The sequence below is a fragment of the Myxococcus eversor genome (genome assembly GCF_010894455.1).
Lineage (GTDB): Bacteria > Myxococcota > Myxococcia > Myxococcales > Myxococcaceae > Myxococcus > Myxococcus eversor.
On the sequence record NZ_JAAIXY010000029.1, the window covers coordinates 1 to 115343 of the forward strand.

81 protein-coding genes (1 of these 81 running past the window's edge) are annotated in these 115343 nt (G+C 68.3%); 28 read left to right on the plus strand and 53 right to left on the minus strand.

The annotated features are described in order from the left end of the window. Positions 1 to 1104 (plus strand): YfhO family protein (locus G4D83_RS40505; protein WP_163870303.1); only part of this gene is annotated, 1104 nt, incomplete at its 5' end. Positions 1105 to 1156: 52 nt separating this feature from the next. Here the strand turns inward: G4D83_RS40505 and G4D83_RS47145 are convergent. Beyond that, the gene (locus G4D83_RS47145; protein ID WP_338041972.1) at positions 1157 to 2026 is read right to left on the minus strand and encodes an immunity 52 family protein; all 870 of its coding nucleotides are present in this window, start codon (positions 2024 to 2026) and stop codon (positions 1157 to 1159) included. Next, complete coding sequence (locus tag G4D83_RS40515; protein ID WP_163870305.1) at positions 1927 to 3393, minus strand: Tox-REase-5 domain-containing protein; 1467 nt, start codon at positions 3391 to 3393, stop codon at positions 1927 to 1929. Before G4D83_RS40515 ends, G4D83_RS47145 begins: the two co-directional genes overlap by 100 nt. A 517-nt stretch (positions 3394 to 3910) precedes the next feature. On the opposite strand from G4D83_RS40515, the gene G4D83_RS40520 reads away from it, so the two are divergent. Then, on the plus strand, positions 3911 to 4858 hold the full coding sequence (locus tag G4D83_RS40520) for an alpha/beta fold hydrolase (RefSeq protein ID WP_163870306.1): 948 nt from the start codon (positions 3911 to 3913) through the stop codon (positions 4856 to 4858). A gap of 76 nt (positions 4859 to 4934) precedes the next feature. Here the strand turns inward: G4D83_RS40520 and G4D83_RS40525 are convergent, their stop codons facing one another. Next, positions 4935 to 5390, minus strand: a complete 456-nt coding sequence (locus G4D83_RS40525; protein WP_163870307.1) for a MarR family winged helix-turn-helix transcriptional regulator — start codon at positions 5388 to 5390, stop codon at positions 4935 to 4937. 30 nt (positions 5391 to 5420) lie between these two features. On the opposite strand from G4D83_RS40525, the gene G4D83_RS40530 reads away from it, so the two are divergent. Continuing rightward, the gene (locus G4D83_RS40530; protein WP_163870308.1) at positions 5421 to 6578 is read left to right on the plus strand and encodes an FAD-dependent oxidoreductase; all 1158 of its coding nucleotides are present in this window, start codon (positions 5421 to 5423) and stop codon (positions 6576 to 6578) included. A gap of 26 nt (positions 6579 to 6604) precedes the next feature. Here the strand turns inward: G4D83_RS40530 and G4D83_RS40535 are convergent, their stop codons facing one another. Continuing rightward, positions 6605 to 7033, minus strand: a complete 429-nt coding sequence (locus tag G4D83_RS40535; protein WP_163870309.1) for a hypothetical protein — start codon at positions 7031 to 7033, stop codon at positions 6605 to 6607. Positions 7034 to 7147: 114 nt separating this feature from the next. Between G4D83_RS40535 and G4D83_RS40540 the strand changes: the two genes are divergently transcribed. Together G4D83_RS40540 and G4D83_RS40545 are read left to right on the plus strand one after the other, a co-directional pair. Further along, the gene (locus tag G4D83_RS40540; protein ID WP_163870310.1) at positions 7148 to 7888 is read left to right on the plus strand and encodes a hypothetical protein; all 741 of its coding nucleotides are present in this window, start codon (positions 7148 to 7150) and stop codon (positions 7886 to 7888) included. 16 nt (positions 7889 to 7904) lie between these two features. Next, complete coding sequence (locus G4D83_RS40545) at positions 7905 to 8549, plus strand: SCO family protein (RefSeq protein WP_240357093.1); 645 nt, start codon at positions 7905 to 7907, stop codon at positions 8547 to 8549. A 72-nt stretch (positions 8550 to 8621) separates the two neighbouring features. Here G4D83_RS40545 and G4D83_RS40550 read toward each other — a convergent pair whose 3' ends face one another. From G4D83_RS40550 to G4D83_RS40560, 3 genes are all read right to left on the minus strand, one after another. After that, positions 8622 to 8819 (minus strand): hypothetical protein, encoded by a 198-nt coding sequence (locus tag G4D83_RS40550; protein ID WP_163870312.1) that lies wholly within the window; start codon positions 8817 to 8819, stop codon positions 8622 to 8624. A gap of 16 nt (positions 8820 to 8835) precedes the next feature. Continuing rightward, positions 8836 to 9558: a YcnI family copper-binding membrane protein gene (locus tag G4D83_RS40555; RefSeq protein ID WP_163870313.1), complete on the minus strand. Its 723-nt coding sequence runs from the start codon at positions 9556 to 9558 to the stop codon at positions 8836 to 8838. Between the two features lie 170 nt (positions 9559 to 9728). After that, positions 9729 to 11018 carry an AAA family ATPase gene (locus G4D83_RS40560; RefSeq protein WP_163870314.1) on the minus strand — a complete coding sequence of 430 codons (1290 nt, stop codon included), beginning with the start codon at positions 11016 to 11018 and terminating at the stop codon, positions 9729 to 9731. 171 nt (positions 11019 to 11189) lie between these two features. Here G4D83_RS40560 and G4D83_RS40565 point away from each other — a divergent pair, with 171 nt between their 5' ends. After that, entirely contained in the window at positions 11190 to 12035 is an 846-nt protein-coding gene (locus G4D83_RS40565) for a DUF2911 domain-containing protein (RefSeq protein ID WP_176436200.1), read from the plus strand. Positions 12036 to 12060: 25 nt separating this feature from the next. Here the strand turns inward: G4D83_RS40565 and bshA are convergent, their stop codons facing one another. Genes bshA through bshC form a run of 3 tightly spaced genes read right to left on the minus strand, consistent with a single transcriptional unit; the run spans position 12061 to position 15649 of the window. Further along, the gene (bshA, locus tag G4D83_RS40570) at positions 12061 to 13224 is read right to left on the minus strand and encodes an N-acetyl-alpha-D-glucosaminyl L-malate synthase BshA (RefSeq protein ID WP_163870315.1); all 1164 of its coding nucleotides are present in this window, start codon (positions 13222 to 13224) and stop codon (positions 12061 to 12063) included. Next, positions 13221 to 14027 carry a bacillithiol biosynthesis deacetylase BshB1 gene (gene bshB1, locus G4D83_RS40575; protein WP_163870316.1) on the minus strand — a complete coding sequence of 269 codons (807 nt, stop codon included), beginning with the start codon at positions 14025 to 14027 and terminating at the stop codon, positions 13221 to 13223. The genes bshA and bshB1 overlap by 4 nt, the downstream gene beginning before the upstream one ends. Beyond that, positions 14024 to 15649 carry a bacillithiol biosynthesis cysteine-adding enzyme BshC gene (gene bshC / locus G4D83_RS40580; protein WP_163870317.1) on the minus strand — a complete coding sequence of 542 codons (1626 nt, stop codon included), beginning with the start codon at positions 15647 to 15649 and terminating at the stop codon, positions 14024 to 14026. The genes bshB1 and bshC overlap by 4 nt, the downstream gene beginning before the upstream one ends. Before the next feature lie 143 nt (positions 15650 to 15792). Here bshC and G4D83_RS40585 point away from each other — a divergent pair, with 143 nt between their 5' ends. Genes G4D83_RS40585 through G4D83_RS40595 form a run of 3 tightly spaced genes read left to right on the plus strand, consistent with a single transcriptional unit; the run spans position 15793 to position 20155 of the window. Further along, positions 15793 to 18279, plus strand: coding sequence for a PIG-L family deacetylase (locus G4D83_RS40585; protein WP_163870318.1), 2487 nt, complete (start codon positions 15793 to 15795; stop codon positions 18277 to 18279). An 8-nt stretch (positions 18280 to 18287) separates the two neighbouring features. Continuing rightward, entirely contained in the window at positions 18288 to 18446 is a 159-nt protein-coding gene (locus G4D83_RS40590; RefSeq protein ID WP_163870301.1) for a hypothetical protein, read from the plus strand. Beyond that, positions 18443 to 20155 carry a sodium:solute symporter family protein gene (locus tag G4D83_RS40595; protein ID WP_163870319.1) on the plus strand — a complete coding sequence of 571 codons (1713 nt, stop codon included), beginning with the start codon at positions 18443 to 18445 and terminating at the stop codon, positions 20153 to 20155. Before G4D83_RS40590 ends, G4D83_RS40595 begins: the two co-directional genes overlap by 4 nt. Positions 20156 to 20210: 55 nt before the next feature. Here G4D83_RS40595 and G4D83_RS40600 read toward each other — a convergent pair whose 3' ends face one another. Beyond that, complete coding sequence (locus G4D83_RS40600) at positions 20211 to 21140, minus strand: FG-GAP repeat domain-containing protein (protein WP_163870320.1); 930 nt, start codon at positions 21138 to 21140, stop codon at positions 20211 to 20213. A gap of 2 nt (positions 21141 to 21142) precedes the next feature. Then, complete coding sequence (locus G4D83_RS40605) at positions 21143 to 21310, minus strand: hypothetical protein (protein WP_240357094.1); 168 nt, start codon at positions 21308 to 21310, stop codon at positions 21143 to 21145. A 296-nt stretch (positions 21311 to 21606) separates the two neighbouring features. On the opposite strand from G4D83_RS40605, the gene G4D83_RS40610 reads away from it, so the two are divergent. Continuing rightward, entirely contained in the window at positions 21607 to 22038 is a 432-nt protein-coding gene (locus G4D83_RS40610; protein WP_163870321.1) for an ArsR/SmtB family transcription factor, read from the plus strand. Then, positions 22035 to 22919, plus strand: a complete 885-nt coding sequence (locus tag G4D83_RS40615; protein ID WP_163870322.1) for an SRPBCC family protein — start codon at positions 22035 to 22037, stop codon at positions 22917 to 22919. The genes G4D83_RS40610 and G4D83_RS40615 overlap by 4 nt, the downstream gene beginning before the upstream one ends. 86 nt (positions 22920 to 23005) lie before the next feature. Here G4D83_RS40615 and G4D83_RS40620 read toward each other — a convergent pair whose 3' ends face one another. The 7 genes from G4D83_RS40620 to G4D83_RS40645 form a co-directional block, all read right to left on the minus strand. Next, positions 23006 to 24721 (minus strand): alpha/beta fold hydrolase, encoded by a 1716-nt coding sequence (locus tag G4D83_RS40620; protein ID WP_163870323.1) that lies wholly within the window; start codon positions 24719 to 24721, stop codon positions 23006 to 23008. Then, on the minus strand, positions 24718 to 24843 hold the full coding sequence (locus G4D83_RS47050) for a hypothetical protein (RefSeq protein WP_255203510.1): 126 nt from the start codon (positions 24841 to 24843) through the stop codon (positions 24718 to 24720). The genes G4D83_RS40620 and G4D83_RS47050 overlap by 4 nt, the downstream gene beginning before the upstream one ends. A 269-nt stretch (positions 24844 to 25112) precedes the next feature. Next, positions 25113 to 25895, minus strand: a complete 783-nt coding sequence (locus tag G4D83_RS40625; protein WP_163870324.1) for a hypothetical protein — start codon at positions 25893 to 25895, stop codon at positions 25113 to 25115. An 85-nt stretch (positions 25896 to 25980) separates the two neighbouring features. Then, positions 25981 to 26853, minus strand: coding sequence for an AraC family transcriptional regulator (locus G4D83_RS40630; RefSeq protein ID WP_163870325.1), 873 nt, complete (start codon positions 26851 to 26853; stop codon positions 25981 to 25983). Positions 26854 to 27082: 229 nt separating this feature from the next. After that, the gene (locus G4D83_RS40635; RefSeq protein ID WP_163870326.1) at positions 27083 to 28489 is read right to left on the minus strand and encodes a family 2B encapsulin nanocompartment shell protein; all 1407 of its coding nucleotides are present in this window, start codon (positions 28487 to 28489) and stop codon (positions 27083 to 27085) included. A gap of 15 nt (positions 28490 to 28504) precedes the next feature. Further along, a complete protein-coding gene (locus G4D83_RS40640) occupies positions 28505 to 29914 on the minus strand; it encodes a family 2B encapsulin nanocompartment shell protein (protein WP_163870327.1) in 1410 nt (469 codons plus the stop codon). A 59-nt stretch (positions 29915 to 29973) separates the two neighbouring features. After that, positions 29974 to 32235 (minus strand): family 2 encapsulin nanocompartment cargo protein terpene cyclase, encoded by a 2262-nt coding sequence (locus G4D83_RS40645; protein ID WP_163870328.1) that lies wholly within the window; start codon positions 32233 to 32235, stop codon positions 29974 to 29976. Between the two features lie 283 nt (positions 32236 to 32518). Here G4D83_RS40645 and G4D83_RS40650 point away from each other — a divergent pair, with 283 nt between their 5' ends. From G4D83_RS40650 to G4D83_RS40665, 4 genes are all read left to right on the plus strand, one after another. Further along, the gene (locus tag G4D83_RS40650) at positions 32519 to 33337 is read left to right on the plus strand and encodes a hypothetical protein (protein ID WP_163870329.1); all 819 of its coding nucleotides are present in this window, start codon (positions 32519 to 32521) and stop codon (positions 33335 to 33337) included. A 164-nt stretch (positions 33338 to 33501) separates the two neighbouring features. Beyond that, positions 33502 to 37470 (plus strand): annexin, encoded by a 3969-nt coding sequence (locus G4D83_RS40655; RefSeq protein WP_163870330.1) that lies wholly within the window; start codon positions 33502 to 33504, stop codon positions 37468 to 37470. Between the two features lie 21 nt (positions 37471 to 37491). Beyond that, the gene (locus G4D83_RS40660) at positions 37492 to 38451 is read left to right on the plus strand and encodes a hypothetical protein (RefSeq protein ID WP_163870331.1); all 960 of its coding nucleotides are present in this window, start codon (positions 37492 to 37494) and stop codon (positions 38449 to 38451) included. A 50-nt stretch (positions 38452 to 38501) separates the two neighbouring features. Beyond that, positions 38502 to 39002, plus strand: a complete 501-nt coding sequence (locus G4D83_RS40665; RefSeq protein ID WP_240357095.1) for a GNAT family N-acetyltransferase — start codon at positions 38502 to 38504, stop codon at positions 39000 to 39002. Here G4D83_RS40665 and G4D83_RS40670 read toward each other — a convergent pair whose 3' ends face one another. Beyond that, complete coding sequence (locus G4D83_RS40670) at positions 39003 to 40691, minus strand: FAD-dependent oxidoreductase (RefSeq protein WP_163870332.1); 1689 nt, start codon at positions 40689 to 40691, stop codon at positions 39003 to 39005. A 243-nt stretch (positions 40692 to 40934) separates the two neighbouring features. On the opposite strand from G4D83_RS40670, the gene G4D83_RS40675 reads away from it, so the two are divergent. The 4 genes from G4D83_RS40675 (at position 40935) to G4D83_RS46660 (ending at position 52218) form a co-directional block, all read left to right on the plus strand. Continuing rightward, complete coding sequence (locus tag G4D83_RS40675; RefSeq protein WP_163870333.1) at positions 40935 to 42206, plus strand: serine/threonine protein kinase; 1272 nt, start codon at positions 40935 to 40937, stop codon at positions 42204 to 42206. 237 nt (positions 42207 to 42443) lie between these two features. Next, positions 42444 to 48419 (plus strand): alpha-2-macroglobulin, encoded by a 5976-nt coding sequence (locus G4D83_RS40680; protein ID WP_163870334.1) that lies wholly within the window; start codon positions 42444 to 42446, stop codon positions 48417 to 48419. Next, complete coding sequence (gene pbpC, locus G4D83_RS40685; RefSeq protein WP_205522846.1) at positions 48416 to 50728, plus strand: penicillin-binding protein 1C; 2313 nt, start codon at positions 48416 to 48418, stop codon at positions 50726 to 50728. The genes G4D83_RS40680 and pbpC overlap by 4 nt, the downstream gene beginning before the upstream one ends. Positions 50729 to 50775: 47 nt before the next feature. Beyond that, a complete protein-coding gene (locus tag G4D83_RS46660; RefSeq protein ID WP_240357096.1) occupies positions 50776 to 52218 on the plus strand; it encodes a hypothetical protein in 1443 nt (480 codons plus the stop codon). Positions 52219 to 52220: 2 nt separating this feature from the next. On the opposite strand, the gene G4D83_RS40695 is transcribed toward G4D83_RS46660, so the two are convergent. From G4D83_RS40695 to G4D83_RS40710, 4 genes are all read right to left on the minus strand, one after another. Then, positions 52221 to 54362 (minus strand): catalase, encoded by a 2142-nt coding sequence (locus G4D83_RS40695; protein ID WP_163870335.1) that lies wholly within the window; start codon positions 54360 to 54362, stop codon positions 52221 to 52223. Between the two features lie 248 nt (positions 54363 to 54610). After that, a complete protein-coding gene (locus tag G4D83_RS40700; RefSeq protein ID WP_163870336.1) occupies positions 54611 to 55297 on the minus strand; it encodes an SRPBCC family protein in 687 nt (228 codons plus the stop codon). A 210-nt stretch (positions 55298 to 55507) separates the two neighbouring features. Next, on the minus strand, positions 55508 to 58894 hold the full coding sequence (locus G4D83_RS40705; RefSeq protein WP_163870337.1) for a DUF4082 domain-containing protein: 3387 nt from the start codon (positions 58892 to 58894) through the stop codon (positions 55508 to 55510). Positions 58895 to 59078: 184 nt separating this feature from the next. Continuing rightward, the gene (locus tag G4D83_RS40710) at positions 59079 to 59405 is read right to left on the minus strand and encodes a hypothetical protein (RefSeq protein WP_163870338.1); all 327 of its coding nucleotides are present in this window, start codon (positions 59403 to 59405) and stop codon (positions 59079 to 59081) included. Positions 59406 to 60358: 953 nt separating this feature from the next. Between G4D83_RS40710 and G4D83_RS40715 the strand changes: the two genes are divergently transcribed. Then, on the plus strand, positions 60359 to 61762 hold the full coding sequence (locus tag G4D83_RS40715; protein WP_163870339.1) for a TcdA/TcdB catalytic glycosyltransferase domain-containing protein: 1404 nt from the start codon (positions 60359 to 60361) through the stop codon (positions 61760 to 61762). Between the two features lie 330 nt (positions 61763 to 62092). Here G4D83_RS40715 and G4D83_RS40720 read toward each other — a convergent pair whose 3' ends face one another. The 5 genes from G4D83_RS40720 to G4D83_RS40740 all read right to left on the minus strand — a co-directional run bounded on the left by G4D83_RS40720 (position 62093) and on the right by G4D83_RS40740 (position 67507). Then, a complete protein-coding gene (locus G4D83_RS40720; RefSeq protein ID WP_163870340.1) occupies positions 62093 to 62902 on the minus strand; it encodes a carbonic anhydrase in 810 nt (269 codons plus the stop codon). Between the two features lie 327 nt (positions 62903 to 63229). After that, positions 63230 to 63538: a hypothetical protein gene (locus tag G4D83_RS40725; protein WP_163870302.1), complete on the minus strand. Its 309-nt coding sequence runs from the start codon at positions 63536 to 63538 to the stop codon at positions 63230 to 63232. Positions 63539 to 63542: 4 nt separating this feature from the next. Beyond that, on the minus strand, positions 63543 to 65069 hold the full coding sequence (locus G4D83_RS40730; protein ID WP_163870341.1) for a DUF4331 domain-containing protein: 1527 nt from the start codon (positions 65067 to 65069) through the stop codon (positions 63543 to 63545). A gap of 105 nt (positions 65070 to 65174) precedes the next feature. Then, a complete protein-coding gene (locus tag G4D83_RS40735; protein ID WP_163870342.1) occupies positions 65175 to 66299 on the minus strand; it encodes a HupE/UreJ family protein in 1125 nt (374 codons plus the stop codon). Further along, positions 66296 to 67507 carry a tetratricopeptide repeat protein gene (locus G4D83_RS40740; RefSeq protein WP_163870343.1) on the minus strand — a complete coding sequence of 404 codons (1212 nt, stop codon included), beginning with the start codon at positions 67505 to 67507 and terminating at the stop codon, positions 66296 to 66298. Before G4D83_RS40740 ends, G4D83_RS40735 begins: the two co-directional genes overlap by 4 nt. A 303-nt stretch (positions 67508 to 67810) precedes the next feature. Here G4D83_RS40740 and G4D83_RS40745 point away from each other — a divergent pair, with 303 nt between their 5' ends. After that, positions 67811 to 68749 carry a class I SAM-dependent methyltransferase gene (locus tag G4D83_RS40745; RefSeq protein WP_163870344.1) on the plus strand — a complete coding sequence of 313 codons (939 nt, stop codon included), beginning with the start codon at positions 67811 to 67813 and terminating at the stop codon, positions 68747 to 68749. Between the two features lie 9 nt (positions 68750 to 68758). Here G4D83_RS40745 and G4D83_RS40750 read toward each other — a convergent pair whose 3' ends face one another. The 4 genes from G4D83_RS40750 to G4D83_RS40765 form a co-directional block, all read right to left on the minus strand. Further along, entirely contained in the window at positions 68759 to 70051 is a 1293-nt protein-coding gene (locus G4D83_RS40750) for a hypothetical protein (protein ID WP_163870345.1), read from the minus strand. A gap of 1 nt (position 70052) precedes the next feature. After that, positions 70053 to 72704 carry a TonB-dependent receptor domain-containing protein gene (locus G4D83_RS40755; protein WP_240357097.1) on the minus strand — a complete coding sequence of 884 codons (2652 nt, stop codon included), beginning with the start codon at positions 72702 to 72704 and terminating at the stop codon, positions 70053 to 70055. A gap of 231 nt (positions 72705 to 72935) precedes the next feature. Next, positions 72936 to 74348 (minus strand): L-serine ammonia-lyase, encoded by a 1413-nt coding sequence (locus tag G4D83_RS40760; protein ID WP_163870347.1) that lies wholly within the window; start codon positions 74346 to 74348, stop codon positions 72936 to 72938. A 282-nt stretch (positions 74349 to 74630) separates the two neighbouring features. Then, the gene (locus G4D83_RS40765) at positions 74631 to 76244 is read right to left on the minus strand and encodes an SNIPE associated domain-containing protein (RefSeq protein ID WP_163870348.1); all 1614 of its coding nucleotides are present in this window, start codon (positions 76242 to 76244) and stop codon (positions 74631 to 74633) included. A 1287-nt stretch (positions 76245 to 77531) separates the two neighbouring features. On the opposite strand from G4D83_RS40765, the gene G4D83_RS40770 reads away from it, so the two are divergent. Next, complete coding sequence (locus G4D83_RS40770; RefSeq protein ID WP_240357098.1) at positions 77532 to 86354, plus strand: RHS repeat-associated core domain-containing protein; 8823 nt, start codon at positions 77532 to 77534, stop codon at positions 86352 to 86354. Positions 86355 to 86379: 25 nt separating this feature from the next. Beyond that, positions 86380 to 86889, plus strand: coding sequence for a hypothetical protein (locus G4D83_RS40775; protein ID WP_163870350.1), 510 nt, complete (start codon positions 86380 to 86382; stop codon positions 86887 to 86889). Between the two features lie 651 nt (positions 86890 to 87540). Here G4D83_RS40775 and G4D83_RS40780 read toward each other — a convergent pair. The 8 genes from G4D83_RS40780 to G4D83_RS40815 form a co-directional block, all read right to left on the minus strand. Next, a complete protein-coding gene (locus tag G4D83_RS40780; protein ID WP_163870351.1) occupies positions 87541 to 90360 on the minus strand; it encodes a heavy metal translocating P-type ATPase in 2820 nt (939 codons plus the stop codon). Positions 90361 to 90385: 25 nt separating this feature from the next. Next, positions 90386 to 91360: a vWA domain-containing protein gene (locus G4D83_RS40785; protein WP_163870352.1), complete on the minus strand. Its 975-nt coding sequence runs from the start codon at positions 91358 to 91360 to the stop codon at positions 90386 to 90388. After that, entirely contained in the window at positions 91360 to 92295 is a 936-nt protein-coding gene (locus G4D83_RS40790) for a vWA domain-containing protein (protein WP_163870353.1), read from the minus strand. The genes G4D83_RS40785 and G4D83_RS40790 overlap by 1 nt, the downstream gene beginning before the upstream one ends. A 74-nt stretch (positions 92296 to 92369) precedes the next feature. After that, positions 92370 to 93686, minus strand: a complete 1317-nt coding sequence (locus G4D83_RS40795; RefSeq protein WP_163870354.1) for a hypothetical protein — start codon at positions 93684 to 93686, stop codon at positions 92370 to 92372. A 61-nt stretch (positions 93687 to 93747) separates the two neighbouring features. Next, positions 93748 to 94242: a nucleoside deaminase gene (locus G4D83_RS40800; RefSeq protein ID WP_240357099.1), complete on the minus strand. Its 495-nt coding sequence runs from the start codon at positions 94240 to 94242 to the stop codon at positions 93748 to 93750. Positions 94243 to 94366: 124 nt separating this feature from the next. Further along, complete coding sequence (locus G4D83_RS40805) at positions 94367 to 95191, minus strand: hypothetical protein (RefSeq protein ID WP_163870355.1); 825 nt, start codon at positions 95189 to 95191, stop codon at positions 94367 to 94369. 15 nt (positions 95192 to 95206) lie between these two features. Continuing rightward, the gene (locus tag G4D83_RS40810) at positions 95207 to 96010 is read right to left on the minus strand and encodes a hypothetical protein (protein WP_240357104.1); all 804 of its coding nucleotides are present in this window, start codon (positions 96008 to 96010) and stop codon (positions 95207 to 95209) included. A 60-nt stretch (positions 96011 to 96070) separates the two neighbouring features. Continuing rightward, entirely contained in the window at positions 96071 to 98131 is a 2061-nt protein-coding gene (locus G4D83_RS40815; RefSeq protein ID WP_163870356.1) for a serine/threonine protein kinase, read from the minus strand. Between the two features lie 162 nt (positions 98132 to 98293). Here G4D83_RS40815 and G4D83_RS40820 point away from each other — a divergent pair, with 162 nt between their 5' ends. Next, the gene (locus G4D83_RS40820) at positions 98294 to 98971 is read left to right on the plus strand and encodes a GNAT family N-acetyltransferase (protein ID WP_163870357.1); all 678 of its coding nucleotides are present in this window, start codon (positions 98294 to 98296) and stop codon (positions 98969 to 98971) included. A 3-nt stretch (positions 98972 to 98974) separates the two neighbouring features. Here the strand turns inward: G4D83_RS40820 and G4D83_RS40825 are convergent, their stop codons facing one another. The 6 genes from G4D83_RS40825 to gstA all read right to left on the minus strand — a co-directional run bounded on the left by G4D83_RS40825 (position 98975) and on the right by gstA (position 104429). Then, the gene (locus G4D83_RS40825) at positions 98975 to 100012 is read right to left on the minus strand and encodes an alpha/beta hydrolase family protein (protein ID WP_163870358.1); all 1038 of its coding nucleotides are present in this window, start codon (positions 100010 to 100012) and stop codon (positions 98975 to 98977) included. A gap of 177 nt (positions 100013 to 100189) precedes the next feature. Continuing rightward, complete coding sequence (locus G4D83_RS40830; protein WP_163870359.1) at positions 100190 to 101584, minus strand: ammonium transporter; 1395 nt, start codon at positions 101582 to 101584, stop codon at positions 100190 to 100192. A gap of 150 nt (positions 101585 to 101734) precedes the next feature. Beyond that, positions 101735 to 102019 (minus strand): hypothetical protein, encoded by a 285-nt coding sequence (locus G4D83_RS40835; RefSeq protein WP_163870360.1) that lies wholly within the window; start codon positions 102017 to 102019, stop codon positions 101735 to 101737. A 151-nt stretch (positions 102020 to 102170) separates the two neighbouring features. Then, on the minus strand, positions 102171 to 103229 hold the full coding sequence (locus G4D83_RS40840; RefSeq protein ID WP_163870361.1) for a UvrB/UvrC motif-containing protein: 1059 nt from the start codon (positions 103227 to 103229) through the stop codon (positions 102171 to 102173). 235 nt (positions 103230 to 103464) lie between these two features. Continuing rightward, entirely contained in the window at positions 103465 to 103824 is a 360-nt protein-coding gene (locus tag G4D83_RS40845; protein WP_163870362.1) for a VOC family protein, read from the minus strand. Next, positions 103821 to 104429 (minus strand): glutathione transferase GstA, encoded by a 609-nt coding sequence (gene gstA, locus G4D83_RS40850; RefSeq protein ID WP_163870363.1) that lies wholly within the window; start codon positions 104427 to 104429, stop codon positions 103821 to 103823. Before gstA ends, G4D83_RS40845 begins: the two co-directional genes overlap by 4 nt. A 202-nt stretch (positions 104430 to 104631) precedes the next feature. Between gstA and G4D83_RS40855 the strand changes: the two genes are divergently transcribed. From G4D83_RS40855 to G4D83_RS40865, 3 genes are all read left to right on the plus strand, one after another. Continuing rightward, positions 104632 to 105483: a hypothetical protein gene (locus G4D83_RS40855; RefSeq protein WP_163870364.1), complete on the plus strand. Its 852-nt coding sequence runs from the start codon at positions 104632 to 104634 to the stop codon at positions 105481 to 105483. A gap of 155 nt (positions 105484 to 105638) precedes the next feature. Further along, complete coding sequence (locus G4D83_RS40860; RefSeq protein ID WP_163870365.1) at positions 105639 to 106460, plus strand: TIGR02452 family protein; 822 nt, start codon at positions 105639 to 105641, stop codon at positions 106458 to 106460. Between the two features lie 138 nt (positions 106461 to 106598). Next, positions 106599 to 107447, plus strand: coding sequence for a hypothetical protein (locus G4D83_RS40865; RefSeq protein ID WP_163870366.1), 849 nt, complete (start codon positions 106599 to 106601; stop codon positions 107445 to 107447). Between the two features lie 30 nt (positions 107448 to 107477). Here the strand turns inward: G4D83_RS40865 and G4D83_RS40870 are convergent, their stop codons facing one another. Next, positions 107478 to 107735 carry a hypothetical protein gene (locus tag G4D83_RS40870; RefSeq protein ID WP_240357100.1) on the minus strand — a complete coding sequence of 86 codons (258 nt, stop codon included), beginning with the start codon at positions 107733 to 107735 and terminating at the stop codon, positions 107478 to 107480. Between the two features lie 518 nt (positions 107736 to 108253). Here G4D83_RS40870 and G4D83_RS40875 point away from each other — a divergent pair. Beyond that, on the plus strand, positions 108254 to 111007 hold the full coding sequence (locus G4D83_RS40875; protein ID WP_163870368.1) for a winged helix-turn-helix domain-containing protein: 2754 nt from the start codon (positions 108254 to 108256) through the stop codon (positions 111005 to 111007). On the opposite strand, the gene G4D83_RS40880 is transcribed toward G4D83_RS40875, so the two are convergent. The 5 genes from G4D83_RS40880 to G4D83_RS40900 form a co-directional block, all read right to left on the minus strand. Further along, positions 111004 to 112488: a sensor histidine kinase gene (locus G4D83_RS40880; protein ID WP_240357101.1), complete on the minus strand. Its 1485-nt coding sequence runs from the start codon at positions 112486 to 112488 to the stop codon at positions 111004 to 111006. The genes G4D83_RS40875 and G4D83_RS40880 overlap by 4 nt on opposite strands. A 218-nt stretch (positions 112489 to 112706) precedes the next feature. Beyond that, the gene (locus tag G4D83_RS40885) at positions 112707 to 113969 is read right to left on the minus strand and encodes a hypothetical protein (RefSeq protein WP_163870370.1); all 1263 of its coding nucleotides are present in this window, start codon (positions 113967 to 113969) and stop codon (positions 112707 to 112709) included. Between the two features lie 185 nt (positions 113970 to 114154). Continuing rightward, positions 114155 to 114730, minus strand: coding sequence for a YqgE/AlgH family protein (locus G4D83_RS40890; protein ID WP_163870371.1), 576 nt, complete (start codon positions 114728 to 114730; stop codon positions 114155 to 114157). A 67-nt stretch (positions 114731 to 114797) separates the two neighbouring features. Beyond that, positions 114798 to 115142: a hypothetical protein gene (locus G4D83_RS40895; RefSeq protein WP_163870372.1), complete on the minus strand. Its 345-nt coding sequence runs from the start codon at positions 115140 to 115142 to the stop codon at positions 114798 to 114800. Positions 115143 to 115290: 148 nt separating this feature from the next. Further along, a protein-coding gene (locus G4D83_RS40900; RefSeq protein WP_163870395.1) for a nucleotidyltransferase family protein crosses the window boundary here: on the minus strand, positions 115291 to 115343 show its 3' end. The gene runs 541 nt beyond the window's last position; only the last 53 of its 594 coding nucleotides appear in the window; its start codon lies beyond the right edge, outside the window; the stop codon is at positions 115291 to 115293.

Genomic DNA, 115343 nt, shown 5'->3' on the forward strand with positions numbered 1-115343 from the left:
TGGACGAAGAGCTGGTTGTTGCCCCGCTGGCCCGAGGTGCCGTCCGGGGTGGTGGGTGGCCTGTCTGGCAATGTCGTCTGGACGGGGGCGATGACGGCGGTGCTCGCGCTGGCGTGCGTGGCGCTGGGCCATTTCCAGGGGAGGCGGAGGCTGAGCGGCGGCCTGTTGGTGGCGCTCGAGTTCGGCGCGTTGCTGTGGGCGCACGAGCCGCTGTACGTGCTCGCGCCCGCGGAGCTGCTCGACACGCCGCCGCCTTTCGCGGAGGCGATTCTGAGGTCGGTGCCGCCGGGGGAGCCGGTGCGCGTGGCCACGGCGGTGCGCAGCGTTGGCCCTGGGAAAAGCGTGCCGGGGCTCGACTATCACGGGAGGATGGGGCTCGCGTTCCTGACGGGACTGCTACCGGACACGACGACGCTGTGGGGCATCGAGAGCGCGAACGGCTACATGCCCGGGGAGAACGTGCGGGTGCGGCGACTGCGCGAGGACCTGCCGCACTGGTTCGGCCAGGTCGCGCCCCGACTCGCCACGCCGTTCTCCGTGCACAGCGCTCGAGGCGGAGGCGGGCTGGTGCTGCCTCCATCGGCTCGGGTGGTGGCGGAGGACCCGTTGTTCGACACGAAGCTGGTGGTGCATCCGGAGGCGGTGCCTCGGGTGTTGCTGGCGTGGCCTCGCTGCGTGGAAGGGATGGAGCAGGCGCTGGGCCTCTTGTTGGCGCCCCAGCTTCCTCCTCGTGACACCGCCATCGTGGAGTGCACGGTGTCGCTGCCCGAGGCGTCGAAAGGTCCGACGGGCACGGTGAAGGTGGAGCGGCACTCGCCCGAGCGGCTCGTCGTGGACGTGATTGCTTTCGAGGCGGCGGTGCTCGTCGTGAATGATGCCTTTCAGCCGGGATGGACGGCGACGGTCGACGGGAGCGAGGTGCCCATCCTCCCCGCGAACGTCGCGGTCCGCGCGGTGGCGGTGCCGGCGGGCGAGCATCGGGTGGAGATGCGCTACCGGACGCCGGGGCTTCGCGTGGGGCTGCTCATCGGCCTCGGGACGTTGCTGGCGCTGTGTCTGCTGGGCGTTGCACGGTGGCGTCCGTTGCGGAAAGCCACCGCATGATGTCGGCCGATGGCGTTTCCCGCCGATATCCTGTGCCAGTTCGGTTGGCGGGTCAGGGCGTTACCGGTTGCATGAGGCCAGCCCTGGCCAGCAGTTCACCCACTCGGCGGCCTTGCTCAACGTGCTCGGCGTTCCTTGCGGAAAGGCGTTCCGGGGTAAGGATGATGAGTGTGCCTTTGCCCTCTATCGGTTCGATGCGGACAGGCGCCGGCAACGGTGGAACAGGACCTCGTCGCCGAGACAAGTATGTGACCCAGCCTACGAACGTGCCTGCAGCTGAAGTCGTGCTCATCAATCTGCGGTAGTCGTCGGATGCGGCAACTGCCCAGTCAGGCTCCCAGGCGAGTGCCATGCTGCGCAGCACGCCTCCTAGCACTGGAGTCGTAACCACCCTCTCCGCGCCCAGTCCTTGTCTCGGCAGGGGCATCACGCAGGAGTTTGGGTTGGCGCCGCTATGGTCGCCGCACTTGATTTGCAGGTCTGTACTGTCAGGTCCAGAGCCGCCGTTGCCGAACCAGAAACTGAAGCCGAGTTCTTCGAAGATGGGCCCCCCTTTCTCGCGGTTGACACCGCGACGGAACAACTCCGCGAGGGTGGCAACGTCAGGTGGCATCAAGGGGTGCTTGCGCGCGTCTTTCGGTGACCGGGCGGGCTTGTACCAGTGGGCCAGGAGCGGGTCGCACGGAGCAATGAGGTTGAGGAATTCCGCCGTGCGGCGAGCGCATTCCTCAGGCGTTTCCTTGCGAGGCCCCCAGTAGGCCCCTGCATAGTAGGTCTCGGGGCGGCCCTTGGTCTCAGCGTTCGCGTTCACGAGGTTTCTCCCTAGCGCGCCGGAGTGTAGATGACCTTGATGCCTTTGATGCTCCTGCGCTCCAGCAGGAGCGAGATGGCCTCGGCCGCTCTCGATTCGGCGACATGCCACTCGATGGGGATTCCCATGCCTCGGACCATCATGCTCTGCCGTTCGGCCTGATCGGCAAGGCTCTTTGCACCTGAGTGACGAAACCAAGCCTTGGGGTCCAGGTCATCGAAGAACTTGTCATATCCTGGCCCCTTTGCTTCCAGTAACACTCCGTCCTTGACCCCATCGAACTTCACGCCACCGGCCTGCGTGCTCATGCCGCCGACCCAATACGCGTCATCCGCGGAGTGCCCCGTGATTTGTTCCTGATAGCGCCGGGCGCGCGGACTCATGGACTCCTTCACGGGTCCCCACTGTCCGGGCCCCTTCGCCGGCGATGCGCTCGTTGTCCTCGTGCCCACTCGCTGGAGGATGATGGCTGCTCCAGGCCCACCGCTCAGCACAGCCGCCGCGCGCCCTACCGGCACCGCGACGCGACCCATGACGAATGCTCCCTGGGCCGAGAGCGACAAAATCGGCACCTCCGCGGTGGCGAGCGTCGCACCTTGCAGCGTGCGAGTGGCCGCCGCCGCCGTGCCCCAGGTGGCGATGAGGTTCGTCACCAGCTTGGAGACGGCCTGCACCTGCTCGCCGCGTGGCATGTACTGGAAGCGCTCCAGGTACTCAGGCGACGAGGCCAGCAGCGCTGCCACGGCGGCAGGCATCTGTCCCAGCGCCGCGAGGTTGTCAGCGGGCGACGTCGCGAAGATCTGCCCCACCGCCATTGCCAGCCCGACGAAGGCCTCCTCGGCTCCGTCCAGCGTGCGGCTCAGGTAGTCCGCATCGTCGTGGACATCCGCGAAGGCTCCTCCTCCCGTCTCCTCCAACCGTGCGCTCAGCTGCCGGAAGACACCGCCCTTGCCCGAGTAGAAGACGCCCAGTTCGAACTGGCCCGCTCGAAAGGCACCGTCTTTCCACTCCACGGCGCCCACGCGCTGCTGTGTCTGTCCGCTGCGCACCCACGCGAGGCAACCGTCAGGACGGAGGACCGCCAGTTGCGTGAATCGCCCTACGCGTCGCACCAGCTCGGCGCGCGACACCTCGCCCGCATCCAGCACCTCGCGCAACATGAAGCCCACCGCGACACGTGCCGGGAACTGCCCCAGCGTCACGTCCTTGCCGAGCAACACCTCCAGCAGTCGTGCCGCCTGTGTCGCCGTGAGGGAGTCACCAGAGACGGGGCGCGAGTCGCGGTCCTCCAGCCCCGCCCCGCGAAGCAGCTCATCGAACGCATCGCTCCGCTGTCCTCGATGATTCCTGGCCTCCGGAGCCCTCTCCCCAAGGAGCGCGGAACGCTGCTGGAACGTGCCCCTCCGAGTCGAGGGTTCAACTCCAGCGCATCCCGTGACGAAGAGAGCGGCGCAAAGCATCCAGAGGCCAGCACGCATTCTTCACCCCATGCCTCGCAGACAGGAAAGGCGAACAGGCTGAATGCTGGCATTTCCGTCCGACAAGGAGGCGAGGAACTGACTGAGCAGTGGAATCCTGCAGCATCGTGCCGACGTGCCCTGACGCGCTCTCAGGGAAGGTCACGTTGCTGGCGTTGTGCCTGCTGGGCGTTGCACGACAGCGACTGTCACGGAAAGCCGCCGTGAGAATTCCGGCCCCGCTAGCTCATGGCGGGCGACTTCAGCAGGGCCTGACTCCGCGCTTCTGACAGGTGCACTCCGGGGCGGCCCTCCATGCCGCGACAGCTCGCATTTTCCAATGATTCTCGATGAATACAGGGCATGTCGCACTGCGTCGAGGGGTGGCTCGAAGCACGGCCCCGGCACGCGGGCAGCGTTGCCAGGGAGCCCCTGGCACCCCCTCCACCGGGAGGGTTTCCGCCCGTGACGCAACTTCCACCGGCCTCCGTGAGAAAATGACTGAAACGCCCAGCACCCCCATGGGCGGGAGCCCTTCATGAGCCCCATCGACCGCAACCGTCCCGCTTCCACGCCGCTCGCCTCGACGCAGACCTCGCGCACGGCCCTGAAGAACCCGCTGGGCGGACTGGTGGAGGCCGCGAAGAACGGCCTGAAGGAAGTCCCGCGCTTCCTGGAGCAGGGCAAGGATGTCTTCGAAGCCACGCACCTGAGCGAAATCAAGAAGCTCTTCGGCGGGGACTCGAAGCCGGACCGCGCGAACGACGGCAAGCTCATGGGCGCCAAGGGGCAGACCTTCGCTCCGGGCACGCCGCTCAAGGACATCCCCGGCGTCACGCCGCAGAACAATCCGAACCCGTCGAAGACCATCCTCTACGTCAACGGCATCATGACGCCGGCGGCCAACCAGCTCAGCGAGATGAAGACCATCGCCGAGAAGGCGGATGCGCGCGTCATCGGCATCCACAACGCGACGCAGGGAATCGTGGCGGACCTGGCCCAGTGCGTGGGCGACAAGCTGGACAAGGGCACGAACCCCGCCGTGGACACGCTGGCGGACACCGTCTACGGCGAGCTGAAGGCGGGCCGCGAGGTCCACCTGATGGGCTACAGCCAGGGCGGCCTCATCACCGCGCGCGCGCTGTTCGACGTCGAGCGCCGGCTGCGCATCGAGGACGGCATGTCCCCCGCGCAGGTCGAGAAGGCGATGAGCAAGCTGAGCGTGGAGACCTTCGGCGCCGCGTCCACCAAGTACCCGGACGGCCCGAAGTACGTGCACTACATCAACAACGCGGACGCGGTGCCCACGCTCACCGGCCTGGGCGGCAGCTTCGACCCCATCGCCTTCGCCAAGGACGCCGGCAAGGGCGCCGTCGTGCACCGATTCACCGACGGCAACCTGAACCTCATCGGCAACCACATGCTGGACACGATGTACATGAAGCACCGCGTGCCCTTCGATGAGGCCCGCGCCGGCAACTTCTAGTTTCCTGACGGAAGAAGAGGGTCAGCGCCACGCCGGGGCACGGCCCTGCCCCGGTGGAGTCCCTGTCGGGGTGGCGCTAACCCTCTGTTTCAAGGTTCCGGACGACGCGCTGCAAGAGCTCCCGAAGGAGCGCCTTCTCCTTCTGTGTGAAGCCCGCGGTCGCCTCGTCCTCTCCGAGCATCAGCGCCGCTTTCGCCTCGGGAAGCCGGGCGCGGGACTGGGAGGTGAGCGAGGTGAGGCTCCCTCGCTTGTCCTCCGGGTTGGGCTCGCGCCGGATGACGCCGTCGCGCTCCATGCGCGCGAGCATCTCCGCCATGGTCGGCTGCTCCACCCGCGCCAGCTCCGCGAGCGTCTTCTGCGGCAGCGTTCCGCCGTCCTCCAGCGCAATCAGCACGGGGAGCTGGCTCATGCCGAAGCCCAGCGGACGCAGGCGTGCCTCATGCAACCGCATGAGCAGCCGTGAAGCCCGGTTGATCCAATACGCCGACGTGGACTCGGGGTTCCAGGGGCGTGCCTTGCGTTCGTGTTGCATAGGGCCCTTTGTAATATTAGTGAGGGGCCTATGCAAACTGGAAGGCGCATTGGAATCGTGGGCGGAGGGCCGGGCGGGTTGACGCTCGCGCGAGTGTTGGCGACGCGGGGTATCGGCTCCACGGTGTTCGAACTGGACGAGCACCGGCTGTCGCGTCCGCAGGGCGGCTCGCTGGACCTGCACGAGGATTCGGGCCTGCTCGCGCTGCGACACGCCGGGCTCGAAGCGGGGTTCAAGGCGCTCGCGCGCTACGATGACCAGGGCGACGCGCTCTATGACCCCCAGGGGACGCTGCGCTTCGAGCTGGGAGGAGACCCGAGCGGTGGGCGGCCCGAGATTGACCGCGAGCAGTTGCGCACGCTCCTGCTCGACAGCCTTCCTCCCGGGACGATTCAGTGGGGGAGCAAGGTGCGCGCGGTGGAGCCCCTGCCGGATGGGCGCTATCGCGTCGCGAATGAGCGCGGCTTGCTTGGAGAGTTCGACCTCGTGGTGGGCGCGGATGGCGCCTGGTCCAAGGTGCGTCCGCTCGTGTCGAGTGAGCAGCCGCGCTACACGGGGGTGATGTTCGTCGAGCTGAGCATCGACGACGTGGACACGCGGCATCCCGACGTCGCGGCGCTCATCCCGCGCGGCAAGGTCTCCGTGGTGGGGGATTGCCTGAGCCTCATCGCGCAGCGCAGCAGCAATGGGCACGTCCGCGTCTACCTGATGTTTCGTGTGGCCGAGGATTGGCCCCAGCAGGGTGGCGTGGACCTGTCCTCACCCGCGCGTGCGCGAGCGGCGCTCAAGGCGCGGTTCGCGGGGTGGGCACCTTCGCTGCTCCGGTTCATCGATGTGAGCAACGACACCATCGTCCCGCGTCCCATCCTCGCGTTGCCGGTGGGGCATCGGTGGACGCACCGGCCGGGCGTGACGCTGCTGGGTGACGCGGCGCATGTCATGCCGCCGTTCTCCGGCGAAGGCGTGAACATGGCCATGCTGGATGCGGCGGAGCTGGCGCTGGGGCTCGTCGAGGACTCCGACTGGAGTCGCGCGGTGGCGGCGTATGAAGCGCGCATGTTCGTGCGGGCCGCGGAGGCGGCGGCGGGCGCGATGGAGGGGCTCGACTTCGTGTCGGAGCACGCGCTCGCGCACACGCTCGAACACTTCGAGGCGATTCAGCGGATGGCGGGTGCGGCGCATCCCTGAGCCTGAAGGCGTCCTCGCCGCGAGCTTCAGCGCGCGAGCTTGAGGCTCACCACGGCCTTGTCCTCGACGGAGCCCGACAGGGTGAGTCGCAGCTCCCAGGCGCCCGGCATGAAGAGGTCCAGCTCCGACACCTCGAAGTCGCTGGTGCCCTGAGGCGTGATGCGCGCGGGGCTGTCGAGCCCGTGTCCCATGGTGGGCATCCACGGCTGGAGCGCCAGCACCAGACTCGGGATGGGCTTGCCCGTGGCGACGTCGGTGACTCGGAGGCGCAGGCGTTGAGGGCCTCGTCGCAGGGGGACTGTGTCGGCGAGCACTTCGATTCGCAGACGCCCCGATGTACTCGTCACGGACGTCACGGGTGTCGCCAGGGCGGCGGCCTTCTCCGTGACTGGGGCCGTCGACGTCGGGGGCGGTGCGGCGCTCCACAACAGGCATAGCAACATCGTGCTCTTCATTCATCCTCCCGGGCGGACCTGATGCGCGGGAGCTTGTAGCGACGCACGACTCGCCGTGGCGCGCGGCAAGTTGCCACAGCGTGCTCGCGCTCCGTTTGCGAGAGGGTAGGGGACATGAGTCTTCCCTCTTCGCGTCCGCCGCGCGGTATCGCGTGGCTGCGCTCGTGCGTCGGGTGGTGCTTGGGTGCCTCGAGCCTCGCCGTGGTGCTCACGCTCGGTGTCGCCATGCTATCGGCGGTGAAGCTGGTGCTGTCGGAGGTGTCCTGGCTCCCCGCCGACACCTCGTGGGTTTCCAGTCCCTTGCCCCTCCACGGACAGCTTCCCCGGTTCGAACTCCAGGACGCCGACGGAGCTCCGTTTGGAACGCGCCAGCTCCGGGGGCGGGCCTATGTCCTCCAACTCCCCGGAGATGAACCGCCATCTGGCTCCCATGCCATCGTGACGCGGCTGTCCTCGGTGGAGCGCCGGCTGGAGGCCGAGCGGCTTCCCCTCCGGTTCGTCGTGGTGACACGTCAGCCCCTCGACGTGGTGAGCACGAGCAGCCCCGCTTCATGGAAGGTCCTGGCGGAGGACGTGGCCTGGGGCGTGAAGGTCCTGGCGCTGCTGAGAGAGGGTGTCCCCGCGCGGAGTGGGGAGGGCGGTTCCTCGCTCATGAGGTCCACGCTGCTGGTGGACCAGGCGGGCGGGCTTCGAGGCGTCTACGACCTGACCAGCTCCACGCGTGCCGTGGATGCGCTGGTCGCGGACGCGCGACAGGTCTTCGAGAGCGGCCCGGTGCCGGCACTCGCGGGGCTGCCCATGGCGCATCCGCATGTGCTCGGCGTGGGCTGCGTGGGCGAGCGGGGGAGGCACTGAGATGGATGCGCCTGTCGTGGAACGCGCTCGTGGTCGTCGCTGGGTGGGATTGCTCGTCGTGGGAGTGCTGGCGCTCCTCGCGGCGCTCGCGCTCCCGTTGCTGCGCGAGTCACGTGCCCGGCTGCGGGCGCGGGGGCTGCCCGAATTCGGTGCCCTGCCGACCTTTCGACTGATGGACCAGACGGGACGCCCGTTCTCCGATGCGGACCTGCGAGGCGCCGTCGTCGTCGCGGACTTCATGTTCACGCGCTGCCCCACGGTGTGTCCGCTGCTCACCGCGAAGATGGCCCGCCTCCAGCGACAGGCGCGCGAGGCGGGGCTCGCGGTGCGCTTCGTCTCGTTCAGCGTGGACCCGCGCTACGACACGCCGGAGCGGCTCGCCGCGTACGCGGACACGCGGCACCTGGACACGAGCAACTGGGCCCTGCTGACGGGAGAACTGGAGGACGTGGAGACCACGGTGCTGGAGGGCTTCCGCGTGATGATGGGGCGGGAGGCGGACGCGGGAGAGGACGACTTCCTCAGCATCTTCCACGGCGAGCACTTCGTCCTCGTGGACACGGAAGGGCGCATCCGGGGGTACTACCGCGTGGTGGATGACTCCGACGGACTGGAGTCGCTTCAGCGCGACCTGGAGGCGCTGGTGCACGCAGCGGATTGATGGAGACCCGCCGCGGGGAGAGGTCATCTGTCCGGGCTCGGCTCCGCACCGCGAGCCCGGAGCGTCGGGTGCTCAGCGGCCTGGTGGCTTGAGGTCCGCGGGCAGCCCGCCGCCAGGAGTGGGAGGCCGCTCCAGGCCGGTGGGCTGCGTCAGTCCCTGCGCGGGCAGCGGGCCCGAGTCGGGCGTCACGGCCGAGGGTGTCTTCGAACCGCTGTCCGAGCACGCGCAGAGCGCGCACGCGGCGGCCAATGCAATCAAGTGGCGAGTCATGGCTGTCTCTCCCGCCTCAGTACTTGACCCAGATTTCCGTGCCCGGATGAATCTCCGTCAGCGCTTCCGTGTCCTTGTCGGACTCGATGAGCTCCGTTGTCACCGGGTTGGGGCTGTACGCGCGGTTGCCCGCCCAGACAATCTGGGCGTCGCTGAACACGGCGAAGTCGTGCACGTGCTCCTCCACCGTGTACTTGTTCCAGCCTGGCGTGCGCTTGGGATAGACGAAGAGCGCGGGCGCGGGCTCCGCCTGCGGCGTGGTGCCTGCGTCCGTTCCACCGTGGTCATGTCCACCCGACGTGCCCACCCACTCCACCGTCGTCTCGGCGCCCTCGGCATTCCGGCACGTCTGCGTGGTGGGGAAGTACACCGTGGTGAAGGCCGTATCCGGCATGCGGGCACGCAGCACCAGCCGGTGCGCATGCGTGTCGGCGGGGAGCACCTCGGCGGCGCTGCTCCGCGTCCACGTGACGGACGTCACGTTGTTGTTCGCGTCCTTCTCCACCACGGCCTTGCCGAAGGCGGAGTCCAGGGGCCGCACGGAGGTGACGCCCGCGGGAATGGCGACCTTGATGCGGTAGGTGTCCGCGCCGCTGCACCCGTGGCCCACGGTGAACTGTGCCTCGTAGGACGTGCCGGCGATGGCGGGACCAGTGCCTGAGACGGCGACATGGGCATGGGCGGCGGTGCCGACCAGCAGGCTCGAGAATGCGAGCAACGTCTTGAGAGTGGGCTTCAAGCGGGGCCTCCAGGAGGAAATGACTGCGCCAGCACCTCGGCGTAGCAGACCGCTTGGAGCGCACCGATGCGGCCATTTGCCGCAGCACGGTGGGGCAGGCCCCTCACTTTCGCCCGACAATCATCTGGAACCCGGAGGGTGGTCCGCGACAATTCGCCGCACCCCTCCGTTCACCACACGTCGTGTTCCCGCAGCAGCGCTCCCAGCGGACGCGAGCCGCCGCGGTGGGCGTCGAAGAGCTGTGCGGCGAGCTGCCGCGTCGGGTGGGCCCAGCCCATGCGCTCGTGTCCCTCGTGCGGCACCGGTGCGCAACGGATGAGCGCCGAGCGCAGCTCCTCCTCGGAGGCGAACACCGGATGCTCCAGCGGCAGCGGGTTCTGCGTGGCGAGGAACACCTGGCGCCCGGCCAGCTCGCGCAGGCTCTCCTCCACCCAGCGCGGGTGAAGACCGTTGGCGGGCTCGTCCAGGATGGCGAAGTCCTCGTTGACGTCCAGGTAGTACAAGAGCGACAGCAGCCGCTTCTGCCCGAAGCCCAGGTCCGCCTGCGTCAGCTCGCGCCCGTCGCGACGGACGAAGTGGAACGAGAACCCTCCGAATCCCACGCGCCCTCCGTTTTCGAACGAGCGCTTCTCCAGCACCTCCACGCGCAGCTTCCCCGACTCCATTCCCGCCAGGCTCACGAAGCGAGAGAGGAACGAGCGCTCCAGCGCGTCGTGGCGCAACTCCAGCGCGTCGACGAGGGGCTCCTGCTCCACGCGCTCCCTCAACCATCCGGGCATCCAGCCGGGCAGGGCCATCAACCCCAACGGGAACACCTCTCCATCGCGCACCTCCATGGCGTAGCGGATGGTGCCCAGGCGCTCGAACATCCCGAGCGATTCGTCGAAGCGCTGCGGCGCCAGGAGGAACGTCCGCCTCAAGAGCTCCTTGAGCCGCTCCTTCATGCCCGCGTCGATGTACTGCGCCGTCATGAACAGCAGCGTCCACACCGAGCGGTCCAGGAGCGACCAGTGCATGGTGCGCGTCCACGCGGGCGCGCCGTCCACCTTGCAGTCGATGCCCTCCGCGTCCGCGCGCATGACGAGCCGCGCCGAGGGCGAGGACAGCAGCAGCTCCACCTCGATGAGCGGCTGGAGCCCCGTGTCGAGCGTGGGCGTGCGCAGCGGCAACAGGCCCGCGCCCTGCCTCGCGCCAGGCTCCGTGCGCTCGGGCACGCGCGTGTCGTTGCGCGCGTACACGTGCAGCTTCATGCCGGGAAACGCCAGCTCATACTCCAACGCGAAGCGCTCGTGGATGAGGCTGGCGAAGTCCGAGGCCAGGACGATGGAGATGAGCTCCAGCAGCGTCGTCCGCCCGGTGCCATTCTCGCCGAGCACCAGGTTGAGTGACGGCCCGGGTGTCAGCTCGGTGCCGGGAGCGACGCTCCGGAAGTGGTGGACGGTGAGCCGGGTCAGCTTCATGCGGAGTCCTCGCCCGGCAGCTTCGTCTTCCCGGGGTACGGCGGGAATACCTCGGTCACTGGAGTGTCTGGTGGCTCGCCTGAATCGTTAGGTGCGCGAGAGGCTCGTCTATACACTCCGCCCGCCTTCGCACCCCCCATGCTTCTGTTCCGAAAGGATGATGTGAGGCCGATGAAGAACGTTGCCCTCGGATGTCTGCTCTCCGCGCTCGTGGCCCTGGTGGCCGCGCCCGCGTCCGCCCAGCTCGAGCTGCCCGCCCCCAGCCCCTCCGCCAAGGTGGCGCAGGAAGTGGGCGTCACCTCGATTTCCATCGACTATTCCAGCCCGGGTGTGAAGGGCCGCAAGGTCTGGGGTGACCTCGTCCCCTGGGACAAGCCCTGGCGCTCCGGCGCGAACCAGTCCACCAAGATTACCTTCAGCCACGACGTCACCTTCGGCGGCAAGGCTGTCCCCGCCGGCACCTACGCCATCGTCACCCTGCCCTCGCAGAAGGGTTGGAAGGTGATGCTGAACAAGGAGCTGGGGCTGTTCTCCACCGCGGCGCAGTACTCGCCCGCCAACGACGTGGCCACCGTCGCCGCGACGACGGCGGCCATTCCCAGCCGTGAGCGGCTGGCGTTTGTCTTCAGCAACACCACGGAGGACAGCACCTCGCTGGACCTCGAGTGGGAGAAGCTGCGCATCTCCGTCCCCATCAAGACGGACACGGCCACGCTGGCCAAGGCCAACATCGAGAAGGCGTCCAAGGCGAGCGCGAGCGAGCACGCCCAGGCGGCCCGCTACGTGGCGGAGTCCACCAAGGACTACGTCGCGGCGCTGAAGCTCGCGGACGCGTCCGTGGCCATGGACTCCAACTGGTTCAACCAGTGGGTTCGCGCGGACATCCTGGCGCGTGACGGCAAGTTCGCCGAGGCCCGCAAGGCCGCCCAGATTTCGTGGGACCTGGGTGAGAAGGACCCGAACTTCTTCTTCAAGGCCCAGGTCTCCAAGGCCCTCGCGGACTGGAAGAACAAGTAGTCGTCCCGTCGCGAGTGGAGCCCCTTCAGCGCCGGGGGGCTCCGCTCACGAGCCGGCGGTAGAGCGCTTCATACCGGTCAATGGCCGGCTCCATCCTGAAGCGCTCGACGACGTCGGCCCGCGCTCGGAGGGAGAAGTTCTTCCAGCGAGTCGCGTCACGCAGCAGGCCGAGCACGTGGCCCGCCATGGCGCGCACGTCGCCCAGCGGGGCCAACAGGCCCGTGTCGCCGTGGCGGACGACTTCCGGAATGCCTCCCACGTCGCTGGCGACGACGGGGACGCCGCAGCTGAGCGCCTCCAGCGCCGCGAGGCCGAAGCTCTCCTGCTCGCTGGGGAGCAGGAACACGTCGGACGCGGCGAGCACCTCCATGAAGCGGTCCTGCTTGCCGGGAAAGGCCACGCGGTGCGAGAGGCCCAGCTCGCGCAGCATCCGCTCCGCCGGGGCGCGCTCGGGGCCGTCTCCCACCATCACCAGCCGACAGGGGAGCTGTCGGTGGACCTCCGCGAAGACGCCCACCACGTCGGTGATGCGTTTGACGGGGCGGAAGTTGGAGACGTGGATGAGGACGGGCTCGTGTTCGCCCAGGTCCGGGAAGAGGGCGCGAAGGTGCGCGCGCTCCCGTGCGGGGGCATAGCGCTCCGTGTCCACGAAGTTGGCGATGACCTCGATGGGGAAGGTCTGCGGCAGGCTGAAGCCGCTCCACGTCGCGTCGCGGAGGAACGCGGAAGGCGTCGTCACCGCGTCGCTGCGCAGGATGGAGAAGCGCGTCATCGGCAGGTAGCTGGGGTGCACGCCCACCAGCGTGGTGTCCGTGCCGTGCAGCGTGGTGACGATGCGCGGCCCGTGCTCGCCCAGCACCTCGCGCGCCATCCACGCCGCCGTGGCGTGCGGCACCGCGTAGTGCACGTGCAGCACGTCCAGCTTCTCGCTGTTGGCCACCTCAATCATCTTGGAGGCGAGCGCGATGGGGTACGTGCCGGAGCGCTGGAGCGCGGGGTAGTCGCTCTCCGTCACCTCATGGAACGTCACGCCCCGGGGCAGGGTGTCCAACCGCGCGGGCGGCTCCCGGGCGATGAAGTGGACGCGGTGACCTCGCTCGGCCATTCCCAGGCCGATGCCGGTGGCGACCATGCCGCTGCCCCCGAAGGTCGAAAAGCAGGTGATGGCGATGGAGAGGGGCGGACTCATCGGCGGTGAGGGAAGAACAGGGGCTTCTCGAAGCTATTCCGGCGGAAGTGCTCCACCGGGTCGATGAGCCCCAACGTCTCCCGGACGACATACGGCTCGCCGTGGGCGACACCCACCTGGGCGCCATAGAACCTGTCCCGCGCCTCCAGTGAGGAGAGCGACAGCGGCGAGCCCACCAGCGTGGCGGGTGCGTCCGGTCGGGGCTCCACCTGACTCGCGTAGCAGCGCACGGCCGCCGTCTTGCTCGCGTACACGGCCGACACGTCCACGACGAAGCTCGGCTCGGCCAGGTGGCGCAGGGGGTAGTAGAGCACCTGCCGAGGCGTGAACGGGGGGCCGGGCGGCTCGGTCTCGAACTTGCGCACCCCCGCGAAGAACAGCGCGCGCGTCACCAGCGCGCTGGCGGCCTCGTGGTCCGGGTGGCGCTCCTCCTCCCACGGGACGATGACCAGCTCCGGCCGCAGGCGGCGGAGCACTTCGACGATGCGGGCCACCGCGGAGTCGCGGATGCGCTCGGACTCGCTGGCCTCGAAGCCGGCCCAGGGGTTGAGCCAGCCGTCGGGCAGGCCCAGGTTCTCCCTCACCGACAGGCCCAACACTCGCGAGGCGGCCTCCGTCTCCGCCGCGCGCGTCTCCAGCGTCCCGCGAGAGCTCTTCTCGCCGCGCGACAAGTCAATGATGCCGGTGCGGTGGCCCAGGCTCGAGAGCTTCGCCATCAGCCCGCCGCAGAACAGCTCCACGTCGTCCGGATGCGGGCCGAAGGCGAGGGCCTCCAGTCCGTAGGTCGCGCCGCTCGTGCTCATGGCGTCAAATCCCGGAGGTCACCGGAGAAGGGGACACACGCGTCGAGCACCTGGCGGGTGAAGGCCCGGGAGCCGAAGCGACACGCGTAGTAGGCCATGCCGTGGATGCGCTCCTGCGGCGCCCCGTCCGGCACGAGCATGGCGCGCAGCCGGTCCACGCGCTCGGTGGTGACCTCGTCGCGCAGCGCGAGCGCGCGGCCGTAGCGGGCCGACAGGCGCGACACCGCGGCGCGCACGGTGCCCCGGGTGCGCTTGAGCGCGTCGAGCAGTTGGGGGTCGAGCTTGAGCATCGTCTCGCCCATGCGGTCCAGCTCCGAGGAGAAGGCGCCGAAGAGGCGCGCCTCCAGCGTGCCCGCGGGCTCGTAGGGCTCCGCCGCGTCCCGCGTGGAGAGCCTCGTCAAGAGCGCGTCGCGGGGCTCGCCCACCTCGTCCGGCGTGAGGCCCAACTTGTGGAGGAGTCTGCGGGCCCGGTCGTCCAGCACGCGGAAGCGGGCGCGCGGCACCACCAGCGGCATGGGCAGGCCCGCGTGCTCATAGAGGGGAGACAGTTGCGCGAAGTAGGAGACCTCGCCCGGGCCGCCGACATAGGCCGCCGTCGGCAGCCACGTGTCCTGGAGGAGCGGACGCAGGAGCGCGGAGGTGGTGAAGCGCAGCGGCTCGCGCGCAAGCCAGTCCAGGAGCTCCTTCGTCGTCACCGTGGCGCCGCGCGGGTGGCCCACCAGGGTCCACGTGTCGGGGCCCGCCGGGTCCATCCGGTAGCGCGCGCCCTCGATGCCGTCAGGCGAGTAGAAACCGAGCGGAGCGCCGGGACGGATGTGGACCTGCTCGGAGAAGCCCGCCTGCGTCAGCGCCTCCACGCGACGCGAGAGCGCGGTGGAGATGGCGGAGGCGTCCTGAATCGCGAGCCGGTGGATGGGCGCGGCGAAGGGCGCGAGGCGCGCGTCCCTCGGGTCGATGAAGACCAGGCCCTCTTCGGCGAAGAGGGTGGCGAGCACCTGGGTGAACGCCTCCGCGAGCGTCGCGTCGGGCTGGTAGGCGCGCACGAGCAGCTCCAGGTGTTCGGAGACCTGGGGCTCTCCGTTCAGCTCACAGCGCAGGGCCTCCAGGGCCTGGATGACCCCCGAGCCCAGCTTGCGGTGGGCGACGGGCGCGCGCGAGGTGGCGGCCTCGGGCACCTCCAAGGCCACGCGCTTCGCGGAGCCTCGCGGGCTCGCGACGAAGCAGTGGTCCACCTCCGGCAGGTCGTGGTCCTCGGTTTGAAGCCAGAAGACGGGAACACAGGGCCGCCCGGTTTCTTCCCGAAGCGCGCGCGCGGCGCTGATGGCGGCGGCGGCCTTGTAGAGCGTGAAGAGCGGGCCGAGGAACAGCCCCATCTGCTGGCCCGTCACCACGGCGATGGTGCCAGGGCGGGCGAGCTCCTCCAGATGACGCTCGCGCGCGGGACTCGGCGCGAGGCGTGCGTTCTGGGCCGACACGACGTCGAGCAGGGCCGACGACATGGGGCGAGAGGCGGCGGCGGCCGCGGCCTCCGCGCGAGCGGCGCGGTGACGGAAGCGGTCGGGCAGGAAGGCGAGCGCGCGTGGGTCTCCCTTGAGCCACGCGGTGGGAAAGGAAGGCGTCACGGTGCGCGGTGATAACAGGTCATCTTCGGGTCGGCACGGAGAAGGACGGTGACGCGCACGCAACGTGAGGCCGTGGCTGGGCGCGTCATGGGATGAACGCCAGGCGCGCGTGGGTGAAGGCCTTGTTGTAGGGTCCGCCGCGGATGCGAACCCTGCTCACCTTTGGCATGACGCTGGCCATGAGTCTTGGATTTGGGACTTCGGCTTTCGCCCAGGCACCTCGGCAACCCCACGCGGGGGAAATCGCGGCCGGACTCCGACGGCTCGGCGTGACGGGCAGCGTGCTCTACGTCGCCGCCCACCCGGACGACGAGAACACGCGCTTTCTCGCCTGGCTGGTCGGTGAACGCGGGCTGCGCGCGGGCTACCTGTCGCTCACGCGCGGTGACGGCGGACAGAACCTCATCGGCACGGAGCAGGACGAGCTGCTCGGGCTCATCCGCACCTATGAGCTGCTGGCCGCGCGCCGCGTGGACGGCGCCGAGCAGTACTTCACCCGCGCGCGCGACTTCGGCTACACGAAGTCCGCCGACGAGGCGCTGCGCATCTGGGGACACGACGCGGTGCTGGCGGACGTGGTGCTCGCCATCCGTCGCTTCCAGCCGGACCTCATCGTCACGCGCTTCAACACGAAGCCGCCCAACCACGGACACCACACCGCGTCCGCGCTGCTCGCCGCCGAGGCCTTCACCGCCGCCGCGGACCCCAAGCGCTTCCCCGAGCAGCTCGACCTGGTGAAGCCGTGGAAGGCGGACCGGCTGTTGAACAACGTCTCCACGTGGAGCCTCAAGCCCGACGCGGACATGTCCGGCTATCTCAAGGTGGATGTCGGCGGGTACGACGCGCTGCTCGGTCGCTCCTGGGGGGAAATCTCCGCGGAGAGCCGCAGCCAGCACAAGAGCCAGGGCTTCGGTGTCCCGGCCGAGCGCGGTCCGCTGCTGGAGTACTTCACGCCGCTCGATGGCACGGCGCCGAAGGCGGACGTGTTCGAGGGCCTGGATTTGTCCTGGCGCCGCTGGAAGGGCACGGAGGCCGTGGCCCGCGCGGTGGACGACGCGGTGAAGGGCTTCGATGCGCGCACGCCCTCCCGCACCGTGCCCGCGCTCTTGCGCGTCCATGAGGCGCTGTCCGCGCTGCCCGGGGACCACCCGTGGAAGGCGCTCAAGCTGCGCGAGACGGAGTCGCTCATCGCCGCGTGCGCGGGGTTGTTCCTGGAGGCGAGAGCGCCAGAGGCCGCGGGCGTGCCGGGCACTCCGGTGGCGCTGAGCCTGTTCGCGCTGAACCGCTCGCCCACCGCGCTTCGATGGGTGAGCGTGACGCTCCCGGGCGGGGAGAGCGTGCCGGTGAACACGGCGCTCGCCGAGCACACGCCCTTCAAGCTGGAGAAGAAGGTGACGCTGCCGGAGGACGCGACCATCACCACGCCGTACTGGCTGCGCAAGCCTTTCGAGGGAGGGCTCTTCGCGTTGGAGCCCTCGGACCGCGCGCTGACGGGGTTGCCCGAGGGGGGCCCCGCGCTGGCGGTGACCTTTGTCTACGAGGTCGGCGGTCGGCGCATCACCGTGACGCGGCCGGTGGTGCACGTGTGGACGGACCCGGTGCGCGGAGAGCTGTACCGCGCGTTCGAGGTGGTGCCCGCCGTCACCGCGACGCTGGAGCGTGACCGGGTGATGTTCCCCAATGGGGCGACGCAGGCCATCTCGGTGGTGTTGGGCGCGGGGCGCTCGGAGGCCACGGGCAAGGTGCGCCTGGAGCTGCCGCGGGGTTGGCGCTCGGAGCCGGTGGAGCAGTCCTTCCAGCTCGCCGCGCGCGGTGATGAGCGCACCGTCCAGTTCCGGGTGACGCCGCCCAAGGGCGCCACGGAGAAGGGCCGCCTGCGAGTCGTCGTGGAAAGCGGAGGCCGCGCGGAGTCATGGCGCGTGCGCGACGTCGCCCACGAGCACCTGCCTCCTCTCGCGGTGCGCCAGCCGTCCGAGGCGACGCTGATTCCCTTCGCGCTCGCGACGAAGGTGAAGCGCCTGGGCTACATCCCGGGCCCGGGAGACCGTGTGGCGGAGAGCCTGGCGGCGGTGGGCTACGAGGTGACGGTGCTCCCCGAGGAGCGGCTGGCTTCCGAGAAGCTGGAGCGCTTCGACGCCATCCTCGTCGGTGTGCGCGCCTTCAACGCGAACCCGCGCCTCGCCGTGCACCGCGAGCGGCTGCTCGACTACGTGAAGCAGGGTGGGCGCCTGGTGGTGCAGTACAACACCAACAGCCGCGTGGGTCCGCTGGCCGCCTTCGTGGGGCCGTATCCGCTGGAGATTGGCCGCGAGCGCGTGACGGACGAGACGGCGGTGATGACGCCCGTGTCGAAGGACGAGCCGCTGTTGCGCACGCCCAACCGGCTCACGGATGCGGACTTCGACGGCTGGGTGCAGGAGCGCGGCCTCTACTTCGCGTCGAAGTGGGATGACCACTACCGGCCGGTGTTCGAGCTGAACGACGCGGGGGAGGCGCCCTTGCGCGGCTCGCTGCTCGTCACCCGTCACGGCAAGGGCGTGTTCGTCTACACGGGCCTGGCCTTCTTCCGTCAGCTCCCCGCCGGAGTCCCTGGCGCATACCGCCTCCTGGCGAACGTCCTCGCGCAATGAGTGCTCCCGTGAATCCGTCTCCCTCCCAGACGCCGCCCGAGAAGAGGCCGGAGCTGGATGACGCGCCGCCGCTCCTGGGCTCGTGGCGCAACGTCTACCTGCTGGTGTTCGGCGCCTTTGTCCTGTTCCTCGCGCTGTCGTCGGTGCTCACCTGGGTGTACTCGTGACCTTGCTTGACTGGGTGGTGCTCGTCGGAACGATTGCGTTCATCATCACCTGGGGCATGTGGAAGTCCCGGGGCGCGAAGAACACCGAGGACTATCTGCGCGGCACGCGCGAGCTGAAGTGGCCCACGATTGGCCTCGCGGTGATGGCCACGCAGGCGAGCGCCATCACCTTCCTCTCCGTTCCCGGTCAGGCGTACGAAGACGGCATGCGCTTCGTGCAGTTCTACTTCGGACTGCCGTTCGCGATGATTCTCATCAGCGCGGTCTTCGTTCCCATCTACTACCGGCTGAACGTCATCACCGCGTACCAGTACCTGGAGTCCCGCTTCGACTTGAAGACGCGCCTGTTGGGTGCCTTCCTGTTCCTGGTGCAGCGGGGCCTGGCGGCGGGCATCACCATCTACGCCCCGGCCATCATCCTCTCCACCATCCTCGGCTGGCCGCTGGAACCCACCGTCGTCGCCATGGGCGCCCTGGTCATCCTCTACACGGTGACGGGAGGCTCCAGCGCCGTCAGCCAGACGCAGAAGCAGCAGATGGTGGTAATGATGGGTGGCATGGTGGTGGCCGCGCTGGTCATCCTCTGGCGGCTGCCCAAGCACGTGTCATTCGGCGACGCCGTGGACGTCGCGGGCGCGTTCGGCCGGATGAACGTGGTGAGCTTCGACTTCAACGTGCAGGACCGTTACAACTTCTGGTCCGGGCTCACAGGCGGCTTCTTCCTGGCGCTGTCCTACTTCGGCACGGACCAGTCGCAGGTGGGCCGCTATCTGACGGCGCGCTCCATCACCGAGAGCCGCCTGGGATTGCTGTTCAACGGCGTCCTCAAGCTGCCGATGCAGCTCCTCATCCTCTTCGTCGGCATCCTCGTCTTCGTCTTCTACCAGTTCAGCACGCCGCCCCTGCTCTTCAACGACACGCTGGGCGAGCGCATGCGCGCGTCGACGCAGGCGGCCGAATACTCGGCGCTGGAGGCGAAGTGGGAGCAGGTGCAGTCCAGCAAGCGCGCGGAGGTGGAGCGCTACCTGGCGGCGGGTGACGCGGGTGACGCCGCCACGCAGGCGGGAGTCCGGGAGGCCCTGCGCGCCTCCTCGGGAGAGGCCAGCGCTGTCCGCAAGGAGGCCAAGGCCCTGGTGTCGCGCGCGCTGCCCGGCGCGGAGACCAAGGACTCCGACTACATCTTCATCAGCTTCGTGAAGCGCTGGCTGCCCAGCGGCCTCTTCGGGTTGCTCATCGCCGTCATCCTGTCGGCGGCCATGAGCTCCATCGCCAGCGAGCTGAACGCGCTGGGCGCCACCACCACGGTGGACTTCTACCGGCGCGTGTTCCGTCCGGAGGCGTCGGACCGGCACGTGCTCATCGCCTCCAAGCTGTTCACCGTGTTCTGGGGACTGGTGGCGGTGGGCTTCGCGAGCTTCGCGTCGCTGCTCGACAACCTCATCCAGGCGGTGAACATCCTGGGCTCCATCTTCTACGGCACGGTGCTGGGCATCTTCCTGGTCGCCTTCTTCCTCAAGCACGTACGGGGACACGCCGTCTTCACCGCCGCCGTCATCTCCCAGGCCACGGTGATTGGCCTCTTCATGCTCAGCGACATCGGATACCTCTGGTTCAACGTCATCGGCTGCGCGCTCGTCGTCGCGCTCAGTCTGGCGCTCCAGGTGGTCATGCCCCGCGAGCCGCGGGCCGCTCCAGTTACCGGGGCGTAGGAGACGTCCGCGTGAGCCTCGGGGCGGAGGCTCACGCGGACGTCCGCCGTCGAGGCTAGCGAGGCCCCACGAGGTACATGCAGGTTCCCAACGCGGGAGGCGGGATGACCTGCGAGAACCACGCTGGGCATCCCGAGCCCATGACTCCGACGGAGAGGGTCGTTCCCAGACTGAATCCCGCCATCCGCCAGATGAGGACCTGACCCGAGCCCGGGTTGTGCCAGACGATGTCCGGGTTGCCATCGCGCGTGTAGTCCGCGGTGGCGCCGACATAGAAGGCCAGGGACATTCCAGGCAGGGAGAAGGAGCCGAGGATGGCGGTGTTGTTCATGCGCCAGATGTCGTTCTGTCCCGAGGTGCGGTTGCGCCAGAGCAGGTCCGTCCTCCCATCTCCGTCGAAGTCCGCCGCGCCCACGATGTACCAGGGCAGCGAGCGAGGAAGGGGCGTGGAGAAGCCGATGGGCGTGGGCCCGGACATGTACTGGTAGAAGAACTGCCCCGAGACGCGGTTGTGCATCACCAGGTCCGTCTGCCCGTCCATGTTGAAGTCGCCGGATGCGGCGACGTACCAGTCCGACGACGGGAGGGTGCCTGAGATGGGCGCCATGCCGAGCACGCTGAAGGTGCTGCTGAGGAAGCGGATGGCCTCACCCGTCGACCCGGGCGAGTGGAGGACGAGGTCCGGGTCCGCCGTCGGGCCGCCGAAGTTGGAGGCGGCCTGAACGATGAGCGACGGCGACACGGCGGGCATCACCGCCGTGGTGGCCAGAGAGGGGCCGGCCATGACCCAGGTGAGCATGTTGCCCGTGCCCTGGTTCCTCCACAGCAGGTCGGAGTCCGCGCCGCCATTGAAGCTCACGACACTGTTGCTGACGGCCTGGGACTGTTTGCCCTCCGGCGCGACGCCTTCGTCGAGCGCTCCCTCTGGCGCGCCACAGCCCAGGACACTTCCAGCAAGACACAACGTCAGCACGGTCTTCTTCATGTTCAGCTCCCCCATGGGTGGCCTCTCTTCGGAAACGACGTGACTGCACGGCCCTGGGCCAGCTTGTCCGCGACGCCTGGCTCCGCCACCGAAGACAGCGCGCCAGAGAGGATGAAGCCAAAACCCAGCTCGACGATGCGCTGCGCGGGGTGCACGGTGGGTGAAGTCATGGCGCGCATCTTGACCCAGGCCCCTGATGCGAAGCCAACGCCTGCGCATACCCGCCGTCACAGGTGGTATGTCCCAATGCGTCAGTCTCCGTCGCCAGCATGCGATGTCTGGGTATAGGGGCGCATCGCGATGGCGTCATGCTCCACTCCCAGTCGAGTTCGTTGCCTCGGTGCGAGCAGCGACCCGCGAGCCTCTGGTCCAGGCCGAGCATGAGGGGAACTGACGCGTAACGTCTTCGTTTCGAATCTGCTTGCCCCGTCTTCGCGTGCGCTGATAGGTAACGAGTCGTTGACATATGAGTCCTCGCCTCGCCATCGCCACCCTGCCCACGGCTTCAGGGCCTTCATCGACGCTCGACGCGGTGTTCTTCGCGCTCGCCGACGGCACCCGGCGGGCGTTGCTGGCCCGGCTCCGGAGCTCCGAAGCGACCGCGGGGAGCCTCGCCACGGGCTTCGCGATGACCCGGCCCGCGGTGTCGCGCCATCTGCGCGTGCTGCGCCAGGCGGAGATGGTCCGCGAGGAGCGCCGGGGACGCGAGCGCGTCTACACGCTGGAGCCGCGGCGCCTGCAGCTCATCAGCGATTGGCTCGAGGACTACCGCGTGTTCTGGCCAGCGCGGCTCCATGACCTCAAGGACTTCGTCGAGTCGATGCCCGACGACGCTCCTGTCCCACCCCAGGTCCCCGCGCCTCGCGCCCCACGTTCCCCCAAGAGGAGACCCCGATGAGCCCGTCGTTCGAGCACGAGTTCACCTTCAAGCTGCCGGCCCCGCCCGAGCGGGTCTTCCGCGCACTGACCGATGCGGCCGAACTGCGTCACTGGTTCTCCGCGCATGCCGAGGTCGAGCCGCGCCTCGGTGGGACCTACCGCTTCTGGGGCAAGGCCACCCTCGGTGCTCCCGGCGAGCCCACCCGCGACCAGGTCGTGACGACGCTCGAGCCCGGCCGCCGCCTCGGGTTCGGCTGGACGATTCAGGGCGTCCCGACCGAGGTGACCTACACGCTCCAGCCCGGAGAGGGCCCGGACACGTGTTCGTTGGAGATCCTCCACGCCGTGCGAGGTCAACTGCCGTATCGCAGGCCGCGTCACGTGATTGACGACCTGTGGCGCATCCACACCGGCAACCTCAAGGACCACCTTCGCGAGGGCACGCAAATCACGCTGCCCGACTTCACCAGCGGAGCCCCCGAGGTGCGCGCGTCGATCGAAATCGCCGCGCCGCCCGCCAAGGTGTACCGCGCATTGCTCGTCCCCGAGCTGATGAACCGCTGGCTCTTTGGCGCCGCGCGCGTCGACGTGGACCGCGGCGAAATCTCCTATGGCTGGAGCTACACCTGCGAGGGCAGGACCGTGGCGGGCGGCCCCACCCGCATCCTCGAGAAGGTCGAGAACGAGCGCCTGGTCACCGATTGGCCCGACTGGCGGGGCGAGCCGGACAAGCCGATGTCGCGCGTGACGTGGCTCCTTGAATCTCTCGAGGAAGGGCGCCGTACCCGCGTCACCGTCATCCACGACCGCTTCGAGCTGCCGGTCGACCGCAGTGACTACCTGCAGGGCTGGGCCGGGTTCCTGGGCATGCTCGCCAAGGTGGCGACCGACGCGAGCTGAACGCGTCACGGCCAGGAACGTCGAACGCCGCCCGCGCGCGGGTGCATCCCACGAGCGGGCGGCGGATGGATGAAAGACAGCAGGCCTCAGAGCTCCGTGCAGTTGAGCGCTATCTTCCGATGCTCCAGCGCCTGCCGGATGCCACTGTAGACGACCCCGTTCGACGCGAGTCCGACATGCTCGACGAGGTTGTCCTTGCAGAAGTCCTGCACCGTCACGTTGCACTGCAGCGCTTCCCCCGAGGGGCTCGTCCGGTCGCAGTTGTCCATCTTCCCGTTCGAGTCCGCCTTGGTGAACACGTCGTGCAAGGTGTTGATGTTGGTGTAGTAGATGGGGTCGTTCGGCGGGCGCGTGTTGATCTCCGCGATGAACGCCGAGCCCGCCTTCATCTGCTTGCAGGGCAGCGGGTCCGCGGCGCTGCCGGTGCAGTTGAACAACAGCCGCGCCACGAGGGCGAGCATCGGGTCATCGTTGGTGCCCTTGTGGGGCGTGCCCAGGCTGATGATGCTCTCCACCGACGCATTGCCGAAATCGCGCACGTATGCCCGTGCCACCGCGCCACCCTGGCTGTGGCCAATCAAGTGGACCTTGCTGGCGCCCGTCTGGAGCAGCACGTCCGCCACCTTGAACTTGAGCTGGCGCGCGCTCTCGTGCAAATCAATCAGTCCGCCGCTGGGCAGCTCGAAGAAGAAGCGCTGGTAGCCATCCCGGTCCAACCGGCTCTCCAACGTCCAGTAGAGGATTTCGCTCGCCAGCGTGCCGCCGACGATGAGCACCGGGTTCTTGCGCGCCGTCGGGGTGGGCGTGGGAGTCGGCGCCGGCGTGGGAAGCGGTGTGGTGGCGGGGACGGTGGTGATGCCGCAGCTCAACACGCTGGCCTGCGCGCTGCCCGGGTTGCTGATGAGCGGCGGGTCCGCGCCCCAGCAGGACCATGCGCCATCCGCCTGGGGACCGTGCTGCACCATGAACTGCGCATGAGCGGAGCCATTGCCGGCGTAGGAGAGGTCGCAGCCACCACTGAGGACCTTGCCGGTGGCGGCGGCGAGCGCTCGGGGATAGGCCACGCCCGAGGTCTTCACGCCCTGGCTCACCGCGCAGCGCAGCGCGGGCTTGGGGGTGAGCAGGGCGGCCTGCGCGGGGTCCACCGCGAGCTGACACGCGACGAGTGACGCGGTGACGGTGGCGTCCTGCGGATGGTTCGGCGGGTCCGCGGCCTGGCAGCGCCAGCCCTTGCCGTTGGCCGTGGGCTTGGAGACGACGATGTTCTCCGCGTGGATGGAGCCGTTCAGCGCGTGGGAGGAATCACAGCCGCCGGAGACGACGACATAGCCCTCGGTGGCGAGCTGCGGCGTGAGGGACACCTCGGCGAGCGGGTTGCGCGAGGGGCCCGTCTTCGCGCTGAGCGTCTTGCACTGCAAGCGCAGGCTGCTGACGTTCGGCGCGCTGGCCTTGCAGAAGGTGACGGAGGCCTTGGCCCACGCGGGATTGATGACGAGCGCGGGGTCGGCGCCCTTGCACCGCCAGCCGAAGTCCCCGTCGGGAGCGTTCTGCACCATGACCTCGGCGTGCGCGGAGTCATGGCCAAAGCGCGACACCTCGCATCCGCCACCCACGCGCACGTAGCCCTGCTGCTGCTTCGCGAGAGGAACGGACGCCACGGCCTTCGGATTGGCGCCGAGCCCCGTGGCCGGAGCGCGCTCCTGGAGCGTCTGACAATCGAAGGTCACCTGCGCCGAGGCCGTCGTGCCCACGAGCAGCAGCGCGGCGAGAAGGACTCCACGCGGACCCTGTGAGGAACTCATCGCGTGGCCTCCAGGGTGGAGGTGCGAAGGTCCTCGGAATGGTGGCGATAGCAAAGCCGCGTCACGGAGCGCGCCAGCGTGTGCGTGGCGGTGTGAAGCGGAATGAAGTGGAGCTGCGTCATGGAGTCCTTCTCCTTGCGGCAGCGAGCCAGGGCCGCGCTGCACGCGCCGAGGCGTGCTGCAAGCGTTGGACCCGTGGCGAGAAGACGCCTGTCCAAGAGCGAAGTGGAGCCGCGAACCCCATGCGAATCATTGCGGCCAATGGGAGCGGACGCGTCACGGACACGTCAGGGCTGTTCCGTGACACGTCAGCTTGGAATCGTCGGCGATGGCCCGGGGTGGAAAGGGCCCTGGTCCGTGGGGACCCAGCCCGAGAGCCCGAGATGTGTGGCTATAGCCCGACGTGGAGGCGATAGGTGTAGTCGATGGGAGTTCCCATCGGCGAGAGGGCCGTGACGTGCACGGTGTGCTTTCCCGGCGTCAGCGCGAGCATCAGCCACCACCCATCACTCACGCCTTGCTGTGGCGTGCCGGTGAGGCAGGGGTCGGGGAACTGGCCCACGAGGCTCGGGTGCGCGGAGAAGGTGAACAGGGGGCTGGTGTGACGGTGGGCGGAGTAGGGCACGGGTTTTCCATTCACCGTGACGCTCACGTCCTGGATGAGGTCATTGAAGCCGCGTGCGCCTTCGCGCAGGAACTGTTCGAGCGTCTGGCCCGGCGCGGGCTTGAAGTCGGGGTCGGGGCACGGGAAGTCATTGATGATGATCCACAGCGGTACGAGCACCCGCTTGCCGAACGGGACGCGGCACGTGCGCTGATAGGTCGTCGCGCCATCATAGGCCGGGACGAAGTACACCGGGCCTGACTGCTCCACACCGCAGTCCGCGTCGAGGACCAGCTCGGGGTTGCGCTCGGCGGGGACCTTGTATGTCCAGTACCACCACTGCTCCGTCCACGCGGTGATGCTCCGCCCCAGCACGGGCAGGGCGCGTGGGAGGACCAGGGCGCCCTGTCCCGCCAGCACCGTGGCGTCCTCGGGCGACAGTGACAGTGGCGTCGCGTCCTCCAGTGGCACCACCTCCGGGGAGGTGGCCTCCGACGACTCCTGCGTCCCACCACAGCCCGCGACCCAGCCCGCGAGCACACACGACACCATCCAGCGTCCAAGCCGCATAGGACCTCTCTCCTCGAAGGTGATGACCTCCAAGGTAGAGAGGCTCGCGCGGAGCGTCTTGTACGCCGTTGCGCTCTCGTGGCCTCTACGTCCGGGAGACGCACCGAGGCGCGTGTACGGCGGAGCGGTACTCGCCCGGAGTCACCCCGAGGGTGCGGGTGAATTGCTTCACCAGGTGGCTCTGGTCCGCGAGGCCACAGGCGAGCGCCACTTCGCCCATCGGCATGTTCGTGGCGAGCAGTCGCTGTGCGTGACGGACTCGAAGGCAGCGCAGGTACACCTGGGGCGTCTGGCCCGTCTGCTCCCGGAAGCTGCGCACGAAGTGCCAGGGACTGAGTCGCGCCTCGCGTGCCAGCTCCGTCAGCGAGATGTTGCGAGTCACACTCGCTTCGATGAGCGCCCTCGCGCGACGCACGCCCGGCGCACAGGGTGTCGCCCTGGCACTGCTTCCATGAGAGGCCGCGTGCCGATTCACCAGTCCAACGAGCAGTGAAAGCAGGTCCGCTTCGCGCTCCAGCGTGGAGGTGCTCGGGTCGACCATGCCCGCGAACACCAGGGAGAACGCCCGCATCAGCGCGGGGTCGTCGATGAGGGGCGCCGCGAAGTCCGGCGGCCCGCGCGATTCGGACGCCGTCTCCCGCGAGGCGGCCTCCATCACCTCGGGGGCGATGTAGAGGATGCGGTACGTCCAGCCCACGCCGGGGTCCGCCGCGCGACCCGAGTGCATCTGCCCGGGATTGAGGGCGAACAACCGGCCCGCGGGGGCCACCACCGTGTTGCCCCGGATGAGCAGTGCCTCCGCGCCCCGGTCCATGCTGACGAGCGAGAACATGTCATGCGAATGGGGGGCGAAGGTGTGCCGGGTGTAGCTCGCGTGCTGGGCCTCCAGCCCTCGGATATCCGGGCGAACCCAGAAGCGGGGCGTCGGAACAGCATGCATCTCGGGAATGGCAACCATGGGAAGGCCCCCTCGGACAGGCCCTGGCCCGTGGGCCAGTGCGTGCCGGAAAACCTACCCGGCCCCGCTCTCCCCTCTGCTCGCGAGGCTCTCAGGTGAGGGGTATCTTCCGGGGGCTCGACGGTCCGTGTGTTACCCTGGTCCGTTTCGCCGCGCGCCGAAGCCCGCACCGAACCGCGCTCCGCACAAGAGCGGGCTCCACCTTCGAGCCCGCTCCGGTGGCGAAACCTCAGCTGCCCAGTTCGACGTTCTCGAGCACGCCGAGCGCGTCCGGAATCAGGAGCGCCGCGGAGAAGTAGGTGCTGACGAGATAGGACGAGAGGGCCTTCTCGCTGATGTCCATGCGACGCACGGACACGCCCGGCTCGACCTCGTCCTGGAGCCCCGTGCGGGTCAGGCCGATGACGCCCTGGTCCGACTCACCGGTGCGCATCACGATGATGGAGCTGGTGCGCTGCTCGGTGATGGGAATCTTGTCGCACGGCAGCATGGGAACACCGCGCCACGCCATGGCCTTGGTGCCCTGCACGTCCACCACCGTCGGGTACAGCCCGCGGCGGGTGCACTCCCGACCGAACGCGGCGATGGTGCGCGGGTGGGCCAGGAAGAAGCGCGACTTGCGGCGCCGGCTCAAGAGCTCGTCCATGTCGTCCGGCGTCGGAGGGCCGGAGCGGGTGTGGATGCGCTGCTTCAGGTCGGCGTTGTGCAGCAGGCCGAAGTCGCGGTTGTTGATGAGCTCGTGCTCCTGCCGCTCCTTCAGCGCCTCAATCGTCAGCCGGAGCTGCTGCTCCGTCTGGTTCATCGGCCCGTTGAACAGGTCCGCGACGCGGGTGTGCACGCGGAGCACCGTCTGCGCCACGCTCAGCTCGTACTCGCGCGGGGCCAGCTCGTAGTCCACATAACCGCCGTGAATCGACGGCTCGCCGGAGTGTCCGGCGGCCATCGGAATCGCCGCCTGCCCCATCTTGTCCTGGGGCTTCTTCAGGCGCTCCTTGTACCGCTCCACGTGCGCCTGCAGCGCGGGCGACTGGAGGATGAGGGCCTCGAACACCTGCTGCGGCAGCGCCAGCACCGTGCAGGCCGTGGTCGCCTTGACGGTGAAGCCCCAGTGGTCGTTCGACTCCACCACCGCCTGGTCACCGAAGTGGTCGCCGTCCGCGAGCGTGTCCAGCGTCAGCTCGTCCCCGTACTTGCCCTTGCCCAGCTTCTTCGCCTTGCCGTGGGCAATCAGGAACACGTGCTCGGCGGGAGCACCTGCCTCGACGATGGAGTCCCCGGCCTTGTACTCCTTCTGGACGAAGCGGCTCGCCAGGGCCTGGAACACGGAGTCGTCACCCTCGAAGCCGCGCAGCAGCGGCAGCTTGTGGAGCTCCTGAGCGGGCACTTCCACCCGGGCGCCCACGTTGCCGAAGTTGAGCCGGTCGTCTCCCACCGCGTAGCTCAGGCGACGGTTGACGCGGTACGTGCCGCCCGTCACCTCCACCCACGGCAGCATGCGCAACAGCCACCGGGGGGTGATGCCCTGCATCTGCGGAACAGTCTTGGTCGTCGTCGCGAGCTGGCGAGCACCCGCCGTGCTCAAGCTCGTCAGCTGCGAGTCCATGCCACCGCCGCCTGGATTGTTTGGGTTCGTCATGGCGTGGGCCTTCCGTTACTCCGAGCGGCCAATCTCGACGCTCTCCAGGATGCCGAGCGCGTCCGGGATGAGGACGGCGGCGGAGAAGTACGCGCTGACCAGGTAGTTGATGATGGCCTTCTCGTTGATGCCCATGAAGCGCACGGAGAGGCTGGGCTCGATTTCGTCGGGGATGCCGGCCTGGTGCAGACCGACGACGCCCTGGTTCTTCTCACCCGCGCGCATCAGCAGGATGGAGCTGGTGCGGGAGTCGGAGACGGGAATCTTGTTGCACGGGAAGATGGGGATGCCGCGCCACGCGGGCACCATGTTGCCGTTGAGCTCCACGCTCGTGGGGTAGATGCCGCGGCGGTTGCACTCCTGGCCGAAGGCGGCGATGGCGCGCGGGTGCGCCAGGAAGAAGGACGGGTCCTTCCACACCGTGGAGAGCAGCTCGTCCATGTCGTCCGGCGTCGGAGGGCCGGAGCGGGTGTGGATGCGCTGCTTCAGGTCGGCGTTGTGGAGCAGGCCGAAGTCGCGGTTGTTGATGAGCTCGTGCTCCTTGCGCTCCTTCAGGGCCTCCACCGTCAGACGCAGCTGCTGCTCCGTCTGGTTCATCGGCTCGTTGAAGAGGTCCGCGACGCGGCTGTGAATCTGGAGCACCGTCTGCGCGACGCTCAGCTCGTACTCGCGCGGGGACGTCTCGTAGTCCACGTACGTGCCCGGCAGCACCGGCTCGCCCGTGTGGCCCGCGGCCAGCTCGATGGCGGCCTGGCCCGACGTGTCCTGCTTCTTCTTCGAGAGCGCCTTGAACTGCTCGATGTGCTTCTGGAGCGAGGGCGACAGGGCGACCACCGCCTCGAACGCCGACTGCTGGAGCATCAGCACGGTGCAGGGCGTGACGGCCTTCGCGGTGAAGGTCCAGTAGTCCTGCGACTCCAGCAGCGCCTGGAAGCTGTAGTGGTCGCCGTCGGCGAGCACGCCAATCACCGTCTCGTCGCCGTACTTGCCGGCTCCAATCTGGTTCACCTTGCCGTGGGCGATGAGGCAGATGGAGTCCGCCTCCTGGCCCTTCGCGGTGATGACCTCGCCCGCCTTGAACTCCTTCTGCTCGAAGCGGTTGGCCAGGGCCTGCAGCACTTCCACGTCGTCGAACCCGCGCAGCAGGGGCAGCTCACACAGCTCCTGGGGGATGACCTGGACCTTGGCGCCGGCGGTGGTGAACGTCACGCGGCCATCGCCCACCGCGTACGTCATGCGGCGGTTGACGCGGTACACGCCACCGGACACCTGCACCCAGGGCAGCAGCTTGAGCAGCCACCGGGAGGAGATGCCCTGCATCTGCGGAACGGACTTGGTCGTCGTCGCGAGCTGCCGCGCCGCCGCCGTCCCGAGGCTCAACAGTTGGTTCTCCGCTTCGTTACCGGGCTTGTTCGAGTTCGCCATGAGGACACCTTGTCTTTCAGAGGTGGGGAGACTGGGAAAGGGTTGGGATTACGAATGAGTCAGGACTGGCGGAGGCTGCTGAACAGCGAGGCGATTCGGGCCGCGGAGGTGCCCAGCCCCGTGGGGCCGTGCACGTGAGGCATGGGCTTGCGGGTGCCCTGCAGCTCGAACTCCTTGTACCGGTCCACCGTCTGGTGCCAGATGAGCACGCCGGCCATCCAGTTCTGGAGCTTCACGACGTACAGGTTGAGCTTCTCCTGGGCCCGCGCGTCCAGGTTGAAGTTGCGGATGAGCGATGGCAGCTCGGTGGCGACGGTGTGCTGGAACTGCTCCATCCGCGCGGTCATCAAGTCGTTGACGACCTCCACCGCCTGGGTGGGCGACAGGTCCAGGAAGCGCTGGACGACGAGGACGCCGTTGTTCAGCTCGCCCTCGTACTCAATCTCCTTCTGATAGGAGAAGACGTCGTTGGTGAGGCACGCGTAGTCGGCCGCCGAGTTCTCCAGCGAGCGGATGGGCCGGGTGTGGAAGATCTCCGCCGGAATCGCGTCGCCGTGGGCCAGCCGCGACAGGCTCATGGTGAGGTCCGAGCCGAACGTCTTGCGACGCATCTCCACGTAGTCGACCGGGTCCGGGACGCGGTTCTGTATCTGATTGGCCAGCTCCCACAGCCAGCTCTCCGTCATGTCCTGGATGGCCTTGCGGAACAGGTTGCGCGCGCTCGGCGTCAGGTTGGCCGCGGTGCGCGCCCACAGGTCGGCGAGTCCCCGCTCCACCGGGTTCGTCGCGACGGCGGTGCTGGTGGACGGGTCATCCGGCATGAACGCCGTCAGCCGGGCGTTGAAGAGCTTCGCCCCGGCCATGTCCTTGGTGTAGCCGTAGAACGCCGGGAAGTAGTCGTCGGCGTAGGTGCCCCAGACGAGCCAGCCCGACGTCAGGTTCAGCTCTTCGGCGGTGGCGTCCGGATGAATCAGCGCGCCACACAGCGCCACGTCCGCGACGTCGAACTTGTGGTCGTCCCAGATGTACACGCCGGGCAGCCCGGGCAGCGCGTCCAGCATGCCCATGCGCCGCGCCCACGCCTTGGAGTCCTTGCGCGCGCCGTCCAGGTGGGGGCTGCGCCCCGTGGTGTACGGCATGTAGAACTTCGGCGGCACCAGGTGGCCCACCGGCTGGTAGGGCACGTGGGCGAAGCTCTTGAAGCGCTTGAGGCCCAGGGCGCCGGGCGACAGGGGGATGCGCAGCGCGGACGTGCCCAGCCCCGGGAAGGGCAGGTTCAGCTCGGCGCCGGGGCCGGAGGCGGGCTTCATGTAGCGGCTGGAGCGCAGGTGCCACTCGTGGCCGCCGGACTGCCAGTCCTGGAGCCCCCGGATGTAGACGAGGACGTTGGCCTGCTCCACCGGGTTGAGGCCGTGCTCCGCGAAGAGCGAGGGCAGCTCCGTCACCGCGGTGTTCTCGAACTGCTGGAGCCGCGACGTGAGCACGTCGTTGACCAGGTTGGCCGCCGACTGCGGGTCGATGTCCAGGAAGCGCTCCATGACCAGCACGCCGTTGGACAGCTCGCCCTCCTCCAGGATTTCGCGCTCGTAGGAGAACAAGTCGTTGCGCAGGTGGACCGCGTCCGCGAACGAGTGCTTCAGCACCAGCATCGCCCGGCTGGCGGCGATTCGGTCCGGCACTTCGGCGAACACGGCGTGCTCCACCAGGTCCGCGGACCACGGCGCCCCGCCGACCTTGCGGCGCATCTCGATGTACTCAATCGGGTTGGAGACCCGCTGCTCGCTGATGTTGTCCAACTCCCACGTGGACTCGTCCAGGAGCGCCTTGGTGCTCTCGAAGAAGCGCTTGCGCCACTCCACCGACTTGGTGGGCACCGTGCGCATCCACAAATCGGCCAGGCCCGCCTCCACCGGGTTGGTGGGCTTGGGCATGGGCGTGGACAGGTCCACCGGCATGAACAGGGGCAGCCGGTCCAGGTACGCCTTGGAGCCCTCGCGGTCCTGCGGACGCTTGTAGATTTCGAGGAAGTGGTCGTCGAAGTAGAAGACCCAGACGTACCAGTCCGTGATGAGGTCCAGCTCGGGGCTCGGCGCTTCCGGATGCGTGTACGCGCACAGGAGCGCGTAATCCATCGCGTCGAACTTCCGCTCGCTCCAGATTTCAGGGGCGCTGCCGTCCTTGGGCGCGCCGATGATACCCAGCTCGCGCGCCCAGGCCTTGGAGTGCACCCGGGCTGCTTCGAGGTTTGGATTCAGACGCGCCGGCCAGGGGACATAGAACTCTGGCAATACAAAAGGATGTTTGTCTCGCGCCTTGGCCATGGGTGCCCCTCGTTGTGACGGGGCGCTTTGTAAAGTGTTTGAAATGATGAATCCACGGATTACTCAAGCAAAAGATAAAATCGAAGGAATGCTGTTTTTTCTGAGTCTCCGGGTTGGGTAAAGCCGCACCCAGTGGGGTGATATTGATTGAACTCGTTTTCTCAGGGATGGAGAGAAACAGGGAGGCATTCGCTGTTGGAACGAGATATTCGTGGAATTGTTGCTTGTGATTGTGCCTGCGCCGGCTTGGCTCGGATGAAGGGGCCGGGCTAGCGTCGAGGCCATGCTCCTCGTCACCCAGGGCCGCGAGCCGCGCCGTCAGTTGCTCCTCAAGCCCTCGCCCGGGTCGAAGCAGGTCGTCTCCGCGCTCCACTCCTCGTCGGTGACGGTGGAGACGGGTGGCACCCCGCGCCGCGCGCCACCGGTGCCCTCCACGCGGATGACCTTCATCATCCACGTCCAGTCCGTCTCGCCGGAGGGGGACACGCGTTATGATTTCACGCTCGACGCGGTGGACCTGCTCGTCCAACCCGGCACGCCCGAGCAGCACGTGGACGAGGTGCGCAAGAGCCTCGCGTTCCTGCCGGGCCTCTCCGGCACGGGGCTGTCCGGGCGGCGGGGCAACTCCCTCGACTTGAAGCCGCCGGCCCAGCTTGACGCACGGCGGCGCAGGGAACTGCAAGACCTGGCCAAGGCGCTCCAGTTCGTGGGCAACCCCTTTCCGCAGGAAGCCATTGGCCTGGGAGCGCGGTGGGATCAGCCGTTGTATGGCAGCGGCCCCGTGGGGACGCAGGGGACGGCCAGCTTCGAGCTGTTCTCCCTGGAGGGGAGCAGGGCGGGGACGCGCTTCCTCATCCAACAGACGTCGAAGAACCAGCCGGTGCCGGCCGAATACCAGACGCGCCCGGATGGCTCCGAGCGGATGATGATCCGCTCGCAGACGAAGGGGGAGACCGTGTTCCGGTTGGACAGGCTCTGGCCCGCGAGCAGTGAGATGGAGATGCGCGTCCAGGCGGACCTGTCCGCGGAGAAGGAAGACCCGCCGCGTCGCCTCAAAATCATCACCGACGTGAAGGTGCGCCTGGAGGAGAAGGACGCCTGAGGAGACCTGGGACGTCTTGCATTGCCGACCCGCCTTCCTGACTCACACAACTGGGGCGGTGCAATCTCGGATAATCTCTTTCATGATGACGAGTGAAGCCGCGTTGCGGGCTGGACTCGTGTAGGTCCATGTCCGCCGTGGCGGACTTTCGCGGAGTTGGGGGCATGCGAGTCAACGAGGGCGGTTCCACTCGGGCCACGGGTACAGGGGATTCAGGCGCTTCGAGCGCGGCGGCGGCGGAGCGTGCGGCTCGCGCGGCGCAGCAGGCGGCGGAAGCGGCGGCCCGTGCGGCGGCGGAGGCGGCTCGGGCTCAAGCAGCGCAGGCGGCCCAGGCGCAGGCTCGCGCGGAAGCAGCGTCCAGGCAGGCACAGGACGCGCTGCAGCAGGCGCAGGCGGCGCTCGCGGAGGCGAAGAAGAACAAGGCGCCCAAGGCGGAGCTGACTCGCGCGGAGCAGGCCGTGAAGCAGGCCACGACGTTCGCCCAGCAGGCCGCGACGTCGGCGCGCAATGCGGGCAACCGCGCCACCAACGCCAGCTCATTCGTTCCGGCCAGCACCACCCAGGTGCCCGCGCAGCGGCAGACGCCCGCGGGTCCTCCAGGCGTCACGCCGGGCTACACCCGGGAGCAGGCGGCCAAGGACGCCACGGAGTTGTACCGCGCGACGAAGGGCGGGCTCACCGGCTGGGGCACGGATGAGGCCGCCATCTTCAAGACGCTGGACAAGCGCACTCCGGCGGACATCGCGCTCATCCGCCAGTCCTTCCGGGAGCACTACAAGGAGAATCTGGACTCCGTCCTGCGCGACGAGCTGGGCGGCGATGAGCTCACGCGCGTCAACAACATCCTGTCCGGCAACAAGGGCAACGCGAGCGCCGCGGCCATCCAGGAGCAGACGGGCTTCTTCGGGGACAAGGACGCCATCGTCAACACGCTGCGCGACGCCACCCCCGCGGAGCGTCAGTCCATTGCCCGCTCCTTCCAGCAGATGTACGGCAAGGACCATCCGGACATCCGGGCCGCCACGCCCGAGGAGTTCATGAAGCAGGCGCTGGGGCCCCGCCTGGACGCCGCCCAGCGCACGCAGCTCAACAGCCTCCTGGACACCACCCGCGCGTCCACGCCGGAGCAGGTGACGCAGCTGGAGGCGGGCGCGGCGCGCTCCAAGGTCCATGACTCGCTTCAGGGCTTCTTCGGCGCGGACAGCGACAAGGTCTTCGACACGCTGAAGAACCTGCCCCCGGAGCAGAAGAAGGTCCTCCTCGCGGACGCGGCGCTCCAGTCGGAGCTGCGCGGCAAGCTGTCGAAGGAGGACTACGCCCGCGCCCGGGGATTGATGGAGGACAACCCGGCCGCCGCGAGCGCCGCGCAAATCAGCAGCGCCACCCAGGGTTGGTTCGGCGCGGACGAGAGCGCCATCCTCGACGTGCTGAAGAACACCAGGCCGGAGGACATGCCCGCCCTCAAGGAGGCGTTCCAGCAGCAGACGGGCCGCTCTCTGGAGTCCGAGGTCAAGAGTTGGGGCGGCGCGGACACGCAGGTGGGCCTGCGCTACCTCAACCCTCCCGCGGCCAACGACACGCTGGGACAGGCGCAGGCGGCGGCCGAGCAGCTCCACCGCGCCATGGACGGCGTGGGCACGGACGAGGCGGCGCTGCGCGAAGTGCTGGGCAACAAGTCCAAGACGCAAATCAATGACATCACCGCCGCGTACCGCGACCTCTACAAGCGCGACTTGCGCTCGGACCTGACGTCGGAGCTGGGCGGGCGCGACAAGTTCGAGATTGTCGACCAGATGTATGACCTGGGGGCCATCGACCCCAAGGCGCCGGATGCGGCGAAGCAGCAGGTGGACCGCCTGCGCGCGCAGCAGCAGTTCGAGCAGAGCGGCGGTCTGGGCATCATCGACACCATCCAGAACGTCACCAAGGGTGAGTCGGACTCGGAGCGCCTGGAGCGCAACCTGACGGCGGCGGAGACGGCCATCTCCACGGGCGACACGGCGGCGGCGCAGCGGCGCACCACGTACGCCACGGACGACGTGAAGGACCTGCAGGAGACGAAGGACAGCACCGCGGACATGGCGGCCACGGCGGCCGTCGCGGTGGTGACGACGGCGGCGGTGGTGGCCACGGGTGGCGCGGCGACGCCGCTGGCCATCGCGGGCTACGCGGCGCTGGGCGCGACGACGCGCGTGGCCACGCAGGCGTACTTCAAGGGCGACTCGCTGGGCATGGACGGTGTCGCGCAGCAGGCGGTGGTGGGCGCGGTGGAGGGTGGCACCGCCGTCATCCCGCTGCCCAAGGTCCTGGGCGGCGCGGGCGCCACGGCGGCCACGGAGACGGTCGAGCAGGTCGCGAAGCAGACGGTGGGCCAGCGGCTGCGGAGCACGGCCATCCAGGGCGCATGGGAGGGCGGCGTCGGTGGCGCGCTGGGCGGCGCGACGGACCAGTCCCTCCAGAGCGAGACGTGGAAGAACGGCCTGCTCCCGGGCCTCCAGCAGGTGGGCCAGCGCGCGGTGGTGGACGGCACGGTGGGCACCGTGTTCGGCGCGGGCGGCGGCGTGGCCATGGACGGGGTGATGCAGGGTGCTGCCCGCCTGACGACTCCGCGCGAGGTGCCGGTGCTGACGAACCCGGCGCTGGATGGCGGCACCGTGCACGTGCGCTACGGCGACGGGCGGGTGCGAATCGAGGCGGGGCCCGACGCCACGCCCGCGCAAATCCAGGCGCACATGGAGACGGCCCGCACGCTCCAGAAGTACGAGGGGCCGTTGGGGCAGGTCCGTCAGCTCAAGGACCGCGTGACTCAGGAGCTCACCGGGCGGCCGGGCTACGGCACCCAGGGCTTCGAGTCCCAGCTCGAGGTGAAGAAGCTCAACGCCATCATCAAGGACCTGGAGGTGGTGCAGCAGCGCATCGACACGCGGCTGCAGAAGCTCAACGGCAGCGGCGAGGTGCCCACGGCGGCGCAGCGCGAGGTGATGGAGCGCGAAATCGCCGACCTGCGCGCGCAGCTCGACACGCACGCCGCGCAGGTGGGCTCACTGGCCCCGGCGCGCGGCTACGTCGCGGCGGAGCAGCTCAGCAAGGGGAAGACGGAGGCGCTCAATCGCGGCTACCCCACGACGGAGGCCGAGGGGCTGCCGAAGGACCACCACTGGGTGGAGAACGAGAACGGCCAGCTCTTCCTCCAGCGCAAGGCGGGGACGACCGAGCCTCGGCAGCTGTACGAGCCGTCCGGCAGGGAGGCCGAGGGCATCTTCGGGGAGTTCACCGACGCGCCCACCGGCTACATCGAGCCCAAGTTCCCCGCTGGCGTCACGCGCGCGGAGGCGTTCGACGCGCTGGGCGGCAACAACGACAAATCTCCGTTTGGCGCCTGGGTGAAGTCGCTGGAGTCCGAAGGGCTCATCAAGGACAGGTCGGAGCTCATCTCCGCGCTGCGCGAGTCTCCCGAGGGCCTGTCGTTCGGCACCGTGCGCCACGAGCTGAAGGCCAAGTACACCGAGCAGCTCGTCTCGCGGATGACGGACCCCGCCCGGCTGCGCGCCACGCCCGCGTACGCGGAGGCGCTCAAAGTCACGAAGAATCCCGAGCAGGCGCTGGTCGCCGCCAGCCACACGGAGATGCTGCGCATCACCCAGGGCCTGGGGTCCGCGGACAAGGGCGCGCTCGCCCAGCGCTGGTACCAGGCCACCTTCGAGAGCACGCGCAAGGGCGTCACGGAGGTCACCGTCAGCAAGCAGGCCGCCGCGGAGCTCGGCGTCACCTTCACGGCCAATCGCCGCATCGACGTGCTGGAGCCGGGCACGGTGCGGGAGCTGAAGAACGTCTCCACCAGGTTCGGTGAGCGCGAGCACGAGCAGTTGATGGACCTGGTCAAGCTCTACGGCAAGACGCTCGACGGGACGGACACTCCGATTGAGCAGGTGGTGCAGACCTTCGTCGACCCGCGCGGCGTGGTGGCCAACTCCAAGTTCCTGCACGAGATGTTCGATGGCTCCGGTGGCCAGTACCTCAAGGTGGAGGTCTTCAAGGCCGACGGGACGGCGCTGGTGATTGACGCCAACAACCGGGGTATCCTCAACCAGAGTCAGGCGGAGCTCGAGAAGACCCTCGGCATTACGAAGTAGCGGGGGCCAGGAGGTCTCAGGGTGTTGGAGACGGAGATGAAGGTGGGGCTGTCGGGTCCTGACCTGCCAGTCCTGGTGCGGGCGATGGTCAGCCGACTCCTTCCGAAGACGTCCCCGAGCGCGCTCTCGGTGGACTTCACGGACCAGGCGCCCGGCGCGGATTGGCTGGAGACGCGCATGCTGAAGGCCCGGCGGCGCGCGAAGGCCGTCTGGGCGGGCGACTCCTGGAACTTCCTCCTCGTCGAGTCTCCCGTGGCGCTCGTCGCGGGGCCTCATGCGAGGGACGCGCGGCAGGTGCTCGCGGAGCTGGCGCCGCTGCCCTTCTTCCTGGCGTCATTCGCCAGCCTGTATTCGGACTGGAAGGTCGACGGCAAGGCGTACGCCGCGCCCATCCTGGATGACCTGCACTATCCGCACGGCTGGGGCTGCGCGTTTCGCGGGCAGGGCCACGCGCGGCTGGTGTCGCGTCGGTGGCTGGAGTTCGGGCCGTGGCGCCTGTTGAAGGGGCCGGACGATGTCTCCCTGGTCCAGTTCCATGACCTGGAGGCGGACCCGGCCACCGCGCTCGCGCAGGCGAAGCCCGGGCATGCGCGCATGGGCGCCAACGCGGAGGGTGGCGTCATCCGCTCGGGGTACGCGCGCAAGCACAAGCTCGACGGCTTCTACGAGCCGAAGGACAAGCTGCTGCGCATGGTGGTCCACGGCCGCGACGTGTCCGCCAGCGAGATGCTGGATGCGTGCTCGCTGCGTCTGGACGGCGCGGTGGGCCCCGGGCAGCCGCTGACGCGCGTGGCGTATGTCTTCATGGAGCCGGAGCGGGCGCGTGCGCACCTGCACGAGCTGTGGCTGCGCGAGCTGGAGTGCTGGACGATTGAAATGGGCAAGGAGGTCCGGCTGGACAAGGACTACCGCCCGACGCCGGTGAAGCCCGACTGGGTGAAGGCCGTGGAGGCCCGGGAAGCGGGCGCGACGAAGCGCTGAGCCCGCTGTTCCGCATTCCGGGCTTGCGTGGCCGCTTCGGGCTGGGAAACATGTCTCGCATGACCCAGCCCGTGGTGCCTCCCTCCGTGTCCGATGCGTATGTGGTTCATGGCCAGGACGGTTTCGTCATCTCCGATGACTCCGCCCGCATCGACGTGGACGTGGTGCATGGTTACCTGACGCGCTCGTACTGGAGCCCGGGCATCACCCGCGCGCTGGTGGAGAAGGGCCTGCGGAACTCGCTCCTCTTCGGGGTTTATGGCGCGGACGGCGCGCAGGTGGGCTACGCGCGCGTCATCACGGACCGGATGTCCTTCGCCTATCTCTGTGACGTGTTCATCCTGGAGACGCAGCAGGGCAAGGGCCTGGGCAAGTGGTTGATGGAGACCGTCTTCGCCCATCCGGACCTCCAGGGGCTGCGGCGCTTCCTGCTGGCCACGCGGGATGCCCACGGACTGTATGCCCAGTATGGCTTCACGCCCCTGAAGAACCCGGACCGGTTCATGGAGAGGCATGACCCGGACGTGTACCTCACCGCCAGCAAGGTGTGATCACGCAATCCCGCGCCCGGCGAAGTAGCGCTCAATCGCTTCCGGTGTCCCAAGAGGGTCGGCCAACGCGACATAGGTGTCGGGGCGCAACAGGTAGGCCGCGTCCCGTGCAAGCCCCGCTCGCTCATGCTCCGGGCGCCACGCGAATTCATGCAGCGCGATGCCGCGCTGCTCGCTCCAGGTCTTCAGGTCGGGCCTGGCCGTGCCATAGACGTGGACCTGCCATGCGATGACGGACAGGGGCTCATGGTTGTCCTGGGCCGGTCCTCCCACCCAGGGAAGGCGGTCGCCACCTTGAACACCGCCGGCCTTGCCCTCGCTCAATGCACTGGCGTGGTAGCTCAGCGATGTCTGGGAGACCAGCCGGAACATGAACTCGCGCACGCGGTCGCTGCTGTAGATGACGCCCGCGAAAAGCGGCGCGATGTGTATGCGCACGAAGTTGGCGAAACCGCCTTCCGTGGTGATGAAGGTAAACAGGCGGTCGGTGGTATCCACCAGCTTGCGTGCGAAGGCCTTGCGCTCCTGCTCATAGCTGTCGAGCAATGCGTCCAGGGCCTGGCCCTTCACGACCGCCGCCAACTTCCACGCGAGGTTGATGGCGTCACTGATGCCTGTGTTCATGCCCTGCCCGCCAACAGGGCTGTGCACATGGGCCGCATCGCCCAGCAGAAAGGCGCGGCCTCGTCGGAAGTGGTCGGCGACCCGGTGATGGACCCGGTAGGTGGAGAACCAGTTCACCGCTTGAACCTTCAGGCCCAGGTTGTCGATGGCATGATGCCCGACATCGTTGAACGTCAGTTCTTCCGCGCGATCGTCAACGACCGCGCCAATCAACCGGCTCTTGCCCTCGTGGCCATAGGGAATCACCGCCACGAAGTCGGTGCCGTCGAGCGCGAGGTGCACCTCGTCAGTGGGCTCGAGACCGCTCACCTGAACGTCCGCGACGTAGAACGTCTGATTGTACGTGCCGCCCTCGAAGCCCGCGCCGAGTTGATGGCGGATCGATGAGCGAGCTCCGTCACAGCCCGCGAGATAGCGAGCGACACAGACCTGTTCGCTCCCATCCGGCGTCCGCAGGCGCGCGGCGACGTGGTCTCCTCTATCCTCGAACGCGGTCAGTTCGGTTTGTCGCTCGACGGTGACGCCGAGCGCCTGCAACCGTTCGACCAGCAGTCGTTCATGTGCATCCTGCGGATACACCAGGAGGAAGGGATAGGGCGTGATATCGGTCCCGACTTCGCCGAAGGAGAGATGTGCCCGACGCTTGCCTTTGGCCCAGAGACTGATGGAGGGGTTGCGGTAGCCTGCGTCGACCACGGCGTCAGACAAGTCGAGTTGGCGGTAGAGCTCGAGCGTGCGGGCCTGCACCACCATGGCCCGAGAGGTTTCTCCCGGCCCGTCGTTCTTGTCGACAATCCGGACTGATACACCTTGGCGTGTCAGCCAAAGCGCCAGGACAAGACCGGTAGGACCCGCGCCGACAACGAGAACGTCCGTTTGTTGACCCACGCGTCCACCTCCAATGAGTGGCTTCAGAGGCACTTTGTCCTTGAGCGATTTTCTGTCAAGCGCACGGGGGACGGCAGGATGCTCCGCACGACATTGACAGCCACTGACACACGTCAGGATGGAGGCGACGCGGGAGCAGGGCGCGGCAACCCAGGCCGTGGAAGCTGGAGTGGACATCGGCCCTTGCACGGCCGGGTCATGCGAGAGGCGCTGCCTCGCTTGCGGAGTTCACGTCGGCACTTCCTCGAAGCATGCACCTTGTCGCCATGGAGCTGGACTCCAGGGCGGCCGGACGGGCCCGGCGGACATTGGTATAGGATTCGCATCCAACGGGTGGCGTGGAGTGCCTCTGGGAGATGTGGAATGGAACGTGTCCGGTCTGAGGCAGGGCTTCGTGAAGCGGAGGCGAGCAGGGCGTGCGTGGTGTGTGACGCCGCGCTCGAGAATGCTCGCTGTGGCCATTGCGGCGCGGCCGCGGCCCCCGGCGGGTATCGCGTGCTGCGGCTCATCTCGCAGTCCCCGCATGGTCGCGTGTACCTGGCGGTGGATGGGCAGGGGACGCGGGTCGCGCTCAAGGAGTTGTTGTTCGCGTTGGTGCCCGGCGTGGAGCAGCTCGACGCCTTCGAGCGTGAGGCCGCCGTGCTGCGCTCGCTGGAGCACCCGGACATCCCGCGCTTCGTCGCGAGCTTCAAGGAAGGCCGCGGGGTAGGGACGCGCCTCTATCTCGCGCAGGAGCTGCTGGACGGGGAGACGCTGCTCGAGCGCATCTCGCGAAGTCGGCTGGACGAGGCGGAGGCGTGGACGCTGGCGGAGCAGGTGCTCCAGACGCTCTCGGCGCTGCACCGCCGCACGCCCGCGCTGGTGCACCGCGACGTGAAGCCGGCGAACCTCATCCTCCGGCCGGATGGACGCACGGCGCTGGTGGACTTCGGCGCGGCCCGCCACCTGGCGCGTGACGTGACGCATGGGTCCACGCTCGTCGGGACATTCGGGTACATGCCGCCCGAGCAACTCGGCGGTACGGTGGAGCCCTCCAGCGACCTCTACGCGCTGGGCGCGACGCTCGTGCATGCGCTCAGTGGTCGCGAGCCCGCGGACCTCGTCGACGAGGGACTGGTGCTGTCGTTCGAGCAGCACCTCCAGGTCTCCGAGCCGCTGCGCGTGTTCCTGGGGAGGCTGCTCGCGCCGAAGCGCTCGGCGCGGTTCGCATCGGCGATGGAGGCGCTCTCCGCTCTGCGGGCTTCGGTCGAGGCAATGGCCGCCGAGCGCTCCTCGCCGGTCGCTTCGACTTCCTCGGACGAGGGAGCGAAGGCGTCAGGTGCGGGCGGCGAGCGGAGGGGTGGGCAGCCGACCGTGGAGTCCGCCGTCGAAGCCTCGGCAGTCGTGGCCGTACCCGTCACTGGCGACAAGTCCGAGGGGGGTGAACAGCCCCAACTCTCGGTGGTCAGTCGCTGGTCCTTGCAATGGAGCAACCCTCGCTGGGTCTTCGCCGTCCTGGCCTTGACGGCCTTGTTCGTGGGCCTGATTCGCCTCATGCCTCACCGAGGTGGCAGTGAGGTGATGGTCGTCGACTCTCCGGACTGGGGCAGCCCGTCCTACAGCCCGCCGCAATCCCAGCCGGCACACCCCTCTGGTGAGGGAAAGCGCCGTTGGTTCGAACTGCCCTGGTCCAGCGGCTCGCCCTCGCACTGACGCCGCGGGCTCGGCACTCCTCTCCCTGGCGCCCTCCCTCCTGAGTCATTTTCGTCTCGGGTGAGCGGCCAGCCAGCCGCGCGGGCTGTGTCTCGCGGCTCCTCGCGCACGGGACGCGCGGTCGACGGCACACAGCCCCCGGTTTCAGTTCCACCCTGCCGTCGTGCTTACATCGCGACGCGCTGGCCCCGTGCTTGCTCTCTCGTCGGGCTGGCTCCCGCCGCCGCACTACACCCCATGTCCTCAAACGAATCCGAACCCACCCCGCAGAGACCTCGGCTCGCTCGCCGCATCGCTCGCCATCTCTTCGGTGAGCTTCGCTGGACGCCTCCCACCTGGGCCGTCGCGCTGGGCCTCGCCCTCGCCCGTTTCGCGCGCGCCTTGTTCGGATGGGTTCGCCGCAATCCCAAACGAATCGCCCTGTCGGTGGTCGCCCTGTGTCTGCTTGTCGTCGGAGCGGACGCCGGCTACCGCTGGTATCAGAGTCGGCCGCAGCCGGTGCGCTACTCGCTCAGCGCCACGTCTCCGTCGCTGACTCCGCTCGATGACGGCACGCCTCGGTGGGACTCGGTGCACGTGCGGTTCACCGGCTCGGTGGCCCCGCTCGAAGCCATTGGCAAGCCGGTGACGGCGGGCATCACCCTCAAGCCCGAGCACCCTGGCGCGTGGCGCTGGTCCAATGACCAGACGCTCTCCTTCGTCCCGAGCGCGGACTGGGGTGTGGGACAGGAGTACCGCGTCACGCTGGACCGCTCGCTCTTCCCCGAGCACATCCTGCTCGAGTCCTATGAGACGCGGTTCGAATCGCAGCCCTTCACCGCGTCCATCAACAGCCTGGAGTTCTACGAAGACCCGCGCAATCCGAAGGAGAAGCGCGTCGTGTCCACGCTGACCTTCTCGCACCCGGTGGACCCGGCCTCGCTCGTGCGCAACCTCTCGCTGCGCTTCGACGTGCCCAGCGGAGGACTGCTGGGCTCCCGCCCGCCCGAGCACAAGTTCAACGTCACCTACGACAAGCTGAAGGGACAGGCCTACATCCAATCGGACCTCATCCCCATCCCCGACAAGGAGGCCACCATGGTGTTGCGGATGGCATCCGGCGTCCAGGCCGCGCGGGGAGGCAAGGGGACCGAGGGGATACAGGAGCGACAGGTCACCATCCCCGGCATGTTCAGCTACTTCCGCGTGTCGGGCACCAACGTGTCGCTCGTGCGCAATGACCGCTACGAGCCCGAGCAGGTGCTCATCGTCAACCTGACGACGGGCGTCACCGAGGCGGAGCTGCGAAAGAACCTCCAGGTCTGGGTGCTGCCCAAGGACAAGCCCGCCACCACGGACGAGGCCGCGAGCTCCAACCATTCCTGGAGCGATGCGCGGACCATCGGTGACGAGCTGCTCGCGAAGGCGGAGAAGCTGGCGTTGGACCCGGTGCCCACGGACAGGGAGCACGCCACGCTGCACAGCTTCCGCATCCGCGCGGACGTGGGCCGCTATCTCTACATCCGGCTCAAGAAGGGCACGCAATCCGCCGGTGGCTATGTGCTGGCCGAGGAGTTCAACAGCACCGAGGCCGTGCCGCGCTTCCCCGAGGAGGTGAGCATCCTCCACGAGGGCGCCCTGCTCAGCCTCGCGGGCGAGAAGAAGGTCACCGTCCTCTCGCGCGACGTCCAGGGGCTGCGCTTCCAACTGGGCCGCGTGCTGCCGGACCAGCTCAACCACCTGGTGAGCCAGACGGAGGGCCGCTTCGCGCACCCCAGCTTCAGCAACTACCGTTTCGACGAGCAGAACATCACGGAGAGCTTCTCCGTGGTGCGCCCGCTGGAAGGCGTGGGCCGGGGCAAGGCGCAGTACGCCTCCTTCGACTTGACGGAGTACCTCACCCCCGCGAACAACCCGTCCGCGCGTCGCGGCCTGTTCTTCTTCAAGGTTCAGAGCTGGGACCCCGAGCACAAGCGGACGACGGGCAAGGAGGACTCGCGGCTCCTCTTGGTGACGGACCTGGGCCTGGTGGTGAAGGACAGCGCGGACGGCTCGCATGACCTCTTCGTCCAGTCGCTGGGCGAGGGGCTCCCGGCGGAAGGCGTCACGGTGAGCGTGCTCGGCAAGAACGGCCTGCCGGTGCTCAGCGCCACCACGGGCGCGGATGGCCACGTGGCCTTCCCGACGCTGACCGACTTCGCGCGCGAGCAGACGCCCATCGCGTACCTGGCGCGCAAGGGCGATGACTTCGCCTTCCTGCCCTTCAACCGCTCGGACCGGCAGCTCAACTTCAGCCGCTTCGATGTGGGCGGCGTGACGAGCGGCTCCACTCCGGAGCGCCTGACGGCCTTCCTCTTCTCGGACCGGGGCCTCTACCGTCCCGGCGACACCTTCCACGTCGCCATGGTGGTGAAGCCCTCGGATTGGAGCCAGCCGCCCACGGGCGTTCCGCTGGAAGCGACCGTCACGGACCCTCGCGGCCTGGAGGTGCACAAGCAGAAGCTTTCCCTCTCCGCCGCCGGCCTGGAGGCGCTCCAGTACACGACGGAGGAGACGTCCCCCACGGGCCACTACGCGGTGAACCTGTACGTGGTGAAGGACGGGCTGCGGGGCAGCCTGCTCGGCTCCACCCAGGTGCGCGTGGAGGAGTTCCTCCCGGACCGGATGCGCATCACCACGCGCTTCGACACCGACCGGCTCGAAGGCTGGGTGCCGCCCGAGGGACTCAAGGGCAAGGTGACGCTGAAGAACCTCTTCGGCATCGCCGCGGCGGACCGGCTCGTGTCCGCGGAGCTGACCTTCAGCCCGGGGTACCCTGGCTTCCGTCAATACCCGGGCTACACCTTCCACGACCCGATGATGGCCACGCGCACCTTCAGCGAGCGCCTGGAGAACTCCAGCACCGACGACGAGGGTGAGGTGGAGCTGGAGCTGGGGCTGGAGAAGTTCGAGAAGGCGACGTGGCGCGTGTCGTTGCTCGCGGAGGGCTACGAGGCCGAGGGTGGACGAGGCGTGTCCTCGGAGGCCTCCATCCTGGTGTCTCCCCTGCCGTACCTCGTCGGCTTCAAGCCGGATGGTGGGTTGACCTACCTGAGCCAGGGCTCGGCGCGCTCGGTGGACTTCATCGCCGTGGACCCGACGCTGAAGAAGAAGGCCGTGCAGGGCCTCAATGCGGAGCTCATCGAGCGGCGTTGGGTGTCCGTCCTCACACAGCAGCCCAATGGCACGTACGCCTACCAGTCCGCGCGCCGCGACACCGTGGTGCGCACGCGCGAGCTGGCCATCGGCGAGGCGGGCTTCAAGTACGCGCTGTCCACGGAGCAGCCCGGCGACTTCGTGGTGGTGGTGAAGGACGCGGAGGGCACGGAGCTCAGCCGCGTGGACTACACCGTGGCGGGCCACGCCAACCTCACGCGCACTCTGGAGAAGAACGCGGAGCTGGAGGTGAAGCTCTCCCGCCAGGACTACGCGCCCGGCGATGAAATCGAGCTGAACATCAAGGCGCCGTACACCGGCGCGGGCCTCATCACCCTGGAGCGCGAGCGCGTCCATGCGTGGGCCTGGTTCAAGGCGGACGCCACCAGCACGGTGCAGAAGATTCGGCTGCCGCCGGGCATCGAGGGCAACGGGTACGTCAACGTCACGTTCGTGCGCGCCATGGACTCGCAGGAGATCTTCATGAGCCCGCTGAGCTACGGCGTGGTGCCGTTCTCGGTGAGCAAAGACAGCCGAGTCCTGCAGGTGACGCTGACGAGCGCGGAGAAGGGGCGTCCGGGAGAGCCGTACCGCATCCGCTACAAGGGCAACAAGCCGGGCCGCGCCGTGGTGTACGCGGTGGACGAGGGCATCCTCCAGGTGGCGAGCTACTCGACGCCGGACCCGCTGTCGCACTTCTTCAAGAAGCGCGCGCTGGAGGTGCGCACGGGCCAGATTCTGGACCTGCTCCTGCCGGAGTTCTCCGTGTCGAAGGCCGTGTCCTCCATGGGCGGCGACGACGAGGGCCAGGCCGCCATCGGAAAGAACCTCAACCCCTTCAAGCGCAAGCGGGACAAGCCCGTGGCGTACTGGTCCGGCATCGTCGACATCGACGAGACGGAGCGCGAGCTCGTGTACCCCGTTCCGGACAGCTTCAATGGCGAGCTGCGGGTGATGGCGGTCGCCGTGGGCGAGGAGTCCGTGGGCGCCTCGATTCGACGCGCTGTCATCCGGGGGCCCTTCGTCATCACCCCGAGCGTGCCCACCTTCGTGGCTCCCGGCGACGAGTTCAACGTGGGCGTCGCGGTGGCCAACAGCGTGGAGGGCGCGGGCAAGGGGAGCGAGGTGACGCTGGAGCTGAAGCCCTCCGAGCATCTGGAGGTGCTGGACGAGGCCCGGCGCACGCTGAAAATCGATGAGGGCCGCGAGGGGAGCACCACCTTCCGCGTGCGCGCGAAGTCCGTCCTCGGCTCGGGGACGCTGGCCTTCACCGCGTCGCTGGGCAAGGAGAAGGGGCGTCAGTCCGTGGACCTGAGCGTCCGTCCCGCCGTGCCCTTCCTGACGTCCGTGAAGGGCGGCTACGTGAAGGACGGCGAGGTGGACCTCGCGGTGTCCCGAAAGATGCACGGCGCCTTCCGCACGTTGGAGGTGAGCGCCTCGCCGATGCCGCTGGGCCTGGCGCGCGGCCTGTCCGCGTACCTGGAGAAGTACCCCCATGGCTGCACCGAGCAGCTCGTCAGCCGGGCCTTCCCGGCCGTGACGCTCAAGGGCCGCCGCGAGCTGTTGGGTCAGGGGCCGCAGGTGGCCGACGCCAGCTTCGCCTCCGCCATCCACACGCTGCGCACCCGGCAGAACGACGAGGGCGCCTTCGGCCTGTGGGCGGCCAACTCGTATGCGCCCGTGCTGCCGAGCATCTACGCGCTGCACTTCCTCACCGAGGCGAAGGAGCGAGGCTTCGCGGTGCCTGTCGACATGCTGAACCGGGGCCTCACCTGGCTGAACACGCTGGCGGCGAGAGAGCCGCAGGACCTCACCCAGGCGCGCAACGTGGCCTATGCGCAGTACGTGCTCACCCGCAACGGCAAGGTGCCCGGCGGGGCGGTGAATGTCCTGCGCGAGTGGCTGGACGCGAACGCCGCGGAGGAGTGGCCGGTGGACCTGACGGCGGCGTACGTCGGCGCGACGTACAAGCTGCTGAAGCAGGAGAAGGAGGCCACGCGCGCGATGAAGAAGGTGCGCATCGGCGAGGCGCAGGTGGACGACTACGAGGCGCTCTATGACGGGCTCGTCTACGACGCGCAGGTGCTCTACCTGATTTCGCGCCACTTCCCCGAGCGGCTCCCCGGCATCACCGGGGAGATGCTGGTGTCGCTGGCGAAGCCGCTCGCGGAGGAGCGCTTCAACACGCTGTCCTCCGCGTACGCCATCCTCGGCCTGGAGGCCTACGCGAAGGCGCTGGGTGAGCAGGGCACGCCGTCGCGCGCGGGCGTGGCCCTGCTGGAGAAGGTGGCGGACACGTTGCGTCCGCTGACGGTGCCGGAGGGACTGTTCCCCAAGGTCGCCTTCTCCGAGCAGGCCACCGCCGTCCGGGTGAAGAGCGGGGCGAGCGCGCCGCTGTTCTTCCAGGTGACGCAGGCGGGCTACGACGCGCAGGTGCCCACGGCGCCCATCATCGAGCGACTGGAGGTGCAGCGCGAGCTGAGGGACCTGGACGGCAAGGTGGTGACGGACGTCCCGCTGGGCGGAGAGGTAGAGGTGCACCTCAAGCTTCGCGGGCTGGAGGGCAACACGTCCCACGTCGCCATCACCGACCTGCTGCCGGGCGGCTTCGAGGTGGTGCTGGAGCGGCCCGCGCCTCCCGAGCCGGAGCCGGAGCCCGAGTCGGAGCCCGAGGGCGACTCCGAGTACGCCGAAAGTGACAGCTCCTCCGAAGGGGACGAGTCCTACGAGGGCGGCGGGTCCGACGACGAGCCGCCGGACAACTCCTACCGGGAGCCGGAGCCCGCGCCCGTGGCCGGCGGGTGGCTGCCGCCGGTGGGAAGCGATCGCTCCAGCTTCAGCCCCGAGTACGTGGACGTGCGTGAGGACCGGGTGGTGCTCTACGGCACGGCGGGCACCACCGTCACGGAGTTCATCTACCGAATCAAGGCGACCCACTCGGGCCGCTTCGTGATGCCTCCGGCCTTCGCCGAGGGCATGTATGACCGGAGCGTCCGCGCTCGCTCGGTGGCGTCGCAGGTGACGGTGTCGGCGCCGTGATTCGACGGGGGTGGCGCAAGGTGCTGGTGGTGATGTTGGGGCTCGCGGCGCTGTATGCCGCGGTGCCCCGGCCGCCGCTGCGCGAGGGGCTGGGTTTCTCGCAGGCGGTGTTCGACCACGAGGGCCGGCTGTTGCGCCTCACCCTGTCCCCGGACGAGAAGTATCGGCTGTGGGTGCCATTGGAGCGCATCCCCACCCCCCTGGTGGAGGCCACGCTGCTCCACGAGGACCAGCACTTCCGCTCGCACCCGGGCATCAACCCCGTGGCCCTGGGGCGCGCGGTGTGGAGCACGTACCTGACGGGCGGGCGGCGCATGGGCGGCTCCACGCTCACCATGCAGCTCGCGCGCATCCGCTACGGCATCGAGTCGCGCACACCCGGCGGCAAGCTCCAGCAGATGCTGCGGGCGCTGCAACTGGAGTGCACCTGGTCCAAGGACGAAATCCTGGAGGCCTATCTCAACCTCGCGCCCTACGGCCGCAACGTGGAGGGCGTGGGCGCGGCCAGCCTCGTGTACTTCGGCCGGGACGTGGCGCGGCTGACGCTGGGCGAGTCGCTCACCCTGGCCGTCATTCCGCAGAGCCCGGCGCGCAGGGACCCGGGCCGGGACTCGGGGGCGCTGACGGCGGCGCGGCTGCGCCTCTTCGAGCGCTGGCAGGTGCAACACCCCGAGGACACCGAGCGCCGGCCGCTTCTGGCCCAGCCGCTCCCGGTGCTGGGGCGGGAGGACCTGCCCTTCCTCGCGCCACACTTCGTGGGCAGCGTGCTGCGGCGGGCCCCCGTGGGCGCGAGCGTGACGAGCACGCTGGACTTACCCCTTCAACGATTGCTGGAGCGCCACGTCCGGCAGTACGTGGAGCGGCGCCGTGACGTGGGCATTCGCAACGCGGTGGCGATGCTCGTGGACTGGCGGACGATGGAGGTGCGCGCGGCGGTGGGCTCGGCGGACTTCTTCGATGCGCGCATCGACGGACAGGTGGACGGCACGCACGCGAAGCGCTCGCCGGGCTCCGCGCTCAAGCCGTTCATCTACGGGCTGGGCTTCGACGAGGGCCTGCTGCACCCGCGCACCATGTTGAAGGACTCGCCGCTGGGCTTCCGGGGGTATGACCCGGAGAACTTCGACGGGGAGTTCGCGGGTCCGCTGCCGGCGGTGGAGGCGCTGGTGCGCAGCCGCAACGTGCCGGCGGTGGCGCTGACGAAGCAGCTCCGCGCGCCGGGCCTGCATGGCTTCCTGCGCAAGGCGGGCGTGACGGACCTGCGCGACGAGTCTCACTATGGCCTCTCGCTGGCGCTGGGCTCCGCCGAGGTCACCATGGCGGAGCTGGTGGAGCTGTACGCGATGCTGGGCCACGGTGGACATCTGCGCCCGCTGCGCTGGACGGTGGATGCCCCCGTGGAAGAGGGCGTGAAGCTCTTGAGCCCGGAGGCCAGCTTCCTGGTGCTGGAGTCGCTGGCCACGGCGGGCCGCCCCGCGCAGTCCTTTCGCTCCGAGTGGACGCGCGACACGGTGCCCGTGGCGTGGAAGACGGGGACGTCCACCGGCTTCCGGGACGCGTGGAGCGTGGGCGTGGTGGGGCCCTATGTCGTGGCGGTGTGGGTGGGGAACTTCGACGGCCAGCCCAACCCGGCCTTCGTGGGACAGACGGCCGCCGCGCCGCTGATGTTCGAGCTGGTGGACTCGGTGCGCTCGCGGGACTCGGACGTGCGTCGCGTGCGCCAGTCGGCTCCACCGGGCGTCAGCCGCGTGCGCGTGTGCGCGCTGTCCGGGGGGCTGCCGGGGCCGCACTGCTCGCGGAAGGTGGACACGTGGTTCATTCCGGGCACCTCGCCCATCCACACGTGTGACGTGCACCGCGAGGTGTGGGTGGACACTCGCACGGGCCTGCGGGCGTGTGGACCGGGCCCCTCCAGCCGCGCGGAGGTGTTCGAGTTCTGGCCGTCGGACCTGCTGCGCCTGTTCCAGAAGGCGGGGCTGCCACGGCGGGTGCCGCCTCCGGAGGGCGCGGACTGCGGCCTGGAGCACAGCGCCAGCACGGGCACCGCGCCGCGCATCACCACGCCCGAGGAAGGCGTGGACTACAACCTGCGGGCCTCGTCGGAGTCCTCGCGCGCGGTGCCGTTGTCGGCGGTGACGGACGCGGACGTGCGGCGGGTGTTCTGGTTCGTGGACGAGCAGCTCGTGGGCACGGCCTCGCGGGGGGAGTCGCTCCAGTGGGACGCGAAACCAGGGACGTACGTGGTACGGGCGGTGGATGACCGGGGGCGCTCGGATGCCAGGACGCTGCGGGTTCGCCTCGTGCGCTGACCCAACGGGCACGGGCCGGGCTATCCTCGGCGGGGCGAGGAGTGGCCATGGCGAACGGACAGAGGCGGGGCAATGGGCCCGGCCGGAACGAGGAGACGCGCATCGCGCCCGAGGAGGATGAGGACGCGACGCGGGACATCCCGTCCTCCTATCGCCCCGAGGAGACGCGCCTGGCGCCCCCGGAGCCGTCTCCCTCCGAGACGCGCATCGGCCCGCTCGACGAGCAGGAAGAAATCATCACCGATGTGCGCAAGGGACAGGCTGCCGGGGGCCGTGCCGCCACGGCCCGTCCTCCCGAGTCACGCGCAGGTGGCAGGGGTGCCTCGGACGACCGGAGCGGCCGAGGCCAGGAAGTCATCGTCACGGAAGCGCGCGGTGCGGGCCGGGGCCAGGAGGTCATCGTCACGGAGGCCCGCGCTGGAGGTCGGGCGCAGACCGGAGGCGCGGCGGAGGCACGCGGCGGCCGAGGGCAGGAGGTCATCCAAACGGAGGCGCGCGGGGCAGGCCGAGGCCCGGCGGCGGGACGCGGTCAGGAGGTCGAGGCACGAGGCGCCAGTCGCGGCGCCACGGGCGCGCGAGGTCGGACGCCCGAGGTCTCCGCCTTGGATGACGACGACGAGGACACCTCCGCGGCGGCGGTGAAGGGCGGGGACGAGGAGTACCAGCTCTTCACCACCGGCGAGAGTCGCGGCGAGGAGGACCTGCTGCCCTTCGCCACCGAGCTTCGGAGCAATGGCACCCCGGCCGCTCCCGCCACGGAGCTGCGCCCGCCCGCGCCTCCCGTGCTCAGGCCGGAGAAGGGCAAGGCCCCCGCGCCTCCGAAGCCGCCCCCGGCCGCGAAGGGCACGGGCTGGCTATCGAAGGGGGGCGAGAAGCCTCCCTCGCCAGGTCTCAGCGCGGGCGTGGTGCGGCTCAGTCCGCTGGAGCCCGCCGCCGGAAAGGTGGCCGCCGCGGCGGAGGACGGCCCCGCGCTGCGGACGATGTTCGCCAACCACTCCGCGCTGCTCGCGGAGCAGCTTCGCGACGCCCTGGGGAAGAAGATGTACGGGCGCGGGCCGCACCGCGTGCTGCGCATCGACGACCCCGAGGGCCCGAGCACCGGGGGCGGCAAGCAGGCCCGTCAATCCATCTCCCTGGTTCCGCGCAAGGGCACGGGCCCGTCCGTCGTGTGCGGCTGGGTGGACGTGTCGAAGCGCGAGGCCCAACTGCGCGGCTTCGAGGGCGTGGCGAAGCGCTACGAGGCCCACCACGGCGAGCCCCTGGAGCTGGCGCCCGAGGAGTACGAGCGCTTCCTGCATGACGTGGAGGACGTGCTCGTCAAGGCGGTCATCAAGGTCCGCCTCATCGTCCCCGAGGAGCAGGCCGGCACGGGACTGGCGGCGCAGGCCGTGAGGGCTCCGGCGCGAGGCGGCGTCCCCATGATTCTGGTGCTGCTCCTCATGGGGGCGGCCTTCGCGCTGGGCCTCTTCGTGGGGCGGACGCCCGGCTGACGCTACGCCGGGGGCGGCGACTCACGCACCCAGTGGCGGTGCGCGGCGATGGCCTTGGCGAACATCTGTCCGAAGCCCCGCGTCTCGTTCTTCGCGCTGCGCACGACGCCCATCGCGTCATCCAGCCCCTTGGCCATGGGCTGGGACAGGCCCGCCGCGTCCAGCAGCGTGGTGGCCGCGCCGGACAGCGCCAGCGCCTTGCAGTGCACGTATGCCTCCCGCACGAAGTCCACCGCCAGGGGCAGCTTCCTCAGCGTGGCCACGCTCTTGTCCCCGCCGGGGACGTAGACCGCGTCGAAGAGCACGGAGGACGTGTTCTGGAACGTCTTCACCGGTGTCTCCTCGCCACCGTCCGCGCTGGCAACGGGGGCGAGCGTGGGGCCCACGATTTCGACCAGGGCGCCCAGCCCCTCCAGCGTCTTGCGCACCTGGGACAGCTCCCTGCCCGGGAAGCCATCCGCGATGAGCACCGCCACCTTGCGTGTCTTGATGGAGTCGTGCGGCGTGTTCTCCATGCTGAGCGCCGGGGACACCTTCGTCAGCTTGGGCGCGGGCTTGCCCGCCACCAGCTCCGAGGCCTTGGGCGGCTTCGGCGGCGCGACACCCACCGCGCGCGCCACCCGCTCGGCCATCTGCCGGTCGATGTTCACCAGCACCTGGTTCACCACGCGCTCGCGAATCTCCGCGCGCTCCACCTTGCTCACCTCGAACTCGAGCGCCGAGACGAGGTGCTCGCGCTCCGGCTTCGACAGGCTGTTGAAGAAGAGCGTGGCCTGGCTGAAGTGGTCCCCGAAGCTGCCGCTGCGCTCGCGAATCTTGTGCCCCTCCACGCGCTCCTGCCGGTGGACGAAGGCCGACTTGGGATTGGCCAGCATCGGGCAGCCACCGCCAATGGAGTTGGGGTGGTAGTTGGCCCGGTTGGTGTTGATGGTCTGCCGTCCGAAGCCGTCCTGCTGGTGGTTGTTCACCGGGCAGACGGGCTTGTTGATGGGCAGCTCCGCGAAGTTGGGTCCGCCCAGACGCGTCAGCTGCGTGTCCAGGTAGGAGAAGATTCGCGCCTGGAGCAGCGGGTCATTGGTGAAGTCGATGCCCGGGACGACGTTGGCCACGCAGAAGGCCACCTGCTCCGTCTCCGCGAAGAAGTTGTCCGGGTTGCGGTCCAGCACCAGCTTGCCGACCTTCTGCACGGGAACCAGCTCCTCGGGCAACAGCTTCGTCGCGTCCAGCAAATCAAACCCATACTTCAGCTCGTCGCCCTCGGGCACCAACTGGACGCCCAGCTCGTACTCGGGGAAGTTCCCCTGCTCAATCGAGTCCCAGAGGTCCCGGCGGTGGAAGTCCGGGTCCTTGCCTGACACCTTCTGCGCCTCGTCCCAGACGAGCGAGTGCGTGCCCAGCACCGGCTTCCAGTGGAACTTCACCAGTGTGGCCTTGCCCCTGGCATTGACCAGCCGGTAGGTGTGGACGCCAAAGCCTTCCATGTGCCGGAAGCTGCGCGGAATGGCCCGGTCCGACATCAGCCACATCACCATGTGCGCCGTCTCCGGCACCAGCGAGACGAAGTCCCAGAGTGAGTCGTGCGCGGAGGACGCCTGCGGAATCTCGTTGTGAGGCTCCGGTTTCACCGCGTGGACGAAGTCGGGGAACTTGATGCCGTCCTGGATGAAGAAGACGGGCATGTTGTTGCCCACCAGGTCGTAGTTGCCCTCGGGCGTGTAGAACTTGGTGGCGAAGCCGCGCACGTCGCGCACGGTGTCCGCGGAGCCGCGCGAGCCACCCACGGTGGAGAAGCGCACGAAGACGGGTGTGCGCAGGCTGGGGTCGGTGAGGAAGCGCGCCTGGGTGTAGCGCTCCAGCGACTCGTAGACCTGGAAGTAGCCATGGGCGCCCGCGCCGCGCGCGTGGACGGCGCGCTCGGGGATGCGCTCATGGTCGAAGCGCATCATCTTCTCGCGGAAGTGGAAGTCCTCCAGGAGGGTGGGGCCCCGCAGGCCCGCCTTCAGCGAGTTGTCCGTGTCGGAGATGCGGATGCCCTGGTCCGTCGTCAGCACCGTGTCTTCCTGGTGTGCGCGGTAGGGCTCCAGTTGTTCGTTCTTGCTGGGCGGGGGAGGGGTCGGCTTGGACGGAGTCCTTCGCGGCGGCATGAGCAGCTCCCAGGGGAAAGGCGCCAGGATGCGGCGCGCTCGCGGTCTACGCCCGCCGCCACATGTCTGGGAAAGAGAGGGATGCGGGAAGCGCGCGAGCGTTCACCACCCGCCAGGTCGGGTGTCCCGAGGTGTCAACGGTCGACACTGCGTGCGGCGGACACGAGGACGCCCCCACGCGCGGACCGGGTGGACCGCGACATGGAGGCGTCGAGAGGACTGCCCGAGGCAGTCAGGCTGGGAGGCGACTACGGCGTGGGCTGCGCCGTCATGGCCGGCTGGATGCCAGCGGCGGCGGCAGCGGCCTCGGCGGCAGCGGCGGCCTCGGCGGCGGCCTTCTCCGCCTCCGCCTTCGCGGCGGCGGCCACGCGCGCGGCCTCGGCCTCGGCCTCGGCGCGCTTCTTCGCCTCCGCCTCCGCCACCGTCTTCAGACTGGCGAGGCCCGACTCGAAGTCCTTGCCAATCATCGCGTCCATGTCCATGAACAGGCCCATCGCCTTGGAGATGAAGCCGTTGGCGCCGTTCATCGCCCAGACGACCTCGGTGCCGCCGTCCACGGGGGTGAAGGTGAAGGTGGTGGTGTTGGTGGCGGTGAAGGGCTTGATGAACTCCAGCTTGATGCGGACGGACTCGGAGGGCTTGCTCTCCTCGAGCGTCATCCGCCCCTGGCCGATGTCGTCGTTGCCCGCCCACTCATAGATGGCGCCGGCGCCCGACTCCGGACCGGAGTACGTCTTCTTCATGGCGGGGTCCAGCCGCTCCCACGGAGACCACGCGGCCCACGCGTGGAAGTCGTTCACCTGCGCGAAGACGATGTCCGGGGACGCGGACAGCGTCGCCGTGCGCTTCACGGCGAACTCCGAGGGACGCGTGGCGATGATGCCCACCAGGATGAGCAGCAGGGCGGCGAGGCCGCCGAGAATCTTCTTGAGCATGGGGCGTGGAGTCCTTGTTTCGGGAGGCCGCCAGCAGGGCGCCGTCCCGGTGGCGCGTCATAGAGGCTGCGGGCCATCCGACGCAAGGCACCCCACGTCAGCGTCAGGACCTCCAGGGTTTCATCGGAGCAGAAAGCAAATGGGGCCCGACGCGGATGCAATGCGTCGAGCCCCTCGGGAGTGTGTCCGCGCCTTGGGGGTGCGGGTGACTCAGTTGTAGGTGGCGGTGTACGTGCCGGCCAGGGCGCCGTCGATGAAGGCGAAGTCCACGCCCTTGATGGTGCGTGTCACCGTCGTCACGGCGGAGCCCGCGCGGGTGACGGACACCAGCGTGCGGCCCGTCGTGGTGCGCCGGGGCACCATGAGGGACAGGTTGAGCGCGGGGCTGGTGAGGTTGAAGGTGAGCACCGTGCCGGTGAAGGCCACGGTGGACACCTGGGTGGCCTCGCGGGCGTCCAGCCACTCCAGCAACTGCTTCGCGGTGATGACCGACACGCCGTCACGCTTGGCGGACGCGACGATGGCTGCCGAGCCGGTGGAGCCCGCCGACGGCTGCGAGTCGACGTGCATGTTGGCGTTGAACGCGCCGTAGTAGCCCTTGGCGCCCAGCGCGTTGGCGAGCAGCGTATCGATGTGCAGCGGATAGGACTGGCCGGACTCGTCCGTCATCTGCGTGGCGAGCTGGTAGACGTCCAGCGGGGTGCCATCCACGTCCGCGAAGCGCATGGCCAGGCCGGAGCCGGTGAACATGCCCGGGCGGTCCTGCACCCAGTAGTCGGGCCAGTAATAGTAGTTGGTGTCCATGCGGATGCCGTGCAGGCGCGACACCTTGGGCTGGGTGGCCCAGTCGCTGAACGCGATGCAGTGCGTGCGATTGGTGACGGGCGCGGGGACGGCGGGGAAGGCGGACGCGAAGCTGGCGAACTGCGGGGTGAAGAAGTTCGGGTCCAACGTGTTGGCCGTGTAGTCCGCGCAGCCGGTGTTGACGTGCAGGGCGTACTCGAAGCCCTGCGCCACGTAGCCGTTGGCCTGGGTGGCGCTCAGCCCGCCCACGTAGTCGTAGACGGTGCCGCGGATGCATTCCCAGTTCGCCACGTTGCACCCGGTGGTGCTGTCCGTGAGGTGCTGGTTCCAGCGCTGGGTGGTGGCGCCGCCCGGGTGGCCGTCGGCCGTCATCACCACGACGGCCTTCTTGGAGCGGGGGAAGTACCAGAGGCGCGGCAGGGGCGTGGTGCTCGTCTGGTGCAGCACGTTGGCGAGCAGGCGCTGCTGCTCGTCGGCCTGGGGAATCTGGACCTTGGCCAGGTTCACCCAGTCCGGCTGCGGGTCGAAGGACGCGTTGCCGTAGAACATGTCGCTGGCGCGCGCGCCCGGGCCAATGGAGGACCCGTCCCGGTTCTGTCCCTGCCAGGCCGGGTTGCCCTGCCGCGTGTAGATGACGGACTTCGCCAGGTCATACATGAAGGCGGTGGCGGTGCCGGTGCCCACGGTGCGCTGGCTGACGGCGGTGAACGTCGTCGCGGTGGTGGCGTCCGAGTAGAGCGTGGCGACGGTGCGCGTGCCGGCGACGACGGTGCGCTTGTCGGCGAGGCCATGATACTGCATCGTCTCCGCGGTGATGCCCGTGCCCGGGGCCTGGGTGGCGTTGACCAGGATGTAGCCATTGGCCTGGGTGCCTTGAGAGGCATTGAGGCCGAGCAGGGATTGGAGGTTCGCCGCGGGCCGCAGGGCGATGAGGCTGCCGCCGGCGTTGACCCAGGTGGTGACGAGCGTCACCTGGGCCGCGCTCAGCGTCTGCTCGCCGAGCACCAGCACCTTGTAGTCATTGAGGTTGACGGAGACGCCCAGGTTGCCGGCGTCGGTGGTGGCGAAGGCGGCGATGCCCTCGGCCTCCAGGATTTCGCGCAGGTAGTCGGTGAAGGGATTGCCGGGAGAGGTGGCCACCAGCACGGGGCCCGCGCCGTGGACGCCCGGACGGGGCGGCGGCCCGTAGGTCTCGAAGACGACGTCCACCCAATAGTTGGAGTTCTGGAAGCTGCCGTTGGGGAACGTGGACGCGGCGCCATAGACGAAGACGCCGTTGCCGCCCGCCGTGGTGGCGCCGGGCAGGGCGTGCAGCGGAGGGGCATCCACGCCGGTGGTGAGGCCGTTGTTGTCGAACGAGTAGCCACCGAGCGGCGCGAAGTACGACGCGACATACGGGGTGCCGGCGGTGATGGCGACGGGGGTGGTGAACGTCACCTCCTGCCAGCCGACGGCCGTCTCGTTGGTGAAGGTGGCGGAGGCCAGGGGGGCGCCAGCGGCGCTCCACAAGTTGCCCACGTGGGTGCCGCTGTTGCCGCTGCCCTTGTAGAAGCGCACGCCCGTCACCTGGCCGTCCACGTCCGCGCGGAACTTCACGCCCACTTCGATGGCGGCGGTGTCATTGGCGGTGGCGGTGCCAGGCGTGGCGGTGGGGGCGAAGAGGCGGAAGGTGTTGCCCGGGGGCAGCGTCGGCGGCTGGGCGCCGGTGGCCTGGAAGACGACGTCCACCCAGTAGTTGGAGTTGCCGAAGCTGTTGATGGGGAAGGAGCCCGCGGCGCCGTAGGTGAAGACGCCGTTGCCGCCGCTGGTGCTGCCGGGCAGCGCGAAGAGGGGCGCGTTGTCCTGGCCGCTGGCGAGGCCGCCGTTGTCGAAGGCGTACGCGCCGACAGGGGCATGGTACGAGGCGACATAAGGGGTGTTGGCGGCGATGGCGACGGGCGTGGAGAACGTCACCTGCTGCCAGCCGGTGGCCGTCTCGGAGGTGAAGGTGGCGAAGGCGAGGCGCTGTCCGTTGGCGCTCCAGAGGCTGCCCACGTGGGTGCCGGTGTTGGTGGCGCCCTTGTAGAAGCGGACGCCCAGCACGTTGCCGCTCACGTTCGTCGTGAACTTCACGCCCAGCTCCACGGCGCTTGCGTCATTGGTGACGGACGCGACGGCGGGCGTGGCGGTTGCGGGCCACAGGGTGACGGGGGCGGCGGGGCGGAAGACGACGTCCACCCAGTAGTTGGAGTTGCCGAAGCTGCTCGACGGGAAGGTGCCGGCGGCGCCGTAGGAGAAGACGCCGTTGCCACCGCTGGTGCCGCCCGCGAGCGCGTGGAGGGGAAGGGAGTCCACGGCCGAGGCCAGGCCCGCGCTGGTGAAGCCATAGGCGCCGACGGGCGCGTGGTACGAGGCGACGTACGTGGTGCCTGCGCTGATGCGCACGGGCGTGGAGAACGTCACCTCCTGCCAGCCGGAGGCCGTCTCACCGGTGAAGGTGGCGAAGGCGAGGCGCACGCCCGCGGCGCTCCAGAGGCTTCCCACGTGGGTGCCGGTGTTGGCGGCGCCCTTGTAGAAGCGGATGCCGAGGATGTCTCCCTCGACGTCGGACTGGAACTTCACGCCGAGCTCCACGGCGGAGAAGTCGTTGGTGACGGAGGGGACGGCGGGCGTGGAGGCCGGGGTGAACAGCGTGTACGTCGTCTGGGCGCGCGCGGCGGCGGGGAGTACGAGCAGGACGGCCGCGAGCAGCGCCAGCGCGTGGACGCGTGGCGTGCTCGAGACCTGGTGGGGTCGCGACATCGAGGGTGTCATTCGGACTTCTCCTTGGGGGGGCACGACGAGACAGAGGGGGCGCGGAAACCGCGGCATCTTGCTGTCTGTCTCTGACACCTACAATGCAGTGAGAGGAGGTCTCACTCGTTGTTGCCGTCTTGCTCGATTTTTCCGCGTGCACGACGCGAAGCGGTCTCCCCGCGTGGATTCCTCCTGGCCGACTTCAGGAGTCCATCATCTCCAGCGCGTGCGACAGGACACGCGATTCGCGCCGGACACGTCTTGCCGCCAGGAACCAGCGCAGGCTCACGCCGACAGCCAGCAGGGCCATGAGTCCCCAGAACTCCGGCGCCCCGGCCAAGAGTCGATGGGCCGCGAGCGCCGCTCCCGTCATCCCCAGGAGGCTGACGATGATTTCGGGGTGCCACGCCAGCCGCGTCACGACCTGGACGTCACGCTCGGACACCCGCTCCAGCTCGGACTCGACGAAGTACACGGGGCGCCACACCGCGGCCGCGGGTTCCCAGACAGGGATTTGTCGCTGAATCACGAGGCGAGGGCCGCGCCGCTGGCCCGAATACCACTGCGGGCCCCGGTGCCCTCCCGGAGACGGTGGCAGCCTGAAGGAGCCAACCCACCCATTCAAATGCTCCTCAATCCGCTCGGGGCTCGCCTTGATATGAACCCACCGCTCGACGTGCATCGGGAAGGCTCCTCTCTGTTCGGCACCTCGTTCGGATGCCGCTGGAGAGTGTAGTCGTCTCCCGGACCGGTTGAGCAACCGGAGCCGTGAGGGCTGCCCCGTTGGAGGGTGCGTTCCCACCAGACGCCGCTTCGTTCCGCGAGGACGCGGCCCTCGCGCGTTCCTCGTGCGCCGTCACCACGGCGGCTCGACTTCTCTCTGGCGCAGTGTCCTGGCGTCCGGCTTGCAGCTGTCTGACGGTGGACGGCCACGCGGAGCGCTCTCGTGTCGCCTGCCGCGCCGTTTCGAATCGCGAGCGACCCGCCAGGAGCGCCATGAGTGGTTACCACTGTCGCAGATGTGGCCTGAACAACGGCAGGGACAATCCCATCGACCGGTGTCCCATGTGTCGGGAGGCGATGTCGGCGTACTGCTCGGGCTGTGAGAGCAGCTGTACCTCGAGCAGCAGCGGCACGAAGTGTTGGTGCGGAGGGTCGTTCGTCGAGGATCCTGATTACAGGACCCGCATCGAGGCCGAGGCGGAACGCCTCTTCGGGGACGGACACCCACCTCCCCCCAGGCGTGACAGCCGGCCTCCCCCCAAGCTGCCCGTTCCCTTCGCCCCGCCGAAACCTCCAAGTCCTCCAAGCCCTTCAGGTCCTCCAGGTCCAGCACCCTCCGCGCGGGGGAGGCCCGGGCTCAGTCCCATTCCCAAAATCATCCACGGGACCTGGGCCGGCGGAGGACCTATCGCGACGACGAAGACCCTCCAGGGAATCACGAGCTGGCTGGAGAAGACCCAGGCCACGCCAGACCATCAGGTGTGGATCTGGTGGGACGACGCGCACGTCTACAACATGCACTTGCGCAAGATTCTGAAGAAATACCCCCTGGCGCGCGCGCACTACGAGCTCAGTGCCGCGCAGGACCCCTTGAAGGTGCGTGGGACGGTCCGCCATGGGCGTGACCTGCACAACCTGCGAGTCCTCTCGCAAGGGATGTCCCCGGACGAGAAGCTCGCCCTGGCCAAGGACCTCATCAACGAAGCGGCCGATGACCTGGAGCCCCTGCGTGCGCTGGAGCGCGCGCACCCCGAACGATTCAGGCTCTGCAACCTCCGCTCACACGAGTTCCTGACGGGCATGCACTTCCTCAACATGGATGCCTATGACCAGGAGCTGACCCTGCGCGGAATGTTCGCGGCCTCGGCGTCCGACATCCTCCGCTACGAGGTGCTCTACAACTACGGAGGGGTCTACATGGACGTCGACATCGACCTGCTCTCCGCGCTCGGAAGACTCGAGGTCGATGCCTCGGGCGCCCTGGTGGGAATCACCCCGGACCGCAAGTTCGCGGCGTCCGCGGCCGCCTGGCCCGGTCGCGAGCTGATCGCCACGACCCCGGCCTATACCGACAAGAGCCTCTATCTCAGCAACTGCATCGTGGCGGCGGCTCCCCGCAGTCCGCTCATCGATGCCATGCGACAGACCATTCGTCTGGCCTATCGACTCATTGGGTGGAGGTCCCCACGCGAGACGTTCGAGCTCGACCCCGATCATCTGCTCGAAGGCTATTGGAAGAACAACACCACCCGCTCCACGCTCGACCTGACCGGGCCCAACATGGTGCGAGACCTCCTCTGGCTGTGCTCCAGGAACGTCCCCTGGGAGGAGATGCCGAGTGCTTGCCTCTCCCGGCTCTGCGCCACCCTGGTGCCATCCAAGGCCTCGGCGAAAAAGAAAGCGCCGGCACCGTCCTCGTCGTCCTCGTCGTCCTCGTCGTCCGGTGCTTCCGCCAGCGTCTCCCCGCCATTTGACCGTGTTGCCCCTGTCTGGCGGGACGACGTGCCCGAACATGTCCCGTTCTGGCAATGGGTCGCGGCGAATGCGACCTTCCCCATGGTCCATGTCGAATGCGTGACGGAGGCCGCGGGCGTGAGTGATTGCGATGCGGCGAACCTCCAGGTGGTGTCCGTGAAGGCACCCAAGGCCCCGGAGAGCGAGCCCTTCCACTTCGTGCACTTCCCGAGCATCCCCAGAGGGGGGGCCCTCAAGGGCCTGCTGAATGACCTTCACACGAATCACAAGATAGACACCCCGTTGCCCCTGGACATCAAGGCAGGCGATGAGATTGTCTGGGGCGCTGTTCGCTGGAAGGTCACCGAACTTGGCAAGCAGAAGGGCCTGGTCGTGGGCAAGAAGCCCATCACGCTGATCCGCCTCTGACCCCAGCGCGAGGGATGGCCTGGCTGGGAGGGTACCTGTCGCGCCTCAGTCCGCATGTCGGGGTTCGCGGCGGTGAACGCGGCGGGGGGCATCCCCTTCTGCGGACAGCTCAAGACGACCCATCACGGCAGCCTGTCCCTGCGCCACGCCCAGCTTGAACGACGCACCGGCCTGAGTCGAGCCGCGCGCGACCCCGGCCGGCCCTCGACGAGTCCTGGAGTCACATGTTCCAGAATCCGTCGGGTGGTTATCGCGAGCACTCCATCCCGGTGCCCTCCATGGAGGTCATGTCGGGCAACCGGGGGCGGCCCCGAGGCCGCGTCAGCCAGACTAGTGGGCGGACTGAACGCCGACCGTGCGGCCGTTCAGCGGCTGCACCGGACGGTTGTTCGGGTTGATGTGCGGAATCCGCTCGAACGCGGCGATCTGCGCGTCGGACATCTGGATGGGGTTCTTCATCACGAACCACTGGAGCCCCTCGCTGCAGGGGGGCGTGGTGAGCGAGCCGGCGTACTGGAAGAAGGCGCGGTTGAAGGGCAGGAGCGCGCTGGCGTTGAGGAGCGCGCCCGTCGGGTTGCTCTCCTCACCCTCGTGCCGGGGAAGGTGACGGAATGCGGTGAACAGCGCCGCGTTCACGAAGCCCTCCTCGATGAGGACGCCCACGACGGCCTTGGGCGTGCCAGCGGCGTCGGTGTGAACCAGGTGCACCTCGAGCGGATAGCTCACGCCGTCCTTGGTGTGCTCACTGGGGGTGTGGAAGTGGAACTGCGCGAGCTTGTACTCGTTGGAGCCGACGGTGATGGTGCTGCCCGCGTCGTAGTTGAACACCACGGTGTGGCCGTTGTTGACCATGCGCACCCGGCTGGTGCCGTAGTGGAAGCTGGGCGCCGCCACGTTGGTGTGCGCGGAGCCGGACGTGGACAGCGCCACGGGGGACTGCTGCACGCCGGTGGAGCACATCGCCGCGCCGGGGACCTCGTCCCAGTGCTCGGGGCTCAGCGTCTGCGCATAGCCCCAGTGAGCCTCTTCGCTGCTCGCGGCGGGCTGTGTGTCATTGGCGAGAGCAGCCGAGCTCAGACACAGGGAGGTCATCAACGCACCCTGGAGGGCGCGCACGGAAACAGTTCGGATGGAGGACATGGCTGTGGATTCCTTGTTGCATGCAGGTTTCCGACACCCGGGGGGCATCTCTGGCTTTGGCCAGACACGTCCCTCCACGAGGTGGAATTCGTCGGGTATTGTGCCGTTGCCGGCACCTGCGTCTCGGGTTGAGGTTTATTTTTAACCCATCCGGAATTATTCGGAATGTTTTGAAATAAAGCGTAATGAAACAGACACGTGACGCCGCGCTGCGTAATGACTCTCGGTTTCTTGGCGCATGGAGACATGCGAAGAAAATGAGAAGGGCCGCGGACACATCAGTGTCCGCGGCCCGGTTGCTTCATGTCTGGTGTGGCGGGGGTGGGCTCAGGGCTGGAAGAACGTCGGGGCGAACGCGTCCGCGGGCGCGCTGTCCACGAAGTTCTTGTCGTCGAGCGTCACCGGCGTCGTGGTGTCGGAGGTCTGGTTGATGACCAGGTCCCTGACGAAGGCGGTGAACTCCACGCCCGCGTCCGTCCCCGCGTCGGTGCCGGCATCCGTCCCGGCGTCCGTGTTCGTTCCCGCATCCGGATGAGGCGGGAAGGGCGGCGGGTCGTGGTCGTCGTTGGTGCATCCCGTGTAGGCGAGGACGGTGCCAAGGATGGCGACACAGGCCACTGCTCGGAGCGTGCTCATGGGCTCACGTCCCGTCGCCGTTGGCACCCGCCTGAGGCGTGGTGAGGTAGGGGAAGACGGCGTCGAACTGGGAGGCATCCTGGAGCACCGCGTCGTGGAACGGGATGTTGCGCGCGGGGGCCTGCGTGTCGTCCGCGAGCAGGTAGCCCATGGACACGCGCAGCGCCACGTCCACCACGTCGTCGCCAGGGCGGCGACCGTTGGGGAAACCCGCCGGGTCACACCCCGGGTTGTTCAGGGTGAGCTGGCCGTTGACGAAGCACGCGGCGGCGCCCAGGTTGTTCTGTCCGGCCTTCGCCGTGGCGGGCAGCGCGGTGTTGAGCCGCTGCATCTCCGCGGTGGAGCCGTTCGCATTCACGTTGGCCACGCCGGTGAGGAAGGCGGCCACCAGGTCCGCGCGCGGGAAGACGGTGGGTGCCCTCACGCCATCGGCGCTGAAGAGCAGCTCCAGGATGGCGGGCAGCGTGGGGTGGGTGACGTAGTCGGCGAACTGGGCGTCGTTCTTCGGCTCGCTCGCGTTGAAGCGGTCCTTGTCCTTGATGCCGATGACGACCTCGTTGACCAGCGGCATGCCCAGGCGGCTCACCTGCGTCCACGCGCCACCTTCACGCGAGGGCGCCGTATACGAGGCGGTGGGGTTGATGGCGCGCGCCTGACGGACGCTGGCGGAGGTCCACGCGCCGATGACGTCCTGGGTGCCCGCCTTGAGGCAGGAGATGGGGACCTCGAGGGCCAGCGTGGTGATGTTCTTCTTCGCCAGCGGATTGGGGACGGCGCCGCGCGCGCTCGGGTCGATGATGACCGCCGCCGGGGCGTTCACCAGGTCGAACACGGGGCCCAGGTTCACCGCGAAGGGCTCGCGGCGCTGGCCCACGAACAGCTTCGCGGTGCCGGTGCAGCCGGGGATGTTGACGTTGTGGATGTGCTGGCGGGCGTAGGTCTCGTACGTGGCGGCGTTGCCCAGCGACTTGGTGCCCACGTAGTCCGCGGGCTTGGCGAAGACGGCGGCGCCGCCCGCGGTGTTCGTCACGTCCTGTCCGGCCGCGCCGCGGCGGGGGCCTCGGACGAGCTTGACGGTGTAGTTCTCCTGGACGTTCTGCGCGCTCCGGTCCGCGGTGGTGATGGGCCCCACGTTGGTGAAGGGCACCGACACGCTCTTGGTGCTGCCGGCCGGGCCCACGTTCAGGGTGATGCCGTTGGGGCCGTTGAGGTTGTTGGTGAAGCGGAACTGGAAGGTGAGGTCCTCGATGGCATCCCCGGTGTTGTCGACGTGGATTTCGTAGAGGGCATCCGGATCCAACGAGAAGTAGTTGGGGCCGCCGTACGCGTCCTGCAGGGGCAGGTAGTTGGCGATGAGGGTGACGAAGTCCCCACGGTCCGGCTCATAGCTGCGGAACATGTAGAAGTCGGTGGCGTCGACCTTGGGCATCCGGGTGATGAAGGGGGCTTCACGGTGGCTGGAGGCCTGGGCGGTGGGTACGAGTAGCGCCGCCGCGAGCGCCAGCGCGCCCGCGAGTTGTCGTCTTTGCATGCGTGTCTCCACACTGCGTTGGGGGGCAAGTCCCACCGGCGGGCCCAGACGGCGCCGCGCATCCGGTGGTGCATGTACTACGGCGGTGCGACGCGATTGGATGGGTCAGAGCGGCAGGACGCTCACGTCCAGGGCCCGCTCCGCGAGCCACACACAGGCGATGAGTCCGATTGCCGCCGAGCCGCCGACGAGAATCGCGCGCCGATACACCGTCGCTCCGCGCAGCATGAAGGCGACGGGCAGGAAGACGGCGACACACGCGAGCTGCCCCAGCTCCACGCCCACGTTGAATCCCAGCAGCGTGGTGGCGAGCCCCTCCGCGGGCAGGCCCAGGTCGGCGAGCACCGACGCGAAGCCGAAGCCGTGCAGCAGGCCCAGCGCGAAGGCGACGGCCCAGCGGGTGCCTCGGATAGAGGGGAAGACGTTGTTGGCCGCCGCGAGGATGACGCTCACCGCGATGGCGGACTCGACGAGTCGGGAGGGCAGCGCCACCAGCCCGAGCGCGGCGAGGCTCAGCGTGAGCGAGTGGGCCACGGTGAAGGCCGAGACGATTTTCACGACGTCTCGCAGCGCGGGGCCGAACCGGTCCACGGGCTCCCAGCCGCCCTCGGGGGAGCGCTTCAGGACGGAGGGCAGGAGCAGCGCCAGCAGGAACAGCAGGTGGTCCAGGCCCGCCCAGATGTGCTCGATTCCAGAGAGCACCATGCCGCCGAAGTGGCTCCACGCGGACAGGTTCGCCAGCGGCACGTCCACGGTGTGGTGGGACGCGGAGAGCACGAGGGTGCCCTGGCCCTGTCCGCCGGCCACCTGGATGATGCCTCGGTGCTGCGGGTCGCGGTCGAACAGGAGCGTGTAGTCCAGCGTCAACGCGGAGGGCCAGGTGGGGCAGGCCGCCTGGAAGTCGAGCACCGCATAGGCCCCATCGGAGTGCCGCGCCACGCGAAGCGCGCCCTCGGGGGTGGTGGGGCAGGGCGCGCCGGCCGTGCCCACGGACAGTCGCGAGAGGACGTGACGGGTGATGTCCTGCTGCCGGTCGCGCACCTCGCCCCAGGCCAGGGCGCCGTCTCCGTTGGAGTCGAGGCCGAGCACCGCGTCGAGGTCCCTGAGCGCCACGTCCCATCGGCCGGTGAAGCCGTGGGGGGCGCGTTCGAGGCGCAGGTAGCTGTCGCTCGGCTTGTGGGCCAGGGCCACGCAAGGGAGCAGCACGAGCAGGGCGAGGAAGCGATTCATGGCGCTGCCTTCTTCAGGCGCGTGGCGAGGGCCAGGAGTCCCGGGTCCTCGCAGGCGATGGCTTCGAGATAGGTGAGGGCGGGCTTCGCCGCGTCGGGCGTTCCGGCCGCGAGCGCGGACTCCATGAGGATTCGCACGTCCCAGGGCTCGCGCTGCACCTCCCAGTTGGCCTGTGCGAGCGTCAGCGCCTTGTTCGCGTCCTTCTCCACGTGCAGCGCGAACCGGGCCTCTTCACGCCCGTGCAAGGTGTCCCCACGAAGTCTGCTGGCCGCATAACGCGAGGCCAGCTCGGTGGTGAGTGTCGCTGCCTCCGCCGAGCCCAGCGCCGTCTCGGCGAGCACGCGGCGCAGCAGGTGGCCGTCATCCGTGGCGTGGTCCTTCATCAGCCGCGAGGCCTCGGCCGGCCGGTTCAAGTCCAGCAGCAGGTCCGCGAGCGCAGCGCGGGTGTACGCATCATCCGGGTCGGCCGCGAGCGCCTGCGCATAGAGCAGCTCCGCGCGTCGGGTGTCTCCCGAGCGAGCAGCGGCCTCCCCCAGGGTGGACAGCGCCCAGGCCTGCTCTTCCGGGCTGCCCAGGGCCCCGCGTCGGGACATGGCCTCGGAGAGCCGCGCATAGGCGCGCCCCGAGTGTCCCGCGACGCTGTCCACCTGCGCCCGGCACACGGTGGCGGTGAGCGCTCCCGCGAGGGTGTCCAATGGAGCGCAGCTCTTCTCCGCCTCGGCGTGCCGGCCCCGGACACCCAACACCACGGCGCGCGTCAGCCAGGCCTGGGCATCCCTCGGGTCCTCGCGCAGGGCGGCGTCCAGGTCCGCGAGGGCCGCGTCGAACTCGTGGCGGCTCTGGCGCAGGGTGGCGCGCAGCAGGAGGACCTCATGCGGCGGTTGGGGCTCGTCCCACCAGGGCGAGAGCGCGGCCTGGGCCCACCCGAGGTGCCGTGGGTCTCCCCGGGCGCGTCCCTCCTTCAGCTCCAGGCGAGCCAATCGCACGGCCAGCTCCAACTGGCGAGGCTGGGCGTCCAGCTCCTGTCGCAGGGCGGCGCGTTCGCGGGCACGGGCGTCGGTGGCCCGGGCGGGCACCTGCTCCAGGACCTCCGTGTCGCTCTGGGGCGTGAAGGGCGCGGACGCGGTGTCGGGGCCCCGGCTGCAACCACAGGCCAGTGCGAGCACGACACCCAGGACGCTGTGACGGGGCCGCATGACGGAGCGCATTGCCCCTCCTTACGGCCCTGTGTCGTCCCTGGATTTCCCACCGATTATCGGTGGGAGGCGCCGGAGGGCCCCGTATCGACGGGGCGGGTGACCGGGGACTCCGCGTCGCTCCGTATGCCTCGTGGGCCCGCTACTGGCCCTTGTGTCGGCTCCCCGAGAGGGGGCCGGGTCCCCGGTCCTGGCGCCTTGTGTCATAAACGAGGGCGCCCGCTGCCTCCTGGAGCTTTGTTCTTGAGACTCTCATCCCTCCTCGCCAAAGACGGCCTCCAGCGACTGCCAGCCCGTATCCGAAGGAGGCTCGCCTTGGAGGCGCGGCGGCTGGTGATGATGGGTGTCACCCATGTTCCACCGGTGAAGAGCGGCCTGGAGCTGCTGAGCTTCGAGTTGTCGCTGCTGCTCGCCCAGAAGAGCCAGGACCTGTACGGCGCCAGCTACTACGGCGCCGGGCGCAACCCGAAAGACCGCGAGGGCAACAGCGGCTACGAGCACTACCGCCGGGACTCCAGCCACGCGAACAAGGCCGCCTATCTGCTGTGGAAGCACTTCGACGTGCGCGACTCCCTGGATGTGGGCTGCGCGCTGGGCTTCACGGTGCAGGCGCTGAGGGAGCTGGGCTGGGACACCCAGGGCAGCGACTTCAGTGACTTCGCCATCCACCATGCTCCGTGGGACGTGAAGCCGCACCTGTCGCTCGGTGACTTGTCCCAGCGGCTGCCCTTCGACGACGGCCAGTTCGAGCTGGTCTCCGCCTTCGAGACGCTGGAGCACCTGCCGCCGGCCCTGGTGCCGCACGCGATTTCGGAGCTGTACCGCGTGACACGGGGCTTCCTCGTCGTGACGGCGCCGTCCTTCGGTCTCTGTGGCACGGGGCCGGACGGCTGGTTCGACGGGAAGGTGCGGCCGGAGCGGCTCGCGCACTATCAATCGCTCGGGCCCGACTACATGGGCCCGGTGCCAGAGGAGGACCTGGCGCGCGACGAGTGGGACCGGCCGTTGGAAGGGCACGTCACGATTGCGTCGTTCGCCTGGTGGCGTCGCCAGTTCGAGTCCGCGGGCTTCGTGCTTGCCCCGACGCTGGAGCAGCGGATGTACGCGGACATCGAGGCCGTGGGCCTCCGGGGCCTCTGGAACCTGTATGTCCTGCACCGGCCGGGGGTGGCACTGCCCTCTCCGGACCTGCGCGCGCCGGAGGAGCAGGCGAGGCTCGCCCGGCGGTGGGACGTGTCTCTGCGCGCGGGCTGAGGGGCCGCGCTATTCGAACAGGGACAGCTCGGAGAGGCCGCCCATCGTCGCGCCCGGAACGGGCGCGCCCACGAAATTGAAGCCCACCGCGCGCAGCCGCACATGGCGCACGGGACGCGCCTCCTCCGTCACGGGAGCATCGAGGAAGTGGGGGCCCTTGATGAGGGAGAGCCGTCCGTCGAAGGGACTGTCCCACTGAGTCATCTCCTCGAAGAATCGCCGCGGGCCGGCGAGCTGCGGCGGTAGGGTGTAGTCGGCCGGAGCGATGCGCAGCAGCGCCAACTGCGTCCATTGCTCCGCGTCCTCGCTCCCCTCCAGCAGGAACCCGGTGAACGTGCCTCCCTCCGCTCCTCGCACCACCACATGCCGCAGCTTCTTCGGCTCGGGGAGCGTGACGACCAGCGACTCCACCGGCTTGCCGCCGAAGGAGACGGCGTCCAGTCGGCCATCCGTCCAGGGACAGCCCGTCGCGGGCGAGGGTTGGCACGCGGCGCCTCGACTGACAGGCACGAGCCCCCCTGGCGCCAGGGGCAGCTCCTCCGTGCGCCATTCCATGCGGAACCACAGCTCCGAGTACTTGCCTCCCAGTGGGTAGAACCAGAACTCTCCCACGGAGGCGGCCCGCAGCCTGACGGTGGGCTGGGGGAAGTCCTCCAGCACGTAGCGACTCGCGGTCCATGGTGAAGTGGGAATCCAGGCGCGGAACAGCGGCTGTCCTCCATTCAGGACGAAGAGCGCGGCTTCGGGCGTGGTGGGGTAGTCGATGACGATTTGCTGATTCACATCGGAGGTCTGCGCGTACTCCCCGGTGATGGGAGGTTCCGGCAGGGGTGGCGCGGCGCCGAACGTCACGGACGCGCCCTGCGGGTGAGGGGTGACGGCGAGCTGGGAGTCCCAGATGCGCAGCGGGGGAAGCTCCACGTCGTCGTGGAAGGTGAACGACGCGAAGACGGCCGCGCCCGCTTCGTCCCGCCATGACGCGCGAAAGCGATAGGGCTGGAGCCAGGAGTTGGGCGTGTTGACGGACTCCACGTCCCCGTAGCGCATCTCCAGGAAGAAGTCCCCGCTCTGCTCGGTGGAGGACTCCGCGTAGGCCTGGAACACCGAGGGCTCGAACACGTAGGGCCCTTCTCCCATGGGCACCTCGTGTCGGGTGCGCGCGTACGGTACGACGCCGCCGCTGACGGGCGTGCCGTCGCGCCGCTCGACGCGGCCGTACACGAAGACGGACTCGTCCTGCATCCGCTCACACCCCGACGACAGCAGCAGGAAAAACAATCCCAGACATGATGGGTGGCGCATCTCAGTAGCTTCCCTTCAGGCCCAGCATGGGCAGGATGACGGGCAGTCCCAGGGCCTCGCGGCGGAGCTTTCCGGCCGTCCGCTTGTACTCGTAGGCGAACACCTCCTGCTGGAGGGAGAGGTTGAGGATGTCCAGGTAGGCCTCGAGGTTGAAGTCCTTGAGCGACCAGGATTTCGCGGCGCGGAAGTCCACGCGGAAGAAGGGCGCCAGCCGCTCCACCTGGTCCGCGTCCTTGCGTACCCAGGCGCGGAAGCCTTCGGGGTTGACGACGGAGCGCTGGGAGACGGAGGAGACCTCACCGGACTCCGGGCGGCCGGTGTTGAAGTGCACCACCGTGCCCACCGTCCAGTTGTTCGCGAGCTTGTAGCTGAGCGCGGCGTTGAAGACGTGCACCTGCTCGAAGGCGAAGGGCAGCTCGCCCTCGGTCATCTCCCGGATGGTGTTGTTGTCTGCGTAGCGCGCGAAGCGCCGGTGGCGCTTGCTCTGGAGGAAGCTGTAGCTGACCCAGCCGAACCAGTCGCGTCCCAGCGGGTGTCGCGCCATCAAATCCAGACCATACGCGTACCCTCGGGCCGCGGGGTCCTCGCGCTGCTGGCCTCGCCGCTTGCGGTTCTCCAGGACGTCCTGCACGTCGAACTCCACCGTGCGGAACAGCGGGTTGTAATAGACGTCCGCCGTCACCTCCAGGCCCTCGGTGGCCTTCCACTCCGCGCCCACGTCGAACTGCGCGCCCTCCTGGACTCCGTTGCGCAGGCCCGACACGTCCAGCGCCGGCAGGTGGAGCAGCACGGTGGGGGACTGGTGATACATGCCACCGCCGCCCTTGAGCGTGAGCGATTCGGAGAGCTGGTGGCGCACGGCCAGCCGTGGCTCCACGACGACGTGTTGGATGCCGGGCACCAGGTGGTAGCCATCCACGCGCACGCCGGGAGACACCACCCATTTGTCAGAAGGGCGCCATGTCGCTCCGACGAAGCCTCCGACGAAGGTGGCCAGGGCCGAGGGCTGCTTGAGGGGATGGGCGTCATCCGTCGGCCGCCAACCCGGAGTGCGCGCGGAGCCGGTGATGCCCGTGGCCACGCGTCGGTGCTCCACGTCCGTGCCCACCTGGACGTCCAGCGCCTTGGACAGGCGCCGCGTCCACCCGGCCCGAGCCGCGAAGGTGAGCTGGTCCAGTCCGTACTCGCCCGCGAGCACCTCCTCGGGGCCCCGCTCCGGGTTGCGCACCACGCGCCGGTAGCCCAGCAGGGACACCTCATCCAGGCCCACTGTGACGCCCAGCTCGCCCTCTCCGCCCGCCAGGGGGTGGGTGCCGCGCAGGTCCACGCGGTGGAAGCGGGAGACGATGGTGGCTCCCAGGCTGCCCTCGTCGGGGGCGGTGGCCTCGCCCGCGTCGTCGGAGCTGCCGAGCGCGAACAGGCGCAGCTTTCCCTCACCCACTTTCTGCTCGACGCGGGCCTGGTAGTCCCAGAAGGCCGCGTGGATGGGATTGTCTTCGTGGCTCTTGAAGAGGGCGTACGCCAGGGGGATGAGCAGCCCGGTGTAGCTGTAGCGCCCCGCCATGGTGACGGAGGTGCCTGTCTTGTCGAAGGGCACCTCGACGAAGCCGCCCGCGTTGATGAGGTCCGCGTAGGCGGCGAAGTGCGGCTTGTCCTCGCGCGGTTTGCTCAGCCGTCCTTCCACCGCGCCGCCCAGCAGCCGTCCGTACTGCACCGGCGGCGCGCCGGGATGGAAGTCGATGGTGTCGATGAAGTCCGGGTGCACCACCGCGGGCCCAAGCAGCAGGTGGTACAGCATGGGGACCCGCACGCCATCCAGGTAGTAGCCGGTCGCGCCGGGCTGACCTCCGCGCACCACGGGATAGCCCAGGCCCGAGGCGACGCTGCCCACGCCCGGCATCAACATGATGACGCGGAAGGGGTCACCCTGTGTGCCGGGCACCTCGCGAAGCTCCTGCTCGTGCAGGGTGATGCGATTGACCTCCGTGCGGGGGCGGTCATCCCTCACCACCGTCTCGTAGGGATTCACGCGGGTGGGTTGCAGGCGGTAGACGACGTCGAGCGACTGGCCCTGCTCCAGCGACTCCTCGAACGTCGCGGGTTGGTGGGCCGGGGCTCGCACCAGGAACGTGTGGGCGCCCGGAGCCAGCTCCAGCGCGAAGCGGCCGCCCACGTCCGTGACGGCCACGGGCTCCTCCGCGCCGTCCAGGAACAGGGCCGCGTCCGCCAGCGGCACCCGGGTGCCCAGGGCGCGGACCTCGCCGCGCAGTCTCGACTGGGTGAAGCGCAGGGTGGCCGGGGGCTCGAAGTGGTAGGCAAACGGCAGGCGAACCGACACCCATCTCCCGTTCAGGCTTGGGGGAGTGAAGCGCAGCCCTCGCGCGGCGCGGACGGCGGCCTCCGTGAGGGGGGCCAGTGTGGCTGGCTCCTTCACCGTCACGTCGACGACGAGGCCCTGCTCGTCAATCTGGAGGATGAGCTTCACCTCGTCCGGGGGGCCCTCCAGGCCCTCGGGCCAGGTGGCGGGAGACTCCGTCACGAGCTGGGGCGTGAGGAGCGAGACGCTGCCTCCATCCGCCTCCAGCTTCAGCCGCGCGGCGTCCTCGGCGGAGACCGTGGTTCCCGCGTCCGTGGCCTGGACGTCGACCTCCACGGCGCGAGGCTCACTGGTGGCGGAGGGGGCGGCTTGTCCTCGCGCCAGGGTGGGAAGACAGACAGCCCAGAGCAGGAGGGGGACTACAAGGGGTCGGCGGGCGCCCATGGTTCGACGTATACGATGGCACCTCACGGCTCTGGCTCAGGCGACCGCCGCTGGGTGGCGCAAGCACAGACAAGCGAAACTGTCTACCCATGGGGGCGGTTCGGCCCGGACCCCGGGGACTGCTCAGCACTCCGGCAGGCCGACGCTGAGGTTTGCGACCTCGAGCACGTTGACGGCGAGCCCGCCGCGAGCGGTCTCCTTGTACTTGTCCTTCATGTCGCGGCCGGTGTCGCGCATGGTCCGGATGACCTTGTCCAGGCTGACGAAGTGGCGTCCGTCGCCGGAGAGGGCCATGCGCGAGGCATTGATGGCCTTCACGGAGGCCATGGCGTTGCGCTCGATGCAGGGCACCTGCACCAGGCCGCCAATGGGGTCGCAGGTGAGGCCCAGGTTGTGCTCCATCGCGATTTCGGCGGCGTTCTCCACCTGGAGGGGCGTGCCTCCGAGCACCTCGGTGAGGGCGCCCGCGGCCATGGAGCAGGCGCTGCCCACCTCGCCCTGGCAGCCGACCTCGGCGCCGCTGATGGAGGCGTTCTCCTTGTAGAGCACGCCGATGGCGCCGGCGGTGAGGAGGAAGCGCACCACGCCGTCCTCGTTCGCGCCGGGCCAGAAGCGCCAGTAGTAGTGCAGCACGGCGGGGATGATGCCGGCGGCGCCGTTGGTGGGCGCGGTGACGACGCGGCCTCCCGCTGCGTTCTCCTCGTTGACGGCGAGCGCGTAGAGGTTCACCCAGTCGAGCACGGTGAGCGGGTTGGTGAGGCCGGCCTCGGGGCGGCTGAGCAGGCGCTGGTACATGGCCGCCGCGCGGCGCTCGACCTTGAGGCCACCCGGGAGGATTCCGCTGGACGCGCAGCCGCGACGCACGCACGCCTGCATGACGTCCCAGATGCGCAAGAGCCCGGCGCGGATGTCCTGCTCGGAGCGCAGCGTCTTCTCGTTCGCCATCATCAGGGCGCTGAAGGGCATGCGCTCCCGCTCGCACAATTCCAGCAGCGTCGCCGCGGACTGGAAGGGGAAGGGCAGGGGCGTGGTGTCCTTGCGCAGCGGGTCCTGTCCGACGGACGCGGACTCATCGACGACGAAGCCGCCGCCCACGGAGTAGTAGACGCACGCGTCCAGCTCCACGCCGTCCGCGCCGAAGGCGGAGAAGCGCATGCCGTTGGGATGGAAGGGCAGGCTGCGGCGGCGGTGCATCACCAGGTGCTCACCGTCCTTGAAGACGATGTCCCGCTGGCCGAGCACGCTGATGCGGCCCTCGGTGCGCCAGCGCGTGACGATGGCGGGGATGCCCTCCACGTCCACGGCCTCCGGCGTGTCGCCGCGCAGTCCGAGCACCACGGCCTTGTCGCTGCCGTGGCCCTTGCCGGTGGCGCCGAGCGAGCCGAACAGCTCCACCTTCAGGCGCGTGAGCTTCTCCAGGTGACCGCGCTCCGCCAGACGCAGCACGAACGTGCGCGCGGCTCGCATGGGCCCCACGGTGTGGGAGCTCGAGGGACCGATACCAATCTTGAAGAGGTCGAAAACGCTGACAGCCATCGCGGGCGCAACATGCCACGTTTCCACTTTTGTCCCAGCGCCTCGCGGCGTGACGTTCCTGCTCCATGTGAAGCGCGCGACTTCTTGGCGTGCCAAGGAGGTGAAGCTCGGCGAGGTGGCGAGCGAGCACGTCGAGTGGAGTGCGCCGGTTCTTGCCGCAGGAGGCCATGGCGAACGCACTGCGTCGTGAGGGCTGGGGTGTTCTTCTCTTCGGAGACTGGAATGGGTGGAGCGGGTCTTCGCGGGTCGGTCGAACGCGCGGCGCGGGTGCGGGGTGACGGCTCAGGCGACGGCGCGCTCGGGGCGCAGAGGGGGGGGACTTGCGCGGCGCTCCTCTTCGGTGAGGGCGAGTGACTTGCGGTATTCGGCGGCCTCGGCGATGCGGGTCAGCTCGAACTCGCCGTGGTGTTCGTGCACGGCCTTGGCCACCTCGTCGAGGGAGACGCGGAAGAACTCCTTGCGCTCGTTGATGCGGTTGACGCGGCGTTGGGCGAACGTCCGGTGCAGGGCGGCTTCGAGCGACGGTGCGTCCGCGGTGCGGATGATGGCGTGGACGTCGAACTCGAAGGGGACGGAGGCGTCGCCCAGTTCGTCGATGCGGTCCTGGGGCACGAGTCGTCGCGTCATGCCGACCTTGTAGATGTCTTCTCCGAAGGAGCCGATGTTGGAGATGACGTAGACGTGGCCGGTGCGGGTGAGCTGGGCCTGGGAGATGGCGCGCTGACGTTCCTGGTCCTCGGCGACGCGGCGCTCCAGTTCGGCGATGCGTTCGAGGAGCTTGGATTGTTCGGCGCCCTTGCTGCGCTCCAGTTCCCCACGGGCCTTGCGCAGGGCTTCTTCGTCACGCTGGGCTTCGCGCTCGGCCTCCAGCTTCGCGCGTTCGAGTTCGCGCTGCGCGGTCTCCTCCTCGCGCATCTGCTCGCGGATGCGGCGTTGTTCCTCTTTCTCCTCCTGGCGCTTCTCTTCGTATTCGTGGGCGAGGCGCAGTTCTTCCAGCTTGAGTTCGACGTAGTCGCTGGCGATGAAGCATTGCTGAATCTCGGTGAGGCCGCTGATGGCCTCGGAGGCCTTCTGGATGCGGCCCTCCATGGCCTTGATGTTCTTGTAGGTGACCTTGGCGACACAGGCATCGGCTTCGCCGTTGAAGGCGCGGAGCATCAGCTTGAGAGTGCGGTCCGTCTGCTTCTTGCCTTCGGCCTTGCTTCCGTTGACCGTCCATTCAATCTTGCAGGAGGCGGCTTGCTTGTTCTTGAGCATGGCCTTCTGTCGTTCGCGGAGGGTGTCGAGGCGGTGCTCGTACTTCTCCGAAGAGGAGAGGTTGTAGATGGGTTTGTAGAATCCGTAGGAGCGGAGGATGGTCTCCTCTTCGAGGGGGAGGAGTTCGGCGCGCAGTTTGATGATGAGTGGTTCGAGGCGGGCCTGTTCCTCGCGGGCGTGACTGCGTCGGGCCTCGACTTCGCGGACGGCCGCGTCCGCCTGTTCCCTGGCGCGGGCGAGTTCCGTGCGGCCTTGCTCGCGGGCGCGGGCGAGTTCCGTCTGGGCTTGTTCGCGGGCCTGGGTGAGTTCGGAGGCGATGCGGGCGCGTTCGAGGCGGATGGCCTGGTCGGTGGAGGCCCTGACCTGTTCCAGGTCTGCCTTGGCGCCCCGGATGGCGGCGTCCGCGAGTTCGCGTTCCCGGGCGAGCTCCGAGGCCACGCGGTTGCGCTCGGTGGCGAGCATGTGCTCGGACTCGGCCTTGAGGCGTTCGAGGGAGGAGAGGACGCGTTGTCGCTCGGCCTCCACGTCGAGCACGGGTTTGAAGCGGGCTCGGACGGCGCGGAGTTGGAGGGCGGTGCGGACCAGGAGCCCGGTCAACAGCAGGCTCGAAATCGCCAGGGCCAGGACGGCAGGCTGCATGGAGGTCTCCCCCGTGAGGTGTCCCCGCCGTCGGATGGTGGCGTGGAGGAGGAGGACTGTGCGCCCGAGGAGGTTTGCCGGGGTATCACCCCCGGGGGGTATTGTTTCGTCCCCGTGTCACCTGTTGCTCAGGCGTGCTCTCGTGGGGCAGGGCGACAGAGGAAACGATTATTGACGGGGTCATGATTCATTGAATGGCTTGGATACCCCGCTCCATGCGTGTCGTTCTCGCGGCGAGGGTCCCTCTGTGTCAGGGCGGATGTTGCCTCGACTGGCCGGCCGAGCCGACACCACTGATGGGGGGCGGGGTCGATGCCCATCTTTGCCTCAACCCCCGATAGGACCTGTTGCTGGCGACACCTCGGCGAACACCGGCGATGGCGGCGAGAGTACCCGTGCCCCCGGGATGCGGCATGACTGGATAGACGTCTCCCCGAGTAGACGGCCGTCCGTGTTGCGGGACGCCGTCATGGTTCCCGCTCTCCGTGGCTCCTGAGTTCAGGATGGAATCACACTGGGGGGCTGGGCTGGCCGAGTCGAATGGCTTGGTACTTCATGTTGCGTGGGAGTGAGGCCGACATGTCGGCACTTTCCTGGAAAGCCAATTGCAAAGGTGTCGTCAGGTTGAAGTGCGTAGCGCTTCTCTGCCTCGACTTTTGATTGCCCAGGGCCATGCTCGCGGAACGCATGGGCCCTCCTGGTCTTGGTGTGTGAAATCTGGTTGCCAGTGATTCGGGTGGAAAATTGCGACTGAGAGATGTGCAGGGGGACTCGATGATTCCGAACCGATGGGTTTTCGTAGGGTTGCTGTTGCTGGGGGTGATGACGGCGCGAGCAGAAGGACCGGCTCCAGCGTGGTTGGATGCCTATTCGCCGCGAGAGTCGGTTGCGCCCGTGGCGTTGGACAGTCCGGCCCCCTGGAGCGGAGCCACGTCGCTGGGGGAGGACCGGACGCGGGCCTATGAAGACGCGCATGCAATCTGGGAGTCACGGCGAGACGTTGCCCAAGCTGAACTCTCCGCGACGCTGACAAGGGCGCATGACGCTCTTGGCGCCCAATCTCCCTGGTGGGAGCGATTCTGGCATTCTCCCTGGCCCTCTGATGATGAGCGGGACGCGCTCGAACAATCACGCGAAGAATTGCTGAGTGCCAGGCAATCCCTCCAGGCCATTCGCAGCGGAGACGAAGCGGCGAACGCTTATCGCGCGGAGGTTCTTACGGAACTCGAGGGCCAGCTCAAGGGGCTCGAGACACGCATGAGTGGAGGCTACGCTCGAGCGTGGCTCATGCTGTGGGATGGGGGGCCGCACGAGGATGTCCTGCGGCTGAAGTCGAAGGTCCTGGTCTGGGAGACCCGACTCACCGTCGATGACCTGAGTCAGGTCGCTCGCATCGAGAAGCTCGATGTCACGGATCTCCAGGAGGGCGTTGTCGGGCAGCCGCTTCCCCAGCCCGTCACGGTGCGAGTGACGACTGTGAACGGGGAGCCGGTCCTTGGCGCGACAGTGACGTTCAAGGGGCAGTCGCCCTCGATTCCCACGTTTCTTCCCGTATCGGGAGGCACGACGCCTGCCTCTCAACTCTCGGTCCTCACGGATGAGAGTGGGCTGGCGTCGGTTCGGGTCCTTCCGGATACGAACATCCCGCGGAACTCCTTTCTCCGCGCTGGAATTCCCCATGGGCAGCGCCTGGGATTCAACGCGGTGACGGCGGAGACCACGAACGGTACCCAGACCTTCACGCTTCAAGCGTCCTTCGTTCATGTGGGGCTTCCGGATGTGCCTGCGGTGATCGATCGCCTGGCGAATGTCAGCGCTCCCCAGGAGGCGGCGATTCAGCTCGTCTCGCCGCTCTATGCCAGGGTCTTCGACCGCTACGGAAATGCCTGTGCGAATCAGAAAGTGACCTGGACCCAATTGGCGACCACGGGACGCTTCTTCCGAGTCCAGGACGCGGTGAGGCCCCAGGTATTGGACACGGCCAATCCAATGCAACTCATGGCGCTCGATGAGTGGACGGATACGGATGGTTGGGTAGGGCCCGGTTATATCCCGGGGACCAGCAATGGCACCTACTCCGTGACAGCGACAGTGGGGACGCTCAACAAGACTGTCTGGGTCAACGTCAACACGTTCGCGAGGTACACGCTCCGGGCGACGAGCAATGGCGACTTCAACGGGGCCTACCGGACGTCCGCTCCCGTGGTCAGGACCTTCCAGCTTCTGCGATGGCCGCAGAATGCTCCAGGATGGGTGCCGATTACTGGCAACGAGCCGGACCTGCTCGGTGTCGCGGTCCGCGTCCAGACCCATTCGGACCCCGAAGGAGACTTGCTCGCGTCGGTGGTGACGGCTCCGAGTCAGATCGGTTCCGACCCATTGGACGATGACAAGACGATGGTCTTCCGGCAGCGCTACCTGCTGCCGGATGGCTCCCAGCGTGTGTTCATGAGTGGCACTGTCTACGAGCGCCGCGCCAACAGCCAGGTCGTGAAGGTGTGCTGCGATCGTGACCTCTACAGCTTCAATACGTCCACGACCCCCACGCTCGAATCGCGCCGGCGCCTCCAGAGCGGCGCGGTTGTTCCGACCGGTGGACTGGCCCTGACTTCCGATTCAGGGGTGGGGATGTCCGTGCGCAACCGCACGTCGGGTCAACTCTATGCCCGGATTACGGTCCAACCTCATACGTCAGGGGACGCGGTACTCGACGGCTCGAGTCTCGAGCGTGACGCTGACAACGACATCGTGCTACCCGCGGCGAGCAACCCCCTGCGCATCCTGCCGCTCTTGGCTGGAACGCAAGGCGGGCGGGTTCGCTTCGAGCTCTACGCGAAGGACCATGCCGAAACGCCACCCTTGAAGGTGCTCCAGGCCAGCGATGAGTTCGAAATCCTTCGGCCAGATGGAGACATCGTGCTGTCGGGATTGCCCTTGGCGGCCCGATGGATGCTGCCTGCCTGGGATTTTGTCTCCGCACAGAAGCCCACGCCCGGTCAGCCTCCTGATGAGGATGCACAGGCTCCCGTGGCGTTCCCGGCGCGCTTGGGGGTGAAGGTCTTTACCGATGGGCGCCTCGTGGTCAGTCGGATGGGAACGGAGCTGGCCTCGGCCAGGGTGCGGACGGATGCATCGGGAATCACGGAAGTCGTTCCTCTGAGCGGTTCTGTCACCCAGGGGCTCGAGGGCTTCGCATGGGCGGACGTTCCTCCTGGGGCCGTGGGAACGGAGGACCTGGATGTCACGCTGGTTCCGGAGAACCCCAATCAGGACGCCTTCCACGAAGCGGTGCCCCTGACGACCACTGCGGGAAGCATGAGCAAACTCCCGGTCGCCCACACCTTCGTCAAGGGTGTCAGCGTGGTGGACGGGCATCTGGTGAAGCAGGCGACGGATGTCGATTCGCCGAGCCGAGGCGTGGGGCTGGCGTGGACGCGGACTTATTCCTCGGGTGTCGCAGAGGAGGGATTACTGGGACCGGGCTGGTCGCACGGCTACGAGGGAGCTGTCCTGCCCGTGGGAGGCGGATTCCGCTACGTGGTCGTGGGAGGCGAAGGGAGCGGGCATACGTTCAATTGCACGGGGGAGGGCGTGGGATGTGTGCCCCAGCGCGGCTTCCACGGAACGCTGCGTGTCGAAGGGACGGGCTCGGGCCGCGAGTTCATCTTCCGCTCGAAGTCAGGTGTGGAGTATCGGCATGGATATCTCGACACCTCGGTGTATCCGGCCAGGTACCGCCTGACGTCCATCGTCGCTTCGACGGGGCACAAGGTGTCGCTGCGCTATGGCGATGCTTCGGTGGACAGGGCGCTGACACGGATTCATGACGAGTCGAGTGGTCGCCTGCTGCAGTTGAGCCACCAGCGTCAAGCGGGCCATTTGCGACTCCAGCGAGTGGAACTGCATCACGCGACCAGCGTGGATGCCACCACCCTGACTTCGCTGAATGTCTGCGTTCAGTACGACTATGACAACCAGCAGAGGCTGGCCAAGGCGTCTCGTTACGACGGAAGCTGTGGGAGCGGTGTTCCGGCCAGGGAAGAGTCGTATTCCTACGAGAGCGGTGCCACCGAACTGGGCCGGACGCGGATGTCTCAGCATGTCGGTCCGGATGGCCAGGTGGTTCGCTACACGTACCACAGCGCCAGCGAAGCGATGCCCGGTGAGGATGCCTACCTGCTCCTGATGAACAAGGATTCGCGGGTGAAGACGGTGGTGGAGACGCTCTCGACGCAGCCGCTGCGTGAGGCAACCACCCTTTTCACCTACAGCATCGCGCCCGAGTCGCGAACCGTGCTGGGGCAGTCGCTCACGACCTTCGCCACCGAGGTGAAGGGGCCTCGGCCCGAGGTGCCCGCGACACGCTACCGGATGATTGCCACGGGAGCCGTCGCAGAGTTGGAGCGGCCCGTGTCTGAGGGAGTGGTGGCACGCACGGGTACGTTGTGGGACGGCCTGCATCGGACACGGGCGGTGGAGCAGGACGCTCGGGGGCGGGTGACGCACTTCGCCTATGACGAGAAGGGCAACCTGACTGCGAGTCGCATCGAGGGAGCGGCGCTTCCGGCCTCCGACGGAGTGGCGGCCACGGTGGGCGTCACGGATGGCCAGGGACAGGTCGTCTCAGAGGTGGTGGAGAAGTGGGGTTACGACGCGAGCTTCAATGCGCTCGTGTGTCATGTGGACCCGGAAGGGTATGCCACGGTGTCCCGCGTGGACTCCACGGGGGATTCGCCCGAGGACCTCCTGCCGTTCGGAACGGGGCGGCTCCTGGAGACGCGTCGCTATGTGAATCGGGTGCCTCGCCCGGTGTTGTCGTCTCAAGCGACGTGCGCGGAGGCGGTGGCTTCGTTGGCGGAGTCTCCGCAGGACGTGGTGTCGCAGTGGAGGTATTGCGGCGTCGAGAACGCTTCGTGCTCGACGGGAGCACTCACGGGGGACTGGGTTCAGACGGTGGGAGCGGATGGGCACGTGGAGAGTGCCACGGCCTACGACGCTTATGGCCAACTGCAGTCGAAGACGCTCCAGGTGAATGGCGCGTCCACGGTGTCCGTCGAGTATGTGCACGACGCTCGAGGCCGCCTGCTGGAGGAGCAGGATGGACTGGGACGTCATCGGGTCCAGGAGTGGGATGGGTTGGACCGCGTGGTGAAGGAGGAGCAACTCAATTTCCAAGGGCCAGGGACGACTCGCACGCTGGAGTACACAGCGGGAGGCGCGCTTTGGACGGAGGAGATTGGAGATGGTTTCGTCCGGACACACAGCCTGGATGCAGCGGGTCGACGCGTGCGCACGCGGGAGTCCGGCGGCGGGCTCACGACGACGTTGGAGACCCGGTTCACCTATGACGAGGTGGGGAATCGCACATCAGTCACGGACAGGCGAGGTGTCCAGACGTCCACGCAGTACGACTACGCGGATCGCCCGGTGGCAGTCACCGTCTCCGTGGCGGACGGTCCTCGCTTCATCGCGAATGGAGGGAGTTCCGACGAGGTGGGTCGGGTGCGGACGGTGGCCCGGTTCGCATACGACGTCGTGGGCAACAAGGTGTGGGAGTCGGACGTGTCGGGTCATGACCGGACGTACCGGCTGGATTCGCTCTACCGAGTCATCGAGGAGAAGACCCCCGAAGTGCCGGGAGCGACCGAGGGTTCGTCCGCGGTGCGGTACACGATTGCGTCCGCGTACGACCTGAAGGGCCAGAGAGTCCGCCAGGTGGACGGGAACGGGCACGCCAGCACGGTGGAGTACGACTTGATGGGGCGTGCCATCGTCTCGACGGATGCGAGCGGGCGGGTAGAGCGCCGTCGTCACGATGCTCGGGGCAATGTGACGCAGGTGCAGTGGGCGGCGGGAGGTGTTCAGCACCGCATGCGGAACACGACGTATGACGGCCTGAATCGTGCGCTCTCGTCTGTGGAGACGGTGGAGAAGGCGTCGGGCCAGCATGTCTACACGACCCAGACGGTCCACGACGACTCGGCGCACGTCGAGTGGACGCGCAATGCTCGTGGCTTCGTGCAAGCCCGTCACTTTGATGGACTGGGTAGAGCCTTCAAGTCCGTGGAGGACGCGAGTGGCGGACCCCTGCCTCGGCAACCGGATGCCGCAGGGGTGGGGCCGGCACTCAACCTGACGAGCACGGTGGAGTATGACTCGTACGGACGGGTTGCCGCTCAGGTTGATGCGCTGGGGCGTCGCACGGAGACGACTCACGACGCGCTGGGGCGTCGGGTGCATGTGCTGCATCCTATGGAGGCGATGGAGCGCCAGTTTTTCGATGGCGAGGGAAATCCCATCAGCACGTGGGATGTGCGAGGCCTGGAGCGACGATTTACCTTCGATGCGCTGGGGCGCGTGCGTTCCGAAGAGCTGGTGGAGGGCTTTTCCGGGGCGAGCTTTTGGCTGACGGTCAGTCAGCGGACCTATGAGGATGCCCTCGGATTGGATGGGCTGACACGCGAGAATGTGTTGGATGCCCGAAACCAACTGACGGTGCTCTACCGTGACGGCCTCAAGCGAGAGGTCCGTCGGGTCGACGCAGGTGGGTACAGTTGGGCGACCAGGTTCGACGCGCTGCACAAGAGACAGGAGAAGGACGCGAAGGGCCAGGTGACCCGGTTCACCTATGATGGTGTTGGTCGGTTGCTGAGTCAGACCGAGCACCCGTCGGTGGGGCAAGCCGCGACCTACAGTCAGTCCTGGAGTTACGACGACGCGGCTCGTGCGCAGACGTATGTGAATCGACGAGGTGTGCCCACGGCGAGTCGTTCCGATGGTCTGGGGCGCAAGGTGCACGAGGTGCGTGGTCAAGGAGATGTGGTGGCGGAGGAGTCCTGGACCCATGACGCAGGGAACAATGTCGTGCGCTCTGTGGATGCGAATGGCTACTCGACGGTTCGTCTCTACGATGGGGCGGGGCGACTGCTTGAGGAGACGTTGGGGGCGGGGACTTCGGACGCTGCGGCCACGCAGTTCCAGTACGACGCCGTGGGGCAGTTGACGCAGAAGAAGGGGCCGCGTGCGACGGGCGCCTCCTTCGATGTCCGCTACTCCTATGACGACCTCGGGCACAGAGTGCGTGAGGAGAATGCGCTCAATGAGGTCACTGTCCGTGTCTTTGACAATGCGGGCTTCGTGGATTGCGAGCAGCGACCCAATGCCCAGCCTACGCTGCCGCACGGAGGTGCTGCGGGGAAGAGCCGCGCGACGCTCACAGCGGAGGTGTGTCACCAGGATGGCGCTGCTGTAGCGCATTTCTCGCATGATGAGATGGGGAAACGACTGGGTGTCGTGGATGCGGGGGATCGCATCTATTACTTCAGGTATGACGAGGCGAGGAATCTCGTAGCGAAGCAAGACGCGAACGGAAACCTCACGACGTATGAGTATGACGCCCGCAACCTTCGTACGGCCGAGCATCAGCATCTGGATAAGCATCGGTCGCTGGTAGGCAGTCGGCGCGACGACTACCCGATGTTCGAGGCCGGAGCAGCGCCGTTTGGTGACGTTGGAACTCTCACGTGGCGGTACACGTACGACGAGAATGGGAATCTGGCCTCACAAGTAGATCCCAAGGGACAGCGCACGGTTTATCTCTATGACCTGTTGAACAGGCTGAGGGCGAAATCATATTCGCAATTTGCTTTGCCCCGAGTGCTTCCCTCGACGAGTGCGGACGGCTTTGTCTTAGACGGGGAAGGGAACGTGACGCGGGAGCATCAGTTCAAGAAGGTCTCGCCCAATCATGATGAAATCGGTGAATCGACGGTCTCCACGTTCGATGCGCTCGATCGGGTCAAGACGAAGCAGCGTCAGTACGACTGGAAACAGATCTCATATGACTACGATGCCATGGGACACCGCACACGTGTGGTGGACTCGGATGGCATCGAGACGACGTACGCATACGATGCACTGGGGCGCTTGAGGAGTGCGACGCTTCCCACGGGGACGATGCGTTACCACTACTGGCCCGATTCCTTGCCGAAGAGGACTGAATGGCCCAACGGCGTGTCCGAAGGGCGTTGTTATGACGCTGCCGGGCGCCTCGGCCAGTTGATCGTCGTGCGTGGTGGAGTGTCCGAGACCTGTCAGCCGATTGGGCAGGTGCTCAGCCGTTACTCGTACACGTATGACGTGAACGGGAACAGGTTGACGCAGGCAGAGGCGCGCACGTCTCCACAGACGCAGTTGCTCGGGGCAGAAGGAGTGACGTCGTATGGCTATGACATCGTGGATCGCCTCACGGGTGTGGCCGGCCCCGATGGGAACACCACGCTCTATCGGTTGGACCAGTCGGGAAACCGTACGGGCGAGCGCGAAGCGCCGACAATCGCGATAGACAGCTTCGGGCTGGGCCCTGATGCATTTGAGTCGGTGCCGGAGTCGGTACTGGCGCGGGATGTGACGACGACGTTCAACCGAGTAGATTGGGTGCGGACGATCGTGGATGCGAAGAATTCCCGGCTCGATGTCCTGCTTGAGTATGACCTGGCTGGCAACTTGGTGAAGCGCCTGACTGGGATAGACGCTGTGCGCACCTTTGCCTGGGATCCTCGTCAGACGTTGACGGCCGTGTTCGATAACGGAGTACAGGTGGGACGGTACGATTATGACGTCCGTCTCCAGCGAATCAGGAGGCAGACGCCTTCGGAGAATGTTGCTTACGTCTTGGACGGCGATTTCGTCTTGCAGGAGGCAGATGGGGGTCGGGTGCCGTGGTTGACGCGGCGCCGCTATCACTACGCGGATGGACCTCTTGCGGTGGCTGACGTCGGTACCTCGACGACGTCGACGAACTTCTTAATGTCAGACGCGCTGGGCAGCGTGACAGACGCGATTGCCGCCAGTACTGGCGGCCCTGTCACCGAGGCTCGGCAGTATGACGCGTGGGGCAACCATCTTGGAGGATCCACGCCCGCTGCCGGTGAGTTCAAACTGGGGTTCACGGGACATCAGTACGACGTGGAGACAGGGCTTACCTATGCACGAGCCCGGTACTACGACTCGAAATTGGGTATCTTCATCAGCCGAGACAGCTTTGAAGGGAACGTCGAAGATGCACCGAGTCTGCATCGGCACGTGTATGCGCGCGTCAACCCCCTGAGTTTCGTTGATCTGGATGGGCATGAGGCGAAGTTGACGGACGTCGGCAAACAGCTGAAGGGGCAGCTCTACAGTGCCGAGCTTGCACAACTCGGCGATGAGCAACTCGCGGGCGTCCTTCGTGAATCCACTACTCACTTCATGGGCGGATCGGCGCCAGGCCAGTTGCAGGCACTCATGGAGGACCGTGAGCAACTGGAAGCCGCTGTTTGTCGCTATCTGGAGTGCAATACCAGCGCGTTGAGTTGGCGAGTCGAGCAAGCGCGGCGTGCACTGGAACGAACTGGTAGTAGGGTGGGGGGGTACCTATCAGGGCTACCCATTGTTCGGAAGGTGAAGACCGTTGGGAGTGAGGTGGAAGAAGTCGTTGAATCCACCAAGGAAAGTATTGGTGAGACAGTCAGGTTCACGGTTCAGGACGCCATCTCCTCCAAGCATGCCTCCCCGATGGGTGACAGGTTCGCGAAGGCTATGGGGGACGCGGCGGAGTTGGAGACACATCTGGCGATGAAGGTGGGTGGGGAATATCTCCAAGGGAAGACGCTTGAGGGAATGGTTGTTGCTGGAGGCGCGATTCTTGGCGGGGCTAAGGTCGAGGGTGCTCTTGCTGTAGATGCCCTTCGCATTCCAGGGCGCGTTCAGTCTCGGATCAATCTGGCAAAGGGGCACAGTGCGCTCACGCCCCTGCGGCCAACAACGGGCCAGAAGATTTCTGCAGGATGGGATCATGTGATGAGTGGGCACTTCAACAAGCCGCTGGCAGGCAGTCGTTCCGTGTTCAGCACGTCGCCCGATAGGTTGCGCGAACTGCTTCAGCACCCGAATGTGGTTTCAAGCCCGGTGAGGGCAATCCCGGGTGGCCAGTATGTGCGAACAGTGGACACCGGCGAAGTGATCGGAAATACTGCACTGAAGTTCGGTGGCGGTGAGACTTCCTGGATTGAGGTCTTTACTGATAGAGGCGGAAATTTGATTACGACTTATCCAGTTCCAATGCGATGAGAGCATTCTGTCAGAGGAAAGAGCGATGAGGGAAACTGTTTTTAGCTTGTGGAAGGGGCTTCTTGATGAAGTCGTTCGCTCTTCCTCTGATTTGGGTTTTATTCGGTACTATCAGGCTCTGTCTTCATGGATCATCAGTCATACCCATGACTTCGGGGCCGAGTTGCTGGAGCAAAGCGGCCTGTCCGTGTTGGCTCGTCTGGACCCGACTCGCTACCTATCGACGAATCCAGATATTGGCCTGGACCTGGAGTTGGCTCGTCTGTCTTCTGTTGCGCCGAAATCCATGGAGTCTGTTGCTATGATTCTGCGCGATACGCTGCTGGATATGGTGACAGTGTGGTCTGCTAGGGACTGTCGAAGCTGCCAAGGACCGATGCGTGTCATGGTGGCTTTGTCGGGCGATGAACGACGCCTCTTCTTGAGTTGTCGCGACTGTGCCCATGAGGAATGGCAAGACGGTAGCCGGGTGGAAATTCGGGTGAGGCGTGTTCTTCCCGCGACGATGGAGGATATCGCTGGACTCGTGTTGTAGCCCTTGCGGGAATTCTGTGACGTAAACGGAAGCGGTGAGTCTTCTTCGCAAGGCGTAGGTGTCCGCTTCGTGGGCGGAGCAGACTCGATGCTCGTGTGCCGGCACAAGCTTGCCGGAGCCTGTGTTTTGTTTGTTGTTGTGAGCTATCGAAATCCCGAAGCCTAGGTCTTCTCTCGCATGTGGCTTGTCAGACCATGACGGAAAGGCCCACTCCAGATAGGAGAGAGCTGTGGGATGGCGCTGGATAACATCGAGCGCATGAGGCATCCGGAGTGAAGGTGCTGCTGGAAGTTACCCTGGATGAGTGAGGTATTGCATAAGGTGTTTCCGGAGGAAGTGCCTGATGGTTTCGATCTCCCGCTGCGCAAAGTGCTCCTCAAAGAGATATCCGTTAGGTCGGCCGCTTGTGCGCTGGAGATGACTTTGGGGCGCGATTTCGCGTGCGTCCTCCAGATGGGTTTGGCGCGGAGTCACAAGCCGAGATGATCCGTGAAGGAGTGGCTGAGTTTCGACGCCCGTTAGGGTTGGCAGGGTACGGCGAGCAACGTTGAGTTGTCTCGTTCAGGTCGTCGCAAAGTTCGCGGCGTGGTTAGTGTGGCTCTTATGAGCAGTTCAAAGAGTTGCTGCGCCCCTTGGTTGGAGAAGTAGGGCTCACTGGGGCGAGGGCTGGATGTCCATCGACGGCAGGGGCGTTGAACCCATCGACTTGGGCCTGACGGCGAGCAACCGCAGGCCGTTGGCCACTACGAGCAACGTGCTTCCCTCATGCAACACCACTGCATGGCTGATCTGCGTCAGGCCGAAGAGGGTCGCGATGATGAGCACCGCGCTGATGCCCAGCGCGATGACCAGGTTCTGCTTCATCACCGCCGTGGCTTGACGCGCCAGTCCCAATGCGAAGGGCAGACGGGACAGGTCGTCGCTCATCAGCACCACATCCGCCGTCTCCAGCGCTGCATCAGAGCCCGCTCCACCCATCGCCACGCCCACCGCCGCGGCCGCGAGCGCGGGCGCGTCGTTGACTCCGTCGCCCACCATGGCCACCGAGCCCTGGCGCCCCATCTCGCGCACGGCCGTCACCTTGTCGGCTGGCATCATCGGCGCTCGCGCCTCGTCGAGCCCCACCTGCGCTGCGATGGACTTCGCTACTCGCGCATTGTCTCCGGACAACATCACGGTCCGGGTGATGCCCTGCTGCTTGAGCGTCTCGATGACATGCCGCGCTCCTGCTCGCACGGTGTCCGCGACTCCGAGCACTCCGAGGTAGCGCCCTGCCTTGCGCACCACCATCGTCGTCTGCCCCGCCTCCTCCAGCCGGTCCACCTGCGCCTTGATGTCGGAGGGAACCGCGTCCCCCTCGAACAGCGCCAGGCTGCCCACGTCCACCAGCGCGTCACCCACCTTCGCGCGCAGGCCCTTGCCGTGGATGGCTTCCATGTCGCTTCCGGCCGGAGCCTGGATGCCTCTCGCTGATGCGGCCTCCACCACGGCGTGTGCCAACGGATGCGCCGAGAGCGCCTCTACCGCCGCCGCCGTCCCGAGCAGCTCCTCGTCCGTCACGCCCTCCACCGGCGCCGTGCTGAGCAGCTTCGGCTTGCCCACCGTGAGCGTGCCTGTCTTGTCGAAGGCGATGGCATTCACCTTCCCGAGCAGCTCCAGGTAGATGCCGCCCTTGATGAGAACTCCTCCTCGCGCCGCCGCAGCCACCGCGGACAACACGGCCGATGGCGTTGAGATGGCCAGCGCACACGGAGACGCGGCGACGAGCAGTGACACCGCGCGCAGAATCGCCTCCTTCAGCGGCATCCCCATCAGCACGAGCACCACGGGGAACACCACCGCGCCAATCATCACCAGCGGCGCGAACGTGCGCTCCAGCCGCTGCGCGAAGCGCTGATTCGGCCCCTTCTGGGCCTCGGCCTCGGCCACCATGTCCACCACTCGCGCGAGCACCGATTCCGACGAGAGCCGCGTGACTTCCACCTCCAGCAGCGCCTCGCAGTTCACCGTTCCGGAGAACACCTCGTCGCCCGGCTTCTTCGGGACGGGCATGGACTCACCGGTGATGGCGGCCTGCTCCAGTGAGCTCTTTCCCTCGCGGATGATGCCGTCCAGGGGAACGCGGTCTCCCGGACGGACGACGACGCGGTCTCCTCGCAGCACCTGCGCCACGGGCACTTCCACCAGCTCGCCACCCCGACGCACCCGGGCCACCTCGGGACGCAGCGCGCCGAGCGACTCGATGGAGCGCCGCGCACGGTCCATCGCCCGGTGCTCCAGCGCGTGACCCGCGCTGAACAGGAAGAGGAGGAAGGCTCCCTCGAACCAGGAGCCCAGCACCGCAGCTCCCAGCGCGGCCACGACCATCATCGTCTCGATGTCGATGCGCAGTTGGAGCAGCGACTTCACCGAGCCCCGGATGGCGAAGAACCCACCACTCAGGATGGACAGCCCCCACACCACGGTGGGTACCAGCGCGGGTACGGGCGCGAAGCGCTCCAGCAGCCAGCCCGCGACGAGCAGTACGCCCGAGGCCACCACCAGCGGCATCTCCAGGAGCGGCGCCAGCCCGCCTCCGTGCGCGTGGTGCGAACACGCATGGCCGTGGCTCGGCACCTCCAGCGTGTAGCCGAGCTTCTTCGCCCCGGTCTCGATGCCCTTCAGCGAGATATCTTCACTGTCGTACTCCACGACGAGCCGCTCGCTCGCATACGCCACGTTCGCGGACAGCACGCCCGGGAGCTTGCCGAGCCCATGCTCGATGGCGGTCGCCGAGTCGGCCGAACTCATTCCTCGAACGAACCACGTGTGGCTCTTGTACCGCTTCGCCACCTGCTCACCCGTGCGCTTCACCGTCGTCAGCAGCGCCGCCGGATTCACCAGCCCGGGGTTGTAGTGGAGACAGACCTCCGCATAGCCCTGGTCCCGGCGCAGGTGCACATCGATGACACCGTGGTGTGCCTCAAGCGCTGCCTCCAGCTTCTGGAAGCGGCCCGCATCGTCCGTCTCGCCCGGCAGTGCGTCCTCCAGGTCGAGCTGGAGCGCCACGCCTCCGCCTTCCGCCGCGCGGTAGCCCGGCGGTCGGACGCGCTTCGGCTTCGGGTGATGATGGTGATGCCCATGGTCCCCATGGTCGTGGTCGCAGGCGGCCCCGTGCTCATGCGCGGCGGCAGGCCCGTGGTCGTGGTCGCACCCCGGACCGTGCTGGTGTGCATCGCCACCGTGCGCGTGGTCATGCCCGTGCTGATGCGCGTCTCCACCGTGCGCCGCATGGTCATGCGTGCACCCAGGCCCGTGGACGTGCTTCTCCGCGCGCTTGGGTCCAATGATTTTCAACCCCTTCAGCACGGGCTTCGCGGCGGCCGGCTTCACCGCCGCGAGGGACGGCCCGTGGCCATGTCCGTGGTCATGCTTGCAGTCCGGTCCGTGGACGTGGGCGGCCTGGGCATCGGTCTTCTTCTGCTCGGACATGGCGTCTTCTTCCTGAAGCTGAAACCTAGTGGCGGTGTCCGCCGTGCTTGCGGGCAGGGGCGGGAGCGGGAGCCGAAGCACGCACCGGCTCCTCCTCCTCCTCGTGGTGGTCCTCGTCCTCGTGCTCCTCTGGAATCGGCTGCGTGAAGCGCTGCCCCGCGACCTCCAGGGTGAACGCCTTGCACTCCGGAGGAACGTCGAACTCCAGCACCGCGGGGAGCCGACCCTCGTACGACTTCAGCGCCTTACCCTGCTCGTCGTAGATGGTCCCACCCGCGGCCACCGTCATCGTCTCGTCCACCAACACCGCCACCAGCTCCGCCATCTCCTCCATGCGGTCGGCGATGCGGTGGCACCACAGATGGCCCACACCCGGATACGTCTCGTGGGAAATCTCCTCCATCTGCTCCTCGTCCACCTGGTCGCCCACGCCGACGAAGACGAAGCTCATCCGGGGCAGCCGGCCCGCCGCGATCTCCTTCGCCACCTGCGTGGCGTAGGCCCGCACGTCGTTGCCGTCCGACAGCTGCGAGTCGGTGATGATGACCGCCAGCCCCCGACGCGCACCCGTCTGCACCTGCTGCTTCATGTGCGCCACGAAGTCGCGCAGCACCGGCAGCATCACCGTGGCCTTGCCGTAGGCCCTCGGCCCCGGGAAGCGGAAGTCCTTGGCCTGCACCGCCGACAGCAGCCCCACCTCCTCCAACTGGCTGCCATCCCCGGTGGCCCAGTACGCCACGCGCACCTGCCCGTCGCGGTCCTTGCTGGCCAGGTACTCCAACATCCACCGCATCTGCGGCTCGACCAGGTTCTTCACCGGCGCCAGCTTGGCCAGCACGCCACGAGGACCGTACTCATCCTCCATGCTCGCCGAGCCATCCATGTAGAGGGCCACGTCCAACCCCTCCACCGTGGGGTCATGCAGCAGCGTGGCCACCACCTTGTTCCCCATCCGATGCACGTCCGAGAACGGACGCACGATGACTTCGTGCCCGGCCATCAGTGATGGTCCTCGTCTTCCTCGTGGTGGTCCTCGTCCGGCAGCGGCTGGGTGAAGCGCTGGCCGTTCACTTCCAGCGTGAAGCTCTCCGCGCCCTCGGGCACGTCGAACTCCAGCACCGCGGGCAGGCGGCCCTCATACGTCTTCAGCACCTGACCCTTGTCGTCGTAGATGGTGCCGCCCGCGGCCACCGTCATGTTCTCGTCGACCAGCACCGCCACCAGCTCGGCGACCTGGTTGATCTCCTTCGCGATGCGGTGGCACCACAGGTGACCCACGCCCGGGTACTCCATGTGGGCAATCTTCTCGAGCTGCTCCTCGTCGATGGCGTCACCCACGCCCACCAGCACGAAGTTCAGCCGGGGCAGCCGGCCCGCCGCGATGTCCTTCGCCACCTTCTCGGAGAAGGCCTCCACCTCGTCGGCGTCATGGAGCTGACCGTCCGTGACGATGACCGCGCAGCCGCGACGCGCGCCCTGCGGCACCTGCTCCTTGAGGTAGCGCACGTAGTCCTTCAGCGCAGGCGCCATGAACGTGTGGCTGCCGAGCTTCTTCGCGCCGGGGAACTTGTACTGCTTGACGTCCACGCCCTTGAGCTCGCCCACCACCTCGACGTCCTTGCCGGAGGCTCCGCTGGCCCAGTACGCGACGCGGAGCATGCCGTTGCGGTCCTTGGTGGCCAGGTACTCCAGCATCCACTGCACCTGCGGCTCCACCTGGTTGGCGGGGTCCTTCAGGGGCGCGCCGCGCAGCCACTCCAGGAAGGAGCGATTGGGACGTTCGTACTTGTACTCCTCCTGCATGCTGCCGGACGCGTCCATGTAGATGGCGACGTCCAGACCCTCGACGGTGGGGTCGTGCAGCAACACCGCACGTACCTTCCCCTCCTCGACGTGAAGATCCGAAAACGGCTCGACCGGCTTCTCGTGACCCATCGTTCCCCCTGCCAGGTTGGGGGGGCGAGGCTATCACCTTCCGGCGGGGTTCCACGCCCTCGCGAAAGGCGCCCTCAGTCCTCGAAGTCGGACATCCAGTCGGGCTTCTTCGCGGCCCCCGGCGCAGAGGGCGGGGACGGCTCACGCTGGGTCTTCGCCGAGGGAGCCGCCGGGCGTGGCCTCGCTCCGAAGTCCTCCATCCAGGAGGGCGTCCCGGGCCGCGCCGAAGGCGGTGGCGCTGACGGCTTCGCACGGGTGAGCCGGGGCTTCGCCGCTTCGGGATGCGCCGCCGCGTGCGCGTTCAGGAAGTCCTGCATCCAGTCGCTCGGACGCGGAGGCTTGGGCGGCGCGCGTGGGGGCAGGGGACGCTGGGGCGCGGGGCTCGTCACTCGCGGCGCCGACACCACGGGTGTGCCACCGCCCGCGCGGACTCGCGAGCGAAGCGCACGCTCCGCTTCCGTGGGCCACCCCGGCAGCGCGGCCAGGGCCTGACGCGCCAGCTCCAGGAACGCGGGCGCACTGGCCTCCGGAGGAATCTTCACCTTCTCCGCGCGCAGCCACTCCGCCATGCGCGTGAGCAGGCCCGGGTGCTGACGGCGCAGGATGGCCACGTCGCCCTTCACCTCGTACCCGCGCAGCTCCAACTCGGCGATGGCCATGGCGCGGCTGGGCACGGGCAGCTCCATCCGGGCCAGCGCCTCCGGTCCACGGTTCGCCCCCGCGTCCTCCTGGAGTTGGGTGAGCACGTCGTGGAGCATGCGCGCCACCATGGGGCCGTTGGAGGCATTGCCCATCTGGAGCTCCGGCGGCACCGACGGCCACGCGAGCACCAACCCCTGTCCCTGCGCGATGACGTCCGGTCGGTCTCCCGGCAAGAGCGCGACATAGCCACGAGGCGCGGTGGCGCTCTCCGGTGTCTGCGCGTAGTGGAACGCGTCCGCCGCCCCATGCGTCAGCCCCGCGAGCATGTCTCCGCGAGTCACCGTGAGCTGCCCCGGCACGCGCTGCGGCGAGGTGCCCGGCCACGGACCCGACAGGTGCCCGTAGAGGTACACCGGGTCGTTGAATCCCTCGGCGTCCGCGGGATGCTCGACGAGCTCGATGGAGAAGAAGAACAGCTCCGACGCGGCGATGTGCCGAGGCGTGCGCCCGGAGGCGACTTCGTGGTGCGTGAGCTGCGCGCGCGCGGCGGCCGGCAACAGGCCCCGCTCGCTCGCGGGCACCACGTGGAGTCCGCCCAGCGCATCCAAGCCCACCAGCCACTCCGGCTCCAGGACATGATTCGAGTCCAGCCGGAAGGCGTCCACCACGTGCGCAATCTCGGAGGCGTCCGACTGGACGGGCTCCGGTGGCGTGGCGGCGTGGGGGATGAAGTAGCGGGGCAGGTTCACGGCGGCGGCGTCAGGCTCCCGCAACCGCGCGGACCACGCAAGCGCGGCACGGCCCCTTGAGTCAGTCCCAGGCGCCCGCGTGGACGTCTCGTGCCTCCTGCAAGGCGATGGGGCCTTCCACCTCGGTGGGGCTGCTGCCCCGCTCGAAGACCTCCCGGCACGACATGGCGAGCCCACCCCGGGCCGTACCCACCCGCTTCGCGAACTCCACCGACGACAGGGAGAACACCACCCGTCGCACGCCGCCCCAGAAGATGGCGCCCGCGCACATGGCACACGGCTCCGTGCTCGCGTACATCGTGCAACCCGCGAGGACCTCCGGCGCGAAGCGCTTCGTCGCGTCCCGCATCAGGTTGGACTCCGCGTGGCCCGTGCAGTCCCGCTGCGTCGCCACCGTGTTCTCGCCCTCCAGCAGCACGTTGCCCTGCGCGTCCACCAGCACCGCTCCGAAGGGTTGGTCCCCACGCGCCCTGGCACGGCGCGCCGCTTCGATGGACCGCAGCAGGAATCGGGTTTCCTCGGGACGTATGGGCCAGCCTCCGGTTCGGGGCGGCAACCTAGCGATGCACCCGGGACAGCGCCACGGTTCCACGGGGAGGAGGGACGTCGGCTCCTCGACCCGCGCCGTGTGTCCCCGGGGGGCTGGATGCGAGTCCAGCTCCCCAAGGCACGTTCAGCGGTTACTGGTCGTCGCAGGGGGTGCCCAGGCGGATGCCCTCGTACACGCCCAGGTCGTTGTAGATGAGCGGCAGGTTCTCCTCGACGGGGACCTGGCGCAGCTCCAGCGACTTCTTCGTGTTCTCAATCCAGACCGACGACTTCGCCTTGTCCAACACCAGCCGGAGGTCGCCCTTCTTGGTGGAGAAGATTTCACCTTCCGAGTCGGAGATGACGTTGGTCATCTTCTGTGGCTTGAGCGCGCCACGCGGACCGATGAAGACGCGGTAGTTCTTCTGGTCCGTGGTGCGGATGCCCTTGTCCACGAAGTAGTAGTTGCCCTTGGTGTCGCGCAGCAGCGCATACGGCGCGAACTGCTGCGGGCTGGGGGCATACGTGGCCTTGCGCAGCAGCTCCGCGGCCTCGCCAGGCGCCATGATGGTGAGCGGCACGTTCTTCTCGCCGCACCGCACCGCGCAGGTCTTCTCCTTGCGGTCGTAGTCCACCTCGGAGACGACGCGCCAGTCCTGGCCCCGGAAGTTGGGGTTGGAGTCCTTGCGGAAGAAGCGCGGCTCCAGGAAGTTGGTGCCGGAGGTGTACGGCAGCGCGGGCACCTCGAAGAAGGTCTTCCCGTCGCCGTAGTAGAGCACGTCCCGACCGCGCTCATCGTCGTCGGGACTCACGACGGAATAGTGCCCCTTGCCGTCGGTGCAGACGGTGGTGGCCTCCATGATCATCTTCTGGCCCAGGTTCTCCTCCTTGCCCCAGGGGGGCTGGAGGGTCTCGGCGGCGAAGGACGCGCTACAGGCGAGTGACGCCGCCACGGCGGCGATACGCTGGAAGTTCATCTGAGGTCTCTCGGACTAAAGGTTCGTCTTGTAGAACTTCTTGGCGAACGTCTCCTGATTGGAGGCGTCGCGAGAGGTGGTCCAGATGAGGCGCTGGGCGTCGAACTTCGGCTCCAGGCTCGCGCCCAGGCGGCAGCTCACCTGCTTCACCTTCTCCTTCACGGTCTGCCTGGCGACATTGGAGACGGTGCACAGGTCCTTGAGGACGCTGAGCGAGGGCTCACAGTAGCCGCTGATGCTCAGCTCCTTGAGCTGGTCGTCGGTGATGCTGCTCCAGTCGATGCTCGCCGCCACGGAGGTGCCACAGGCGTTGTTCATCTCCTGGAGCGTGGCGCCATAGTCCTTGTCGTGGCGCGCCATCTCGCCCTTGCGGTCGAACGCCATCAGCTTCTCCAGCGTGCCGTCCGCCTGCTGCTTCTGGTGCTGCTTGTAGACCTCCTCCGCGTTGAGCGCCTTGGTGCGCTTCTCGTCGAAGGAGACGCGAATCTCCTTGGCGCGCCCCGGCACGTTCAGCTCGTAGCTGGAGTTGCGCATGTACAGCACCGTGTAGCCCCGGCCCTTCCACTGCGTCACATAGTTGTGCTGCTCGGTGCTGTTGGTGCTCCAGTCCTTGAGCTCGAAGGGCAGCACCTTGCCGTCAAGCTCGGAGCCCGTGCCCTGCACACGCAGGATGTACTTCTTGGACGAGCGCGGGCTGAGGGGCACGACGGCCACTTCCTCGCCCTCGGAGCCGGAGTACACCTTGCCGGCTTCAACGGGGGACGCCGCGAGGCTGGAGGTGGCCCCCAGCAACAGCGTGGTGACGAATACCGCGACCATGTTTCTCAAGCGATTCACCTCATGAGGCAGGGGCCCGTCCCATCCGGACGGCGCCATGTGTCAGAACTCGATGTCGTGCTGCTTGCAATACTTCCGGACCCGGGCCTGCTCCAGCCGGGGGACCTTGGGCCATTGGGCCTTGGCGTTGCTCAGGTCTCCCTGCCGGCAGAAAGCCCGGGTGAGCAGCGAATAAGACGCCAGAGGGATGACCTTGGGTTCCCGCCGCTGGCTGCTGCGCGCCAGACGGATGGCCTCCAGGGTGTCCCCCCCGTTTAAAGCACGCTCCGCGTCCGCCAAAAGCTGCCGCACCTCGTCAGAGAGCTTTTCGGAAGGCTCGGGTCTGGTGGAAGGACGCGTGGAGGGGGGCGGGTTCTTCGCCGCCACACCGCTGGGGTCGTCCGGAGGCGGGTCCACCGGCGTCGGCGTTCCGGTGGACGGAGGCGTCCCCGTGGTGCCCTGGTTGCCGGTGGCGACGACGGTCGGAGGGGTGCCCGTGCTTCCCTGCGTGCCCGTGGCGTTCTGCGGGGGAGTGGTGCCCTGGTTGCCCGTGGCGACGGGCTGTCCCGGCGGGGGCGTGGTGCCTCCGGTCGACGTGGTGGGCTGGGGACGGGTGAACCACCAGCCGCCTCCGGCCACGACGACGAGCGCCGCCACGATGAGCGCGGCCACCGGAGCGCGGCTCTTCGGTACCGACGGGGGAGGCATGGCCACCGGGTGGACCACGGCGGCGGCGCTCGCGGGCTGGACGGCGCCGGGCTGCAGGGTGGGGGACGGCGGGAGGTAGCTCTGGGGCGCGACGGGCGGCGGCAGGGCCGGCGCCTGCTGGGAGATGAGCGTGGGGTCCAACCCCGGAGGGTCCATCAAGGGCGCGGCCCGAGGTGAGGCGGGCTGGGCGAGCCCCATCTGTCCGGTGCCCCCGGCGGCGAACCCCGCGGGCTGGACGAGCCCCATCTGCCCGGTGCCTCCAGCGGCGAACCCCGCGGGCTGGACGAGCCCCATCTGCCCGGTGCCTCCCGCGGCGAACCCCACGGGCGCGGCGGGCGGGACGATGCCCATGCTCCCGCTGCTGCCCGGGGCCATGGTGTCCTCGAAGCCCTCGCGGCCCGTGTCGGGGCCCTTGCGTCCGCTGCCAGGCGCCAGCGTGTTGGACAGCGAGGGCGGGCCCTCGGAGGGCAGGGCGATTCCGGACGGCGAGCCGGTGTGGCGCGGCTGCCCGGAGTGGGAGCCCGCGGCCGGGCTGAGCGTGTGCAGGGGGCTGCCGGTGAGGTCCTCCACGAAGGAGGCGATGTCCGGGTAGCGGTCCTCGATGCGCTTGGACAGGGCCTTGTCCACGGCGGCGATGGCGTGGGCCGGGGCCTCCGGACACAGCGGAGCGAGCGGCGCCGCCGGCTCGTAGACGACGCGGAAGATCATCTGGGCGATGCCCCCCGCGCCGAACGCGGGCGTGCCCGTCATCATCTCGTAGACGATGCAGCCCATCGCGAAGATGTCCGTGCGGGCGTCAATCTCGCGATTCCTGCCCTGGGCCTGCTCGGGCGACATGTACTGCGGCGTGCCGATGAGCATCGCCTCCTGCGTCTGCACCGTGCCGGAGTCGAGGACCTTGGAGATGCCGAAGTCGAGCAGCTTGAGCCGCTCGCCCACCACGCCTCCGGAGTCCGTGGGCACCAGGAAGACGTTGGCCGGCTTCAAGTCGCGGTGGACGATGCCCGCGCCGTGGGCGGCCTGGAGCGCCGAGCCCATCTGCCGCGTGAAGGAGTAGACGTCGTGCAAGGGCAGCCGCCCGCGCTCCAGTCGGGACTGGAGGCTCTCTCCGCGCAGGAACTCCAACACCAGGAACGGGGTGCCGTCCTCCAGCGTGTCGTAGTCGAGCACCTCGACGATGTTGGGGTGGCCCAGCCGGGAGGCAATCTCCGCCTCCCGGCGGAAGCGCGCGAAGATTTCGGCGGTGAGGTGGTCTCCACCGCGCAGCACCTTCACCGCGACCTGCTTGCCCGGGAGGCGCAGGTGTTGGGCCAGGTACACCGAGCCCATTCCTCCTCGCCCCAGGATGGAGAGGACCTTGTAGGTATTGCGCAGGACCGTATCGATGGACAGGTCACCGTCGGACGGTCGATTCATGGGGCTGTGGCTCGCACGGGATTCTCAGGGGTGTTCCTCCCCATTCCATCCTCCCACCCCACCCTCTAGCAACCCTCACGAGGCGGGATTCCGGACGGAGGCCCTCTTGGGCGGTGAGAACCCCTGGTGGCTTTCCGCCAGCCTGCTAAGGAGGCAGCCTGTATGACGAAAGTCGCGCCCCCCAAGGACTTGCTCGAGGTCCGCGTCCGCCGCATCCATCGCCGGGACCTCAACCGGACCTGGGAGTTCCTCAAGCTCGTCTTCCGCGACGTCAACCGCGAGACGGTCGAGTACCAGCGCCCCCGCTCCAAGCGCCGCTTCATGGAGGTCTACACCTCCGAGTGGATTGAGCAGCTGCTCTACGAGGTGGACGGGGTCATCGTCGGCTACTCCGAGTGCGCCTTCGAGGCCACCGGCGACGACAACTGGGTGAACCCCCGCTGGTTCGAGAAGCGCGGCATGCGACCCCTCTTCGTGGAGGAGCTCGCGGTGCACCCGGATTACCAGGGGCGCGGGGTGGGCAGCTTCATGTTGGATCAGCTCCAGCATCTGGCCCGCACGCGAGGCTGCACGCACCTGGTGCTGGAGGTGGCGGAGAACAACGAGGCCGCGCTGGCGTGGTACCGGGCGCGGACGTTCTACAAGCTCGACGCCGCCATCTTCCTCGCGCAGAAGGTGCCGGGAGAGCCGGAGCTGCTTCCGCCGCGTCGAATCAAGCGCCGGACGAAGGCGACCGAGGGCGAGGCCACCTCGCCCAACACCGGGCCCATGCCGGAGACCCCCGCGCCGCGCGGTGGCGCGCGCAAGGGTCGCGCTCCCGCGGCGAAGAAGGGGAGCTGAGCGTCAGGGCGCCTTCGCGGGGCTCGCGAGGGTGCGGCTGAAGAAGCGCTCGGCGTCCTGGCCGAGCTGGCGGTGCAGCTTCACGCGGTCCACCCCCGGCGGGTCCACGCAAATCTCCGGGGTGTGCTTCGCCATCTCCGGTCGGCACGGCGCCAGGAACACGAAGTGCCCGGCCTTGGGCACCTGCGTGTACTCGGGAGGCTGGGGCAGTGCGTCGCGGACCCGGATGGCCTGGGCGGCGCCGTCGAGCACCTCGTCCTGCTCCGCCGAGTACAACCGGACGGGCACCTTCACGTCCTTCAGTCCGGCCCCGTCGAAGAAGACGCCCACGGGCGCCATGACGAAGAGGGAGCGGATGCGCGGCTCATGGGTTCCGCCGCGCAGCTCGGGACGGACGGCGCGCACGACCTTCATCTCGGTGCACAGGACGCTCTTCGCGTGCGCGGCCTCTTCGCAGTAGGGCCCGAGCTTGCCGAAGTCCGGTGACGCGCCCCCGAGCAGGAGCACCGTGTAGCCACCCATGGAGAATCCCATGGCACCCACGCGCGCCGGGTCCACGAGCGGGCCGAGCGTCGCGTCCGCGAGCACCGAGTCCAACAGCGTCCGCACCTGCCACGCGCGTCCCAGGAACACCTCGTCCGTGCCCGAGCGAGCGCCGTCACCATGCGTGTTGCCCGCGTGGTCCAGCGAGGCGACGACGTAGCCCTTGCGCGCGAGCGCCGACGCCAGGTCGCTGTGTCCCCATCGCGTGCCCATGTGGCCGTGCGAGATGAGCACCAGCGGATGGCGTCCGGAGACGGGCGGCAGGTCCTTGCTCGCGTCGAGCTGGAGCAGGTCCATGGGGATGGGCTTGGAGGGCTGGGTTGCGGGATAGAGCACCACGCCGCGCAGGGGCCCGCCGTTCACCGGGTCCTTCAAGGCCAGCTCGCGGTAGCCCACGCCTCGGATGGCGGAGGCGGAAGCGGAGGCCGCCACGAGCAGGGCGGCGAGCGCGAAGGCCCTGGGAAGCGCGGTGCCGCTGAGTCGTCCGGAAGTCTTCATGGCCTCCTTATCGTCCGAACCGGACTTCGATTGCAGCGTCCGAGGGTGACGCGGGCCGACACGCGTCCGGTCGCACCGTCAGAAGCTCCGCGTGCCGAGCAGCTCGAAGGTGTTGCGGTAGACGTGCGCGGGCCCCTCGCCACGCCTGTGAGCAAGGGGCCTGCGCGCTCGCTCCGCTCAAGCGGGCAGCGGAGCCGTGGAGCCCTGCGTCGCCGCGGTCACCGGAGGCGTGGCCGGAGCTTCGCTGGAGGCGGCGTGCGGCGCGGGGAGAATGGTCGACTCGCCCATCGTCTCGCCGTGCTGGCTCAAGTCGAGCCCCTGCTCCTCCTGCTCGCGGGTGACGCGCAGCGGGACGATTCGGTCCACCAGCTTGTAGAGCAGGTACGAGCCGATGAACGAGAAGGCGGACACCAGCGCGAGCGCCACCATGTGCATGAAGAACGTCTTCGTCTCGCCGTGGATGAGCCCCACGTCCTTGGCCAGCACGCCGGTGAGCACCATGCCGACCACGCCGCCCAGGCCGTGGCAGGGGAAGACGTCCAGCGTGTCGTCGATGGACGTGCGGCTCTTGAAGTGCACCGCCGCGTTGCTCACGAAGCTGGCGACCAGGCCCACCATGATGCTCTGCCCCACGGTGATGAAGCCCGCGGCCGGCGTCACCGCGACCAGGCCCACCACCGCGCCCACGCACGCGCCCATCGCGCTCGGCTTGCGGTTGCGCAGCCAGTCGAAGGCAATCCAGCCCAGCATCGCCGCCGCGGACGCCGTGTTGGTGGTGGCGAAGGCCAGCGTCGCCAGCGACGAGGCGGACAGCGCCGAGCCCGCGTTGAAGCCGAACCAGCCGAACCACAGCATGCCCGTGCCCAGCATCACGAAGGGCAGGTTGGCCGGCGTGTGCGACGCGTTCTCCAGATGCACCTGCCGACGCCCCAGCACCAGCGCGCCCGCCAGCGCCGCGAAGCCCGCGGACATGTGCACCACCGTGCCGCCCGCGAAGTCCAGCACGCCCAACTGGCGCAGGAAGCCCTGCGGGTGCCACGTCATGTGCGCCAGCGGCGCGTAGATGACCAGCGTGAAGAGCACCATGAAGAGCACGTACGCCTTGAAGCGCACCCGCTCCGCGAAGGCTCCGGTGATGAGCGCCGGGGTGATGATGGCGAACTTGAGCTGGAACAGCGCGAACAGCAGCAGGGGAATGGTGGGTGCCAGGTCCGGGTGCGTCTCCCCACCCACGCCGCTGAACATGAAGAACGTCCGCGGGTCGCCGATGAAGCCGTGGAGGCTGTCACCGAAGCAGAGGCTGAAGCCCACCACCACCCAGAGCAGGCTGATGACCGCCATGGCGATGTAGCTCTGCAGCAGCGTGGACACGACGTTCTTCAGCCGCACCATGCCGCCGTAGAAGAACGACAAGCCCGGCGTCATCAACAGCACCAGCGCCGTCGCGGTGAGGATCCACGCCGTGTCCGCCGGGTTGATGGGGCCCCCCTGCTTCACCTGCGCCGCCGGCGTCACGAACATGCCCGCCACGCCCACTCCCACCAGCAGGGCCAGTGCCAACCACTTCTTCATCGCGTCACCCCAAGGAAGACTGACGCAATGCAGTATGGGGCCGATGTGGGCCAGATTCAACGCCCGGGAGTCTTATAGGTCATGGAGCAGGGCTAAATTCCTGGTGATTTGAGATAAATATCGAGGAATCTGGCCTGGATGCAGGTTCGTCTACTTCACGGTGATGCGGCCATCCTTGATGTCCAGGTCCTCGCCTCCCTTGAGGACGACGTTGCCCCCGTCCGTCTGGATGGTGCAGGGGCGCGCACCCTGGATGGTGACGGAGGCCGTCTGGCTCTTGCCGAACGAGACGGTGGTCCGCACGCCGCTGCACACCGCTGTCCATGTGTAGTCGCGCGAGTCGCGGTTGTAGTAGCGCACGGTGACGGCGGCCCACGCGGCCGACGACGCGAGCAGGCCGGCCACGAGGGTGGCTATCGAGAGCCTGGCTTTCATGTCCCATCCTCCCTTGAAGGAAATGGGCGCAGTCATACCCGGTGGCCCTGACGCGCGCTCGCCATGCGACGTGGACGTACCCGCCGGCGCGGCGCGCATCATCCCCGCGTGGAGTCCTACGCGGACATAGGAGTCGGTGAGGACGCGCGGCTCACGCGGGAGGCGCTGGTGAGGCCTGCTCCAACTGCTCGGGGTGGAGGTGGAACCAGCGGGCGATGAGCATCACCTCCTGGGCCTCGTGGGCGCGCAGGCCGAGCGTCTCGGGCTCCGGGCGCTCGAGGATTTCGCGGGCGCGAGCCTCCAGGGCCTCGCGCTCCTCGGGCGTGCGCGGCGCGGCTCGCTCGTCTCGCACGCTGCCCCGGCGCAGGATGTAGACGCGGTCCTCTCCGGCGTGGCCCGGCACCGTGTACACGAACGACAGTCGCTTCATCGTCCGGCCCAGGGAGACCATCCACTCGCGGAGGTTCTTCAGGCGCTCCGCGCGGTCCCTCAGCTCCGCCGCGTACTCGAACTGGAGGCGCCGGGCGGCCAGGGCCATGCGCTCGTGCAGCAGGGTGAGGGGGACGTCGGAGGTGCCCTCCAGGAAGGCGCGGGCCTGGGCGATGCGGGCGTCGTACTCCTCATGGGTGCAGCCGCCGGCACAGGGCGCGAGGCAGCGGGAGAGCTGGCCGCGCATGCACAGGGGCTCCTGCTTCAGCGGGAAGAGCTGCCCCTGGTTGGCCAGGCGCATGGGCGTGTCCGCCGCGCAGTCCCGCAGCTCGAGCAAGTCGTTCACCGCGCGCACCACGTCGGAGACGGCGCCCTGTCCCTGGAAGGGGCCGTAGTAGTCGCCACTCGCGCCGGTGACGCGCCCCACGACGTGCAGGCGGGGCACGGCCTCCCGGGTGAGATGCAGGAAGCAGTGGCCCCTGTCCCGCTTGTGCTCCACGTTGTAGAGCGGGCGGTGGAACTTGATGAGGCGCAGCTCGCGCAGCAGCGCGGCGAACTCGCTGGGCGTGTGCTCCCACTCCACCTGATGCGCGTGGGCGATGATGTCCGCCGCCTTGTCGCCGGGCTCCGCGCGAAAATAGGAGAGCAGCCGCGAGCGCACCCGCACGGACTTGCCCACGTAGAGCACCTCGCCCGAGGGCCCCAGCATCCGGTAGATGCCGGGCCGGTTCTCCGCATGCGCGCGGACGTGGTCGAGGAGTGAGGCGACGCGGGAAGACATCGTGAAGCGCGGGCGTGGCCCATGCGGGCCAGAGGACGATTCACCGTACACCTGGGGAAGGGCGACGTGCCGCATCCACCCTGGAGGGCCTCCCGCGCCTGACCGGGGAGCGGACGGGCCTCCCCGAGAAGCAGGACCCAGGCGAGCGTGGAAGGGCTCGTGGCTCGTCGCCGAGGCGGGTCCTTGTTCGACCTGCTCCTGGAGGGCCTCTGCAAGCCCTCCAGGTCCGGCGGCGCTACGCGGGCTCGATGAAGTTGAGCCGGTAGCCGTCCGGGTCGGTGACGATGACCTCCCGGGTGTGCCAGGGCTGGATGGCGGGGCCCTCCACCACGGCCCCCTGCGCCTGCGCCCGCAGGAGCAGCTCGTCCAGGCCGCTTTGTCCTTCGACGCGGAAGCCCACGAGCACGCCCAGTCCCCGCCGACCTTCCAACTGCAACTGGGTCGGAGGCGCGACGAGGTAGACGTCCACCGCGCCCGCCCACTGGAGGCGGACGAAGGGCGGCTCCGCCTGGGTCCGCTCGAAGCCGAGCGCCTCGTAGAACGCGAGCGAACGCGTCAGGTCCGAGACGAGCAGCTTGACGAAGGCCGGAATCACTTCACGAGGCCTTCGGCGACCAGCGCGGCCTGCACGTTCGGGCGAGCACCGACGCGCGCGTGGTAGGCCATCACCGCCGGGAACGGCTCCATGTCCAACTGCATGGGCTTGGTCCAGTTCAGCACGGTGAAGAGGTACGCGTCCGCCACGGTGAACTGCTCACCCATGAGGAAGGACTGCTTGGAGAGCAGCGCGTCCAGCGTCTTGAAGCGCGTGGCGAGCCGGTCCCTGGAGATCTTCTTCCCCTCGTCCGGAAACGCCGGGTTGAAGAGGGGGCCGAAGGACTTGTGGATTTCGGTGCCGATGAAGTTGAGCATCTCCTGGAGCTGGTAGCGCTCCAGGCTGCCGTTGGCCGGGGCCAGCTTCGCCTCGGGCGCCTGGTCCGCGAGGTACTGGACGATGGCGGGGCCCTCGGTCAGCACCGCGCCGTTGTCGAGCTGGAGGGCGGGGACATAGCCCTTGGGATTCACGGCGAAGAAGTCCGCGCCGGTCTCGGTCTTCTTGGAGCGCAGGTCGACCTTCTCGATGTCGAACTTCAGGCCCGCCTCACGCAGGACGATGTGCGGGGACAGCGAACAGGCACCGGACGAGTAGAAGAGCTTCATGGGAGCGGATTCCTCACGTGTGGGGTTCGACGCGCGCGCAGTTGTGCACCTTCCCGAGGAGGGATTCCACCCTTTCGAGAGGCCGGGCCTGGCAGGTTGCCTGGCTCCTGGGTCCGAGGGGCCCCGCTGCCGGGGCCATGCTCGGAGTGGTAGTTCTTTCGCTCAGACTCGGCCGGGCCCTGGCCCGACCTGGAAGGACCCTATGCGCTTCAAAGTCACTCTGTTGTTGCCCGTCGCGTTGCTGGCGTGGGGCGTGATGCCGGCGTGCTCCGGTGATGACGACGACAAGCCCGACTCCGGCTCCCAGGATGGCGGCTCCACTCCCACCGACTCGGGCACCGACGCCGGTGGCGACCCGAGCGACGGCGGCACGGGCACCGCGACCTGCCCGTCCGGCGCGCTCATCTGCGAGACGTTCGAGAACGGCTCCTCGGGCTGGGATGTCGCGCACACGCACTCCACCATCGAGGCGGACGGCACCAAGCCGCACACCGGCACGCGCTCGCTGCACGTGGTGACGGAGGACGGCATCGACGAGAAGCAGGGCGAGGGCGAGGCGATTGCCCGATGGATGCGGACCATCCCCGCGTTCGAGACGCAGCTCTTCGTGCGCGCGCACGTCTTCATGAAGTCCTTCCCCGGCGACCAGGGGCAGATGGGCACCTATTTCGTGCTCTTCTCCGACAGGGACTCGGACTTCGGCGGCATCGAGCTTCAGGTCATCCGCGACACGGGCTTCGCGCTCGATGACTGGTCCGCCCGTGCGGGGCAGGGTTGGAACCGGCAGGGGCCGCCCGTCACCCTGGGCATGGCCGCTGGCCGCTGGGTGTGTCTGGAGTGGGAGGTTCGCCGCCCCACCGCGTCGAGCACCCACGGCAACGCGCGCGTCTACGTGGATGGCTCGCTGGCCCACGACTTCACCGACATCGGCATGCGCTCCTTCAACAACTTCTTCGTGGGCTACGGCTTCGTGCATCCCCAGGGCCCGTCCGCCTCCGAGACGTGGATCGACAACCTGGTGGTCAGCCGCACCCAGCGCGTCGGCTGCGAGTAGCACCCGTCGTCACCGCCGGCCCGGGTTGCTCCCCTGGGCCGGCGGCTCGCGCGGCCTTCGTGCGCGGCGAATGTCAGGACAGGCTGGTATGTTCGTGTTTATTGTACATGAAGCCTTGCCGCCGTCTCGCGGCGGAGGTCTGTCAGGAGCGGGTCATGTCGTTGAAGGAGCTGGCGCGGCAGACGGTGCGAATCGCGGAGCAGGGGACGTATGTCACGCCCTCGGGGCGGCACGTCTCGATGGGAAACCTGGTGGAGCGCGCCGTGAGCGGGACGGTGCTGTATCGCCCCGGCGACTTCGAGCGGCTCTCCGTTCGCGAGCGGGGCCTGGAGCCCCGGGTGCCTCGCCTGGAAGTCACGAGCGAGAAGACGGGACAGGCCGCGCGGCGCCTGGTGGAGCAAGAGGGCGAGACGCGGGTCGCCGCGCTCAACTTCGCCTCCGCGAAGAACGTCGGAGGTGGCTTCCTGGGCGGCGCGAAGGCGCAGGAGGAGGACCTGGCACGTTGCTCGGCGCTCTACCCGTGCCTCCTGTCGCAGCGGGACTACTACGACTCGAACCGGGCCGAGCGCTCGATGCTGTACACCGACCACCTCATCTACTCGCCGGACGTGCCGTTCTTCCGGAACGACTCGCTGGAGTTGATGGAGCAGCCCTTCTGTCTCTCCGTGCTCACCGCGCCCGCGCCCAATGCCGGCCAGGCGCTCCGCGTGGACCCCCAGGTGCGTCCCCAGGTCCACGCCGTATTGCGAGCGCGGGCGCTGAAGGTACTCCAGGTGGCGGCGCACCATGGGCACGAGGTCCTCGTCCTGGGCGCGTGGGGGTGCGGCGTCTTCCGCAACGAGCCGGCGGAGGCGGCCAGCGCCTTCTCGCTCGCGCTGGCGGCGCTGCCCGGCGCCTTCAAGCGCGTGGTGTTCGCGGTGTACGAGCGGGGCGGAGACGGGCCCAACCTGCGCGCCTTCCGCGAGCACTTCGCCTGACGCGAGGCCCGTGGCGCGGGCGCGGATTTAACTCGGTTTAATTCCACCTCAGCCCCGGTTTGGAAGACAACTCCCTCAAGCGTTCACTTCAGGGGGAAGCCGATGCGAGGGGATTGGGGCGGTCCGGGGGAATCGCCGGTGGGTGTGGCTTGGGCGTCGGACGTCGCCGCGCGCGCGGGAGGGCTGTCATGGGTCTCTCGCGCGGGGGATGCTCGCACCGTCCGTGTCCTCGTCGGCCCCGCGGGGATGCTGTCGGTGCTCGAGGACTTCGCGCGCGGCGTGGGGGGCGCCGCCGCGAGTCCGGGCATCGTGGGGGACGTCCTGCGCTGGTCCGGGTGGCAGGTGGACTTCGACGTCACCCAGTGGGAGGCGCTGGCGGCGTACCACCAGTTCCTCGCCACCGGCATGCTCTCCGAAGCGGTATGCGAGGCGCGCGGCGTCTCCATGGCGACGCTCCAGGTCGCGGTGGGGGAGGCCCGCTTCGTGGGCGCGGAGCGCACGCAGACGTGGCTCGGCCGGGAGGCCAGTGTCTTCACCACCGACGAGAAGACCGGACGCGAGGCCTTCCACTACACCGCGCTCATGGGCAACGTCGTCCTGCGCAGCCGGGGCGAGGTGGGGGACACGAGCAGCCAGCTCCACGAAGTCACGTTGACGGGCGTGGCCCACCAGCTCGTACAGGCGCTGCGCCGGGTGCACCCGAGGACGGCGGCGCATGGCGACACGGCGGCGCTCGTCTTCACGGCGGACGAGGCCGAGCGGCTTCGTCAGGGCGCTCGTGACTGGCTGCGGGCCGCCGAGGAAGGACACCCGCCTGGAGAGGACGGCGCGCCCGAGTGGGTGCGGCGGATGGCTGGCGCGGAGTCCTCGGAGGAGGCCCTCACCTGGCTCTTCACCTCCGCGAGCGATGCGGCGCGGGTGGCGGAGCGCGTGCTGGAGCTGGGCGCGTTCCTCCTGGAGTCGGACGCGGCGACGGCCCAGGCGTGAGGGGTGGGCGCCGGAGACGGCGCCGCGACGTCAGGGGTAGCGGGCGAAGACGGGCACGCCCATGGACACCGACTCCGTGGACAGCTCTGGCTCCGTGCGGGTCAGCGGCTGATAGGCATCCACGGGTGACGCGCAACCGACGGCGAACTCCGCCGCCTCGCGCAGTTTCTCCAGCGCCCGCTCCGTACAGTGGAGCGTGATGAGGGGAAGGAAGCCCGGCTCGCTCATCCACTTCACCGCACCCAGCAGATGGTGCGCGCTCAGGAAGCCCGTCACCGCGTCCCGCAAGGCACGGTTCTCCTCTCCCGCGGCATGCAGGACAGCCCGCCTGTCTCGGGGGGGCGGGGCCGCTCGGGGCCCTCGCTCTTCCCGGGGCATGATGATGGTCTCAATCCACATCGGAGCGCCCTCCGGACGGAAAACCCAATGGCGCGCTGACCAGGTGAGGCTGCTTGCTCTCTGGCCATCGGGAAGCTGGAGAATGATGCGCGAATTCACTTCGAGTTGTTTCTCTTCGCGCGCCAATTCCTTCTCGGAGGGCGACAAATTGTGAAAAATCGGAGTGACCCTGAAACACACGATGTCTGGGGTTGCCCCACAGGGTGGGTGGATTCCGCGTAGGCGCGGGCCCTCACCTGTCCATGGGCGGACATAGGGATAGGACCCGAGGGTATGTCAGGCTGGGGTACATGAGACCTGGCCGCGCGGTGAGCCCCGAGACGCTGCATCCGACGCTTCTCACCCTGCGTGAGGGCAAGCGAGCGCGGTGTGCAGGGGGCGTTTCCTGAGCCGGCCCGAGGTCGCCCATGCCCACCGGAACGCCCTCCCACCGCAGTCGGCGCAGGCGCGCCGCGGGCACGGCCGTGAGAGCGAGCCGCGTGTCGCGTGAGGAGGGCACGCGGGCCGTCACGCCGCGAGGGCTGGGGCCGCCCGCCGTCTTCGTGGGGCGCAAGCAGGAGCTCCAGCGGCTGGGCACGCTGATGCGGAAGGTGCGCACCGGCGTCGTCTATGGCCTGCCGGGCGTGGGCAAGTCCGCGCTGGTGGCGGCCGTGGCGGCGAAGCATCGAGGGCCCGTCGTCCACCGCCGAATCGCTCCCGGCGACACGCTGGACGCGGTGGTCGACGACGCGCGGCGCCTCTTGCGCGAGGCCCCGGTGGCGCAGGCCTTGTCGGACGACTCGCGGCTGGAGGATCTGGCGCGGGAGCTGGAAGCGCGCCGGGCCTTGTTCGTCCTGGATGACCTGCACGTGTTGAGGCCGGAGGAGCGGTTGGCGCTGGTGGAGGGGCTCGGCGGGCGGCTGCGCCATGGCGCGCTGCTGGCGACTTCGCGCGAGGAGGTGCCGCGCCATGCCGCGAGCCCCGACCGCTTCGAGCTGCGGTTGGATGGGTTGCCGGAGGCCGCGGCGAAGCTGCTGTGGCGTCAGTTGGACACGCTGTACGGCTCCCGGGAGGGCTTCGCCGCCGCGTGGGCCCGCTCGCGAGGCGTGCCGTTCCTGCTTCGCCGCGCGCACGCGAATGACGCGGATGTGGAGGAGCCTGTGCGGGCGGCCCTCGCCGCGCTGCCTCCAGACGAGCGACACGTGGCGGCCGTGCTGTCCCTGTCGGAGCTGCCGCTGCCCGCCTCGGCCCTGCGCGAGGTGCTGCCCGGGGAGGCCGCCAGCGAGGCGCTGCGAAGGCTGGGTGCGCGGCTCCTCGTGGAGACGGATGCGCGCGGTCGCCACGGCGTGCATGACCTGGTGCGCGAGGCGTTCCAGACGCTGCTGGATGCCGACGAGGCGCGCGCCGCGCACGAGGCGCTCCTGCGTCTGCTCGAGCGCGAGCCGCTGCCGGAGGTGGTGAGGGTGCGCGCGATGTGCCGCCATCTCCAGGCCCTGGGGCGCCATGAGCAGCGTCGGGCCTTCATCGTCGAGCAGGCGGAGGCGCTCGTGCGGCAGGGCGCGGCCGGTGAGCTGCTGACGTTGCTGGGCTCGCTGCCGCCCATGCCGCGCACGCCGGACGTGGGGCTGGCCAGGGCGCGGGCCCAGGTTCGGCTGTTGGACTTGCGCCGTGCCTATTCGGAGCTGCTGGCGCTGCGCGCCTCGCTCGGGGACGAAGCGGACGCGGCGCTGCGCGAGCAGGTGGGCACGGTGCTGGTGCGGGTGGCCCTCTTCTCGTTGGAGCTGGACGCGTGCGAGCGGACGCTGACGGCCATGCCCATGCCGCGCGACGCGGAGGTCTTCCTCCAGCAGTTGCTCGCCTGGGCCGCGCTGCGCTTCTTCCAGGGCCGGCTGGACGAGTCCCTGGAGATGCTGGACGCCGCGTGCGCCGCATCCGAGGACAAACGCGTACTCGGCTGGTGCGCCTATGCCCGCGCGCTGATGTGCTGGATTGAAGGGCGGGACGAGGGGCTCGAGGAGCCGCTGAGCCAGTGTCTGTCCTTGCTGGAGGGCGCGCCGCTCAACTCGCGCGGGCCGCTGGTGGCCGCGATGTCCGCGGGCATCCTCAGTCGGCTGGGGCGCTTCACGCAGGCCCAGGCCGCGCTGGATGGCGCGCGCGAGCGGCTGGGAGAGCTGGGCGCGCCGAGGCTCGCGCTGGAGCTGGACTGCATCGCCGCGCTGGTGCTCGGAGAGCGGGGGGAGCGTCGCGCCGCGCTGGCCGGACTGCGAGAGGTGGCCGGCCGGGCGGAGCAGGGGGGCTATCTCTTCATCCACCACCTCTCCCGCGTCTGCGCGGGCCGGATGCTGCTGGAGCTGGGGCGTCGCGCGGAGGGGCTGGCGCTGCTGGATGAGGCGGCGGCGGATGCACGCGCTCGCGGCGCCGAGGGACTGGCTCGCGCCGCCGAGGCCGCCCGTTCCTCGGACGTGCTGCGACAGGTGGAGCGGCCCTCCGCCGTGGAGCCTCGCGAGGTGCGCCCGGGCGTGGCGGCCCGGCAGCGGGCCCTGGCGGCGCTGGCCGCGGCGACCGCGGGTGACAGCGTGCGCGCCGAGGGACTGCTGGCCTCGCTGGAGCCCCTGGCGCGAGGAGAGGACTACGCGCTGGAGCGCGCGCTGGCCCACCTGTCCCGGGCCCTTTTGCACCGGCTCTCCGAGCGCGCGAACGAGGCCCGGACTTCACTGGAGGCGGCGGCGCGCTCCGCGTCGGAAGGCGCGGCGGACCCGGAGCTGATTCCGGAGCTGGCGCGCACGCTCGCCTCGCTGCGGGTGGTGACGTCCGATGGCTCCCACCTCGCCGTCGAAGCACCCGCCGCCGCGTCCAACGCCGTGGTGCTGGACGCCAGGGACCATGCGCTGCGCGCGGGAGGACAGACTGTCTCTCTGGCGAAGCGCGTGCTTCCTCGCCGCCTGCTGTACGCGCTGGCCCGGCAGCCGGGGCGCACGTTGTCGAAGGAGGCGTGCGTGCGGGCCATGTGGGAGGCGGACCATGACCCGCGCCTGCACGACAACGCGCTGCGCGTCCACGTGCGCCACCTGCGGGAGATGCTGGAGGGCACCGGCGCGCGCCTCGTGTTCGAGGACCCGGGCTATCGGCTCGAGGTGCCTCGGGGCTTCGCCTTCGTGCGCGACGAGCCCGGCGCGAGCTAGAGCGGCAGGTCCACCACGAAGGTCGCGCCACCGCCGGGCGAATCCTCCACGCGGATGTGCCCGCCGTGCGCCTCGACAATCTGCCGGACGATGTAGAGGCCCAGCCCCATGCCCCCGGTCCGCTGCGCGTTGTCGCCCTGGGTGAAGCGCTCGAAGATGCGCTCGCGGTCCTTCTCCGGGACGCCCTGGCCGCTGTCTCTGACTTGGAGCCGCAGGGTGCCGCCGTAGCGCGTGAGCGAGAGGTGCACCGGATTGCCGGAGCCGTAGCGCAGGGCGTTGGACAGGAGGTTGCTCACCACCTGCTCCATCCGCAGCCGGTCGAAGCGGCCCATCATCGGCCCCTCCACCGAGGCGTTGAGCTGCACGCCCATGTGACGGGCCTCGTCGGTGAAGCGCGCGACGAGGTCGCCGACGACGGCCGCGAGGTCTCCCTCGGTGAAGTGGAAGTCCAGCTTGCCGGTCCGGATGCGGCTGACATCCAGCAGGTTGTCCACCAGCGCGCTCAGCCGACGCAGTTGCCGCTCGGTGGCCCCCAGCTTCGCCTGGACCTTGGGGGCGCCGAGCGTCTCCATGGGCGTGTTCTCCCCCATGCGTTGCAGCAACTGGGCCTGGAGGCGCAGCGACGTCAGCGGCGTGCGCAGCTCGTGGCTGGCGAGCGAGAGGAAGTCGTCGCGCGTGCGCACCGCCTCCTGGAGCGCGGACTCCGTCTCCTTCAGCGCGGTGATGTCCAGGAGGGCGCCCCGGAAGACCACCACCTTGCCCGTCGCGTCGCGCAACACCCGGGCCCGGCTGGTGAGCCAGTGCCACGTACCGTCCGGCCAGTACGTCCGGAAGGTGGAGGTGTACGAATCCATCTTGCCCGCGAAGATGTCATCCAGTTGCGCCTGGACTCCGGGGCGGTCGTCGGGGTGAAGCGACTCGATGAAGCGCTCGTGGGTCCACTCCGCCAGCGGATGGGGATAGCCGTAGAGCCGGTCATGCCCCTCCGAGCGGAACACCTGTCCGGTGGCCAGGTTCGTCTCCCAGACGGCCATCTGCGCCGAGTCCAGGGCCACCTGGAAACGCTCGCCGAGCTGACGGAAGCGCTCCTCGGTCCGGGCCACCTCGTTCTCCGCGCGCTGGCGGCGGGTGATGTCGGCGGCGAGCACCCACGTCTCCTCGCCCACCACCTGGACATTCACGTCCAGCCAGGTGCGCGAGGGCAGCTCCGCCAGGAAGCGTCCTCCCTCGCGGGTGGCGAGCGCGGTCATCAGCCGCTCATGCAGCGAGGTGCCCGCTAGCGCGGGCTCCGCGACCCAGGGCTCCTGGCCTCGGAGCTGGTCGGCGGGGAGGCCCAGCAGCGCTGCGGCGCGGCCGTTGACCTCGCGAATGCGCCCCTGGGCGTCGAGAGAGAGGAACGCCTCGCTCATCATCTCGCGCAGCACACACAGGCGCGCATCGGCGGAGAGCCCTGCTTCGTCGGCGGCGACGGCAGGCAACACTCGCGTGTCGTGTGAGGTGTCTTTCGGGGGGCCAGACACGGGGGACGGCGCGGAGTTCATGTAGACCTGAACCGTCCCCTGACGCTCCAAATGCGTCAAGTCGCCTCCTCCGGTTGGAGAATCGTGACGCGGCCCTGCGTCGGCACGCCGGGCCATCCACCGACCCTTGCCTCGGCCCCTCTTCCGGCTGGCTCCGCGCGGAGGGCGGGACATGCGACTCAGGACCCGCCTGAAAGCGCGGTCGGGTCCTCGATGGGCGTCGGCATGACCCACAGGCCCGTGGGCTGGAGGTACGCCTGGTCGAAGGCGTAGAGGATGCCGTTCCACCGGTCCGGGAAGAGGGCCCAGTTGTACTCGGTGGGCGGCGACGTCAGGGGATTTCCATCGCGGTCCGGCTGGCTGTACGCATAGTCGGCGTAGTTCCAGACCACCGTGCCGAACTCCGTGCGCAGCAGCGGGGTGAGAATCTGGAGCAGCGCGACACGCGACACCTCGTCCGGCTGCTGCACCGAAGGCGAGAAGACAGGCTGGGCCATGTCGTGCTGCTCGCGCCAGGCGATGTAGTTGTTGCCCATGGCCACCAGCGCGTCGCGTGCTGCCGCCGTCGGGGCCACGCGGGCCTTCTCGTAGAGGGCGAAGGCGGCCACCAGCAGGCTCTTGTAGTGCATGCCCGGGAAGACCTGGTCGAACAGGTAGGGACGCGGGACGTCGTTCGCGTGCGCCAGCGCGTAGGCATAGGCCTGCGAGGCCTGCGCGGGCACCGCGTCCACTAGCGTGAACTCCGCGAGCACGCGCTCCGGCGTCACCGCGCCCGCTCCCGCGCGCCAGTCCATGTACAGCTGACCCGAGCCGCCGATGTCATTGAAGATGGCGAGGTTGCCCTCGTGGAGCGTGCGCTCCAGCGTCACGACGATGCTCTCCGCCTTGTCGAGCGGCCAGAAGCCCGGAGCACTCCAGTAGAGCGCGGCGAAGCGCGCGGCGGTGGCGGTCAGCGTGCGCACGTCGAGCAGCGCCGCGCTGTTGAGGGAGGTGATGAGCGAGGCGAGCGAGGCGGCCACGTCGATGGGCAGTCCGCGCAACACCAACTCCAACCCCAGTTGCTCCGGCGCGACGCGGAGCTGGGCGTCGAGTCCCACGCGCTGGAGCGCATGAAGGACGGACAAGGAGGGCTGTCCGCGCGCGGCGGCGATGACGCGCCGGGCGATGGCCGTGCCCAGCATGCCTTCGCCACCTGTCTGTGACGCATGGGGCGCGAAGGTGAACCAGTTGGGTCGCACGGCGCTGGCGCCACCGGGTTGGAGCGTCGGGTCCAGCACCGCGCCCACCTCATAGGCGAGTTCGATGTAGCCCAGGGTGATGCGGCGGTTGTCTTCCAGCGGAGTGGCAGCGGGCTGAGCCTGGGCCGACGCGGAGGCCAGAGCGGTGGCCAACGCCAGGATGGAGAAAAGGCGGGACGAGGGAGCGGAACGGAGTAGGCGCATGGGGACACCGGCGGGGACAGGCGTGGGGCCCCAGGGAGGTAGCCACGGGGCATGTCCATCCCAAGCCGTACCGACTTCGCCGCATTGCAGCAGTGTCCGAAGGACGACGAATCCAGACTGGACGAAGTCCATGTGCCCCATGAGCGGGGCTGTTCCGGCGGAGGAGGCGTGGGTGCGTCACGCCCTCACAGGTGTCGAGCAGCGTGCTCCACCCACAGCGAGCCCGGAGCGGTGAAGACGTCCGTCGCGTGGGCTTCGGTGACCCACCAGCCTCCTCGGGCGAGCTCCTCCTCGAGCTGTCCGGGCGCCCAGACCGACAGGCCCTCGAAGGTGAGCGAGCTGCCGACGGGCAGGCGGGGCTCACGGCTTCCCTCGTACCAGGACAGGCCAGTGAGCAGAGGCTGGGCTCCCTCGGGTGGTGGGTTGGCCAGCGTGAGCGTGGTGCGATGTCCGGTGCTGACCGGGCCACCCCAGCGGTCCACGCCTTCGGGAAGAGGTTGGTTCTGGTGGGTGCGCACGCGGTTGAGGACCAGTCCCCAGGTGCTCCGCGCCGGGCCCGCATCCAGCAGCAACACCACCGTCTCGTCGAAGGCGCCCGACACGCGACCGGGCCGGGAGACGAGGAGCGCGCCCGGCTTCAACTCCACGGGCTCGTGCTCCAGCGCCTTGAGCACGTCGATGATGCGGGGAAAGAGCACGAGCATCGACAGCGCGGCGAGGAGCCACAACAACGCTCCGTGTCTCCGGACCAGGGTCCTCACGTCGCCGCGCTCATACGGATGATGGCGTACCGACGCGTGGGCGGCGTCGTTGTCGAGGCCGCCATCTTCACGGCTTGCGAGGCGGCGGGGCTGGCTGCTGGAGTTCCGCCTGATGCTCCGCCTTGAAGCGGGCGAGGGCGACGGCGGGGTCGATGTCCTCGAGCCGCTCGGTCTTCTCGCGCGAGGACGCGGTGAGCTGGTCCGCTTCGGAGAGGTCGCGCTGCTTCTTGCCACCGTGCAGCCAGCGCAGCGTCAGCACGAAGACGACGTAGATGCCGAGGGCGATGAGTCCGTACTTGAGGAGCCACCCGGCCAGTCCGATGACGATGCCGATGGTGGCCAGGGCGAGCAGGATGCCGATGGGGACGAGCACGCCCACCTTGACGAGTGTCTCCTTGTCCTTCCCCTGCATGAGGCCTCCCCCGGTGTCGACAGCGGATGCGCGCCGCGCTCCACCTGCCGCGACGGGACAGCATAGGTTGAACAGCGGGCGACTGTAAGAGCGGGGGATGCGGAGGCCTGGCTCACGAGGGTGGCGTAGGCACCGCCATCCTTGGAATTCAGTCTGGTGACTTCAGGCGGGCCAGGTCGGAGGGTGTGTCCACGTCCTCGT

Coding starts and splice junctions, on each gene's coding strand:
- G4D83_RS40700 (WP_163870336.1), bottom strand. CDS start 55,297: ATGCTCAAGAAGATTCTCGGCGGCCTCGCCGCCCTGCTGCTCATCCTG.
- G4D83_RS40565 (WP_176436200.1), top strand. CDS start 11,190: ATGAAGAACGTTGCCCTCGGATGTCTGCTCTCCGCGCTCGTGGCCCTG.
- G4D83_RS40875 (WP_163870368.1), top strand. CDS start 108,254: ATGCCCACCGGAACGCCCTCCCACCGCAGTCGGCGCAGGCGCGCCGCG.
- G4D83_RS40825 (WP_163870358.1), bottom strand. CDS start 100,012: ATGAAGACTTCCGGACGACTCAGCGGCACCGCGCTTCCCAGGGCCTTC.
- bshA (WP_163870315.1), bottom strand. CDS start 13,224: ATGAGTCCGCCCCTCTCCATCGCCATCACCTGCTTTTCGACCTTCGGG.
- G4D83_RS40765 (WP_163870348.1), bottom strand. CDS start 76,244: ATGCAGCCTGCCGTCCTGGCCCTGGCGATTTCGAGCCTGCTGTTGACC.
- G4D83_RS40740 (WP_163870343.1), bottom strand. CDS start 67,507: ATGCGCTCCGTCATGCGGCCCCGTCACAGCGTCCTGGGTGTCGTGCTC.
- G4D83_RS40830 (WP_163870359.1), bottom strand. CDS start 101,584: ATGAAGAAGTGGTTGGCACTGGCCCTGCTGGTGGGAGTGGGCGTGGCG.
- G4D83_RS40615 (WP_163870322.1), top strand. CDS start 22,035: ATGAGCCCGTCGTTCGAGCACGAGTTCACCTTCAAGCTGCCGGCCCCG.
- G4D83_RS40835 (WP_163870360.1), bottom strand. CDS start 102,019: ATGAAAGCCAGGCTCTCGATAGCCACCCTCGTGGCCGGCCTGCTCGCG.
- G4D83_RS40650 (WP_163870329.1), top strand. CDS start 32,519: ATGCTCCTCGTCACCCAGGGCCGCGAGCCGCGCCGTCAGTTGCTCCTC.
- G4D83_RS40810 (WP_240357104.1), bottom strand. CDS start 96,010: ATGGTCGCGGTATTCGTCACCACGCTGTTGCTGGGGGCCACCTCCAGC.
- G4D83_RS40515 (WP_163870305.1), bottom strand. CDS start 3,393: ATGCGTGCTGGCCTCTGGATGCTTTGCGCCGCTCTCTTCGTCACGGGA.
- G4D83_RS40680 (WP_163870334.1), top strand. CDS start 42,444: ATGTCCTCAAACGAATCCGAACCCACCCCGCAGAGACCTCGGCTCGCT.
- G4D83_RS40645 (WP_163870328.1), bottom strand. CDS start 32,235: ATGGCCAAGGCGCGAGACAAACATCCTTTTGTATTGCCAGAGTTCTAT.
- G4D83_RS40885 (WP_163870370.1), bottom strand. CDS start 113,969: ATGCGCCTACTCCGTTCCGCTCCCTCGTCCCGCCTTTTCTCCATCCTG.
- bshB1 (WP_163870316.1), bottom strand. CDS start 14,027: ATGAGCACGAGCGGCGCGACCTACGGACTGGAGGCCCTCGCCTTCGGC.
- G4D83_RS40725 (WP_163870302.1), bottom strand. CDS start 63,538: ATGAGCACGCTCCGAGCAGTGGCCTGTGTCGCCATCCTTGGCACCGTC.
- G4D83_RS40770 (WP_240357098.1), top strand. CDS start 77,532: ATGCTGTGGGATGGGGGGCCGCACGAGGATGTCCTGCGGCTGAAGTCG.
- G4D83_RS40840 (WP_163870361.1), bottom strand. CDS start 103,229: ATGTCTTCCCGCGTCGCCTCACTCCTCGACCACGTCCGCGCGCATGCG.
- G4D83_RS40695 (WP_163870335.1), bottom strand. CDS start 54,362: ATGCCGCCGCGAAGGACTCCGTCCAAGCCGACCCCTCCCCCGCCCAGC.
- G4D83_RS40750 (WP_163870345.1), bottom strand. CDS start 70,051: ATGCGCCACCCATCATGTCTGGGATTGTTTTTCCTGCTGCTGTCGTCG.
- G4D83_RS40775 (WP_163870350.1), top strand. CDS start 86,380: ATGAGGGAAACTGTTTTTAGCTTGTGGAAGGGGCTTCTTGATGAAGTC.
- G4D83_RS40780 (WP_163870351.1), bottom strand. CDS start 90,360: ATGTCCGAGCAGAAGAAGACCGATGCCCAGGCCGCCCACGTCCACGGA.
- G4D83_RS40855 (WP_163870364.1), top strand. CDS start 104,632: ATGCGCTTCAAAGTCACTCTGTTGTTGCCCGTCGCGTTGCTGGCGTGG.
- G4D83_RS40760 (WP_163870347.1), bottom strand. CDS start 74,348: ATGGCTGTCAGCGTTTTCGACCTCTTCAAGATTGGTATCGGTCCCTCG.
- gstA (WP_163870363.1), bottom strand. CDS start 104,429: ATGAAGCTCTTCTACTCGTCCGGTGCCTGTTCGCTGTCCCCGCACATC.
- G4D83_RS40705 (WP_163870337.1), bottom strand. CDS start 58,894: ATGACACCCTCGATGTCGCGACCCCACCAGGTCTCGAGCACGCCACGC.
- G4D83_RS40520 (WP_163870306.1), top strand. CDS start 3,911: ATGAGCCCCATCGACCGCAACCGTCCCGCTTCCACGCCGCTCGCCTCG.
- G4D83_RS40815 (WP_163870356.1), bottom strand. CDS start 98,131: ATGAATCGACCGTCCGACGGTGACCTGTCCATCGATACGGTCCTGCGC.
- G4D83_RS40540 (WP_163870310.1), top strand. CDS start 7,148: ATGAGTCTTCCCTCTTCGCGTCCGCCGCGCGGTATCGCGTGGCTGCGC.
- G4D83_RS40720 (WP_163870340.1), bottom strand. CDS start 62,902: ATGTCCTCCATCCGAACTGTTTCCGTGCGCGCCCTCCAGGGTGCGTTG.
- G4D83_RS40605 (WP_240357094.1), bottom strand. CDS start 21,310: ATGACTTCACCCACCGTGCACCCCGCGCAGCGCATCGTCGAGCTGGGT.
- G4D83_RS40525 (WP_163870307.1), bottom strand. CDS start 5,390: ATGCAACACGAACGCAAGGCACGCCCCTGGAACCCCGAGTCCACGTCG.
- G4D83_RS40630 (WP_163870325.1), bottom strand. CDS start 26,853: ATGGTTGCCATTCCCGAGATGCATGCTGTTCCGACGCCCCGCTTCTGG.
- G4D83_RS40805 (WP_163870355.1), bottom strand. CDS start 95,191: ATGAACTTCCAGCGTATCGCCGCCGTGGCGGCGTCACTCGCCTGTAGC.
- G4D83_RS40530 (WP_163870308.1), top strand. CDS start 5,421: ATGCAAACTGGAAGGCGCATTGGAATCGTGGGCGGAGGGCCGGGCGGG.
- G4D83_RS40625 (WP_163870324.1), bottom strand. CDS start 25,895: ATGCGGCTTGGACGCTGGATGGTGTCGTGTGTGCTCGCGGGCTGGGTC.
- G4D83_RS40665 (WP_240357095.1), top strand. CDS start 38,502: ATGTCTCGCATGACCCAGCCCGTGGTGCCTCCCTCCGTGTCCGATGCG.
- G4D83_RS40655 (WP_163870330.1), top strand. CDS start 33,502: ATGCGAGTCAACGAGGGCGGTTCCACTCGGGCCACGGGTACAGGGGAT.
- G4D83_RS46660 (WP_240357096.1), top strand. CDS start 50,776: ATGGCGAACGGACAGAGGCGGGGCAATGGGCCCGGCCGGAACGAGGAG.
- G4D83_RS40560 (WP_163870314.1), bottom strand. CDS start 11,018: ATGAAGCTGACCCGGCTCACCGTCCACCACTTCCGGAGCGTCGCTCCC.
- G4D83_RS40635 (WP_163870326.1), bottom strand. CDS start 28,489: ATGACGAACCCAAACAATCCAGGCGGCGGTGGCATGGACTCGCAGCTG.
- G4D83_RS40820 (WP_163870357.1), top strand. CDS start 98,294: ATGACGAAAGTCGCGCCCCCCAAGGACTTGCTCGAGGTCCGCGTCCGC.
- G4D83_RS47050 (WP_255203510.1), bottom strand. CDS start 24,843: ATGACGCAGCTCCACTTCATTCCGCTTCACACCGCCACGCACACGCTG.
- G4D83_RS40640 (WP_163870327.1), bottom strand. CDS start 29,914: ATGGCGAACTCGAACAAGCCCGGTAACGAAGCGGAGAACCAACTGTTG.
- G4D83_RS40895 (WP_163870372.1), bottom strand. CDS start 115,142: ATGCAGGGGAAGGACAAGGAGACACTCGTCAAGGTGGGCGTGCTCGTC.
- G4D83_RS40735 (WP_163870342.1), bottom strand. CDS start 66,299: ATGAATCGCTTCCTCGCCCTGCTCGTGCTGCTCCCTTGCGTGGCCCTG.
- G4D83_RS40670 (WP_163870332.1), bottom strand. CDS start 40,691: ATGTCCACTCCAGCTTCCACGGCCTGGGTTGCCGCGCCCTGCTCCCGC.
- G4D83_RS40730 (WP_163870341.1), bottom strand. CDS start 65,069: ATGCAAAGACGACAACTCGCGGGCGCGCTGGCGCTCGCGGCGGCGCTA.
- G4D83_RS40790 (WP_163870353.1), bottom strand. CDS start 92,295: ATGGGTCACGAGAAGCCGGTCGAGCCGTTTTCGGATCTTCACGTCGAG.
- G4D83_RS40535 (WP_163870309.1), bottom strand. CDS start 7,033: ATGAAGAGCACGATGTTGCTATGCCTGTTGTGGAGCGCCGCACCGCCC.
- G4D83_RS40550 (WP_163870312.1), bottom strand. CDS start 8,819: ATGACTCGCCACTTGATTGCATTGGCCGCCGCGTGCGCGCTCTGCGCG.
- G4D83_RS40785 (WP_163870352.1), bottom strand. CDS start 91,360: ATGGCCGGGCACGAAGTCATCGTGCGTCCGTTCTCGGACGTGCATCGG.
- G4D83_RS40610 (WP_163870321.1), top strand. CDS start 21,607: ATGAGTCCTCGCCTCGCCATCGCCACCCTGCCCACGGCTTCAGGGCCT.
- G4D83_RS40585 (WP_163870318.1), top strand. CDS start 15,793: ATGCGAACCCTGCTCACCTTTGGCATGACGCTGGCCATGAGTCTTGGA.
- G4D83_RS40600 (WP_163870320.1), bottom strand. CDS start 21,140: ATGAAGAAGACCGTGCTGACGTTGTGTCTTGCTGGAAGTGTCCTGGGC.
- G4D83_RS40620 (WP_163870323.1), bottom strand. CDS start 24,721: ATGAGTTCCTCACAGGGTCCGCGTGGAGTCCTTCTCGCCGCGCTGCTG.
- G4D83_RS40860 (WP_163870365.1), top strand. CDS start 105,639: ATGTCGTTGAAGGAGCTGGCGCGGCAGACGGTGCGAATCGCGGAGCAG.